This window comes from Parabacteroides sp. AF18-52 (assembly GCF_003479145.1).
GTDB classification, from domain to species: domain Bacteria; phylum Bacteroidota; class Bacteroidia; order Bacteroidales; family Tannerellaceae; genus Parabacteroides; species Parabacteroides faecis.
Genome location: NZ_QUGR01000025.1, coordinates 1 through 81,489, shown reverse-complemented (window position 1 = coordinate 81,489; position 81,489 = coordinate 1). Strand labels below are relative to the sequence as shown.

Here is an 81,489-nt window from a genome sequence, read left to right as displayed (position 1 = left end):
TTCGATTCTGACATAAGTTTACCGTGGTGTTTTGTCAACTTATTTCAGGACAGGACAACCGTATCATTTCAGCGGCCGATAATTATCAGCCAATCGGTCGATAATTATGAGCCGATCGGTTGACAATTGTCGGCCAATCGGTTGATGGTTATCAACCATTGATTAGTCGCCGTAGTAATTCTATTTAGTACCTATAGTAAATTAAAAAACATCGGGTAGTATTTTATATTTGTTCGGGAACAACCAAACGGTTTCTTAACCCTCCCTATACACACCATACATCATTCCAATAAAATAATTCATATCTTTGCCGGAAAAGTTTACAAAACAAGTCGTATGGGAATAGGTAAATGGATTGGCGGTATTATCGGATTTATGGCTTTAGGTCCTCTGGGGGCTTTGGCCGGCATCGTATTCGGTTCTTTGTTTGATGAGGGAATCGATCAGGCGGGACAGGCATACGGTGGAAGGGGTTATGAAAATGAACCCTCACCGGAAGACAGATATATGGGTCAGCGGAACAGTTTCCTTTTCTCCATGCTCGTTATGGCATCGTACGTCATCAAAGCTGACGGGCGGATCATGCACAGTGAAATGGAGTTCGTACGCCAGTTTCTCAGAAGAAATTTCGGAGAAACGGCCGTATCCCAAGGAGAAGATATTTTGCTGAAACTTTTTGAACAACAAAAACGTATGGACCATGAAAACCCGATGGCTTTCAAAAACACCATCCGGGAATGCGGGACACAGATTGCATATAGCATGAGCTACGAAGAACGCCTTCAACTCCTGGCTTTTCTAGTCCAGATCGCTCAAAGCGACGGACATGTATGCACAAATGAGATAGAGGCCCTCAAAGAAGTGGCCTTATCCATGGGTTTGTCAGACAAAGAGGTCGAATCGATACTAAACCTGGAAACAAATACACTGGAAGACGCCTATAAGGTTCTTGAAATAACTCCGGAGGCAACCAATGAAGAGGTACGTGCCGCTTACCGCCGACTTGCTTTAAAACACCATCCGGACAAAGTGGCTGCCTTAGGAGAAGATATCTACAGAGCAGCTAACGAGAAATTCCAACGTATCAACGACGCCAAAGCGAAAATTTATAAAACACGGGGGATGAATTGATTTTTTTAATCGTATTTTTGCAAACTGTTAGAGATAATTGTATAAATAATAAAGTAGCTATGTCACACGAAGCAATCGCGAGCATCCTGCAACAGGAAGCTGAAGCAGTCCTGAATATCCCGGTAACCGCCGGCTATGAAGATGCAGTAACTCTTATTGTTAAATATGTCCATGATCTTGGGGGGAAACTGATCACCAGCGGAATGGGGAAAGCCGGCCAGATCGCGATGAATATTGCTACCACATTCAGTTCAACCGGTACGCCAGCCTTCTTCCTGCATCCCAGCGAAGCACAACATGGCGATCTGGGTATCGTACGCGACAACGATATCATGCTTCTGATCTCCAATTCCGGAAAAACCCGCGAATTGCTGGAACTCGTCGACCTGACCCGCGGATTAGTGCCCGATATGAAATTTATCGTTATTACCAGTAACCCGGAAAGCTCACTTGCTAAGGATGCCGACGTATGCCTGCTTACCGGAGCACCGAGCGAAGTTTGTCCGCTGGGCCTTACACCGACCACATCGACAACAGTAATGACCGTTATCGGTGATATCCTGGTCGTAGGTACGATGAAAAGGATCAATTTCAACAATAAAGACTATGCCAAACGGCATCACGGCGGCTATCTCGGATCGAAAAGCCGTGAACAGAGCAAAAACGAATAGACTATAAACAAACCATTCTATATGAGAAAAGTTATTGGCATCGGAGAAACCATTCTCGACATTATCTTTAAGAACGACCAGCCTCATACAGCCGTACCGGGCGGTTCGGTCTTCAACGGATTGGTGTCGCTGGGACGGCTGGACGTTCCGGTTTCTTTCATCAGCGAGGTAGGTAACGACCGCGTAGGCGATATCATCCGTAAATTTATGGAAGAAAATCATATCTCAACGGAACTGGTAGACCGTTTCCCCGATGGGAAAAGTCCTATATCGCTGGCTTTCCTCGACGAAGATAACAATGCCAATTACACCTTTTACAAAGATTACCCCAAACAACGGTTGGAAGTGCCTATGCCGGTCATCAATCAGGATGATATCCTTATATTCGGATCCTATTATTCTTTGAATCCGGCCCTGCGGGAACGAACGATCGAATTTCTGGAATACGCCAAAGAACGGAAAGCGATCATTTACTATGATCCGAATTTCCGGAAAGCACATGCGCACGAAGCGATATACCTCACTCCCACCATCCTCGAGAACCTGGAATATGCAGATATCGTACGCGGGTCGGACGAGGATTTCTTCAATATCTTCGGAAAGACAGATGTTGACCGGGTCTATTCCGATCATATCAAATTCTATTGTGAACGGTTTATCTCCACGCATGGAGCGAACGGCGTCAACCTCTACACAGGCAAATTATCCGAACATTTCGATACGGATGCGATCAATCCGGTCAGCACCATCGGAGCAGGCGACAATTTCAATGCCGGCATCATCTACGGATTACTGAAATATAATATCGGATATCATGATCTTCCTAGCTTAAGCAAAGAAACATGGGAAAAGATTATCCGCTGCGGCATGGATCTCGCGTCTGAAGTATGCCAAAGCTATGATAATTACATTTCTAAAGAATTCGCGGCTTCATACCGCAAGTAGTCTTAAATATCATTAACTCCCGTACGATAAAGATCAGGATTTATTATCTTTGTGATGTATGTATGCTAGAAAAACAATGTTAGTAAAGATTTTTTCTCTGTTTGCTTGTGTCACTCTATTTATGGGTTGTTCCTCCAACAATCCTGAAATACGGGCGATATGCCTGCGCGACGATATAGGGAATTATATACTGAAATGGGAAACGGAACCGCAAATAGAAGGTATACTCAAGATGTATGTCTCCGACAATCCCGAAACATTCAACAGATCTCTCCCTGCAGGATACGCCAACATAAAAGACGGGGTTACTACCTATATCACGAACGACAATATGTCGCGTAAATATTTCCTGCTGTCTTTCAATGATAAATATTTTAAAACGATCGGTGCCCGTTCCGTTGCGATGGACAGCATACAGAACGTACGTGAGATAGGAGGCTATGGGACGAGCCATAACCATAAAACGACCCGTTGGGGGAAGGTTTTCCGTTCCGGACAACTCAGTTCGCTGAGCGAATGGGATTCGATCCGCCTGAACAATTTGCATATCAAAACGGTTATAGACCTGCGCGGGAATGATGAGCTGGCTGCCAGTCCGCTACGTTATTCAAAGGCAAACATAATACATATCCCTATTCCTATCAAGAATATGGACAATGTTACCGCCCGGATACAGGAAGACCGGATGCGTAAAGGTGACGGCCTGCTGTTCATGCAGGATACTTATCTGCAATACGTAACCGATTACAGCGATCAATTTGCCAAAGCGCTCGATGTTTTCCTGGAAGAGGATAATTATCCGATCCTGGTGAACTGTTCGATGGGAAAGGATCGTACAGGCTACCTGACAGCCATGTTACTTTTCGCCCTCGGCATACCGGAAGAGACTGTTGTAAGAGATTACATGGCTTCCAACGAAAATATCAATATCGGACACCTGGCCTATATGGCGCGCGATCTGAGCACGAATGCACAGGAAACGATCACCACGCTGGTCACTGTCAATGAAGGGTTGATCGATCTGGTCCTGAAACGGATCAGGAAAGATTACGGTTCGGTAGACAAATATCTGTCAAAAGGGTTAGGACTGACAGAAAAGAAACGGGACACGTTAAAAGATATTTTGTTATATTAATGTGAATCCGAATTATTTATCTACCTTTGTACCCTCTGAATTTATTATATATACATATATCACATTTTGAAAACATTTGAAGAATTAGGAGTTGCCGCCCCCATATTGAAGGCAATCCAGGAAATGGGTTACGAATCGCCCATGCCGGTACAGGAAGAAGTGATTCCTTTCTTGCTGGGAGAAGACAACGACGTAATTGCATTGGCACAAACAGGAACAGGAAAAACAGCCGCTTTCGGTCTGCCCATCCTGCAGAAGATCGATGTGACAAGATATCAGCCTCAAGCACTCATACTTTGTCCCACCAGGGAACTTTGTCTGCAAATTGCCGACGACCTGAATGATTACTCCAAATACATCGACAACCTGAAGGTACTGCCGGTATATGGAGGTTCAAGCATTGAAAGTCAGATCAAGACACTGAAACGCGGTGTACACGTAGTTGTGGCTACACCGGGCCGTCTGCTCGACCTGATGAACCGTAAGACTGTCGATCTGGGTACGATCAAAAACGTCATTATGGACGAAGCAGACGAAATGCTGAACATGGGATTCACCGACAGTATCAACGCGATTCTGGCTGAAGTCCCGCCTGCACGTAACATGTTACTTTTCTCCGCTACCATGCCGCAGGGCATCGCCAGCATCATGAAGAAGTACATGAAGAACCCGAAAGAAATCGTTATCGGGAACAAGAACGAAGGAAACAAGAATATCAAGGATATTTATTATATGGTTCGTGCACAGGATAAATACTTGGCACTGAAACGTATTGCTGATTATTATCCGAATATCTACGGTATCGTCTTCTGCCGTACCCGTAAGGAAACACAGGAGATTGCCGACAAGCTGATACAAGACGGCTACAACGCAGACTCGCTGCACGGCGAACTGAGCCAGGCACAGCGTGACTACGTGATGCAGAAATTCCGTGTTAAAAATATCCAGCTGTTAGTTGCTACCGACGTAGCTGCCCGCGGACTGGACGTGGACGATCTGACACACGTGATCAACTACGGTTTGCCTGATGAAGTAGAATCGTATACACACCGCCGCGGACGTACGGGACGTGCCGGTAAGACAGGCATTTCTATTTCTATCTGCCACGTAAAGGAAAAAGGAAAAATCCGCCTGATCGAAAATATCATCAAGAAGAAATTTGAGAAAGGTGTAATGCCCAGCGGGCACGATATCTGTGAAAAGCAGCTTTTCAACCTCGTAGACCAGATCGAAAAAGTGAAGGTAGACGAAGAAGAGATTGCCACACTGATGCCGCAGATTTACCGTAAACTGGAATGGCTGGACAAAGAAGATATTATCAAACGTGTTGTTTCTCTGGAATTCAACCGTATGATCGACTACTACAAAGATGCTGACGAAATTCAGGAAGTAGACGAACGCTCAGCCCGCAGCGAACGCACAGAACGCGGAGAACGCCGTAGTCATACGGCAGAAGAAGGATTCTCCCGCTTCTTCCTCAACTTCGGTAAAACTGACGGTCTTTATCCGAACCAGCTGATCGAACTGGTCAACAAATGTGTTCCAGGCAAGGTGAGAATCGGAAAAATCGACCTGCGCGACAGCTTCTCATTCTTCGAAGTAGAGGAAGGCGAATCACAGCGTGTCATGGACAACATGAACGGTTTTGAGATAGACGGCAAACGAATCTCCGTAGAACCGGCCCAGGGTAAAGGCGAAGGCAGCAGAAGCAGTCGCGGCGGTTTCGGCCGTGGCGGAGGCAATTCGCGCGGTGGCGGCAATGGTAGTTCCAGAGGCGGTTATAAAGGTGGCGGAGGCTACAAAGGTAAACGCGAAGGCGGTTTCAGCGGTAGTACGAGCGACAGACGTAACAGTGAAAAACCCTGGAGACGCGATACTTCAGACCGTAATGCACGGAAGAAAAGATATTAACCTTCATACATAAAAGCAAAAGGGCGGAACCGTTATCGATTCCGCCCTTTTTTATTTCAGATCAACCATTCTGTAACACGTCTTCCTTTGCCGGAGCATCCGGTTCCGGGGTAGATGACGGATTGAACGGATTGAAGTAGTAAATACCCAATGTATTCAGATATTCCAGGAAATACGGCAACTTCTTCATGAACAAACTGCATTCCTTTTCTTTGGCAGGTGTCCAGCCGTCTTCCGCCACAGCGACCAAACGCGGGAAAGTCATAAAGTCAAGACGTTTCGGATCTGCTACACGTTCTGTCCATAAAGAGAACTGCAACCCCATTACCTGATCCTCATAATCTTTTGTCAGATGGATAATAGGTTCGGGGAAACGGTAAATATCCTCGATCGTATTATAACCGTTCCACAAACGGCCGACATTGTGTTCTCCGTATTGAACGAAATCCGCATAGAAAGGACGGCGCGGAGTCATTATCACCTGGTAGCCATTCTCCAGAGCCTTTACCAACTGGTGTTTACGGTCATGGCGCCACCACATAACTACTGCTTTACCCGGAGAAACGCCGGCATCGATAATTTCGTCCCAACCGATCATTGTCTTTCCTTTGGAGGCTACGATATCAGCGGCACGATTTACGAAATAATGTTCCAGACCTGTTTCATTCTGTAACTTTTTATCTTTGATGAATTGCTGGATTTCCGGATCGGTAAACCAACTTTGATTTCCATAATGAACCTCATCTCCACCGATATGGATATAAGGAGAAGGGAATAAAGAGACGATTTCATCGAGCACATCACTGATGAACTGGTAAGTTGTTTCCTTACAGGGATGGAATGTGAAACCATCCCATTTGCCTTCTCCGCCACCGGATAATTCAGGATATGAACGGCTGACGGCTGTCGCATGTCCGGGCATATCGAATTCAGGAACCACCATAATATGACGTTCTGCCGCATAGGCAACGATCTCCCTGATCTCTTCCTGCGTATAGAATTTCGCGGGTGCATTCGGGTCATGCCAGTTACCGATAGCACCGACAGAAGTCAGTTTCGGATATTTCTTGATCTCGATACGCCAACCCGGCTCGTCGGTCAGGTGCCAGTGGAAGACATTCATACGGAGGGAAGCCATGATATCCAGATACTGTTTAACCTTTTCCTTTCCGAAGAAATGACGGCTTTCATCCAGCATAAAGCCTCTCCAGCCATAACGCGGCTGATCGACGATCTTGCAGGATCTCACCGTTCCTTTGCCGAAACGGGCCAGTTGTTTCAATGCTTCTTTTGCATAAAACAAACCGGATTCGGAAGAGGCTTCCAATAAAACAGATTCGGGGGTGACAGTCAGTGTATAAGCCTCGTCTGCCATACGTAGTTTTTCGTCCAGAACCAACCGGATGGTTCCCTGCGAAGGAGTGCCCGACAGTTCGGATCCTTTTAGTTCGGACGATAGTTTTTTAGCCAGTTGATCGGCATATCCGCCATTTCCGGTGATCTGGGATGCCGTACCGATCGTAAAAGAACCTTTCCCACCCGACACCTTGGCTGGAGTGGGAAACAAAGTGAGTTGAGCCAATGCCGGCAAGGTCAGAAATACCAGCAATACAGCAATAGAAAATAGTTTTCTCATGGGACTATAATTGTTATGTTATCGTACACACTTTAGATTTGGGCAAATATATAGATTTATTCCGATACAGTTTGTATCTTTAACCACTAAATCAAATGACAAACACATGAACAGATTGTTTATCCTTACTCTTACACTTATCTGCCACTGTTTCATTACGACTGCGCAGGAGATAGAATACGCTCGACCTGTCAACACACCGGAGAGCTGCACTAGTATTATGGTCGGTAAAAAGGCCTCGACAGACGGCTCGGTAATGACCAGCCACACATGCGACGGTAACTACCGCACCTGGATGGATATCGTTCCGGCTGCCACCTACGACCGCGACACGACAGTTGCCATCTACAACGGACGGATGCACACCGAATATCCGAACGACCAGACGAATGTGGAACTGAAAGGAACTATTCCCCAGGCACGTTCCACGTATCAGTTCCTGAACACCTCCTACCCTTGCCTGAACGAAAAACAACTGGGGATCGGGGAAACTACGATCTCCGGACGGAAAGAACTGGAGAACAAGAACGGCATGTTCATGATCGAAGAACTGGAAAAGATCGCCCTGCAACGTTGCTCGACCGCCCGTGATGCTATCCGCCTGATCGGAAAACTGGTAAAAGAATTCGGTTACGGTGATTCCGGCGAATGTCTGACTATCGCTGATCCGAATGAGGTATGGATATTCGAAATATTCGGAGAAGGTCCGGATAAGATTGGTGGTGTATGGGCGGCAGTACGTATTCCGGATGACCATGTCAGTGTTTCGGCAAATATCTCCCGCATCTCTACACTCGATTTGAAGGATAAAGATAATTATATGGCCTCGGATAATGTGTTTGATGTAGCTAAGAAGATGAAGTTATGGGATGGAAAAGAGCCGTTCCGCTTCTGGAAGGCTTACAGCGGCGGAAATTATTTCGGCGAACTGAAATCTTTCAGCCTGCGCGAGTTTTTTATCCTGAACAGTCTTGCTCCTTCCCTGAAACTGGCTTACGATTCAGAAGAACTTCCGTTGAGCGTCAAACCGGATAAACAGGTTGCTGCTACCGATGTAATGGCGCTTTTACGTGCAACTTACGAAGGTACGGACTGGGATACGACAAAGAATCTGAAAATCCTCGCCAAGAAGAAGGACAGTGCTGAAAAAGATTCCGTGACGAGTCCGGCAGCTAATCCCTGGATGACGACGGATATGATCAATATGCTGAATGCTGTCAAAGGCGGCACAGTGGACCGCAACCGCCTGGTAGCCGTTCCTCAATGTTCTTATTCGCATGTGATCCAGTTACGCAACTGGTTACCCGATGCAGTCGGCGGTGTTGCCTGGTTATCTTTCGATAATCCGGGACAAAGCCCGCGTATCCCTATTTTCTCCGGTTCCACCGCACTCCCGCCCAGCTTCGGTATCTGCGGGCAGCACCGTCACCGGAAAGATGCAGCCATCTGGTCGTTCCGCGAAGCAAACAAATTAGCTACCGTACGTTGGGGACTGACCAAAGAGAAAATACAAACTGCCATCACTCATTTTGAAGAGAAAGGACAGCGGGAACTGCCTTTTGTCGAAAGCCAGTATAAAGAGATACAGCAGGCGAAAGGTAACGAAGCAGCTAACGCCTTTCTGACAGGATACACCTCAGATTTCGCCGGGGCAACCATGCAGCGCTGGCAAGAAATGGCAGACGAATTCTGGAAAATGTTCGCAAGAGGGTTTTAAGAACTGAATTATTATAACATAAACAACATATCATATGAAAGCATTATTTATCTCCTGTGCCTTGCTGCTTTCCGCATTCAGCACGTTTGCACAAGGTTATCAGTTTACCGAAGTGGTAACCGTTCCGGCTACCCCGGTAAAAAACCAGGCTGCCACCGGTACTTGCTGGTGTTTTGCAACCACCTCTTTTATGGAATCCGAACTATTACGCATGGGAAAAGGCGAATACGACCTTTCCGAAATGTTTATCGTGCGTCAGAAATATATGAACCAGTTACAAGATAACTATCTGCGCCGCGGAGAGGGTAATATCGGGCAAGGCAGCCTGTCCCATACCTTCAAGAATGCATACCGCCAGGTAGGAATCGTTCCCGAAGAGGTTTACAAAGGGATCAACTACGACTCCGAACGTCATAACCACAGTGAAATGGTTCAGTACATGGAGGCTATTGCTAATGTTGCAGTCAAGAATAAGAAACGCAGCCCGGAATACGACAAACTGATCCGGAACCTGTTCGACACCTATCTGGGAGAACTGCCAGCCAAATTCACTTACAAAGGGAAAGAATATACTCCCAAATCGTTCGCCGAATCTCTGGGATTAAATATGGATGACTACATCGAACTAACCAGTTTCACACATCATCCGTATTACGTAAAATTCGATGTGGAAGTACCTGACAACTGGGAACATCAACTCATGTACAACCTGCCTCTCGACGAAATGATCGAGACAGTCGATTATGCTTTAAACAACGGTTTCACCGTATGTTGGGACGGTGATGTCAGTGAAAAAGGCTTCTCTTTCAAAAATGGCGTAGCCATCAACCCGGAAGTGAAGAAGGTAGAAGACTTCTCTAATACCGACCGTGCCCGTTTCGAGAAGATGGATGAAAAGGAACGTCTGGAAGAAGTGTATAAATTCGAACAGCCATATCCGGAAGTCAAAGTAACTCCCGAAGTCCGTCAGCAGGGTTTCGAAGCATTCGTTACAACTGATGACCATCTGATGCACCTGACCGGTATTACCAAAGACCAGAACGGAACCAAATATTACATCACAAAGAATTCCTGGGGTACAGACCGTAATAAGTTCGGCGGCTATCTGAATATGTCTGAAAGCTTCGTCCGTGCCAAAACCATTTATATCATGTTGCACAAGGACGCAATCCCGAAAGCGATCAAAGCAAAATTAAGTTTATAAGGAGATACATTCATAGGGTTTATATTCCTTATCTATCAAAAAAGACAGGTGGACGCATTTATCAGATATGCATTCACCTGTCTTTTTAAAGGATTACATCGTTTTAAACCTATATTCTGTTATATGGCTATATTTATTTGAACTATCTATCAAAACAGAAGGAAAAGCGGGTTGATTCGGAGCATCCGGATACCCTTGTGTTTCGATAGCAATCCCAGCACTTGCATAATAGGGGGTTCCATCTTTCCCTATATCCGTTCCATCCATAAAATAGCCGTTATACACCTGTACCGAGGGTTGATCAGTGTATATTTCAAGAATTCGACCGGAGGTTTCATCAGACAAACCGGCGGCGAAGTTCAATTCCTCCCCTTCCTTCCTATCCAAAGCATATGCCAGAGAGAAACCTTTCCCCTTTTGTATCTGCGAATGTTCCTCTGCCAAAGACGAGGCAATGGTTCGAGGCGAACGGAAATCGAGCAGAGTGCCGTCTACAGGCAGCAAGCTTCCCGTAGGAATCAATTCCCCGTCACAAGCGATGATAGCAGATGCATTCAGGGTTAAATTATGGGATAAGACATTCTTCTTCACTGCAGGACCGGAGGATGATTGCAGATTGAAGAAAGTATGATTTGTCAGGTTAACAGGAGTCAGACGGTCGGTCGTTGCTTCGCATTCCATACGCAAACAGTTATTATTTTGCAATAGGTAAGTAACCTTTACTTGCAGGTTACCCGGATAACCCTCTTCCCCGCTTTGTGAATAAATGGAGAACTCGACAGCTTCCTCGCCGGCAGGAGTAAGAAATGAACGGGATTTCCAGAAACGATTGTGAAAAGCATCGATTCCACCGTGCAAATGATTACGGACAGGCTTGCCATAGGCATCGTTGGAAGCCAACAAATACTCCTGATCCCCCAACCGGAAACAAGCATTGCTGATTCTTCCGCAAACACGGCCGACAATCGCTCCATGATACTGTTCACCTGCCATCCGGTAACCATCGAGGGTATCGAAACCAAGTACAATATCCCCCATGCAACCGTTACGGTCAGGTGCCCACATACTTACCCAACGGGCACCGTAATTCGTGAACTGGGCAACCAGTCCGTTTTGATTTTGCAAAGTAATCAAACCTGGTAAGGATTGCCCTGCTTCCTTAAATGCCGATGGCAACAATATTTCCATCTATTTTCCTCTTTTTTATTCAATAAATACCCAATCTTTAATATGATATCTTTTTCCTTTATAATTCCCGGAACGCTTCACTCTACCTTTACCTTTCTCTATCCACAATGAAAGAAGATTATATTCACCTTTCCTGTAATTATAACTTACACCATCATCTTCAAACAAAGTTACATTTTTTTTTGTATTCCCATAGACATGACAAACAATATTAAAAACAGTAGATTCAGTAATATATTGAACAGGATCAGCCAGCGGCAGAATAGTACCATCCTTTACAAATAAGGGCATTTCATCGAATCCCACAGTAATTTCATATTCACGCCCACCTTCATATTTTTTATTGGTATTATAATTATACCAGTTACCTTCCGGCAAATATACAATTCGTTTATCCGAATTATCAAACAGGGGGGTTACCAATAAATTAGCTCCCATCATATATTGATCGGAAATAGTCTGCGCCTTCTTATCTGACGGATAATCCATAACCAAAGGACGGAATGGAGGAATTCCCTTCTCATAATAAGTAGAAAAAGCATCATACAGATAAGGGATCAACTGCATACGGATATTAATCAACTGGCGTGTATAGTCCTCCATCTTTTCCTGATCTGCAAGAAATTCATTCCGGTTATTTTTATCTTTATCATACTGGAGCCAGGGGGGATTTTGCAGGAACCAGCTGTTCACCACTGCCTGAGGAGATAAAAGTACGGTTTGGAGCCGATGAAAAAATTCATATTCGGAACCTGATTGCCGTACTTCTGGCGACCATAAGAGACCTCCGAATGCAGAATTACATAACATCTGAACATAATCCCTATGACCATATATATCACTATATAGTGTTGCCGGTATAGAAGAAACAAACAATCCCGATGCACGATAATCCTGATATGTGCGTTTATTCTCTTTCTTATACATTTCATTCAGCGTATTCAGATATAATGCCCCAAAAAGCTGGTGCATCTGTTCCCCATCAATACCGGAAGGGAAAATCGTCATCTCCGGAAATCCCCAATTAGCATCACCGGTCGAAATATTCGAGTTATCACATTCATCCAGTTTAAAACCTGCTATACCTTCATCCATTAATTTCTTATGATACCCTGAATATATATCCCTTGCTTCCTGTAAGGTAAAGTCAGGAACCAATCCTTTCCAAACCAAATAATCACCAGCATATTTCTGCATCGGTTCATAAATTGGAGAAGAAGGATGTACATAAGCATGTTCCCACAGATTTACTTTGAAATTCTTCTCTTTCAAGGCAGACAGCATACTCAGATGATCAGGAAAACGCTCTTTATTCCATACATACGAACAGGAATAAGCAGCCGTATGCCAACCGGGTTCAAGTCCGATCACATCACAGGGAATTTGTTCTTTGCGGAAATAATCGACAGTTCTGAGTACTCCCTCTTGAGTAAAATCGGTCTTAGTACGGTATTTGAATCCCAGCCCCCAAAGAGGAGGCAAGCATCCTCCACCCGAAAATAAATTATAACGCTGAACAACACTCAGCATATCCCTGCCACTGATAACATATATTTCTATACCCTCGGCTCCCGGAATATCAATATAGACATTATTACCCGTACGTTCATTTTTATAGAGTTCATCAGTAGAAGTCGATACAGCCCCATCAGCAACAGTATTAATTTCCTGATAATCTTTCTTCTTATGCGTTCCACAATAAAAAGTAGTATAACGAGAAGTATTGATCAAAATACCATATCCAAGAGTGGAAATATAGAATGTTTGGGGAGCATGCGTATAGCCTAATGTATTCAACGGATGATCATTCACGATCGGTTTTTTTTTCAACCCTCTCTGCTGAAAAGAACCGATCTGAAGACCGAAGCCGTAAAGTTGTTCCCCATCCTGCAGTGGAACACGAATCTGACATCCTCGTGAAGAAATTGTCATTCTGATCTCTTCCAAAGAAAAAGGGACAGCACCTTCCGGTAAAGATTTAATAGCTTCATACCTAGGCTTCTCCGGACAAAAAGCATAAGGAGTGAACCTATCGGGTTTACCAATCGATAATTTCACAATACCATCAGCTACCACTTCTTTTATTTCTCCGGCAAAAACAGGGGGTAACCACCAATATAAGAATAATAACACATATAAATATTTCATATTCATCATTTATTAATTACTAAACTTCCATCTTGTCTTTATATCCAATATTTTATCCTTTACACGGATAATCAACGGATAAACATTACCTCCTTCTTGTATACCCGTCGGAGGAATACCTGGAGCAACGCCGGAGATCAATTCATAATTCTCCTGCGAATTTACCTGAATTACGATTTGTGTACCTCCTGATAAAGTAAATGTCACAGGACCGGACATTGTCTTTCGCACCACCTCTGAAATACGATCATATTTCTTCAGTATATTTGCATCTTTTATTCCACCAAATTCAACGGGTTCAGTCAGGATCAGTACATAATCATATAAATGCTCTTTCTCTGATCGGCAAACGAACTGATCTGACAATTTATCCTCTGCTAAATGAATGACTCGTTGCATGCCAACCTTTTTATAAGCATCGTTAGCCTCTGCCACAATTGTTCCACCATCTTCTGCCGGGTCAAAACGAAGTAGATTACCACTGCTCTTTAGTTGGTCGGCTTCATCTACAGTTACTGTGTTATGAGAAAAAGTCTTCTGATACCATAAGCGGCAATCCGGAACACCATAAGCAGTAGTCCCCAGATCAGGTAACAGTTCCTTATGACCGTCATGTATGCTTATGGACAGTTTATCAGGATGTCCATGAATACCTCCCGACGGGCCAAACTTAATTGCGACTGTCTGCTTCCCGGAACGTAACATACCCACCCCCAGATCAGGAAACAAAGAACTTTTTAGCTGCAATGGTTCAGGATCTTCACTCAACTCCATACCATTAATAAGTGCCTCTGCCGAAGTCCGTTTCACATGCTTGTAGCATAATTCCAATAAGTTTACAAAGACAGGATTCTGGCAACGTAACGCCATGATCTCATAAAGTCCGCACTGGGATATCAAAGTTGTCCCATACCAACCATCGTTTTGTGAAGGAAAAGTCAGATCAGGATATAACATATTGACCGGTGACGAGAACATATTGATCAATTTCCGGTCATACAGGTTTATATTCCGGCAACGCAATGCTTCAGCCGACAATAAAAGCCCTCTTAACGGATAAAAATGATAAACAACAGAACCTTCATTCCACCAGCCATCGTTATATACATTCTTTTCCAGCATATCATAATAACCTAACTCCGGTTTATGCAATGCAACATCAATAATACTATCATTCTTCAGGGCAACTCCCAAAGCGATAATACCTCCATTATGCCATACTTGCCAGTTTCCTTTATCATGACTTTTCATTAGTAGATCTGCACAAGGACGAAGGAAGCCGGATGCAATCTTTTTCCGTTCCGAAACCTTCATTTCAGAGGCGGCAACCAGATACGCCCGAGCTGCGTCAATAGCCCATACTGCCTCATCCAGACTTTGTCCGAACAACTTTCCATCATATCCTGGATTAGACCGACGTTCCCTGTCGTGTTCCTTATATTCCGGATATTTCCCTGCAAGATCCAACAGAAGTTCTTTAATGTTTCGAGCATATTCCTTTTGGTCCGTTGCAATAAAAAGGTACATATTGGCCATCAGATACTTCAAATTCTCTGCATGCACAAAGTTTACCCATGCCCAGTCATACTTATCTACTCCTTTCCATTCTTTATTACACATTCGGCAGTAATGGCCTTTTGGACTGTTCCAATTAAAAACAAACCGGGTATTATGGACCGGACAATAATAATCATGCCCGTGTCCTCCTTCTAATTCAGGAATCTCCATCGGATGTCTTTTCCGTTCCGTAACAATCTGCCGAAAATTATCCAAAATTTCTTTTCCCCAAGAGGTACGCGCTGACTGTTTTATATTTTTAATATCATCCTGTGAATAAAAATAATAACCGACATCCTGTTGTGCACTGATACATCCGCATAACAAAATACCGATCATCATATGAAATATCCGTCTCTCTTTCATCCAGTCTCTTGTTAAATTGCTCCTGTTTTGTTTATCTTATCTAATCTAATCAATGCTTCTATATAATAATAATCAGCATAAATGATAGAAGCATCGATCTCCGAATTGTTTGGTTTATGACCGGTCGAATGGAGTAAAAAGGCCTGATTATGCTCACGGCTCTGATAAGCCGGAGAAGATAACGAGACAAGTATTTTTACAGCTGCAGACTTATATTTCTCAGCATCCACCTCATCCTGCATATACAAACTCATCTCCAACAAACCCGAAGCGACAACAGCCGCCGCAGAAGCATCCCGAGGTTCCTCCGGTAATCCTGGAGCATCAAAATCCCAATAAGGGATCATATCTTCCGGTAAACGACTTAAATACAGGTCAGCAGCTTTTCGGGCCGTTTCCAGGAAAGCCGGATTACGGGTTTCCCGATAACACATCGTAAAACCATAAATAGCCCATCCTTGCCCTCTTGCCCACATGGAACTATCAGCATATCCCTGATGCGTAACTTGCTTGATCCGGTTTCCCGTAATCGTATCATACACAACCACATGACAAGTACTGAAATCATTCCTAAACTGGTTTTCCATCGTAACTTCCGCATGACGGTTTGCTATTTTATACAACTGCTCACCTCCTCCGTTTTTAGCAGCCCAAAATAAAAGTTCCAGATTCAACATATTATCAATGATCGTGTTATGAGGCCAGCCCATTTTTTCTCTCATCCCGGGCCAAGAGTGTATTGTTCCTACACGCAGATCATACAAAGTTGCCAGAGAATCGGCTGCACGCAGTAATACTTTCTTATACTCCTCATTACCGGTCAGTCGATAGCCATTGCCCAAACTACAATACATCATAAACCCCAGATCGTGATTATCCGTTTTCCTGTCTACCACAGGATATAAAGCGGCTGTAAAACGTTCTGCCTCCTTTTTTATATTTTCATCATGGTCGTATTCATACAAATACCATAATATACCTGGCCAGAATCCACTTGTCCAGTCATAAATGGAAGTACAGTTCCAATTGCCGGAAGACTCATCCGATAAAATATTACGGGGCATTTTAAATGACTCTTTCAACAGAGGTAAACTACGATTAACCTGTTGTTCGCAATATTTCAATGAGGCACCGGTATCCAACGTAACCTTATCCCCGGAACAAGAAACTCCCGATAGGATAAAAAGTAGCAAAAGACTATATAGTTTATACATACTGACAGATATTAATATAGGATCCTTAATTCATCTCCCGAATAATCATAGCACAACCTCCCCGGGGAAGCATATCCAACTTCAAGACTGTTTTACTCGTCACCTTTTTCGTTTGAATGGCTACATGAGTCCGGGTTTTCACTTTCTCGCCACCATCGGTGTAAAGGGTCAGTTCATACTTCTTTCCGCCCTCCAGAAAATCGAGCGGTAATTCCATTTTACGGGCATCATTATTCGTGATACAGCCTAAAAACCAACGATTATCTTTTTTTCTGGCTATCGAAACATATTCGCCGATGCTACCGTTAAGCACTTTCGTATCGTCCCATACAGTAGGTAATTCATCAAAGAAAGCCAGTTCCGGCTCATCCTGTACATCTTCCGGAGTATCATACCAATATAAAAATTGTAAAGGACTGTAATTAATTACGGATAACGCCATCTGGTGACAAGATGTATTCAATAAAGAGCGCGTATTCATCCGCTTGGCCAGATCGGCCTTGATCTCTTTTCTGTGAAAATAACAAATCGTACAATCTGCCGCACCAGCCAGAAAACGCGTGAACGGCAAAGTTGTATTATTAACGCCATCAGGGAATTCTTCGTTGCCTCTTACGCCTTCCTGGGTTAACAGATTCGGATAAGTACGGCTGAACCCTGTCGGACGATACTCGTCATGTATATCTACCATCAAATTATATTTAGCGCATTTCTTTACCGCATCATGTAGCCAGGTAGTCCAACGAAAAGTGCCTACATGAACAAAACCGAATTTAATCCCTGCAATGCCCCATGACTGATATAAAGGTAGTATTTCATCCAGATAATCCGTCAAGGCGCGCTGATTGACATACAACCACACACCTACACCTTTGCTTTTAGCATATTGTACTACTTCCGGTATATTCAGATCATTCACGCTACAACGTTGAGGATCCACATCCGATTTCCTCGGATCAGAATTCTTGGACGTTTCAGATCCATACCAGCCGGCATCAAAGTGGACATAGTTGATTTTTCTTTTTACAGCAAAATCAATAACTTTCTTAGCTCCCTCTGTTGTAAGTGAAACGGTACGAACAATCCTTCCCGGCCTTATCCAATCTGTATTCTCTATCTGACAGGGTTTATTAAGATTCAGAATCAAATCGTTATTGGCAAGCAGATCCTTTGGTTGTTCTGCTATCATAACCACACGCCAAGGAGTGGCAAAAGGTGCAATTTCTTCTACAGCATCATACATTTTGCAACGAATAATGTTCTCTTCACCTTTATTGACGATAAACTTTGTCCGGCTGTAATCCACCATCTCTGCTTCAGCCAAGCTAGCATACAAGCCATTCTCCAACTGGAGAGTCAACGGACGTTCAGCTTCTCCCGGCCAGTCTTTGATCGGCAATTTCTTATGTTCCGCCTGTGCGAAAGGAGCAAACCAACCATAGGTATTCTGCGGAACACAGAATGTCGTCTTTTCCGAGGTTATACGTAAATACGAACTCCCAGCATATTTATACCGGAATCCGATACCTTCATCGTAAGCGCGGACTATGACATGCAAGCGGTCGCCACGTCCTCCTGTCTTTATTACATAAACCTGCTGGTTATAATGATCTCTCACTTCCGCCCTTTCACCATAAACCGGTTTCCAAACTGTATCGAAAGAAGTTCGTTGTACATCTTCAATCTCCAAATTTCGGTCCCACCCGCTTATACCCAGAAAAGAATTGAGAATGACCGGTTTATCTTTATAAGATATTGCATAAACCAATTCACCGTCAGAGTCTGTCTGAAGAGAGAATTTTATATTCCCGTTAGGAGACATAAGGACTTCTGGCTGTGCATATGTCCAGGTCGCTATAGATAATAAGACGAGAAGTAATTTCGTTTTCATGATATTTAGAGTTACAATTTATATTCATTATTATATATAATCATTCCCCGGAAATCAGACTGATTTCAGAGATTATAGGTAAATGATCCGATAGTTGCGTCCTGACAACTTTGCTAGACTCAAGCTTCCAGGAAGTCTGAGGATAAGCAAATAAATAGTCTATTTTTCTTTTAGGAGATTTTGCAGGAGAGGTAAGCTCACCTCCTGAGACTTTCAACCAATCTTCAAAGAAAGTCACTATTTCCGGAGAATCCGGAACCGTATTAAAATCTCCGCCAATAATAACGGGATAATGAGATGCTTCTAGATTTTTTGTAATTATATCAAGCTGATCCTTTCGTGCATTCGAAGAGGTATAATCCAGGTGAGTAGAAGCAAATACGATCGTATCTTTATCCGTGAGTTCGATCTCGGCCATCAACAAGGCTCTCCACTCTTTCACACCTTCAGCCTTCGGTAATATTATTTTTTTCACATTGACATAAGGTTTTCCGGTCAGAATCCCAATCCCATACAATCCGTTTGCATATGAGATGGTTTTACCATACAAGGAAAACATTCCTGTACGATATCCTAATTCCGTAATAAAATCTTTATGATGTTGATGAGGGGTTCTGTCACGCTCCGTCATCCAGTCCAGTTCCTGCAAAGCTACCAGGTCCGGTTTTTCTGTATTGATGAAATTAGCTATTTCTTCCAAAGAAGCTAATTCTCCGAAGCGAAGATTATAAGTCATAACCTTTATCTTCAAAGGTTCCTCTGCTAAAATTGCTACATTAATTCCTAACAAACAAATTATTAAAACAAGGTATTTCATCGTCAATCATTTTTTACTAATGTAAAAGCTTCCATCCCCAAAGGGATGGAAAGACTTTCACAACAACACTTCCCCTATTTATAACGGATACGGTGCATAAGGCGTTATAGAACCTTCATTATTTTTGATTCTCTGGTCTTCGACAGGATACTTCACATCAAAAATCATAGTCCAATGTCCGTTAGATTTCTTTGTTACACTCTTAACCCAGAAAATTGCGAATGATTCATTTTTAACAACAGCAGGAGAAACTGTCGGATGCGTATGATTTCCCCATCCCAGAATAAATCCGCCATCCTTCTTACTCGTATCATTGAACGTATCACCAACTCTACGGCTTGCAGTCCGGATATTGTAATTCTCGCCATCCGGATTAGCTCCCATAATACGGTATTCCAATAATTCTACCAGTTCGTTATCGGTTACGACATTATCAAATTCCTCTTTATATAACTTACCTCTCCTTGAAGATAAATATGAATATGTCAGAGTGGCAAACCCTTTCAAATAAGGTAAAGAAGCATTATAATAAGCATCACCGGCTCCATAAGCATGTGGAGACAATGGCTGAACGCCGCTTCCCTTATTCGCCAAATAGAAATCAATACGATCTTGTTTCTGAATAGCTACATTTGTTCCGAATACAGGAGAACCTTCATACAAAGCCAAGAAGCACTTGCCGTCTGCCGGATCTGTTGACATCTCTACATCTTTCAAATAAACTATTCTTGTTCTCAACGCCGGAACCTTATATTCCATCGAAACGCTGACATTACTTTTATTAACGGCTGTAACAACGACAGATTCCAGACCGGCCTCTCCCTTCACATTCAATGAAAATTTAGACTCATTACCCAGGTTATCACTCAAATCAGCTTCCTGAACATTACCTAAAACTCCATTCTTTTTTATTATATACTTAACAGATACTATATCGGAACCGGAAGATACTCTTCCACTGACCGTATTATTTTCATCTTTTATAATCCGACCCAGTTCTGTCGCTCCATTCTCTAAAAGAACCTCAACAAAGTCTTTATCTACAATATTCAATACTTTATAGGTCTCCGAAGCAATTCCCCCGTATACATTCGCTGCTTTCACTAAAACGGAACTCAGATTAGCTTCAACCGGTATGGATACTTCGAACTCAGCCTCTTGTTTATTAGTCAATGTTATCGGTATAGAATCCTTTTCCGAACCATTTACTATCGTAACAGCCCATAATGAAGTCAATTCATATTCGCTCTTCACATTCCCCCGAATCACAAACGGAATTCCTATACATGCCGTATTCTTCTCACTCACTCCATCTTTAAATGAGAGAGAAGGGATATCTTTGACACTTTCTATGTCGATCGTTCGCGTATTGACTTTCCCTTCATTATCATATACGGCAAAAACGACATTACATAATCCTTTGGAAACCGGTATTACGATCGTTGTATCCAAAGTATTACCCGAAACAGGTATATCGACGGCACTGCCAATGCTAATATCACCGTCTTCATCCTGAATAGCCAATTTATAAAATGCATTTTTAAGTCCTGCTTCACACGTAATTTTAATTGGAATTTCCAGCTTATCACTAGTATTCAATGATTCATAATAATCAGGAGTTCCATTCAAATCTATTTTATACCCTACCACTTCGTCTTCGCTACAGGCAAAAAACAGACAGGATAATAACAAGGCAGTAAACCAAACTGATATCTTAATATTTTTCATAATTCACTTTACATTTGTTAGTTAACAACCATAATCAGAATCCCGGATTATTTGGGAATTCAGCCTGAGAATTTGCATCTATTACAGATTGTGGTATCGGACAGAGATTATTTTTCTCCATAACTGTCTTTCGGGATGCTTCATAACCGAACTTCTTTGTACGGTCATACAACAACCCCAGACGACAAAGCGTCAACGTTCGGAATTCTTCGCTATAAAGCTCACGAGCTCTTTCATCCAATATATAATCAATATCCACCTGTCCTGCACCAATCGGTTTTGCATTCGAACGTGCTCTTACCGTATTAATATCATTGGCTGCTTTATCATTATTCCCATTTTTCATATAGGCCTCCGCCCTAAGCAGATATGTCTCAGCCAAACGTATCGCATAGAATTCCATTACAAATCCGTTTGCCGGCTCAGCTGCATAATGCCAGTCAGATCCGCATTTCATCACACGCGGATAGAAGCGCTCCATCGTATCCTGTCTGGAAGTCAACCATTCTCTTTTAATTTCGTCTCCCGGACGTAACCTTGTCGTATATTGAGTCCCGTCAACAAGTGTCACTTCAGTCACATAAGTCGTATCGTAATTTTCAACTTCTACACCACCGACGATCGGTTTAGGAGCCTTATAAATTCTATTTATGTTTGTCTCCGAATTTCTTTGATCTTCCGCTCCGGACTTACCCCACAAATCATAACTAAAATAATTTGTCGGACGCAACCATGCAATGCCACGCCCCGTCCAGTCACGCGCCACACCATCATAACCAAATTTTGTGGATCCCCAAAAAGATGGCCAAAATACACGTTCCTGATCTGTACGAGTCGACAAACCGTCATTCAATCCACCTGTTAGAAACTTATCCACTTGAATAACCCATACAGCTTCTTTATTACCCGTCTGATAGCTGAAGTTCGAATAGTTATCAGTACTTTTCATCTGAAACAAATCCCAGAAAGCATCTTTACCTTCCACATCTTTTCTCCATCCGAAACGCTCTGTCATTAGGTGATATTCTCCTACTTTTTGATCTAAAACCATCGATGCTGCATCGACTGCTTTCTGGTACATACTTTTGTCGCCAGATTCATCACCTAAAGCAATACACATTTCTGTCAGATAATGATAAGCTGCTGCTTTAACTACACGTCCCGGGTCAGTTACCGATGTCGGCAAATGTTGCGCTGCAAATTCAAAATCTTCAACACACTGACGATAAACATCCACACGCGGAGTTCTAGTGTATGACAAGGATGGCTCTTCTACCGGTTCCGTAATTAGAGGTACATCACCAAACATACAAGCTAAATAACGGTAACAATATCCTCTAAAGAAACGTGCTTCAGCCTGAATCGACAACTTTTCTTCTTCATTACTCCAACGGACATTCGGATTTTCCGTCTGTTTCAACAACTGATTCACATTATAGAGCATACCATAATGACGTCCGTAGACAATACGAAAAATATCTGTTGTCGAATTGACATAGCTCCAGTCCGTAAACGGTTCTATATCACTATTCGGACGAAACATTACATCTGTACCCGAACCAAAATGAAAGAAATAAACCGGATTATCCTGAAAATTATAATTCTGACGAACCACGCGATAAAACTCATTTAGACCTGTTCTAAACTGAGCAGCATTCAGGTATGAATTATCGACAGTCAAAAAGTCATCAGCGTTTTCTCTTAAAAAATCACCATCATTACAGGCGAATAACGTACATAATGAGAGGGCTAAATATGCTATTTTTTTCATATACTAATCTCCTTTATATTGTTTAAAAAGAAACATCTATACCAAATGTTATATTTCTCATTGCAGGATTTCCATGAGCGTAAGCTGTTGAGGTTTCAGGATCCTGTCCTTCCCATGAGCTAAATGTCAACAGATTCTTTGCAGCCATATAGACTTTTAAACTTTGTATTGGCGTTTTACCTAATAGCTTTTTATCGAACCGGTAAGCCAGTGAAAAGTCCTGCAATCTCAAGAAATCGTGGCGTTTAGGAAATTTATATCCATAAGGATTTGAATAGTTAGGACGGGGAACTTCATTTGACGGATGTTCCGGCATCCAATATTCTTTATTCAACCAGTTAGCAGTACCACCACCGCCAAATGTCGCAACATTATAAGCGTAAAGGTTTTCTGCAATATAATAATTCTTTTTTCCTCCACCCGCAATCCAGTTCAACAAGAAATACAGTTCAAAATTCTTATATGTAAACGTATTCGACATGGTCATTGTAAAATTAGGCTTCTTGTATCCCACAATTTCACGGTCATGATCAGCATTAATGACTCCGTCACCATTCAGGTCTTTAAACTTAACATCACCAGGCTGACCGCCATAGATTGCCATATATTCTACATCATCCTTTTGAATAATCCCGTCAAATACATAGGTATAAACGGCATCCAGTGATTTACCGATAAATAAGTTGTTAGCGATATCATCGTCTTCTACACCATCTCCATCACCATCCAACCCGTAAAGCGACACTATCTTATTTCTATTCATCCAAAAATTCAATCCTGTAGACCAGGTAAAATCTTTCGAAACGATATTCTGAGAGTTCAACGAGAATTCTACACCCCAGTTATTGATCTTACCGATGTTATCAGAAACATTCTGGAAACCGTTCATGATCGGAATGGCACGGTTCAACAACAAATTCGTTGTATTTGAATTATAGTAGTCCACATTACCACTCAATCGTTCATTCAATACAGCAAAGTCCAGACCGACATTCCAGGCTCCCGTTCTTTCCCATGACAGGTTCTTATTGGCCAAATTACTTGCAGCTGAAGTTTTTACAGAAGTACTTCCGAAAAGATACGAACCAGACCCCATCTTTGAGAAAGTCGAGTAAGAACCAACAGACGGATTACCATTTTCACCATAAGATAATCTGAGTTTCAAATAATCGATGAACTTAATATTATCTCTGAAAAAACCTTCCTGACTCAATGTCCAGGCACCTGCCAATGAATAGAAATCACCATATTTATGTCCGTCGGCAAACCCCGAATACCCGTCACGACGAACGGAACCGGAAAGGTGATACCGTTGTTTATAAACATAATTAAAACGTCCCATATAAGCCAGCTGAGAAAGAATTGTCTTACCTGTTTCAACCCCTCTGTTGGCAACATTTCCTAATTCTAATGCATCTACTCCCAAAGCAGTAGAACCTGCATCTGAAAAATCTTTGGCGCTTAAAGTAGAAGACGTTTTTGATTCTCTCTGGCGTTCTGCCAATAAAGTTACATCGATAGAATGATCTTTAAAAGTCCTGTTAAAGTTAATCAAATGATTCATAAACCAATCGGTACGTGTCACATGCTCTTTCGATCCGTTTGCATCTTTAAGATATTTACTCTGATCACGCAAATCGGCTTCGCTCAAGGTATTCATAAAATAGGTCTCATCCTGGAATCTCGCTTGATGTCCTTCCCAACGGTTCAGAGAGTAATTAAATGTATAAGACAAGCCTTTTATCCAGGGTAAATCAATACGTGCGAAAGCCAAACTCCGATAATTCTGATTGCGATCTTCATCAAACTGACGGGTTTGCCATAACGGGTTGATCGTTGTTTGATGTCCCTGAGGAGAACGCTCCATCATTCCTTCAAAACCTTCAAAACGGACATATTTATAGGAATAAGGAGTTCCATTAATAGCATTTCTCAAGTCAGCTTCAACACCATCGGCATTTTTATTAATGACAGACAGATTCAGACCGACTTTTAACCAATCCGTAATTTTTGACTCCACCTTCGATGTAACCGAGAATTTCTTAAACTGATCATTATACAAAACGCCATTCTGATTCAGATACTGTCCGGATACATAATAATTCAGTCTTTCACTTCCTCCCGACACACTGATCTGGTAATCCTGAGAAATACCTGTTCCAACTGCCTCGTCATACCAATCTACAATGCTGCCTTCCTGGTATGCAGAATATTCATACGGAGTAAGTAAATTCTCCAATGCCAAATCAGACTCAGAAGCACCATTCATAATGTTCAAATCTTTCTTCAAACGTAAAAATCCTTCCGGATCCAACATATCCGGTTTAGAGGTTGCGTTCTGAATACCCACTGTTGCAGCAAAACGAACAGTAGGCTTTTCTGACTTTCCTTTCTTAGTTGTGACCAAAATAACACCATTAGCTGCTCTAGAACCATAAACAGCCGCCGAACTAGCATCCTTCAAAACATCAACAGAAGCGATATCACTAGGATTCAGTTCATTATAACTACCTAAAAACACAACACCGTCAACAACTAACAAAGGATTATTTGACGCTTTAATTGAGTTCTGCCCCCGGATATTCACACTAGGGTTACCACCTGCACTGGTTGTCGTACCAATATCAAAACCAGGCAATTGTCCTTTCAAAGCATCCAGTACGTTCATATTCGGCAATGCCATACGAGGAGAATCTTCCAAACGAATCGAAGCAATGGAACCCGTAAGGTCTTTTTTCTTTGCAGTACCATAACCGATCGCAACAACTTCACCCAGAGCTACCACATTTTCTTCCATAGCTATCCGCAAAGTCTTCGAACCGATAGCTTTTACTTCCTGTACATTATAACCGATATAATGTATTTCCAGAACACTATTAACGGGGGCATTCAATATAAAGTTACCGTCAAGATCCGTAACTACAGCATTTTGAGTCCCTTTTTGCATAATCGTTGCTCCAATCAAAGGATCCCCTGTCGACTTATCAAAAACATGACCTTTTATACTTGCATTTTGTGCGGTGGCAGGAAGTACCGACAAAAGTAAAAAGATACAAAAAAGAGAAATTAGTTTTCTCCAAATTTTTAGTCTTTTCATTTCACATTCCATAAATAAATAGATTTAATTATTTTTGAACTCAATTCATTTCCAGTCTTCTGGAATTATGATTACATTTATTTCGTATCATAATATTGAATGTAGTTCTTGTAGAACTAAATTAATAGCCTATCTATTCATGCTTATTTATAGGAAGTTATGTAATTCCGGCGGGATAACAAAAAATGTAAATAAAAATAAACCTATTGGTTGGTAAGACTTTAATAAAAAAATAAAGACTGTAGTTCTACAAGAACTACGTTCGCTAAAACAAACTATACATGCTGATTAATAGCATTATACTTAAAATTATCTTTTTCTAACTCCGAATCTATTGCTTGCAAAATAACAGTTAATTCTGAAAATAATAAATAGACAAAACCGATCAATAAATGGACAATATTACGATTTATATATTTTCTATCCAAGAAAAATCCATATTTAACTATTACGATTTTTTAATTAATAAATCCTAGCGATCCATCCCCCACCAGAAACCATGGATAAATGAATTTGATCACCTTTTTTGATTTTCACTATTTCTCTCTTATAGTCAATTGCACGGATATCTGCATTTACACCGTCTTTTAGTATCTCCATTGTATATTCTCTGCCTTCGTCCAAAAAATCAAAATCCAAATCCATATTCCTTGGAGTCCAATCAGTAATAGCCGCTGCATACCAAACATTTCCACTCCTTCTGGCTAAAGCAACATAATCGCCCACTTTTCCTTTCAAAGGAACCGTTTCATCCCATTCGACGGGAATTTTTGTTAAGAAACGAGTACATTCTTCTTCACGATAATAATCAGATTGAGGATCAGGCAGCATTTGCATCGGACTTTCTGTAATAACAGCCAATGCTATTGAGTGAGCACGTGTACCTTGTCCCATCGGTGTATCATGATTAAAACGGAAACTTTGTTTAGTTGCATTATTCAATGTACCAGGAATATAATCCATCGGACCAGCCACATTACGAATAAAAGGAAGTGTACAATGGTGGTCAGGATTATCTTTATAGGTACCTCCATTTTGTTCAAACTCAACCAAAGCTTCACGCGTCAAAACATTGGGATAAGCACGTCGCAAACCATCCGGTCGATAAGCCCCATGGAAATCAAGAACCATCTTATGTTTAGCCGCCTGCTCAGCAGCGCGCCAGTAGAAATTAACAACTTCCTGGTCTGAACGATTTATAAAATCAATTTTTAACCCTTTAATACCCCACTTTTCAAATTGATGCAATGCTTCATCCATTTGTGAATCAAAAAGATCATAGGTAACCCAAAGCATTACATCTACATTTTTCGATGTTGCATATTGTACAACTTCAGGCATATCCAATCCGTCAATAGTCTTTGTAAGATCTTCTTTATAAGTCCAGCCATCATCAAAAAGGAAATAACGAATACCAAAATTAGCAGCAAAGTCTATCATATATTTAGCAGTCTCAGTATTGATACCTGCTTTGAAATCTACATTATAAAGCCCTCGTCTTGCCCACCAATCAAACGTTACCCAACCCGGTTTAATCCAGGAAGTATCCTCTAATTTACACTCAGGAGCCAGTAGATAGACCAGCTGATTGGTTAACAGATCCGTTTCCTGTTTACCGATAGCAAAAATACGCCAAGGGAAGCTACGACTGCCTTTTATTCTTGCGATATAATCCTCACATACTAAAATAGCCCTTCTATTCTTGGAATTTCCTTTAATACTATTGTAGCCTTTCGGATAATTCCAGAAATGAGCCTGCAGATTTTCTTCCCCTTTACCTAGCCACATACAAGGATAATCTTCTGTTGCCGATTCAAGAAACAGGACATTCACCGAAGAAGGAGTCTGAAGCAAAGCAGGAAGATTACCTGTTTTTCCCTGTTCTATCTCACTTATATTCTTTACAATATAAGGAGCTTCATAATCACTATTCATACTTGAGTCTTGTTGAAAAGTCAATATAGATGATTGGTCGAAAATAAACTCTGCATGTTCATCGTTTATAACCACATCGCCTTCCAAATCTGTGATAAAACGATATACTACACCTTCATTATAAACACGAAACTGCAATTTACTCTTATCTTTAAAAGTGATAAGCGTCTCATTATATTTCTCCGGTATTTCCGAGAACTTCTCTTTTATTTCAGGAACCACGATCCTGTCAACACTCGATCGATTTACGGAACGTACTTTGGCACGCCGTGTCGGAACCAATCCGTGATCGGTATCCAGATGAATGTCTTTCACCTCAAAGAGAAGATCTGTTCCCATGTAAACTTGCATAGACACATCGTCATCTACACTTACGTTCAATTTTAGATTCTTATCAGGGGAAAGCGTTTCTATATCTTTTGCCATCCCCATGTAAGAAATCAATAAACTGAAAACCGTTACTAATACTCCTTTCATTCTCATAATTACTTTATTATTGTTTCACAATTTTGAAGATACGGCTTTTGAAAGCTCCGTACAATGGGAACTCGACTCCTATATTCATCAAGTGGCGACCTTTATAAAGTCCTTCCATCCCGTCAATCCGATAGGATGCCTCCGGTTCCAAACCGCGCAATTTTACCTTTTTAGGACGTTTCGTCTCCGGGATTACATTATCAGGATACTCAGCCAGATTATAAACGAACAGGACAGATTCTGTCTTCGGCTTATCGACAAACTGTAGAACACTCCGGTTATTTTCATAAGGGGAAACCAAACGATAATGATCTCCTTTATGCACCGTTTCCCGTATCTCTTTATAAAGAGCTATCTTTTCACGGGCTGTTTCCTTCTCTTTATCGGTCCATTTCGTTATATCGTAGCCGACTCCCAACACCCCGCACATAGATACGTCAAACTTAAATTCCAGCGGATGCTTCTGACCGTGCCAGTCCTCTTGTGTCACCCAACTGATCATTGAATTGGAAGGGAACGCATTCAGGAAAGAATACTGTATGAATGTACGTTCCACCGGATCGGTATTATCACTTGCCCAGCAGAAATCGGTACGTGCCATCATACCCAGGTCCACTCTTCCGCCACCACCGGCACAGTTCTCAAACCATACTTCCGGAAATTCGGCACGCAGCGTTTCAAACAGACGGTACAGGTTCTCGATATATTTAATACGGACCGCCCGCTGCTCGTCGGTCGGTGCAGACAGGAAACCCGGCTCAGTCAGTCCGCGGTTCATATCCCATTTTATGAATTTGATATTGTTTTCACGCAGCAAGGTAGAGAAACAGGTATATAAATATTGATAGACATCTTCGCGTGCCAGATTAAGCATCAACTGGTTACGTGTTTCATGCCGGGTCCGGTTCGGGTAATGGAATACCCAGTCAGGATGTTGGCGGTAGAGGTCGCTGTTCGGGTTTACCATCTCCGGCTCTATCCAAATACCAAAATCCAATCCCATAGCATTGATCTTGTCGATCATCGGTTGCAGACCGTTAGGGAATTTTTTCTTATCGACAGTCCAGTCACCTAAACCGCCTTTATCGTTCACACGACCTTTAAACCAGCCATCGTCGATTACAAAGACCTCTACACCCAGTTCTTTTGCAATTTTAGCCAAAGCCAACTGATGTTCTTCATTTACATCAAAAGTCGTCGCATACCAGCTATTATACAAAACAGGACGAACCTGATCGCGATGGGAAGGATATAAGACCTTTTCGCGGGTAAAAGAAGCCAGGTTTTGTGAAACACCCTCCATTCCACGGTTGGTATATCCGACCATCAGCTTAGGGGTTGTATAACTTTTTCCCGGCTGAAGGACCAGGAGTTGATCCCAGAAATTAAGACCTCCGGTCACTTGAACCTCGCCGGGAGCATATTTCTCGAAATCCATCCGCCAGTTCCCACTATACTGTAAGGAGCCAAACCAAACTTCTCCACAAGTCTCCTCCTGCTCGCCTTCCGGCCTTATCGCAAAGAAAGAAGAACCGTATGAACGCAGGTCTTTCGTCTGAATCGTCTTCAGTCCCTGAGTCAGTTTCGTTACATTCATCTGGTACTCATATCCCCATCTGCCGGACAAGTGTGTTAGTTCATATGCATTTTTCGGTAGGAAAAAGGTGCCGGACTGAACATTTTCAATGTCGATACTCCCTTTCTTTCCCGTATTCTTTACCTCTATCCATTTTTCCAGCAGATCATACTCCGGGAGAACACGGATATATTCCGTTACTGCCAGCGGATAATATTTATCTTTCTGATGAATAACCAAAGTGGTATATCCATCCTGTGTCAGGAGTTCCACTCCGGTATAAGTCAGTTCAATATCCCTCACCCGGTCTTTGAATACTGCTTCCAGCATCGGAGTGGTTGCCGAATAACCACCTCGCACCGTCACTTCTTCTCCTAACGGATAACGAAGCATTCCCGGATCCTGACTTTTATCTCCGAAATAAAACATATTCACAGTCCCCTGTTCAGACACACGTATCTGATAGACAGAAGAGTGTGTAGCCAGTGTCCACGACTTCCCATCACTACCCACTGTAATAGCGGATTGTTGTGCCCAACTCATTCCCGCCACCAATGCAAACAATACAATAAACAGCTTTTTCATAAGTAACCTTCTTTACATTAATCAATAAATATCCTCCGGTTTACTCGCTCCTGAAGAGGCTTCCGCTATAAGTAACCGAGCCAAAACATCCGATTCCATCGTGTTCGACGGACTAAAAGAGTCGCTTTTCATATATTCAAGCAGGCTGAAATATAATTGCCGTGCTTCCGGACGCTGTTTCCAGTCAGACAGCAGGTCCATAGAGCAGAAAAGCAATTTACCCGGTCCGACTTTCACCTCGAACAGATTCGATAAACGGCGGTTATTCGCAAAATTATCGATCACTTCTACCAAGGGGGTCACGGCTGGCAGATTATCTGTCACGATTGTTTTAGACTGTTTCAACAACGACCACCATTGCCAGTCAGTATAATTACCTGTCGGGAAATGGCTGAATGCCGGATGTGACGCATCACATAAGATACCCATTGAACCCGCCTGTTTCGGAAAATGAACCGGACTCCAGAAAACCGGAACAAATTTGCCTTCCAGTCCTACCGTTTGCCTATAATCCGGATTATACAAGACTTTCTTCCCTCCTGCCAAAGCTCTTACGGCTTCATTCAGATCACGCGTAACGATGATCTCTCCTTTATCTAAATCCGGTTGAGCCGGATATACCCAAATACTCCATTCATTTTTATAAGGAGTGTTATCCAATACAACGGACAGGGTTAACCGGGCAGCCTCTGGTTGATTTAACGGGCTGGTAATCGTTTCAGGCAACTTATTCAATCCGATGGCAAGTGACGGACAAGTCATTGTCCCTTCATTCACCACTTTACCCTTGTCATCTTTCAAAGACCAGGAGACAGATTGATTTTTCAATTCTTTATCTGTGAAATTGGCAATCTCAACCGTAGCAGCAAAAGGCTCGTCATTGGTATAAACGGCTTTCGGAAAACGTACCAAAGGAGATACCGGAGAACTAGCCTGCCGGAAAATCGCAGCATCGGTTACGCCTTTACTGTCCCAAAATGCGTCCAACAGACCTACCAAAGCAGTGCTTTGCCCCGGAAAATCATGCAAGTCGAGAAGCTGGAAACCGCTACATCCGGCCGTTTTCATCGCACGTTCAATCTCTTCTTTATATAAAAGGGCAGCCAGATAACCGGAAGCTTTCAGGTAATCATCGGCTTTATCCAACAATCCTTTCTTTTCCAGTTCCTGTTTTACTCCTTTAAAGTTCAGAGGGTCGAGTACACCGGTATATTTTTCGATCTCTTTCAGGTTCGGGTATACCGAATATTGTCCGACCTCATGCGTAATCAACGGAACTGTCATTCCTTCCACAGAAGCTGTATAATCTTTATCGAACGAAGGAGACTGGGTATCGAAGACTCCCTGACCGCGTACCCAACCTTTTTTAGTCCATTGCGTAATAAAGAAATCATCGTCCGGTTCAGGCCAGTCACCATGTCCACCTTCGAAGGTGAAAGAAGTGGTTGTATATAGATGACGCGGATCTTTAGCCTTTACATAACTCAGTAACCGGGAAAGGAAATTAAAGTCCGGTTGCAACTCATTCCCCAGACTCAGGAAACAAAAAGAGGGATGATTACCATATTCAGACAGGATACGGTCAGCTTCAGCATACAAATATTCGTTTGTTTTCTGATCTTGTCCCACGCTTAACGACCAGAGAGGAAGCTCTACCTGTAGATAAAAACCTAAAGAGTCAGCAACCTGAAAAGCTGCTTCCGGCGGACACCAGGAGTGGAAACGCAAATGGTTCAATCCCCATTCACGGGCAGTCAGAAAGACTTTCTTCCATCCCTCGGGCTCCATTGGAGGACGCCCGGTGAGCGGGAAAACACAACATTCGAGCGTTCCCCGCAAGAAAGCTTTATTTCCATTCAACAGCAAGTCCGATTGATTATGCCGGAATTCGCGCATACCGAACTTCGTACTCCGCCCGGCTCTCACCGAACCGGCTTCGACCTTCAGATCCAATTGATACAATGTCGGAGTAAATTCATTCCATACCTGCATCGAGTCACCCATCGGGCAAGTGATGTCCAACAATGATTCTCCCGATGGAAATTCCATATCACGCGTCACGGTCGTAATCGGGGTATTCTTCTGTTTTTGTACTACAGCCTGCAAAGATCCTTTTGTGGCCTCACCACGATTATTGATCCTACCTTTCACATGCACTTGTCGGCCGGAAACGTCCGGATACACTTGCAAATCTTCGATGGAAAGGGCTTCTTTAGCCGTAAGAGATATTTCACCGATAATACCGTTCCACATGATCTGTGTTTCATTCGTATAGGCATGCGCCTTATCATCGATAGAAATATCATGTTGTTTCCGGTTATCGACACGGACAGTCAACTTATGTTTCCCCGGTGTCAGGTATTCCGTCAGATCAAAAATATGCGGACTGATCAGACTCTCACAACAACCTGATACCGGCTTCCCGTCTACCCATACCCTTGTCTGCCAGATAACACGCTCCAGCTTTAGTTCGATAGATTTCTCTTTCCAGTCCGATGGAATCGTTACTTCACGAGAATACCAGGCCGGACCGACATAACTGTTTTTACGGGTAAGATGAAATATCTGCGGTTTACTGATAGAAGGCGGCAAAGTGTTCGGAATACCATATCCTGCCTCGTCGGTCGTTCCCGGCAATCGGATTTTATCGGCAAACGAACGGTCGAACCATTTTTCCGATACACCGACATCGGTACTATCCATCGCAAATTGCCATTCTCCGGCCAAAGAGATCACCGACGATGCCTCCTTGCAAGAGGTAAACATCATCAATACAAAACATATAGATAAAAAATTCTTCAACATATCTATTAATTATTGATGTGCAAATTAGCTGTTCAGATCATCGGAAAAATCAAATCATCTCCCGATGTATCTGTACTCCCTGATGGTTATTATCCATTTCAGCGGCAATATCGAAATACTTCATTGCCTTTTCGTTATTTCCTAATCCCAGGTGGCCTAATGCCATCAGGTAATTGCAATGAATACGGTTCTTTTTATTCATATCGTCTTCCCAAATCTGCAAATCAGGCAGGGAAACAGCGAAATAATCCATCTTGAAAACATCGTAAACATGCTTTTCACCATAAGAGATCAGGTTATTGAAACGCCCCCGTGCTTCATCTTCGCGTCCCAACTTACGCAAAGCCAATCCCTGATAAAAGATTTTATCAGGCTTCTGGTCGTTGTAATACATAGCAGCTGCAGGCTGGCTATTCCCGACACTTGCCTGAAGGAACAAAGTTTCCGCTTCCTGATCTTTACCTAAACCTTGCAAAGCACATGCCTTATAATAATTGAAATCGTTCTCCTGTGCACCGTACAACTTTCCTTCACCCATATTATGCGGATAAGTGAAACATTCTTCGATCAGGTTCAAGGCTTCCGGATATTTCCCTTCAGACAGCAACATCTTTACCAACTCTACACGGGCAAGCTGATACTGTGCAGGAACCTTTCCTTCCCCCCCTTCCCAGGGATGGAACTGGCGGGCATCGATCATACGGATCGCTTCTTCATATCGTCCCAACTGGTTGAGCAAGGTTATATATTCCAGATATAGATCGTCACGCAGGAAAGCGACCTCTTTATGTTTGTCGAGGAATGCAAGCCGGTCGGCATGCGAACGGTTAAGACGCTTATACAATTGATCGAGCTCCATCAGGACACGCGCATCTGTCGTATCGAGAGCAAAAGCCTTCTCCAACAAGACAACCGCCTCTTCTTGTTTACCCAGTTTATTGAAATAAGCCAATGAAAGGTTACGCAACACGGTCGGGAAAGTTTCATCCTGTTTTTTAGAAGCTTCCCAACAAGCAATCGCTTCCGGATACTGGCGTTTGTCATACCACAGATTACCCAGGTAATAAAGAGTCTTCGGAGTCTCGGCTGCAAAATCGATAACAGCCTGAAGAGCTTGAATAGCTTCCAGCGTATTCGGGAAACAACAATCAGGCTGTTGTTTTTCCGCCTCACGTATTGCCGCCAAAGCCTCTTCTTTCCTGTCCAGACGGATCAGGAACCAACTCTTATAATAATGTAACATCGTCTGATCGGAAACAGGTTGTCCGATAGCCGTATCAGCCACCTTCAACGCCTCTTCCCAACAACCCGCCGATGCATAATCGAGCGCCAATTCTTCATAATTATGTCCTTCCGGACGCATCAAAGAGATCAATGCTTTCAGATCGGAGTCCTCTCCGGTTATCAGATACTTTTCGAAACCACAGCCGAAGTTGAAACGATCGATACGTAACGAATCTTCAATCAGAGCGATTGCCTCATCGTTCCGTCCCAGATGACGAAGGATAGCCGCCTTCAGATGGCGTCCCCGCAAGTTATGCCAGTTACGGAGCAGGGATTTATCTACTTCAGAAAGCGCCTCTTCCCAATCTTCACGGGCAGCCGACAATTGAGCCAGTGAATAATAACCGGCATCCTGCCAGGCTGCATTCCAACAGGCTTTATAGAAATGATCATAAGCCTCTTCATTCTTTCCCTGATATTTCAGAGAGAGTCCCAGATTATACAGCGGTTCGCCGTCGTACGGGTTCGGATTCCGTTCTGTCAATGTCTTTACCGCCTGACGCAGATAAGGTTCTGCTTTGGCAAACTGCCCTTTGCGGATCAGCCACAGACCCATCGCATTATTATTACGCACATCGGTCGGATCGCGGCGGATGGCTTCCTGATAATAATCCGTAGCCGAATAAGTGGCATGACGATACTGCTCCAGATGCAAACCGGTCAGATAGAGTTGTTCGGTTGTCCGTATATCTTCCGGGTCGAGCGCTGCTTTTGCAGGTTCGGGGACTTCTTTGATAACGTCCGGCTCCGGTTCCCACGTCAGTACCTGTTTTCCTTTCGCATTACAGATAGAAACCTTTACATCGCATAAGCTATCGACAGGGACAAACTCCTCCAGTACGTTTTCCGGGGTTATATCGCGGGTTATATCGAGACAAATCTCCCCGGCTTTTTCGACGGTAATATGCAGACTTTTCTGTATTGATGTGGCAAAAACTTTTAATAAAGCACCCTTTCCATCGGGTTCTATGTTCATCAAAAGATCGGAAGAAGCATTCTTTACGACACCCAGTTCGCGATAAGGCATGAAATACTGGGTAAAGGTCTTCTCTTCATAAGGTTGCAACCAGGTGAAATCAGGCTGGTTGTCGGTATAAACACCTGTCATCAATTCGATATAAGGTCCGTCAGCATCCGTCAGGTTACGGTCCCACGCCTGTCCGAAATCACCGTTACCCCAGGTCCACTGCTTTTTTCCCGGTGAAATGTGATGGTTTGCCACATGCAGGACACCGGCACGGGTATCATTTTCATAACCGCCAACAAAGTTATATTTGGAACGGATCGCCATATAGGAAGTCGGGACAGGTATATTCTTATAACGGGAAATATCCACACCTGCGGAATAATCCATCTTATAATAAGTGCCCGTTGCAATCGGATAACGGGAAACATCCCGTTTGCCATGATCGAATACAGCATTCACATCGGCAGGAAACACCGATTGATAGGCATCATTCACAGCAACAGCCGGATTCGCCCACCAGAGAAAAGTCTGTGGGATGGGTGTCGGATTGTACAATTTTCCCTGAATTTCCAACACTGCACGTCCTGGACGCAAGGTAAAACCTGCCATTCCTTTCTGATGGAACATCCGTTCACGCTCGCTCACCCAAACAATAGCACTGCCGTCGGCACACCGTTCAATTGTATAGTCGATCGGCAGGAACGTACTCGGCCGGTGATGCTGCGGCCAGTTGAACTCGATACCGCCTGAGATCCACGGTCCAGTCAGTCCGACCAAAGCCGGTTTGATGACATGGTTATAATAGATGAAATGGCGGTTTTTGATCTTGTCGTATGCCATTTGTACCCGTCCTCCCAACTCAGGCAGGATCATCACCTTTATATATTCATTCTCCAGATAAACCGCATGATAACTTTTCTCCTCACAGGTATCTTCTATCTTTTCCACTACCGGATAAGGATAAACCACTCCGCTGCTTCCCTGGTAGACACGCTTCTCCAGGAACATCGGATTCTTTTCGGCTTTGCCAATACCGTAGGTAGGAAGAAGGATATCTTGTTCCCAAACTTTCACATTTTCAGTCATTTCAGTATATTTATTTTGTTAATTCTTTTTCCAGTTCTTCCAGAGTTTTTCCTTTCGTTTCAGGAAGTTTTGCACGGATAAACAGAAATCCGCCCAGACAGATAAGGCCATACAGCCAGAAAGTACCCGAAGCACCCACCACCTCATTCAGTATCGGGAAGGTATATGTCAGCAGGAAACAGGCCACCCAAAGGAAGAAAGTAGAGATCGCCATGGCCATTCCGCGTATCCTCACCGGGAATATTTCGGAAAGAACCACCCAAACAACCGGCGCCAGCGACATCGCATAGCAGGCTATCGCCATCACTACCAGCAGAAGCATCGGCCAACCGCTCATTTCCAGGAAGTAGCAGGTTCCCAATATGGCATAGATGATAGCCAGCCCCGCCGAACCGACAAACATCAGGGTACGTCTACCCCATTTATCCACAGTGTAAATGGCTACGAAAGTAAAGATCACATTGGTCACTCCTGTCACTACAATATTCATCAGCACATCGGAAACGGCATAACCGGCTTCCGAGAAGATCTCATGTGCATAGTTAAAGATCACATTAATACCACACCATTGCTGGAAGATCGCCAGAACGATCCCGATCACCAGCACATTACGGACACCCGGTTGCAACAGGGCACCCCAGTTCGCTTTTTCTTCTTTTTTACCGGTCAGTTGAGCCAGTTCATTCAGCGTCTGATCAGCATATTGCTCACCACCGATACGCGACAGGATGGTTCGTGCCTGCGCCGTCTTCTGTACGGTAGCCAGCCAGCGCGGGCTCTCCGGAATAATAAACGAAAGGACAAAGAATAATCCTGCCGGAATCAGTTCCGCCCAGAACATCCACCGCCATGCCCATTCGATACTATTATCTGTCAACGTTTCACCGCCCTGTGTAAAATATTCACCAATCTGCCAGTTTGCCAACTGCGCCATCAGGATACCTAAAACGATTGTCAGCTGATTCAGGGAAACGAATTTTCCCCGAACAGAAGCCGGAGCGACCTCTGCAATATATACCGGCGAAACATTCGAAGCAATCCCGATACCGAACCCGCCTATTATACGGTAAATGATAAACCAGGTAAAACTATCGACCGCTCCTGTCCCATAAGCAGACCATACAAAAAGAAAAGAAGCGATGATCAACATCTTTTTCCGTCCATACTTATCACTCCATTCACCGGACAGTAATGCACCGACCAGGCAACCGATCAAAGCACTGCTCATAGCCCACCCACGAAGAGCAGCAGAGCCTTCCAATCCAAAGAACGGTTCATAGAATATCTTTGCGCCACCGATCACCACCCAGTCGTAACCGAACAGCAATCCTCCCATGGCTGAGACAAGACAGATAAGTAATAAATAAGCAGTTGTTCGCTTCATGACAATAGAATTAAAGTTATGGTGCAAAGAAACAGTCTTTCCGTAAATAGTGAAATAGATAAAACAGACTTAAAGATGGACAATTTTACGATTTAATTATATCTTTGCAACATTAATCTATCTGATACCATGATCAAACGAAAAGACGGTTTTAGCGGTGAACGGGCACTTGTGCTCCCTTTGTCAGTCGTACAGGAGATGGAAAAGGATGCACTTTCCTCGATCCTGCATATTACGGATATCGGTTATTATCCGAAAGCTCTGCACCATTTCCGGGAACGTACGGAACCTATCAGTCAGTTTGTCTTTATCTATTGTATAGAGGGAGCAGGATGGTTCCGTGTCGGGGAGCAGGAATATGCGGTAAAAGCCAATCAATATTTCATACTGCCTGCCGGAGCTCCGCACGCTTACGGTTCGGACGAAAACAATCCCTGGACAATTTACTGGATACATTTCAAAGGGAAGCTGGCCTCTTACTTCGCCGGACAGGCTGCCCGCCCGATAGAAATTAAACCGAGTGTCCAGTCGCGTATCAGTAACCGGAACGATCTTTTCGAGGAGATATTCCGCACGCTGGAAATGGGATATAGCCATGAGAACCTTCTTTATGCTTGTTCCGCATTTCACTATTATCTGGGTTCTTTACGTTACCTGCAACAATATCGCGAAGCCGTCCGTACCGAATCCGACACAAACGATATCGTAACAGCCGCTATCCATTATATGAAAGAGAATCTGGAAAAGAAACTGACATTAGCAGATCTGGCAACCCATATCGGCTACTCCCCCTCTCATTTCTCCGTTCTGTTCAGTAAACGTACCGGTTATGCCCCGTTGACTTACTTCAACCAACTAAAGATACAGCAAGCCTGCCAGCTCCTGGACTTTACAGATATGAAGGTCAATCAGATATGCTATAAGATAGGAATAGAAGACACCTATTATTTCTCCCGGCTGTTCAGCAAGATAATGGGGATGTCGCCGAGGGATTACAAGAAGCAGAAGAAAGGGTAAGATATTCCTGATGATAAAACAATATTAAAGTGCCAAATATCAATTACATTTATGACACGATGATCTTTATCATATATCCTATTGATGAAAAAGCGGAAGTATGAAAACTAATCATTCATACTTCCGCCTTTTGTTATTAAATATTTATACCAGGAAAGTAAAGTCTAAAAGACCTTCATTCCAAATTCACTCCATACAAAGTAATTACCACCTGATGCATTTTCCGGAACTGAGAAACGAATAATCTTAAATGGTTTTCCTACCATAATCTTCGAATTATAAGTTTCTTTACCACCGGTCGGCAGTCCGTCAGTCAATGTGCTTATCTGATTAAAAGATACGCCATCCAAACTTCCTTCAATAATGATTTTTACAGGTGCTGCACTACCATTTGCCGAACGTGTCGTATAATAGAAGTTAAACGCCGTGGTCTCAGTCGGCAAGGCAACCTGAAGATAATGCGTACCTTCAACAGCAACGCTCCAGGCAGAATGGAAGTAAGTCTCCACATCTCCGTCTAACAAATTTGCCAATGCACCTTCCGACGGCTCAACAGCATTCGAAGAAAGCATACCGGCAGTCAATTCCACTTTCTTCAATTTGCTTTCGTCCGGTACATATGAAATACCATATAAACAGGTATTCTTAGTATCGTCAATAACAAATCCCTCCTTCGAACAACCAGCCAACCGTAACGGCAGAACAAAATTTCCATATTCCAGCTTTGTACGGTCTACCGTTATTTCCAGATCCTTCGAATTATCGTCGGGAACAAACGATACGGCTCCATCACCGCTTAATGAATATACACTTCCGGGTAAAATCGAATAATTGGTATCATTCTTCTTGTTATATTCCTCCAGCAAAGATTCGTCAACCGCAACCGTACAATCGAATGTCCATTTACTTGCCATCGGTATAGAGACCGGTAATGTAAACTTAGCCTGTGCATCTCCTTCGTCGGTAAACGTATTCGAAACAAAACCAGTCTGACCGAAATAAACGGAAGGTATCATTACGGAAGGTACCAAAATAATCTTATCTTTTTCCGAATTGATCGAATCGGCTACATTCACCAAAGAAACAGGCAATACATATTCCTTACCGGCAGGCAAGTCATAAATAAGATCTGTCTTGAAAACAATGTTTGCCATTTTATACAAATTGTCCGAATCGAATACCAATTGGTTGTCTGCAAGTTGGTAACAATTCTCCGGCAGTTTAACGAAAGAAGTTCCGTTCTGTACGTTATATGCCTCCAAAGCCGCATCATCCAGCACTGCCACCTCTACTTCCGTCGTACTCGAACGGTCTGAGCCTGATTTATTAACCGTCAGTTGATACGCTGTATCTTCGCCGGTTTTATATAATGTTAACGGCATTTCCCCGCTGTTTCTAAAATAGAGGATCGTACTATAGTCGCTCAGAAATTCATCTTTTTGATCTTCACATGCCATGAAACCAGCAGTCAAAGAGAATAGAAGCGATATCATTAAAATCTTTTTCATAAATAATTCTTTTTAGATTCGTAAGAATTGGTTCTATTACCAACCATAATTCTGGGTTAACAATTTATTCCTATCCAACTCGCTCTGTTTGAAAGGATACAAATAATGATTGTCTTCAAACACACGTGTTTCGAAAACTGTTCTTTTCCAGAATCCGTCGGGCGTATCATCCCCGCTACCGAGGATTTGTGCATTCATACCATACATCGGACCCCCGTCTACCTCTTTGGCAATCATCCATGTACGGGTATCGAAATAGCGATGGTTTTCAAAAGCAAGTTCCAACCGGCGTTCGATGCGACAGTATTTGATCAACTCATCCGTCGATGCAGTAGGATAAACATCCGTAATGGAAGGCAATCCGACACGATCGCGCAAGTCTGCCCACAATTCCATCGCTTGCACTTCATATCCGGCAGGCATAACCACATTCCGTTTTTTGCATTCAAGCACCGCTTCAATAAAATTAAGATACATTTCGGCAAGACGGAAAGTAGGAAATACGATATTTCCCCATTGACCGCTGGCAGAGTTGAGCGTATGATCATAAAAACGGTTGACCAGATAACCCGATTTAGGATAGTCGTGCGACTTATTACTGTTGGCTCCCTTGGCAAATGAAATCAATGTCCGGCTGGAACCGTGGTGCCACCAGTTGCCTCCGAAAAAGACGGATACATAAAAACGAGGTTCACGGTCTTTATACATATTCGGTGCAGTCAGATCATATTCGCTGGCGCCTGCCCAAGCCGGATATTTCCAGGTAGTCTTTTCAAATTCATCTTCCTGATAACCGGATTGTTTATCGATCACCGGAGCGTCTCCGTTATATCCCGTAATCGGATAACGACCATTCGCCATTGCATAGGCATCCACTTGTTGCTGTGTCGGTCCAACGCCACCGTAAGCAGTTCCGGAAATGCCGGTCGGAACCGTATGTACTCCTACCTGATAACGTCCTTTATATCCGGTAGACCAGATAAGTTCGGAATTCCAATATTCCTGTATAATACCATTATAATTGGCATATGGATCAGAACCGTCGCCTGCACGATACAGCTTATACATCGGATTATCGATCAGTACCTTAGCAGCTTTAGCAGCTTCCAGCCATTTGTTTGCATCATAATTCTGGGGGAACAGGGCAACACCCGACAACTCCGGAAATTGTTCGCTTACCGGATTCTTCACCGATGCGTAAAGTTTATTTCCATTAAACAGATCACGTGCCGAATAAAGCTTCAACCGGGCAATGACTGCCTGACAAGCACCTGCCGTAGCCAATCCTTTTTCCGCATCCGAATAATCAGCTTGCATAGCCGGATCGGCGATACATGCTTCCATTTCACTAACCACATAATTCACGCATTCTTCCCATGTATTACGGGGACGATAAAGCGCTTCGGTCGATGCCGTGAAGTCTAGCAATTCGTCGCCTAACAGAAAGACCGGTCCGTAGATACGCATCATCAGAAAATAATAGTACGAACGGGCAAACCGGCTTTGCACTTTCCACTGGGCCAGCTCTTCTTTCGTTATGATCGGATCGGAACACCGATCCACATTCTGCATAAAAATATTACACTCACGAATCCCTTTATAATAGAAATCCATTTTATAATAAGGAACACTGCTGGCATTCCATGAACCGAAATTGATCCAACGCGACTCACGATCGTAAGTAACCGTACCTTCGTCAGAAGCTGCAAGCCAAGGAGAATTGGTAAAATCACCGGTATCATCAGGCAGAAAACTCATGGAATTCAGCCAATACTTTTGAGTATCGTTGCGGGTCTCCCATATCTTATCGAATGTTAATTTTTCATCTTCCTGCCTGTCCAGAAAATCTTCACAAGAGGTAAGGAGCATTGCTCCTGCCGCCAAACAAATGAATTGAAAAGAAGTTTTTATCGAGACTTTCATATATATATCTTTTTAAAATGGATTAGAAATTAGCATTTAAACCTATGGTAACAACCCGGTTAGGAGGGTAACCAGAGCCGTCGCCATTCCCTTTTTCGGGATCCCACAGTTTGAATTTACTAAATGTCAGCAAGTTATTACCCGAAAGATAAAAACGCAACGACTTTATAAACGTTTTATTCATCAATTCTTTCGGCATTGTATATCCTACTTCGAAATTCTTCAGACGCAGAAAACTACCGTTACGCATCCACCAGTCAGAAGTCTGGGAATTATTGGATGATCCGGCAGCACCACTCCAACTCAACCGGGGATAAATCGAACCAGCATTTTGTTCAGCCGTATTTTCCAGGCGCCACACATTGTCGTAAACATCTTCATTGATAGCGGAACGTTCCATATTCCCCTGACTGAAAGGTGATTTAATGGTAGAACCGTCTAAAAAGAAGTTCACATGGCTCACTCCTTGAAAAAATACATTCACATCCCAATTCTTCCATTGTGCAGTAGCACCGAAACCATATATTATCTCCGGCAAGTTCGTGTAGCCCATAGCTATTTTGTCTTGCGAATCGATCTGGCCATCCCCGTTGATATCCTGATATTTGATATCACCTACCCGATACTCACCGAAGGATTGTTTCGGACTATTGTCTATCTCTTCCTGACTTTCGAAAAGACCCAAGGAAACCAATCCGAAAGGTTGTAAATTTCCACCCGAACCGAATGGTTTTCCAACACGATTCTGATACTTATATTCCCAATCCGGTTCGTCGTTATTCAGCAACTTATTCCGGTTGTAAGTAAAGTTGGTGCGCCCGGTCAAATAGACATCCCCGACCTTCTGCGAATACTCGGCCGTACCGTCGAATCCCTGATTCATCGTTTCGCCGATGTTGGTATAAGGAATGACCGACAAGCCGACAATGGCAGGCAAACCAGCTCGCTGAAGGAAGATACCGGTACGTTTCTCATGGAAATAATCAACCTGCACTCTCAGTTTGTTGAACAATGAAAATTCAACACCGACGTTCATCTTTGCCGCTTCTTCCCAGGAAGCAGATAAGTTTTCCACATCCCCTACACGGATCCCATCGCCTCCGTTAGCTCCGGCAGAGCCATAATTCCACTGGCCTCCTCCGGCATCTTTCCCGACAAGAATAGTCGATTCGTATACCCAGCGGCGTTCTCCGCCAATATCATCGTTTCCGACTATACCATACGATCCTTTCAACTTCAGCATATCGACCACTTTGGTCAATGGCTGGAACCATTTCTCGTTCGACACCATCCACCCGATAGCACCGGCAGGGAAGAAGCCAAACCGGTGTCCTCGGGCAAAATTCTCCGAACCATTGTAACCGATATTCACTTCGCCAAAATAAGTGTCATTGAAAGCGTAGGTCACACGTCCGGCAATACCCTGGTTCTTATAAGGTAATGACTTGAATTTGTCTGCCTCCTGCGTACGTGTATGTATTTTATGGTTATAAAGGAACAAAGCTCCTACACGATGTTTCTCAGCAAACAGATGGTCATAATTCAATGAAGCCTCCATGTAAGTAGTCATCGTTCCGTCACGTGCAATGCTATAAGCCAACTCCCCGCTACCGGTACGGATAGGCGAACCGAAAATAAGATTTCCATCGGCATCTCTTCCGGTTGCATGATACTGGGTCGGCTCTTTGCTTCTACGCTGTGTCGTCGTATTCCACGCATCCCATGAGAATTTAAAATTACCGGTCAATCCTTCCAATGGTTCCCACAAAGCACCGATATCCTGGGTCAGTCCGATCAGAGATTGCGAAGAATTCCAGAATTGTTCGCGATACCCTGAGTGTACAAGCATGTTCCACGGGTTAAATCCCGAATCAGTAGACGGACCGGCAATCGTCCCATCCGAATATTCAACAGGAAATGCGTTAGGCGATGTCATATAAGTATACGACCAGATTCGATCGTTGTTTTTCTCATCATCACCCGGGGCGAACGATTTCTCATATATATTTGCCAGATTAAGATTCAGCGTCGTACTTTTGGTTAATGCCAGATCCACATTGGCACGGAAGTTAAACTTGTCATAATGGACGGACGAATTATAATCGTACAAATTGCCGGCACTTTTGAAAATAGAACTTTCATTATAAAAAGAGCCTGAAATATAATATTTCACAATATCGGTTCCTCCCGTGATACTCAGGTTAACCCGCTGATTGGATGCCAGATCATTATATAAAGCATCGAGCCAGTCGACATTCGGATAAAGATCAGGATCGGCATTGGTACGATATTTCTCGATTACCTCCGGCGAGTAATAACCAGGTTGAATGTCATTGTACAAATCAGCCCATTGTGCGGAGTTGATCATCTTGGGCATTTTCGTCGGGCTGGTGATACCGGCTTCGGCACGTACGTTGATAACCGGCTTCCCTACATTTCCCTTTTTTGTAGTAATAAGAATAACACCATTTGCTCCGCGTACACCATAAACGGCAGAAGCAGATGCATCTTTCAGAATGGAGAAAGAGGCAATATCGTCGGTATCCACCAAATCCAGTTCACGTTCGATACCATCCACCAATACCAAAGGAGTAGAAGTACCTTTAAAAGAGGATACACCACGAATATAAAAATCGGCAGCACTGCTCTTCCCCGGTTCTCCCGAACGGCTCATTGCAACAACACCAGCCAGCTGTCCGGCCAACACATTCGAAATAGATGCCCCCGGAACTTTCAGGTTCGCCACATCCACTGTAGAAATAGCTCCGACAACACTTTCTTTCTTCTGACGGCCGTAACCGACAACAACCACTTCTTCCAGCACTTCGTCGTCGGCAACCAAGGTTACATTGATAGTTGTCTGATTGCTTATGGCAATATCCACACTCTTCATCCCCATATAAGAGAAGGTAAGAACTCCACCGACTCCATCTACTTTAATCTCATATTTGCCATCGATATCGGTCACAGCCCCGGTTGAACTGTTCTTCAGCCAAATATTGGCACCAATCAAAGGTTCACCGGTTTCATCGGTAATAACACCGGTTACCGTTATACTTTTCTTTTGAGAAACAGCAGGTAAAGAAACAGGGCCGGAGATCGCTTTTCTTTTTACCACTACCTGATTACCATTTATCTGATAAGTTAATTCAGTCTTCTCAAACAGCGGATTAAGTATTTCTTGTATAGAACCTTTTACAACTCCAGTTTGTATTTTTCTATTCAACTCGCTTTTAATCTCATCGGAATAGAAAAACACATAACCGGTCTCGGTTTCTATGTATTTAAGAATGTCCAGCATAGTAGACTGTTTTTGCTCCAGTATTTGTTCTATCGAAATAGACGAATCATTATTTGCGTAAGCACAGGTTATACCCATACTCAACAGTAATACAATTATATGTCTGACTTTTTTCATACATTTGTATGTCTTTAGGTTTTTCATTTTTAATTGGAAAATTTAAATCTCTGATAAGTCCGGACGATCTTGCCCATCGTTCGGGCTTTTAATTTCTTGTGTTTTTCATATTTTATATTCCATAGGCGACTCTTTTAAGTTATTATTCTATTATTAATGTATTTGATTCAAAGCGATAACGAACACCATAAAGCATTGAAAAAGTTTCCATAACCTGTTCTATATTATCAAACAAGACAAGTTTGCCGGAACTAGACCGCCCTGCAATAGCAGGAGCACATTGAATTTGTACATTATAGTAACGGCTTAAACGCATCAGGATATTTTCCATTGTTTCTCCTTTAAACTGAAGTAACCCATCTTTCCAGGAAATATAATCATATACGTCAACCTCATCTATCCTATTTCTACCCGCCACGAAAGTCAGTTTCCGGTCAGGCGTCAGTTGTATTTTTTCATGTTCCACCGTTTCTACCATTACGCTACCTTCGGCCAATACAACCGAACTTTCCTGTTCCTCTTTATAAGCCGAAATATTAAACTTGGTTCCCAGCACATTAACGACAAAACGGTTCGTCTTTACATGAAAAGGGATATTGCTTTTTGCCACTTCAATATAAATCTCTCCTTCCATTTCAATTGAACGAAGCGACGCTTCAAATTGAGAAGGGAAACGTAAGATACTACCCGAATTCACCCAAACTTTCGATCCGTCTGGCAATAAAAGCGATGAACGACGTCCATTAGGAACGACCAATGTGTTCATTGTAATATTTTCTAGATCATCTTCAGTGATTTTTTTTGTGATAATCCGCTCTTTTTCTTTAGCTTTTACTGTAATTCCGGAATTATAAGCAATCAAAGCATTATCTTCCACCTGCACTTTTTCCTGGGTATCCAGAATCAAAGTTACTTCGGTTTGGACACAGTCAACGACCATATCCGTATCAGACAACCAACTGTTGTTTAAAAATTGAAAACCGACAACACTACCTAATAGTACGACAACACAAGCAGCAACGTAGCGCATAAATATCAGGCGTTTTCTGGCACGTCTTTTTTGCATGCTTACCTCCAACCGTTTCCAGAGTTGTTCTGTTTTATCCGCCGGAACAGTAAAATCATTCATGTGGGTCGACTTCAAAGCAAGGCGTGCCTGATCAACAGCTGATTGTTTTTCCGGATACTTTTCTAACCAGGAACGCCAGACCGCGTCCAACTCTTCAGTAGGAGCCATACACCACATGATAAAATCAGGATCATGTAGTAATTTATATGTTGTTTCTGATATCTTCTTATCGCTCATTTACGAATTCTTTTTATACGTTATTTTCTATACATACGCACAAAAAGGATAAATGACCCCATTAAAAAGAAAAAAAATGCTTCGATAAAAATAAATAAAATAATACGGGGAGATATTTTTCACGGATACGGTCAATCGCGCGATAGATCAGTTTACGGGTTCCTTTAGTCGTAAGTCCAAGCAAAACAGCAATTTCATCATATTCCAGTTCTTGCATAAAGTGTAGATAGATTGCCTCCCGCTGACGTCCGGTAAGGCATTGCATCATATTTTCTATTTGTTCGGTTATCTCTTTCCGCTCTTCCTCTTCTTCAATAAGCTCCAAACCGGAAATGGATATCCGGAAATTATAATCATCTGAGATTAGTAGTTCTTCATAATCTACATCTTTTCTTTTTTGAGAGATATACCGATTCTTCAAACAACATAAAAGATAATATTTTTCATGTTCTCCTTCGGATATTTCATTCTGATGTTCAAAAAAATGCAAAAAGACATCATGAATAAGATCATACAATGTATCCTCATCCACACCTAGTGCCCTACCGTATGAATACATTTGGTCAATGTATTTCTCATATAGCACTTTGTAATTGCTCTGTTTGTTTTTCAACATCACTTCCTTGTTTTTATACGATAGATAGTGGATACTTAGTTCATACAGAACTATTATCTATGTGTAAAAAAAACAAGTATGATAAGTAAAAAAGTAGAGCTAAAATCATTAAAAACCAGGACAACACCATGTTCCTACTGTATAAATTCACCTTCTGTAGGAATAATTCTCACTTATTAAAGAGAATAATAGGTTTTATTTCTATTTTTGTGATCATTTTGAACTTAGTTCTGTATGAACTAAGTAATTTAACCGGATTTTCAGCGAACATAACACACTGTTTTACAGTAGCGTTTCACAATTTTTTATAGTTATTCACATTTAAGAATTCTTCTATAGAATAATAGATATCTGGTTGTATATACCCTTCCTCAAACAATGCCGAAGGCTCATAAAAAGTCTCCGTTGCCGGTATCTGGTACTGTATCTTTGAATTAGGCAAAGCACTTCGAATGACATTTCCGCAAATAGGATAATACTGTCCTGCCTCTTCTCCTACCAATACCGCAGCATGCGACTGTTTTATTGCCAGACAAAAGTGAGCTCCGGCTGAATAGGTATTATTCCCCATAATTACAAAGACTTTTCCCTCATAACCGGATTTGTTAGCCGGTACAGACTCTTCCATAAATGCGACACCCTTTTCCATTATAGGATTCCCAAATCTCTCCATCCAGTAGTTCTTTCCTGCTTTATCTTCACCAAAAACTTTCTTTATCAAATCAGATTCAAGATACTCTTCTATCCCTGATCGCTTACCTGTCATCCGTACTTTAGAAGTATACGAATCCGTTTTCAAATGACCTATGATGACAGAATTATTACCATCCGATCCTCCGCCATTATGTGTTACATCGATAAACAAATATTTTATATGCTTGCTTTTCAATTCACTAAAAAAGGTATCCACAAATCCCCGGTATTGCTTCACATTATCCTCCCCATAGATCTCACAAGTATTATAATAAAGAACTGCAATAGAATCCTCCGGATGAAAAACAGCAGCATACGGCTTGGAATACACAGAATCATTTATTATCCTATGAGTATCAACGCAAATAGTCGTATCACGAGATCCGTTTGATGTTTTTACGACACCTGTATATGTCATTGTACTTTTGTTGGCAGGAGATAGTAATAAATTCAATAACAAATTCATATTTTCATTCCGAAACCTCGAAGGCTGATCCCACGGGATCATAGAATCTATATCCAAAGCCGTATAAGATGCAAAAGAGTCTCTTACAGCCAACAAAGTATCATTTTCCAACAACATCTGATCCCCCCGAAACTCAACAGCCGGGAAGCGATAACGCCCCAAATCGGAGAAAAACCCGAACACAGCGACATGTCCATCCAGAAATTTCCTGACCTTCATCAACCGCCACCCAAAATCTTCCCGTGCCATAGGCACAGAACACGATTCGATCATCTTTTTCTCTAACGTAACAAAAGTCATCGAATCATAACGTTGATACGGGTCCGGATGTATATCCCTGATCATATGAAAAAAGTACCGGATATCTTCTTTCATATCTCCCGGACTTAACCAATCTTTATCACTTCTGTCGGCACAACCAATAAAAAAGAATAATATTAAAATACCAGTTATTAAGTTTTTCATAATGACTTCGGATTACAACAAAGCACTTAATCTCCCCAAAGATATGGATATTTATCTCAATGACCTTCCTGAAACAAAAAATTACCTGTCTGATATGGTGCTTTACAATGGATATGCTGTATATTTGTACAAATCTTTTTTCCGTCTCACAACTGGGGAATGAAAAGATTACAGTAATGATATTCAATACGGGATCGAGAAAATAACCTTTAATTTGAAATTATTATGGGAGCTAAATACACGTTATACGAAACCCTAATGCCCATAAGGAATGGGAATACTCTATTATATGTACCCGTAACAGAAAGGAAGAAATATGAGTAACTTTTCAGGAACAGAGAAAAATACATTCTCGAAAATATACTTAGTGTATTTCCCAAAACTCGTACGTTTTGCACGGGAATATGTCATTTCGACCGAAGATGCCGAAAACATCGTACAAGATACTTTCATGTATTTGTGGGAACACCGGGACATGCTGGATTCCCTGACAAACCTCAACGCCTTCCTGTTTACACTGGCTAAAAACAGATGTATCGACTTTTACCGCCACAAAACATTCATAGATAGTAAAAAAGAATCACTGGATAATCTGCAGGAAAGAGAATTAAAATTAAAAATGGAAGCGTTGATGCAATTCGATGAAAACATTTTTACAGAAAAAGAAATAGAAGATCTATTGGCTAAAGCCATCGAACACCTGCCGGAAAAATGCCGGCAGGTGTTCATTCTGAGCAGAATGAATGGACTAAAGTATGAGGAGATAGCCACACAACTGGATATATCCGTACATACCGTGCAAAACCATATTGTAACCGCTATCCGTAAATTGAAAGTAGAATTGAAAGACTACCTCCCCCTGTTCATTTTCATCATCTAAAATCTTTCTCAAAAAAAATTTATTTTTTTCTGTTTTCGACTAGTAGATGGTCGGAACTTATCCGTCATATTAATAGAACAAGCACTAAATAGCATGAATGAACAACTAGATAAATATTTCCTCGGAGAACTTTCTGACACAGAAAAGAAAGAACTTCTTGATCAGATAGAATCCGACTCTGGTCATAAAGCTGAATTCATCCGTATGCAAAATACAATCACTATCTCAAAGCTGGGAGAACAAAAGGGAGACAATGAATGGGCCTCACAGAAAATGGAAGAACTGGGGAACCGGATCAACCGCCGGCAAATTCGCAAACTTTATCTTAATCTGGCAAAATATGCAGCAGTCGTGGCTATTCTTTTCATCAATATCTGGCTGCTCGCCGATAAATTCATGCCGGAAGAAAAAGCCGTCCTTTATACTAAAATAGAAGTTCCTAAAGGGCAACGCATCTATATGACTTTCCAGGATGGGACGGAAGCATGGCTAAGTCCCCGGTCGGTTATCAAAATCCCGAATGAGTTCAGCAACGAAGAACGCACTGTGGAACTGGACGGCGAAGGCTTTTTCTCAGTTACAAAAGACGCTGAACGTCCTTTTATTGTCAAAACCAGACAATATGATATAAAAGTACTTGGTACCAAATTCAATGTATTTGCCTATTCGGAAAGCAATCGGTTTGAAACCAACCTGGTAGAAGGTCGTGTGCAGGTCATCAACAATGACAGGCCACAGGAAAGCATCATCCTGAAACCCAATGAAATGGCTTCTCTTTCCAATGGCAACCTGATAAAATCCATCGCTTCATTCGACAATGAAGAATACCTGAAAAGCGGAATATTCTACTTCAGTAATAAGAAATTCTCTGAAATACTGGATTATCTTACTTTGTGGTACAACGTAAAATTCACTATCAAAGAATCAGCCCGGATCGACCAGTACATATCCGGAAAATTCCGTCAGAGCGATGAAATAGAAAGGATATTGAAAGCCCTGCAAGGAGTGCATCATTTCCAATACAAAATAGTCAACAATGAAGAGATAGATATATTCTAATACATAAGTATTCACTTCTAAATATAATGCCTATGAAATAAAAAATCAAATCATTCTACAGGAATGGTATAAAAAGGGGCAAGTGTTACCAGCACCTACCCCTAAGTCAATACCTTCCTTTTTTCATGTATTCCACAAACATTTAAAAACAGTATTAACTTTTAAAGCTATGAGCAAAGTTATGAAAAAAAACTTATTGCTATTGTTCAATCGTGTCAATTATATTGAATTAAAGCATACAATTCGTATTATGAAAATAACGACAGTTCTCACATTAATTGCAATTTTCCAGCTAAGCGCCACTGCTTTGCATTCCCAAAATGCCAAAGTGAGCATCAGCAAGAATAATCTGCCACTCAAGGAATTTATCCATGAGATAGAGAAACAGACCGATTATCTTTTCATGTACAGCGAAAAAGAGATCGATCTGCAGGAACAGGTACAAGTCAAAGCAAAAAACAAACCTGTTTCAGAAGTACTGGAAGAGGCATTTGCCGACAGCCAAATCAAATATAACTTCAATGAAGGATATATTTCCCTGCGAAAAGCAGAAAAAAGATCAATCAATCAGGAAAAACGAAAAATATCCGGTATTGTTAAAGAAACAACCGGTACTCCTATTATCGGAGCGAATGTCGTAGTGAAAGGGACTACTATTGGTAGTGTCACAGATATAAACGGTCGTTTCACACTGGATGTTCCGGCAAACGCAACGCTTACTATTTCTTATATAGGCTATCTGGCACAGGAAATCACGGTCGGAAACAAATCGGATTTCTCTATCCTGTTAAAAGAGGATAGCGAAACATTGGATGAAATTATCATTATCGGTTATGGTACCACTTCTGCTAAAAAAATAGTTTCTGCCGTCACATCCGTAAAAGGAGAAACATTACAGGACTTACCTTTTCCGAACGTCGCATCCACCCTGCAGGGACGGGCTTCCGGTGTAATCATCCAGAACCAAGGCGGAGAACCGGGTAGTGAACCTAAAATATCCATTCGTGGCGGTGGTGATCCATTATATGTTATCGATGGTATCATTACCACAGATTGGGAGTTCAAAACATTGAACTCTGAAGACATTGAAAGCATCTCCATCTTAAAAGATGCTGCATCACTGGCTGTTTACGGTTCACGCGCAGCAGACGGTATTGTTCTGGTTAAAACCAAAGAAGGTAGAAAAGGCAAACGGTCAATAGTCTACTCTTTCAATGCACAGTACAGCCAGCCAACTGTTTTACCAAAGAAACTGGATGCTTACACATATGCAGATGTTCAGAACCAGGCAGCAATAGCAGACGGATACGGAGAATACCATCAATTCAGTAAAGATGAAATGGATGTTATCAGAAACCAGTCCGATCCTTACCTGTATCCGAATACAGACTGGTACTCGTTAGGATTGAAAAACTTTGCTCCGGAATACAGACATTCTTTATCTATGACAGGAAATCAAAAGGATGTTAATTACTACCTCTCATTAGGTCTCTTCGACCAAGGTAGTTTGTATACCTCTGATGCCCTGAATTATTCGAGATACAATCTCCGCAGTAATGTGAATACAACCTTTGAAGAAATCGGACTGAAAGTTGCTTTCAACATTAATGCAGCTATGGAGAAGAAAAAATATCCTTCATTTGCCGCCGATGGCATCTGGGATCACCTGAATGCCAAATCCCCGTTAGACCTCGCCTACAATGAAGATGGAACTTTAAGTACAGTATCTGACAACCCATTGATGGAAATGGATGAACGTTCCGGATATGATAAGAACAACGGGATGTACCTGAACACACAATTTGTTGCAGACTGGGCAGTACCCTGGGTGAAAGGATTATCACTCGGTTCTATGTTTTATTACCGTGTAAATTCAAGCCACTTAAAAAAACTTTCGGCCCGTGCTCCCCAATACGGTAAAGATGGAACGCAGTTGGAAGTGACAAAACCATCATTAAAGGAAGAAGCTTATTTCGGTGAATCTTACCAATTCGAGCTAAGCGCAGCTTTCCAGCGTACCTTCGCCAGCGTACATTCAATCGATGCCAAAGCCGTATTTACAGTAGCAGAAAATACCGGACACAATTTCTGGGCTTCCCGCAGAGACTATCTGTCAACCACCGTCGATCAACTATTTGCCGGCTCCAGCACAACCATGCAAAATGCAGGGAACTCGGAAGAGGGCGGACGAATGGGATTGGTCGGACGTTTGAAATATGACTTCGCGAACCGTTATTATATCGAAGGAAGTTTCCGCTACGACGGTTCGGATAATTTCGCCCCGGGACACCGTTGGGGATTCTTTCCGTCAGTTGCTTTGGGATGGGATATTACGGAAGAACCTTTCTTCAAAAATCTTACCCCAAGAAATATCGACCTCTTAAAACTACGTGGTTCTTATGGACAAATGGGTACCGAAACAGGTGTGAACCGGTTCGGTTATCTGTCGACTTACAATATGGTTGAAAACGCAATCTGTATCGGTGGACAATTAGTATCCGGATTTAACGAGGGAGGACTGACATCTCCAGAACTATTAAGCTGGTATACACGTAATTCTTTAAACTATGGTATCGATGTAGCCTTCTTCAACTATCGGTTAAAAGGTTCCGCCGATTATTTCTTTTATGTAACCAAGGGGGGATTGGTTAGTCCGGAAGACCGTTACACGACTCCGCTGGGAACCAAATTGCCACAGATCAAGTCGAACAATGAACACCGTCGTGAAGGCTTTGAGTTATCTATGAGATGGAATGATAATATCGGTTCGGATTTCCATTATGAGATCGGAACAAACATGACCTATTATAACAATTTGTATGTGGTAAAACAGGAAGAGGCGTTGTCCACACTGATGAATCCGTATAAACGCAGTACACATCAGACAGATTATTACAAAGTCATACTTATTGACAACGGTTTGTATCAGTCGCCGGAACAGATATTAGGTGTACCGCGCAGGTTAGCATCTTCCGAAACAAAATTAGGAGATATCGTTTATCAGGATCTCAACGGTGACGGAAAGATAGATGCTGAAGACCAGATCCGTTACGGTATGCCCACTGCTCCTCATTTTACCTATGGTGTAGATTTTGTATTCTCTTACAAAGGATTTTCTCTATCCGGCCTGCTCTACGGAACAGGTAAACGTAATATGGAATTCGGAGTCAATACCAAAAAAGACGAATCCGTCCATGTGAAAAACGAATATCAACTGGATTATTGGAGAGAAGATAACAGAGACGCACTTTTCCCGAGAAAGTCGTTATCTTCAGGTGTCAACGGAGGAAACAATCAGGTAGAATCGAGCTTCTGGGTGAAAAATGCTTCATTCCTCCGTTTGAAAAACTTGTCACTATCTTATGATTTCAAATACAAGCTGCTGAAGAATGCAAACTGGCTCAGCATGTGCAGGGTAAACCTGACAGGAAGTAACCTCTTTACTATTTCCGGAGTTTCAGACTATTTCGATCCGGAAACGACTTCCACAAACGGAGGTTATCCGGTACAGCGTGTTTATTCTGTCGGTGTAACAGTCGGATTTTAATAAAGGTATAACAATTGAATTTTAATAATATGAAAAATATGAATATTAAAACAATATCAGTGGCCTTACTAATAGGGTGTACGGCTTGTAGTGACATTCTGGATAAAGGCCCGTTAGATAAATTCTCGGAAAACGATGTATGGGAAAGTGCGGAATTGGCACAAGCTTTCTTGTATCCCTCACTAAATTATGCCACCGGACAGTTGGTATGGAATGATAAATGGACGGACAATGATGTCATCCAGGATGACGGAGACGCTTCGAACGTAAATAAAGAACAGATCGACCGGTATCATAATGCCGGATGGAATCCGGATGGGAATATATACGGGAATATCCGGAAATGCAACCTTATGCTCCAGAAAATGGAAGAAAACACGACCTTCCTGGAGCAGGATAAAAATTACCTGATTGCACAGGCTAAGATGCAACGTGCCATGATCTACTTCAGCCGTGCCCGTTTGTTCGGAAAACTGATGATCGTAGACCGCGTACTCGACCCGGAAGAAAAGATGGAACTGCCCAGAACGGAAACGATCAAGGATACGTATGACTTCATACTGAAAGATTTGCAGGATGCAGCTGCCGAACTGCCCGCCTCCATTAAAAGCTCCGAGACAGGCATACTTACCCGAGGTGCAGCCTATGCATTAATGGCGGAAGTAGCACTTCACGGCGCAGCCTATATCGAATCCGGTCAGGATGAATACTACAACATTGCAAAGAAAGCCAGCGAAGATCTTTTCGCCCTCGGACAGTATGATCTGGATACCGATTACGAAAAAATGTTCAACGAATTCGATTATGCACTAGGTTCGAAAGAAATTATTCTGGCCCAATTCAGACATGAGAATAACACAAAGTTTGCAGATACCTGGATGCAGACATTGGTTCCGAATGTTAACAACGACAAACTAAAAGAATTCGCCAACCCCAAACTGAGCGACAGCTTTGAAGGCTGGATCGGAATGTTCCCTTCAGTCGACCTGGTAAACGAATACGAAGTCAGAGACACGGACGGAACAGCCAAGGACTGGAATCAAAGCAGTTTCTACAAAAGCTGGCAACAAAATGGCGGATATGTTTCGGACGCTATTTATAAGAACCGGGACAATCGCTTCTATGCAACTGTCGTACAAGACTCAAGCCGGTTTTTCAACAGCCTCGTAACGATGCGCACAAAAGGTAACATGCATTGGGACAGTAAAGCCGGAGGTGATTGGGGAATGGCTCTGAACGGATATGTTTATCGCAAAGGCATATATACGGCAAAACCGTTATTGAATTCGGACCCGACTTACTACCATTATGTAGTTCTGCGATTGGGACGCTCTTATCTGAACTATGCGGAGGTAATGTTACGCCAGGGCAACATCTCTACGGCAATTGAATATATTAACAAAACCCGTACAGTACATGGCGCGATGCCGGAACTACCTCTGAACTTGTCTTCAGAACTTGCCTGGAAAGCCTATAAACGTGAACGACGCATCGAGTTGGTACATGAAGGTGACAGATATTGGAGTCTATTGCGATGGGGAAAAGCCGATAAAAAAGATAAAGTGGAAGAATTGACAAAAGTTCATCACGCTATCAGTATTTCCGAAGATGGAAAGAATTTTGAAATTATCCCTTTACCCTATCAAACCTCTTTCAACGAACGTGTCTTTACAAAGAAAAGATATTTGTTCCCGGTTCCTGAAGGTGAAAGAGTAAACAACCCGTCTCTCGATCAAAACGAAGGATGGTAACCAATTATAAACATCTTATAAAACAACAAGAAAAATGAAAGCACTGTATAATTATTTAGTTCTACTTTTATTGATCGTCATAAACACATCTTGTCTGAAGGCCGGTTTGGACGACCTGGAAACGTACAATCAGAATGATATTACAAATATTCGTTTTGAATACAGATGGTGGGATGAGAGTGGTAAAAGACTCCGGGTAATAGAAATGGGTACGGAGAAGACAATCGACAATAATGCAAAAGAAATAGTCTGTTCGATCAAAGTACCTGATGCCACACAAACTTTTACAACCGAAATCAGAAATCAGGTTTCATTAAGCACCTTGGCAATCAATGTAGATGCATCCTCCTCTGCCCGTATCAGCCCGGTTGGTGGTGCCCCGGCCATGGGAACATTCCCCTCCGACTTTTCAGCAAAAGAATTTGTATATAAAGTTACAGCCGGAAACGGGGATGATGCAAACTGGACAATCAGGATTACGAATTTCGTAAAATAAGGAAATTTCGTAAAACATACTCTTTTAACTTTTTTCTGAAAGTTGGGTTAAGGAGGAGAAAAACACTTCCTTAACCCAACCTCTTAACTAAATTCAATATTATCGGGAATGAATAAAATACGCTTATTATCCTCATTTTCTCTTATCGCGGGAGCAATCTCCGCCCAACATACAATAGACTTGAGTAAAGTCTCCTCTCCAGCCGTCAACTACCTGCAAATGGGCCACTCCGGTCCTGTCGGAAAAGAGATTCGTATAAACAATCTATACATGGAAGAAAGCGGTATCCCGCAACTTCCCGTCATGGGGGAAATTCATTACAACCGGATGGATCAACGGTATTGGCGCGATGCTTTATTAAAAATGAAAGCATCAGGCATCGACATTGTAGCTACTTACTGCATCTGGTCTTTACACGAAGAATTCGAAGGTGAACTTTCCTGGGAAGGACACCTCAACCTCCGGCGTTTTGTTGAATTATGCAAAGAATTGGATCTGAAAGTGCATCTACGTTTCGGACCTTACTGCAATGCCGAAATAAAAAACGGAGGATTACCTGATTGGATTGTAGAAAATAAAAATCTTAAAACCCGCTCGAACGATCCGTTGTATCTGGAATATACACGCCGGTGGTACCAAGCCGTATATGATCAGGTAAAAGGTTTATTATGGAAAGATGGAGGTCCTATCGTGGCTCTCCAGTTAGAGAACGAATATGTAAAAGAAGGAATGATCGTTTCACATTTGCTCAATCTAAAAAAGATGGCTGTACAAATAGGATTTGACGTTCCTATTTATTCCATGACCCACTGGATGGACAGCGAATATCCGAAAGGAGAAATCGTTCCTTACGCCGGTTTCTATATTGAAGCTCCGTGGACAGCTTCGGGAAAGAATGAAATACCAACTTCCAATTTCGAATTTTTCACCTACAACCGTCTGTCGGATAATATAGGTACCGATATCATAAAAATAGAAGGAGAAGTAGAGTCTCTAAGCGGAGAAAATAACGACTCCCCTTTCTTCACATGTGAAATAGGTGTGGGAACGACTGCATTCTATCATCGCCGTGCTGTCGTTCCCGAAGAAATGGCTGGTGAAAATATAAACCTGCGTTTGGGATGCGGAGCCAATATGATGGGATATTATATGTATACCGGAGGCACTAACCCGGTCGGAAAATCAAGTACATACCAATCATCCGGTCCTCGTGTCAGCTATGACTATCAGGCACCCATCCGCGAATTTGGCACTTTGGGGACGGTCATGCAGGAAACAAAGAAATATAATTATTTCATGAACGATTTCGGTACGGCACTCGCTCCGGCTGTGGCTTATCTTCCTACCAGCAATCAGGACAGGAATAATTTGCAATGGGCCGTACGTCTGAATGAATCGGCTGGATACCTGTTCTGCTCCAATTATCTATATAAACACACCCGGAAGGATTATAAAAATGTTCAGTTTACCGTAAAACTGAAAAATGAAACCCTTCGTATACCGCGCAAAAAAGTAACCGTCAAAGGCGGAACTTATTTCCTGTGGCCATTCAACCAATCATTAAGCGATGTATTGTTGAAATACTCAACAACACAGCCGATCTGTTCCCTGGCAGAAGGAAACAACAATACTTATTTCTTCTTTGAAGACGACCTCATTCCAGGTGAATATTTTATTGACAACAAAGACATTCAGGATCTTAAAGTAAAAAACGGTACATTCAGAAAAGAAAAGAACGGCTATTTTATTGATCAACTGACACCAGGAAAAGAATGTACCATAGAAGTTACAAAAAACAACGGTGCAATAGTTCGTTTCGTCACTTTGACAGAAGAAGAGTCGGATCATATCTGGAAAGGTACGATAAAAGGAAAAGAGTTTGTAGTTATCAGCAACTCTTCATTGATATATGATAATGACAAAATCACGCTAATCGACGAGCGACCGTCGACAGAAGCCTGGATATATAAAAACGGCAACTTCATGTTGCAAACAAACCGGGCCACTCCACGGAATTTACAGGCTACAGTTCATCAGGTAACCCCTATGGAAAAAAGCCAGTGGATCCGTCCGGCGAAAGGGAATGCGGTAAAACGTTTATTCTCGCTGAAAACATTTTCAACGATAGAACGCGCTTATCTGCGTTACGCTTCTATCAACCCGGTTCATTGCAGGCTCAACGGCAAAGATGCGGAATCCACAAAAATGAAGGATTATTCCCGTGCAGATATAACGGCTCTGCTCCAAAAAGAAAATAATACGGTTGAATTTATTTTACCTGACGGCGAAGATGTAATCGCAGAGGTCGAAATCTTACTGAACAACGGAGAGCGTATTGTTTGGAATACCGATGTGACCTGGTTATCTTCGGAAAATAACCAACCGGTTATAACTGTTTCAGGTGGGAACACTCCTTCGGCTTTTGCTCCGGAAGAACACTTGGCGGTATATGAGGTAAAAGCCCCGACGGCAGTTTGCGGTGAAGAAGAAACACGCATGTACATTTCCTACAAAGGAGATGTTGCCAACGCATACCTGAACGGACATCTGACGGGCGACTCTTTCTACGACGGAACCGACTGGATCCTTAGCTTGAACCGTCTCAAAGAATCTATCGAAATCAACCCGATGGTTATCCGCATTGACGGTCTGAAATCGGCTGATGCCCCGATCTACTTTGAAAAAAATGTCGTACCGGCAGATTGTGTAATTCCGACAATTTCCGATATTCGGATTAAACAAGAATACCGTTTCGATTTGAAAGATGAATAACGACCGGAAATTATTAATTTAACAAATTGTCAATGAACCCTTACTCTCTGTGTCTTATATGCGAGAGTAAGGGTTCTTGCAAAAACTAAATCCAGCATTACACAAACCTTTGCATAGCTTTTTTCTCCTTTAAATCAGGGACAAACGATATATTTCACTATTTTTGAAAATTAAAAAGGATTTAAAGGTAATAGAATCGACATTCAAATAATTCTATAATAAAACACTATGACAACACTCAAAACTCTTTTGCTTCTCTTGTGCATAAGCTTTTCGCTACAGGCACATGCACAGGAAAAAGTAACTACCCGGGAAGTCCTGTCGCTCGATAAAGGATGGAGTTTCCACAAGGGGGACATCCCCTATCCGGTCATCAAAGGCCATAACGCAACTTACCGGAACGCCAAAGCCGGCTATGTGAGCGGAGCAGCATCTCCCAATTATGACGATTCTTCCTGGCGCGTACTCGATTTACCCCATGACTGGGCTATCGAAGGAACCGTAAATCCGGACGCCAACTTATCCCAGGGATACCGTGACCGTGGTTTTGGCTGGTATCGACGGAAATTCAAACTCGATCCCGAAGATAACGGGAAACATCTCGAAATACAGTTCGACGGTATTTCAACCCATGCTACGATCTGGGTAAACGGAACCGTTCTGCACCGGAACTGGTGCGGGTATACTTCCATGTATATCGATATAACTCCCTATGCTACTTACGGTGATAATATCAATACGATCGCCGTACGCGTGGATGCAGAAGCACAGGAAGGCTGGTGGTATGAAGGGGCAGGAATCTACCGTCATACCTGGCTGGTTAAACGTTCGCCGCTGCATATCATTACCGACGGTGTATTTGCTCATCCGGTAAAGAAGAACGACAACCAATGGGAAATACCCGTGGAAGTTTCTTTGTATAACTCGGGAAAGTTATCGGCTGACGGAGAAGTCGAAGTCACCCTGTTCGCTCCTGATGGCAAGCAAATAACAACACAGTCAAAAGCAGTCTCCGTCACAGCATTAAGAGAAGGCATTGCCAATCTTCCACTGACCGTGTCAGACCCACAACTTTGGTCGCCCGACAGTCCTGCCCTCTATAAGGTAAAGACTACGGTGAAACAAAACGGCACCGTAACCGACGAGGTCGAAACCAAATGTGGTTTCCGTACAATCCGTTTCGATAACAATACTGGTTTTTGGCTGAATGGAGAGAACATCAAGATAAAAGGTGTTTGTAACCACCAGGATCATGCCGGAGTCGGTGTTGCCGTTCCCGATGCGCTTTGGGAATTTCGCCTCCGCAAACTGAAAGAAATGGGAGTCAATGCCTATCGTGTAGCTCATAATCCGGTTGCCAAAGAGTTTATGGCTGCTTGCGATAGCATGGGTATCATGGTTTTAGATGAAAACAGATTGTTCAACACTTCACCCGAATATGTTCGTCAACTGGAGTGGCAAGTACGCCGCGACCGTAACTGTCCGAGCGTAATCCTTTGGTCTGTTTTCAACGAAGAACCGATGCAGGGTACGGAAAACGGGGTTGAAATGGTTCGTCGTATGTATGATGTCGTTAAAAAGATGGATCCGACGCGCCCCATAACAGCAGCTATGAACGGAGGATTCTTCTCTAAACACAACGTATCGCAAGCCGTGGATGTCGGCGGATTCAATTACCAGATCGAAAGTTACGACCGTTTCCATGAAGAAAATCCGGAACTGCCTTTAACCAGCTCGGAAGATGGCTCGGCATTTATGACAAGAGGTGAATACGTAACAGACCGGTCAAGGAACCTGATGGATTCATATGATACACAATGTGCCGACTGGGGTGCCACTCACCGCAGAGCGTGGAAAGCCGTGGCAGAACGCCCCTGGATGGCCGGTTGCTTCTACTGGACCGGATTCGATTATCATGGTGAACCGACTCCGCATCGCTGGCCTACAGTCAGTTCCTTCTTCGGTATCATGGACTTATGCGGCTTCCCCAAAATGGCTTATTACCTGCATCAGGCACAATGGGTAAAAGACAAACCGGTCCTGGAACTGGTACCGCATTGGAACTGGCCTGCCGATTCTATCGGGAAACCGATCAAAGTTATGGCTTTAAGCAATGCAGACAAAGTCAAACTGTTACTGAACGGCAAAGAAATATCCGAACAACAGGTAGACCCGTACGAAATGAATACCTGGTCCGTCCCTTATAAACCGGGCAAACTGGAAGCTATCGGTTATAAAAACGGAAAGATCGTTTCACGAACCAAGGTGGAGACAACCAAAGAACCTGTCCAGGTCCGCCTGATTCCGGACCGTAACAGTCTGGCCGGTGATGGAAGGGATGCTATGCCCGTAACCGTAGAAGTCGTCGATTCCAAAGGCCGTCATGTACCGACAGCCAATAATATGATCGAATTCACCGTAACAGGTCCTGCTGAAATCATCGGTGTAGGAAATGGTGATCCGAACTGTCACGAACCGGAGAAAGGAAATAAACGCAGCCTGTTCTATGGTCTTGCACAGGTGATCATCCAAAGCAAAGAAGGTGCAGGAACAATCACATTAACCGCTACCACTCCGGGATTAAAACCGGCAACGATCACAATCGATGCCAATCAGGTTGCTCCTGTCCCATTCATCGCTGCAGAATTTCCGCCGATGTTGCTGAATAAATGGGTAGCCTCTCCCCTTTCCAGCGACAAACCTGACGCAACCCACCAGATAGCTGATAACGATATGAATAGCTGGCAACCTGTATCAGACGGTGATCTGATCAAACTGGAGAATGCCAACTTCGTTATTTTACGTGCGACATTCAATCCTTTCCAGGCTCACCGGGAAGAAGGCGGAAGTATCCTCTTTAAACAATTGGCTGGAAAAGCTGAAATCTGGTTGAATGGACAACTGATAGGTTCCAAAACGACAGATAAGGAAGAAGATTTCACTGTTGAATTTCCTGCCGTAAAAGAAAGATGCGACCTGCGGGTACTGTTAAATGGTACGGCAGGAGAAGCTGTAGGTTTAAAAGGAAATGTAACAGTCCGTACTAAACGGGACATAAAATAAAATCACTGTTTAATAGTAAAAATAATGTTGCAAAAGTATTATCGTACACAGTCAAATAGAAAACATCCGTCATCTGTGTCCCATCTAATACTTTTGCAACATCTTATTTTTCATTCCATCAATAATATACAAATCTCTTTATTTCACCCTGTTAATAATAACCGGAAGACCATCGGCCGGTAACAACCCCGGTAAATTTATTTTCATGGCAGACTGGAATGAATCAGCAGTAACCTGTCCTATTTCAAAAGTAATATTTACCGGTAACTCCATTAAGGTAGAAGAAAGTGTCAGAGTTTGTCCAGAAACGCTCCATGTCCCTTCCAGTGTCTTGATTTCCAACTCGGGAGTAACATATTTGTTTATAACTGCAACTGCACTCTTATCGTCCTTCAATTCAAGCGTCAATCCTTCCATTACATCAAAAGCCGGTTCATTACTGGTCTGGTCGTCCAATATCCATTTACCTTTCAGTAGCGACTCAAGAGAAGCCGGATCCTGTTTAACCGTTATCACCTTTTCCAAGGTAGATGATTTAACCGTTACCGTGGTCGATCTTTCCTTCATATCAGGATTTGTTGTAGCCTTAATTGTCAACTTTCCGTCATTGGAGCCCGAAGCCGGACTTACCGTACACCAATCGGTAGCTGCCGAAACAGCACTCCATGCTACATTCGATTTTACATCGATGGTTGTCTCAGCGTTTTCCGCCTCTAATATAACCTCACCGGTCGAGACATTCAATGCTGGTGCCGGATCATCATCATCACTTCCACATGCGGTTAACAATGCCAGCAATACTCCTAAAAATAATACTTTTTTCATATACTTCTTAAATTTATAATGTGAAACATTCGATTAGTTAATCTGGGGTCGAAGATATGAAATAGAGAGATTCAGGGCTGGTTTCAGGGGTAGATACAACTATTCTGGTATAAACGGGCAATCGCTTATTTGCGGACAAGCAACTCTTTGACAGTTTCTACATAACCGCGTGAAATGGGGATAGGAACATTGTTACCTTCCATGTTAATTTCGTAGGACCGCCCGTTCTTTTTTATAGAAGAAACGTTCAACAAGTTTATTATATAGGAACGGTGACAACGGATGCAATTGTACTTTTGCATATCCTGTTCAATATTTTTCAACGAATTTCTTACCAGCTCTTTCTTTATCCGGTTATCCTTATGATAGTAAACAACAATATAATTATCGGACGATTCGAAATAGAGCAAATCTTTAGGTTTGATAGAAAGACGGAGCTGATCGTTTTCATCGCATATATTAATACATTCATATTGAATAACAGGCATGTTCTCCTGTATAACAGGAATCACATTCTTCTCTTTCGATACATTATACAGAGTCAATACGGTCAGACTGATAAGATACCACAAAGCGAGGGATAAGAATATGATCCGGAACGACTCTAAAAATTCCCCGATAAAGAAATCGGATGGAGTAGTATATAATGATCCCAGGATCAATGTGCCCAGCAAGACATCAAAGCCAAAACCAACCAAAAGATGGTAAACTTTCATTTCGCGGTTCTTGAAGTACCTGTATTGAAGATACTGCGAAACCCCGATCAAGATAGCACAGACCAATACGAAACCGATCAGCGACAATCTTTTTAACGGTGATAAGTTAATTAAATACCCCAGCCAATTGTAGATATTGAACGGATTAAAAAGGATAAGGAAAAGATTAAGATAAACGAACATCCCGACAGCGAAGAAAACTCTGTCTTTAAATGTCTTCAGATAAACAAAAGGAGTGGTGAGAGACTGTTTTATTTTTGTATATGCTTGCTCCATAAAAGAAATGCTGATCAAATGACAGGCAAATATACTAAAAATGACAGAAACAAAGACGATGGTGCCGCAATTGTTCTTAACGGACACGGGCGACACCATCGTTTTTTCAAATCATTCAGCAACCGGAAGAATTAATTGTCTTTCTCCTCCTGCCGGCTGTATTTCCATATATCCTGCGTTGGTCTTGCCTATCGGAATAATCGAATAAGACGACGAAGGGTTCAATACTATTTTTTTCGTATCCCCGAGTATCGATATATCAGGAATATAAATACGTGTAAGCGCCTTTTTATCCATCTCAACCCATTGATAAGTGAATCTGTTTTTCTGATAATCGTTATAATAACCTAATGACTTTCCATTGGTAACCATTGGATAATAACGACTTAAAGCATATTGAAAATAATCTTGCGTATCGATTCCTTCCCAAAATGCCCAGTAGGTTTGTCCGGCATCGTTTTTTTCGATCAGATTAATAATATGGGTGGCAGGTTCTTTATATTTTCCGCCCATATAAAAGGCCCCCCATTCGCCAACGAGTGTGGGGATGCCCAATTCGCGACCTCTTTCAAACATACTATGGAATAAGAAGTCCAGACGCCCGTACCCCTGTGACATAGAGGCCTTGGAGTCGGTCACTAGATCATACCCATGAGGAGCATAAGCACACAGCAAATCGTTGTGGCCGTCTTTATCCTTTGGAATGCTAAAACTACTGGAAACACCCATATTGCAAAAGAAATTATGTTCGAGGAAAAGAATGTGTTTTGTGTTCACCTCTCTGATCGCATCTCGTACCCTCTGATAAAAATCACTCAATGCTCCTTGCTCGAATTCATTAACAATAGGCGTAATCTTGCCAACCACGTATGAAAAAATTTTCCCATCATTCAGTAATCCATAGGCCTCCAAACGGGAATCTTCCGTATTCCACATTGACATAACAGCTTCTTCGGTCAATATTTCACCGGTTACCGAGGCATGGACTTCTGCAAATCCTTTCAGTAACTCCTGGAATATTACCAATCCGGAAGAACCCATAAACGGCTCATTCATGATGTCGAATCCGACAACCGAAGGTGCATTGGCATACCGTCCGGCAACAGTTTTCCAGGCATTGATATAATGGTCCTGTAGTCCTATACCGTCTTCTGCCGGCTTATTACTCCAGAAATTATCAAACGATCTCTGTACGGCCGGACTCATGATATAGGCATCACTCCAAACATCTCCTTTTACATGCGGAAGACCTTCGTCAAGTGTTGCCCAAAGCGGAGCACCATTCCCAAATTTTCTCCCATACAAATCCTGATGCATATCGAGTATCAACCAAAGATTATTTTCTTCCGCCCATTTCACACGCTTATCGATCTCTTTCAGATAAGCTTCATTAATTTTCCCCGGTTCCGGCTCCAGAACATCCCAATAAAGCCCATACCGTATACAATTAAATCCCCATTCTTTAAACTGGCGGAATAATTCTTTATCTCCGTCATACAGAAAATTATTTTCCGGAACTTTGGTCACATGGTTCAAACCATTTAAAACCACGGTTCTTCCCTGATTATCGATAAAGCTCGTACCATCGGTCGATAAAAAGCCGATCTTTTCCGGTTTATTTATCTGGCAACCTGTGATAAGCACAAGAATAACCAATAAGAAGATTTGCTTCTGTTTACTGTTCATATACATTTTTACTCTTTAAGTGATTAAAATAAGTTGCTGAAATTATTTATTCCACCAGACAGCCGTTGTCATTTTATCTTCTCCCTGGTTATTTACAGCTTCCGTCACGTTATCCAGATTTATACTATATTCTTCCGTCGGATACTTGAACCGGAGCGGTATTTTTCCCTTATTCGGACTGCTCTGGTAGTTTGTAGGCGTTAACCTGGGATAACCTGTACGTCTCCAGTTGGCATAACTTTCATAACCGTTCAGGAAAGTGGCAATCCAGAACTCGGTCCCGATCACATTCAGTTTATCACTGGCAGTGACTGCCTCGTCGAATAACCCTTGTGAAAGATAATCTTCCATCTGTTGCCCCGAAATGACCCCTGCATTACCATAAATAGCCTGTTGTTGCATGGACGAACGGACTGCATTTTCATAATGCGCTTTCGCATCGCCTGAAATATACCCTTTCACGATCGCTTCAGCCTGTAATAATTCAACCTCGGCATGTGTCATATAAATAGTAGGCGCATCCAGTAAAAGAAGCGTTGCCGGATTAAATGTGGAATAATTTGCCAAAGAGGTATAAGTCGGATCGCCCGTACGTATGGTAAGAGCATCATATCCGTTGGGTAACCCTTTTTGCATGTCCCGATCCGTATTGCCATCCGGCAGTGCACAATAGACCTGCATCCGGGGATCGTTGGTAGCCTTCAACCGGTCCATAAATGTCTTGCTTATTTTTATAGCTCCACTCACCAGTAGACTGTGACTCTTGAATACATAACCCAGTTGATTTTCTGTCGAGGCTTTACCTTCTACATGCTGAACCATACAGATATCATCCGCCGATTGCATCACTCCACCCTGAATCGCTTTTGCAATCAGCGCTCTGGCCTGAGCCGGGTCCGCTTTCTCCATACGCATACCCAGACGAAGCAACAGCGAATTGCCGAAACGTTTCCACTTATTTATGTCACCGCCATATAAAATATCACCCTCGATAGGCTCCTTTGTCTCATTAAGTAGAGAAAGGCCCTTTTCAATATCACTGACCATCCCTGCGTAAATATCGCTTTGCCTGTCATAACTCGGATAGAAGTTCTGTGTACGGTATCCATTACCCGCTTCCGAATAGGGAACATCACCATACAGATCGGTAATCCGGTGGAAAAGATAGGATTTCCATATCAGTGCAACAGCGTATGTATTCACATTCGTCCCGTCATCTTCGGTAAGATTGATGAGTTCCTCAATATTCTTAATTACTGTGGCATACATCGTGGTGAAGAAGATTCCCAATGTCTCTGTTTCCAGGTATTTGTCTCCCGCCATCTCATTGAGGTCGAGAGAAGCGGTCTGCTGTACCATCATCATGCAATAACCGACCTGCGTCCTTTTAGCGAGTCCTTCATTGCTTGTGTTCAACTGTGTATAAGTAAGTAATGGCCCCGGCTCGATCGTAGGGCTGTTATTGGGATCGATGTTCTTCTCTTCAAAATCACACGAAGTAATGAATGCCAACGCAGACAACAGTGCCGTTATTTTTAATATATATCGTCTCATAACCTTGATTCCTTTTTAAAATTGAATATTTACATTAAATCCCCAGCTACGGGTTGCCGGAAGTCCGAATTGTTCCAGGCCCTGCGCATTCCCGCTCGTATAACTCGATTCCGGGTCTACCAAAGGCACTTTACTATATAGTGTCCAGAGATTTCTTCCTACCAGCGAGATCATTACATTCGAGAAACCGGCATTTCTGATCAGTTTTTTAGGGAGTGAATATCCAACGGATATTTCGCGCAGCTTTACAAACGAAGCATCGTATACAAACTCCTCCGTAATGTTATTTGCCAGATGCATATAATAATCCATCGCCGGTACTGCTTTGTCGTTGACAGAACCGTCCCTTTTTACTCCTTTTCCGACAACTCCGCCTTCGCGTCCATCCAAAGTCATTTTACTTGTTCCCAGATAACAGGTCATATTGTTTGTCCCGGAGAAAACACTTCCACCGAATTTACCATCGATCAAAACGTTCAGATTGAAATCACGATAGTTGAACCGGTTGCTGAATCCCAACGTATACGGATGAATACTTTCGCCCAGTTTCTTTATCTCTCCCCGCTGTGGAAGACCTGCCGAATCATAAATGATATTGTTGTTCTCGTCTCTCTGATACGAGTATCCTTTTATTATACCGTAAGGTTCACCGACCTCCTGATAGATGAATGCCGGACTTCCCTGGTCTCCGGCAGCACCTGCCCGGGCAGTGGCCATGATGAAGCTGTTCACATTATCCGTAATCTTCTTTATTTCACTCTTATTGTATGAGAAATTGAAAGAACTGTTCCACTCGAAATTTTTGGTTCTGACGGGTGTTCCTGTAAGCAACAGTTCGATACCCTGATTATTGATCTTTCCGGCATTGATCAATACATTATTATATCCGGAACCGGAAGATATTTGCGCCGTGACAATATCGTCACTGGTGTTTCGTATATAATAAGTCAGATCGAGTCCCAGACGATTTTCAAAGAAACGAACATCGACTCCTGCCTCATAAGCCGTAGATGTCAGTGGTTTCAGATCCAGATTCGGAATGGTAGATGTATTGATCGAACCTGTTGGATAACCATTAATCGCTTCGCCATAACTATAAGTTAAAGCCAGATTATAGGGCGAAACCGCCCCACCCGACTGCGCCCACGATCCTCTCGCTTTCAGAAACGAAAACCAGGATGGAAGAGTTACCATTTCGCTTACAATAAGTCCTGCTCCTACGGATGGATAAAAAATATTATTCGGTGTCGATTTATCCCGTAACGATAAAGCAGAAAACCAGTCGTTCCTTCCCGACAAAGTAAGAAAAAGCAAGTTTTTATAAGAAACCTCTGCCTGCCCCATAATTGAATTGATATAGTTTTCCCACCTGTTTTTCCCTCCGCTCGTGACTTCGGTATTGCCGATTACATTAAAATTGGGTTGGATAAAGCGTGAGCCGTAAGCACTGACTGTTTCGCTCCAGGCAATCATACTGTTCCATCCGGCAAAAGCACTTACTGTCCATATATCAGAAAAACGATTGGTATATCCAAGGATAGCTTCCGCATTAAATTCTCCGTTATAAGTGGAACTGGCACTGATATTTCCCTCTTTCAGGTAGCCTGTCCCCATTGGAGTAGTGCTCTCCGCACGGCGATAGATCATATCTCCCCCTGCTTTTCCTCGTATATACCAGTTGTCGGTGATATTATACTGAAGCTGCAAAGAACCGAGCATTCTGTCTTTAGCATCCTGTTGGGCTCTCTTATTGGCAATAAAATAAGGATTTGCGAAATATACATACATATCGGATAGTAGCAGTTCATCTCCGTTCTCTTTTACGGCCGGTGATAAACTACGAATATCTATATTGGGAGGTAATGTCCAGAGCAATACATTTCCGTTACTGGAATAATCATTTACATTTTGTCTGTTCTTTACCCGTTCGCGCATATACATCACGCTAGCTTGAAGGGTAATACGTTTAGTTATATCCGTTGTAAGATTTAAAGAGACGTTATTGCGGTTCAGTTTGGAATTCGGGAAAAGATCATGATAACGCTGGTCACCCACAGAAAGACGATATTGTGTAGATTCCGAACCGCCGGAAAGCGACAGATTGTTATTCAACGACCAGGCATTGTCGTAAAAGTTAGAGAAATTCTTTTTGCTGACAGCCGAATAAGGGCGTGCCACACCATCAAACTGAAGGACATCCGAACCGTCGAGCTTGGCTCCCCAACTCGCCGGACCGCTCAGCAATGCCATTTCCTGGCTGTTGGGAGCTACTCCTGAAATTCCTTGCCCGTATTCATACTGAAAATCACTGGTATTTACGATCGGCTTGTCCAGAGTGAACGAACTGTTCAACTCTACTTTCACTTTGCCCTTCTGCCCTTTTTTCGTAGTAATGACAATAGCCCCGTTTGCCGCTCTCGAACCGTATAAAGCGGCTGCAGTTCCACCTTTCAGCACGGTCATGCTCTCGATATCATCACTACTGATAGAAGAGATACCGTCGCCGTTATCTGTTCCGCCCCACAAGCCGGGTTGTCCATAGTCACTGTTGTCGAGCGGTATGCCATCGACAACATAAAGCGGTTGGTTCGATCCGAAAGATCCGTTTCCACGTATAGTGATCCTGCTCGACCCCATAGCACCTGTTGCAGGCTTTACAACATTGACTCCGGCTACTTTTCCGGCAAGTCCGGCAGCCAGATTCGAATCCTTCACCCGGAAAGCATCATCTTTCAGCTCGGTGACCGAATAGGCCAATGCCTTCTTTTCCCTCTTAATACCTAAAGCCGTAACCACGACTTCATCGACCATCTGCGTATTTTCTTTCAATACAATACGCATCGGTTCGGCGGTCGCTTTAACCTCGACGGTTTCATATCCGATAAAAGAGAACTGGATAACGGCATCTATGGGTGTCTGGAGAGTAAATCCGCCATCCATATCCGTAATAGTTCCGGTTGAACTGTTCCTGATACTGACACTGGCTCCGATAACAGGTTCTTGTTGTTCATCAACTACCTGCCCCGAAATAGTGAGGTGTTGTGCCTTTGCATATAAAGAAAACAACAGCAATAAAAATATCATGTATACATGATTCCAATAATGCCTCTTCATAATTTATTGTTTAAGATTTGAGGCAAATATATGGCAAAATGTATACTGCGATATTTTAAAACCGGCGAAAGGGGTAAATGCAACTTATTTGGTATGAATGGTCAAAAAAACCGGGCAGGCACCATTCTACCCCGTTTATCCCATAAACCATTTAGCCTTCTGACCGAACAACCGGTACATTAACCAGGTAAATCCCCAGGAGACTAAAAATATCAATATCGCCATAATAGGCACCTGTAAAGGAATGGGCAGATCAAACAGCCCGATCAGCAAAAAGGCTGGTCCGACCCAGAAATAGTGTACAATATAAATACCGAAGCCATATTTGGTCACATTTGCCAGCAACCGGATCACAGCCGGATGATGAACACGGACTTTTTGTAACAGGAGGAATACAGCAATCGTCATTATGGCGACATTCGGGCTACAAAAAGTAAAAAACAACTCCATATCCGTTTCCGTCACCGTCGGATTCGCCGCAGCGGCACTGAAGCCACTATAAGTAATGGCATAACCTACAGCAAACAGCGTCATACAAATTACCAACGTTTTTCCTATACTCCAGTCATTTCCCTGCTTCAAATAATGTCCCAACAACAGATAACCGTTAAATCCGGCGAAATAATAAAATAATCCGAATTGATTCCATGTCGCTTCACCATACAAATAATGGCTTATGTAAGCAGACATATAAGGCAGGAAGAGAGAAATGAACCATATTCCCAGAAAAACCTGCTCGGTAGAACGTTTAGCCTTCTCTACCCAGGCGGAGAAGAAAGGCATATACAGGTACAGGCCTATTAACAGATAAATATACCACATGTGGTTTTCCTTGAAACTGAAATTAAAAGGGATCATCGCCACATCTTTCAAGGCATCCGACAAGGCTTGCGACTCATTCCCCTGTACATAACAGAAGAAATCGCCGATGATCTCCTTAGGCAAACCCAATACTCCGGTAAACCACGGGAACATATTATACAATACAGACCATATCAGGAAAGGGAAAAGAACCCGGAATATCCTCTTCTTATAAAATACTCCCAAAGACTGTTCACGGACAGGCAGCAATAAAAGTCCCGTCATCATGACAAAGATAGGGACGGACGGGCGGAACAAAGAACCATACACAGATGCCCAGAATTTATATTCCGGAATAGCACCGAGAGTCGGTGATATATAAAACGGATCGATACAATGTACTCCGATAACCATCAACATGGCTACCGTACGAACAACATCAAGCCATACGATATGGGTCTGTTTGCCGATCGGATTACTCACAGGAAATGTCGCAGATGAAATTTTTGTTTTACACATGATCTAATAGAACGAAATAATAATTTAAAATCAGGAAGGCAAAAGTATGCAATTCGATAGAACTAAAATTTGCTTTATAGCAAAATGGCGCAAATCACTCGATGATGATTTGCGCCATTTTGCTGTTTTTCCGCTTTTTTATCAGCAGACCTTAAATAATGTTATCTAACCAACTGCAATTCCTTGATCAGACGCGGGCATTTACCCCATTTGTCGATCATATACAGGACATAGCGGATATCCACTGCGATACAACGTTGCAGATCCGGTTCGAAGGCGATATCGCCACTCATAGCCTCCCAGTTACCGTCGAAAGCAAGACCGATCAGACGGGCATTCTTATCGAATACAGGGCTCCCCGAGTTTCCGCCGGTAATATCGTTGTTCGTTAAGAAACAAAGCTGTAGCTGTCCGTTCTCATTGGCATACTGGCCAAAGTCTTTACTGCGGATCAGATCCAGGATTTCCGGTTGAACCCAGAACTCGTCATCTTCCGGATTTTCTTTTTCAAGAATACCTTTTTCAGTTGAATAATAATCATACCAGGCAGCATCATACGGACGGTAACCGCCGATAGAACCGTAGCTCAAACGCATGGTAAAGTTGGCATCCGAAGAAAGAGGCTTTTCCGGATACATCTCTTTCAGACCGGCAAAATACAAACGTTCGCCTTTAGCTATTTCGAAATGAGCATCACCCATAAACTGCTGTAATTCAAACAACGAGATCAAAGTAGACAAGCTCAGTTCAGCTGCCGGATCTTTTTTCAGTTTCGCATACAATTTAGGATCCTTCAGCATCTTTTCGATCTTGTCGTATGACAATAAAGAAGTCTTTTTAAAGACATCTGCCGCATATTTGGTATAATCGCCTTTATACTTTTTATCTACCTTCTGATAGATATCCGGCAGATACTGGGCGGGAACACGTTCTTTCACCACCTTCATCATAGCAGCCAGCACTTTCTGGTCGAGTGTCGCATCGTAATCCTTAAAGAACGGCTGTATCTTATCCTGCAGGATGGTGTCTATCTCTTCCGGAGTAGAACCGTTTATATCCACACCCTGAACCATACGCGCCAGACGAACTATTTCAGTACCGCTCACGAATGCTTCGGACAGGTAAGTAGAAACTTTTCTATACTCATCTGTGGATGTATAGCCTTTTTCCAGTAATTGCAACACTTCACCGTATTTGGCTTTGCGTTCCGGTGTCTGATCGACCCAGGCTGCAAAAGCGGCTTCTTCTTCCTTTTTACGTTCTATCACGTTCAGGTTAGCCAGACCACGGTTCATACCGATGGAATTTTTCCAGTAGTTGGAGCTGCCTGCATATTTGGAAGCATATTTAATACGGACTTCATCGCTTGCCTGCATCGCCTCTTTCCAGATAGCCTGTTTAACGCCACGTACTTCGATACGGGGTTTATTGCTGTCTTCAATACGCTGTTTCACGCCCCATGAACACAAATAACGGTCTGTGCTACCCGGGAAACCGATCGTCATCGCATAGTCTTTATCCTGATAGCCCTGCAGGGATACTTCTGCTACATATTTAGGGCTGTAAGGCTTGTTGTCTTTGCTGTATTCCGCCGGTTTGTTATCGGCACCGGCATATACGCGGAATACGGAAAAGTCACCCGTATGACGCGGCCACATCCAGTTGTCCGTGTCGCCACCGAACTTTCCGACAGAACTGGGCGGAGCAAATACCATACGAACATCGTTGAATACATCGTAAACAACCAGGAAATACTTGTTATTATTATAGAAAGGGACCACATCTGCTGCCTGGAATTCCGTATTACCGATGGAATCGCAGATAACCTGTCCGATAGAATCGGCAGCGGCCAAACGCAGGTATTCTTCCCCGATATTGGCGATTTCACCGTTGATACGATCACTTACGTCGACTGTCTCACGCAGGTAACGTACACTCAAACCCGGAACAGGTAACTCTTCTTCCTTACTCTGGGATACAAAACCATCCTTCAGATAATCATGTTCAACGCTACTCAACTGCTGGATCGAACCGAAACCGCAATGGTGATTGGTAAAGACCAATCCTTCTTCCGATACGGTAATACCGGTACATCCGCCACCAAAAATCACAACAGCATTGGCCACACACGGGTCAGTTTCACTGTAGAGCTGCTTGTAGGACGGAACAAATCCGAGTTCCTTGATCCTCGCCAGATTCTGTTTGTTTAATTCCTTCAGAACCCACATACCTTCATCGGCATATACCTGGCCTGCAGCAATCAGAAGCAGTAAAACTGCCCACACCTTCTTCATAAAATTCATTCTCTTATTTATTCAATTAGTAATTTGATATTCTTTTCGTTTACGCGAGCCTCCAACCATTCACGGATCTTTTGTTGCTCTTTTTCATTGATACGCTCTTTACTTTTCAGGTAAACCAACATGACGGTATCCTGTTTCATACTGTCGGTAGTCATAATATAGGTATTTGAACAGGATGCCTCGAGAACTGCCGGGAACAATACTTTCATTTCCGGAATCAATTCGGATGTAATACGTGAAGCACTTTTATAACGATCGACCGTCCGTTTCAACGAATCGATCTGTATGGATTGCACACGGAGAACCTCTTCGCTATTCTTATACAGATCCTGCATCAGCATGCTCTTCAGCTGATTAATATCTGTAGCCTCCTGACCAAAACCTTGCTGGACAACCAGCGAAACGTCTTTCAATCCATATTTACGGAGTCTGCTCCGTGCTATTTCAATCATCGGATCCGGTATATTCTCTCCGATCAATACGACCTTCACCTCTTGCTTTTCACTGGTATTCGTTACCGTCTTGCTCAATATCTGCGTATTCGGAAACGTCAGTTCTTCCGACACAAAATTGGCAACCCGGTCATTGAAGTAACTGGAACGAATCAGGTTATAACTCAGGAAAAGGCTGGGAACGATCGTGAAAAATACGATCACACCGACATAGCGCGTCACCACTTTCTCACGTTGCTTATCCAGAAAGACCTTTTTAGGATATTTCAAAACCCGGACAACCATGAAAGTAGCCAGACTGATAAATACCGTATTGATGAAATAAAGATAAAAAGCACCGAAGAAATAATACAGATTGCCACTCGCCAACCCGAAACCAGCCGTACAAAGCGGAGGCATCAAAGCCGTTGCAATAGCCACACCCGGAATTACATTTCCTTTACTTTTCGTAGAACTGGCAACGATTCCGGCCAATCCACCGAAGAATGCGATCAGAACATCATAGACGGTCGGTTGCGTACGCGCTAACAATTCACTCTGCGCTTCACTGATAGGCGAGATGAGAAAGAACAAGGTCGAAGTGATCACACTGAAGATAGTAGCCGTCAAAAAATTACGGAAAGAACGTTTGATCAGATCAAAATCATAGATCCCCAATCCGAGACCGAACCCCATAATAGGCCCCATCAGCGGAGAGATTAACATCGCACCGATAATCACCGCTGTAGAGTTTGTATTCAAACCCAATGAAGCGACAAATGTTGCAAAGATCAAAACCCAAAGATTAGTACCTTTAAATTCAATACCTTTCTTTATAGACTCAACCGTTTCAAGTTCATCTTCCTTCTCTTGGCGGACGTCAAAATTACGAACAAAGAAGTCTCGTATTTGCTTGTGTAACACTCCTTTTTCCATCCCACTAACTTGTATTGATAAATACTCCGACTAATAGCCTCACCTTAATCGTGCAAAGATAGAAATTGTATATCGAAATAAAAAATAAGAAGTGTGAACAAGAATAAGTTGTTTAAAATTAAAAGAATTCTTGATTTTCAATTAACTTTGCGAGAAAACAATAGAATCCGCAACAGGAATCCACCTAAATATTCAAATAAATAATGAAACGCTGTTTAATTCTTATATATCTGTTCGGTTATGTTTTGTTTGCAGTAGCCAATAATCCCGCTACCAAAGAAGTCTTAAGTGCTGGCTTAAAATCAGCGACTTCCGGCAGGGAAAAGTTGGAGATACTGACAAACCTCATGGATATTTCCCGCCAGCAGGAGCAGGTCGATTATGCAAAAGAACTTTATAAAGAAGCCATTGCCGAGAATAACGATTATTATAAGGAAGCAGCCCTCACCGAAATCCTCCGTTTCTATGTCAACAACGATATCAAAGACAGTACCGATGTCTACATGGGCGAGGCGAAACGTGAACTGACAGGAAAAGCCCGCGATTTTCTGATCACTTATATGCAAACGATCATCGATGTACGGGTGGTATTTTATACGGAAGGAGAAGACAGGAAGAAACTGATAGAACAGTATCAGCTTAAACTGGAAACCGATAAAGACCTGTCGCCCCTGGAGAAAATGTCCATCAATTACCTGTTAGGTATGGCTTACAGCAACCGTGTCGAACCGGGAAACGAAGAAAATCAGCATAACGATATCTGTGCACGCTTTAAAGAAGTAATCAGCCTGTCTGAAAATATACCGCTGCAATACTCGTATCTGTTCCGCCTGAATTCGTTCAATATCCTGACACTCTATTCGCTCGATCAGGCAGACCAGGCCCAATATGCTCTCCGCTATCTGAATATGCAAAAGGAATATGCAGAGACAAAAGAGATGAAGAAACGTCCTTATGTAACCAAACGGCATCTGCTCAACGCCTATTCCAGCCTGGCTTGCTCCGCCAGAACATTCGGAAGAGATATGGCGACATCCTATTACCAGCATTTTACGGAATTGAATATGAAGTATCCCGAAGATGCCGCTTTTTCTGCTGAATACGACCGTCTCTTCACTTCGCTCAACTATTACCGTACAACAGACAGGCTCCTGAAAGCCACGGAGTATTGCGATTCCGTCATGCATTATTTCCGCACGGCCGACTTTAAAATCGATTTATCCGATCACATCATATCGACACTGAAAGATAAAATAGATATGCTCGATAGCCTCCATCTTTATAAAGATGCTTACGAGGCTCAAAAGGAGTATACCGTATTGCTGGATTCCACGCGGCTCAAGAATATGAACGAAAAGCTGGAAGATCTGGAAATCAAAAAACGGGTAGATGAATTAGTCATCGAAAAGAAAGCATTGGAGGTCGATTTGCAAAAGAGTCGGAATCAGTTGTATATGTTCCTGTCTTTATTCATTCTGGCAGTCAGTTCAGCTATTTTTGTCGCTTTCCGTTTATGGAAGATCAACGCTTTATATATAAAACTACAGGAATCTAACCACCAGGTGATCCTTGCCAGTGAAAAAGCACAGGAAAGCGAACGTATGAAAAATGCCTTCATTAAAAACATGTGCCATGAAGTCCGTACACCTTTGAATGCGATCAACGGATTTGCCGACCTGATCACGGAAGAAGATATTACAGCCGAAGAAAAACAGGAATTCAGCAAGATTATTTTCGAGAATTGCAATCACATCACTTCCATGATGAACAGCGTACTCGAAATCGCCCAGCTGGACAGCAACAAAGAAGAGCTATCATTATCGCCGGTCAATATCCACCTGCTGTGCTCCTGCGAAATGGAACAATTGAAAAGGCTCAACGGGAAAGCGGATATCGAATACCGGATCGAAGGCGACCGGGAAAAAGACATCGCCTACACGAATGCGAACCATTTCAGCCTCATCCTGTCCCATCTGTTGAATAATGCGAACAAATTCACTAAAAAGGGGAATATTATCCTCTCTTACAAAGCAGAAGAGGAACAAAACCAAATGGTTATCCATATCACAGACACCGGTTGCGGTATCTCTTCCGACAAGCGTGAATGGATATTCGAACGGTTCACCAAAGCAGACGATTTCGTTCCGGGTTCCGGATTGGGATTATACCTCTGCCGGCAGATAGCACACCGCATGAAAGGAAAGATTTACGTCGATCCGGATTATTCAGCCGGTTTACGCATTGTCCTGACACTTCCTCTCAAACCGGAATAAGCGACCGGGATTATTTCTTTTTAGCAAAATAACGCCCTACGTAAGGCAATTCCTGCAATGGTAAATCGCGTCTTATTACGATGCCGACAAACAGGCAAAGCAGCAAAGTACGGTATCCCAAACGCAAAAGTTCCGATTCGATCGTCGGCAACATGCCTGCCAGATAGAAAACGGCCGCTAAAACGGAGTAGATAACTGCAGATTTAAGATCGTATTGTATCGGGAATTTCTTCTGCCCGATAAAATATGAAAGAAGCATCATTATCAGATTGCTCGCAAAAGAAGCCCATGCACAAGCCATATATCCGTATACAGGAGCAAAGAATACAATGATCAGAATTGTAGCGGCACATCCGATCGTCGAGAAATAAGCTCCCCACCGTGTCTGATCGATCAATTTGTACCAGAATGAAAGATTAAAATAAATTCCGAAGAACAATTCACCCAACATAACGATAGGCACAACACGTAATCCGGGATAATAGGAAACAGGGACGATATGTTTAAATATATCGATATAAAACATCACAGCCAGAAAAATAAGCAGAGCGAATATAATAAAATACTTCATCGCCTCCGAATATGACTTTTTACTGTCATCATCCTTATTCTTTGCAAAAATAAATGGCTCGTAAGCATATCGAAACGCCTGTGTAAACATAACCAATACAACTGCTATTTTAAAACAGGCACCATATATTCCCAATTGGGTATTGGCCATCTCCTTATCTTCGAATAAGAAAGGAAATAATATTTTATCCGCTGTCTGATTAAAAATACCTGCAATTCCCAAAATCAGGATCGGAAAAGAATAAGCAAGCATCCGTTTGAGTAAAACGAAACTCGCTTTTTCCCGTAAACCCGGGATCATATCGGGAAACAACAGCACAAGTGTGACAAGAGACGTTATTACATTCGCAACAAAAATATATCCCACCTGATAATCCGGAATATAAAACCAATCAACCAATGCAGGGGCATGAGTATAAAGCCATGGACAAGCTATCAGGAAGAAAAGTACTAAAACAATATTCAGAAAAATATTAAACAATTTGATAGAAGCAAAGCGAACCGCTTTTCCCTGATACCGGAGAAAAGCAAACGGTATACAACAAAAAGCATCGACTGCCACAATCCCCGACATCATTCCGACAAATTCCGGATTCGCACCATACCCTAAAGAATTACTGATCGGAGTCAACGCGCTGAATATCAAAACAACAAACAGCACAGAAGTAAAAGCGATACTGAATAATGTAGTAGCGTAAACCCGCATTGGAAGTGTAATTTCTTTCTTATTCATAAAACGGAAAAATCCCGTTTCCATTCCATAAGTAAGAATAACCATCAGCAATGCTGTCCAAGCATACAAATTGGTTACGATTCCATAATCACTTTCCGTTGCCAGCACACGCGTATACATCGGCACCAGCATCCAGTTCAGGAATTTCCCTACAATACTACTAACACCATAAATCGCAGTCTCTCCTGCGAGCCGCTTCATTCCTCCAGCCATAACTTTTTTCAGTCAAATAAAAACCCTTGTTCTTCGCCCCTTTTACGTCCCAGGTGGGTATAAGCCAGTTCCGTTACTTCACGGCCCCGCGGTGTACGTTTGATAAATCCTTCTTTGATAAGGAAAGGTTCATATACTTCTTCCAGTGTTCCGGGATCTTCGCCTAAAGCCGTAGCGATAGTGGTCAGGCCGACCGGACCTCCGTTGAATTTATCTATAATTGTTGTCAGTAACTTATTATCGATCTGATCCAGGCCATAACGGTCGATATTTAATGCCTCCAACGCATAACAGGATATAGCCTTGTCTATTTCACCGGAACCTTTCACCTGTGCAAAGTCACGTACACGGCGTAACAACGCATTGGCAATACGGGGCGTACCACGACTGCGTGAGGCAATCTCACGCGCTGCGCTCAGTTCACATTTCACATTCAGGATATCTGCACTACGAAGTATGATCTTCGTCAATGTCTCCATCTCATAATATTCCAGGTGCATATTGATCCCGAAACGGGCACGCAACGGACTGGTCAGCAAACCGCTACGGGTGGTTGCACCGACCAGCGTAAAAGGAGCCAGGTCTATCTGGATGGAACGGGCGCTCGGCCCTTTATCGATCATAATATCGATCCGGTAATCCTCCATAGCCGAATACAGATATTCTTCCACGATCGGACTCAGACGGTGAATCTCATCTATAAAAAGGACATCATCCTTTTCCAGTGAGGTCAGCACACCTGCCAAATCGCCGGGTTTATCCAACACCGGACCGGAAGTCACTTTAAAACCGACTCCCAGTTCATTGGCTATAATATTCGATAACGTAGTTTTACCAAGTCCAGGAGGGCCATGCAGCAACACATGATCCAATGCTTCTTTGCGCATACGGGCCGCCATCACAAAAATCTTCAGGTTCTCGACCACCTTGGCCTGTCCGCTGAAATCGTGAAAAGAAAGTGGCCGGAGTGCATTTTCGTACTCCCGTTCACTTTCCGGCACACGTGTATCTCTTATATCAAAATCGTCTTCCATATCTTTGCTCATTGCCTTGCAAAGATAATAAATATATTTGCTTTACACTGTCCGGCTCCTGTTCATAAAGCACAGCAGTCTATCTTCCATTCCCATCTGAAACAGCAATCTGAAGCAATTTACAGATGGTTCATTCATTATTAATGCTGAAATATGTCTTGATGCATTCGCTTTCCCTGCCAATCATAATTTTCCACCTGATGCATTTGCCGTTACTACCCGTACTAATTCAAATTTCCCCGTGTCCTGTCCTGAAATAAGTTGACAGTCTTGAAAAAAAATAAGTTTCAAAAAGGACT

At 42.6% G+C, this 81,489-nt stretch carries 47 protein-coding genes; 16 read left to right on the top strand and 31 right to left on the bottom strand.

The window, feature by feature from the left end; genetic code table 11:
* Positions 1–336: 336 nt before the first annotated feature.
* The 5 genes from DWX23_RS23400 (at position 337) to DWX23_RS23380 (ending at position 5,793) form a co-directional block, all read left to right on the top strand.
* A complete protein-coding gene (locus DWX23_RS23400) occupies positions 337–1,131 on the top strand; it encodes a TerB family tellurite resistance protein (protein WP_122376279.1) in 795 nt (264 codons plus the stop codon).
* Positions 1,132–1,190: 59 nt separating this feature from the next.
* A complete protein-coding gene (locus DWX23_RS23395) occupies positions 1,191–1,802 on the top strand; it encodes an SIS domain-containing protein (RefSeq protein WP_122353531.1) in 612 nt (203 codons plus the stop codon).
* 21 nt (positions 1,803–1,823) lie between these two features.
* On the top strand, positions 1,824–2,747 hold the full coding sequence (locus tag DWX23_RS23390; protein WP_122376278.1) for a carbohydrate kinase: 924 nt from the start codon (positions 1,824–1,826) through the stop codon (positions 2,745–2,747).
* Between the two features lie 76 nt (positions 2,748–2,823).
* Complete coding sequence (locus tag DWX23_RS23385; protein WP_122353533.1) at positions 2,824–3,882, top strand: tyrosine-protein phosphatase; 1,059 nt, start codon at positions 2,824–2,826, stop codon at positions 3,880–3,882.
* 123 nt (positions 3,883–4,005) lie between these two features.
* Positions 4,006–5,793, top strand: coding sequence for a DEAD/DEAH box helicase (locus DWX23_RS23380; protein ID WP_122376283.1), 1,788 nt, complete (start codon positions 4,006–4,008; stop codon positions 5,791–5,793).
* Positions 5,794–5,854: 61 nt separating this feature from the next.
* Here DWX23_RS23380 and DWX23_RS23375 read toward each other — a convergent pair whose 3' ends face one another.
* Complete coding sequence (locus DWX23_RS23375) at positions 5,855–7,429, bottom strand: beta-N-acetylhexosaminidase (RefSeq protein ID WP_122376277.1); 1,575 nt, start codon at positions 7,427–7,429, stop codon at positions 5,855–5,857.
* Between the two features lie 106 nt (positions 7,430–7,535).
* Here DWX23_RS23375 and DWX23_RS23370 point away from each other — a divergent pair, with 106 nt between their 5' ends.
* Both DWX23_RS23370 and DWX23_RS23365 read left to right on the top strand, forming a co-directional pair.
* Complete coding sequence (locus DWX23_RS23370) at positions 7,536–9,146, top strand: dipeptidase (protein WP_122353535.1); 1,611 nt, start codon at positions 7,536–7,538, stop codon at positions 9,144–9,146.
* Between the two features lie 34 nt (positions 9,147–9,180).
* On the top strand, positions 9,181–10,350 hold the full coding sequence (locus DWX23_RS23365; RefSeq protein ID WP_122376276.1) for an aminopeptidase C: 1,170 nt from the start codon (positions 9,181–9,183) through the stop codon (positions 10,348–10,350).
* 93 nt (positions 10,351–10,443) lie between these two features.
* On the opposite strand, the gene DWX23_RS23360 is transcribed toward DWX23_RS23365, so the two are convergent.
* From DWX23_RS23360 to DWX23_RS23295, 14 genes are all read right to left on the bottom strand, one after another.
* Positions 10,444–11,538 (bottom strand): aldose epimerase family protein, encoded by a 1,095-nt coding sequence (locus DWX23_RS23360; protein WP_122376275.1) that lies wholly within the window; start codon positions 11,536–11,538, stop codon positions 10,444–10,446.
* 15 nt (positions 11,539–11,553) lie between these two features.
* On the bottom strand, positions 11,554–13,686 hold the full coding sequence (locus DWX23_RS23355; RefSeq protein ID WP_122376282.1) for a TIM-barrel domain-containing protein: 2,133 nt from the start codon (positions 13,684–13,686) through the stop codon (positions 11,554–11,556).
* Between the two features lie 12 nt (positions 13,687–13,698).
* Positions 13,699–15,609: a heparinase II/III family protein gene (locus DWX23_RS23350; protein ID WP_122376274.1), complete on the bottom strand. Its 1,911-nt coding sequence runs from the start codon at positions 15,607–15,609 to the stop codon at positions 13,699–13,701.
* Between the two features lie 11 nt (positions 15,610–15,620).
* Positions 15,621–16,823: a glycoside hydrolase family 88 protein gene (locus tag DWX23_RS23345; protein ID WP_122376273.1), complete on the bottom strand. Its 1,203-nt coding sequence runs from the start codon at positions 16,821–16,823 to the stop codon at positions 15,621–15,623.
* 25 nt (positions 16,824–16,848) lie between these two features.
* Positions 16,849–18,714 (bottom strand): glycoside hydrolase family 97 protein, encoded by a 1,866-nt coding sequence (locus tag DWX23_RS23340; protein ID WP_122376272.1) that lies wholly within the window; start codon positions 18,712–18,714, stop codon positions 16,849–16,851.
* 40 nt (positions 18,715–18,754) lie between these two features.
* The gene (locus DWX23_RS23335; RefSeq protein WP_122376271.1) at positions 18,755–19,531 is read right to left on the bottom strand and encodes an endonuclease/exonuclease/phosphatase family protein; all 777 of its coding nucleotides are present in this window, start codon (positions 19,529–19,531) and stop codon (positions 18,755–18,757) included.
* Between the two features lie 78 nt (positions 19,532–19,609).
* Positions 19,610–21,259: a hypothetical protein gene (locus DWX23_RS23330; protein WP_122376270.1), complete on the bottom strand. Its 1,650-nt coding sequence runs from the start codon at positions 21,257–21,259 to the stop codon at positions 19,610–19,612.
* A 34-nt stretch (positions 21,260–21,293) separates the two neighbouring features.
* Positions 21,294–23,030: a RagB/SusD family nutrient uptake outer membrane protein gene (locus DWX23_RS23325; protein WP_122376269.1), complete on the bottom strand. Its 1,737-nt coding sequence runs from the start codon at positions 23,028–23,030 to the stop codon at positions 21,294–21,296.
* Positions 23,031–23,052: 22 nt separating this feature from the next.
* Positions 23,053–26,127 (bottom strand): TonB-dependent receptor, encoded by a 3,075-nt coding sequence (locus DWX23_RS23320; protein ID WP_158607118.1) that lies wholly within the window; start codon positions 26,125–26,127, stop codon positions 23,053–23,055.
* Positions 26,128–26,589: 462 nt separating this feature from the next.
* On the bottom strand, positions 26,590–28,539 hold the full coding sequence (locus DWX23_RS23315; protein WP_199673376.1) for a glycoside hydrolase family 97 protein: 1,950 nt from the start codon (positions 28,537–28,539) through the stop codon (positions 26,590–26,592).
* Between the two features lie 16 nt (positions 28,540–28,555).
* Positions 28,556–30,700, bottom strand: coding sequence for an alpha-galactosidase (locus DWX23_RS23310; RefSeq protein WP_122376266.1), 2,145 nt, complete (start codon positions 30,698–30,700; stop codon positions 28,556–28,558).
* Positions 30,701–30,721: 21 nt separating this feature from the next.
* Positions 30,722–33,505, bottom strand: a complete 2,784-nt coding sequence (locus DWX23_RS23305) for a sugar-binding domain-containing protein (protein WP_122376265.1) — start codon at positions 33,503–33,505, stop codon at positions 30,722–30,724.
* Positions 33,506–33,554: 49 nt separating this feature from the next.
* Complete coding sequence (locus DWX23_RS23300; protein WP_122376264.1) at positions 33,555–36,842, bottom strand: DUF5107 domain-containing protein; 3,288 nt, start codon at positions 36,840–36,842, stop codon at positions 33,555–33,557.
* A 10-nt stretch (positions 36,843–36,852) separates the two neighbouring features.
* Positions 36,853–38,226 (bottom strand): sugar porter family MFS transporter, encoded by a 1,374-nt coding sequence (locus DWX23_RS23295; RefSeq protein ID WP_122376263.1) that lies wholly within the window; start codon positions 38,224–38,226, stop codon positions 36,853–36,855.
* 129 nt (positions 38,227–38,355) lie between these two features.
* On the opposite strand from DWX23_RS23295, the gene DWX23_RS23290 reads away from it, so the two are divergent.
* Positions 38,356–39,243 carry an AraC family transcriptional regulator gene (locus tag DWX23_RS23290; RefSeq protein ID WP_122353545.1) on the top strand — a complete coding sequence of 296 codons (888 nt, stop codon included), beginning with the start codon at positions 38,356–38,358 and terminating at the stop codon, positions 39,241–39,243.
* A gap of 164 nt (positions 39,244–39,407) precedes the next feature.
* Here the strand turns inward: DWX23_RS23290 and DWX23_RS23285 are convergent, their stop codons facing one another.
* From DWX23_RS23285 to DWX23_RS23260, 6 genes are all read right to left on the bottom strand, one after another.
* On the bottom strand, positions 39,408–40,751 hold the full coding sequence (locus DWX23_RS23285) for a BT_3987 domain-containing protein (RefSeq protein WP_122376262.1): 1,344 nt from the start codon (positions 40,749–40,751) through the stop codon (positions 39,408–39,410).
* A gap of 36 nt (positions 40,752–40,787) precedes the next feature.
* Positions 40,788–42,674 (bottom strand): RagB/SusD family nutrient uptake outer membrane protein, encoded by a 1,887-nt coding sequence (locus tag DWX23_RS23280; RefSeq protein WP_122376261.1) that lies wholly within the window; start codon positions 42,672–42,674, stop codon positions 40,788–40,790.
* A gap of 22 nt (positions 42,675–42,696) precedes the next feature.
* On the bottom strand, positions 42,697–46,092 hold the full coding sequence (locus DWX23_RS23275; RefSeq protein WP_122376260.1) for a TonB-dependent receptor: 3,396 nt from the start codon (positions 46,090–46,092) through the stop codon (positions 42,697–42,699).
* 142 nt (positions 46,093–46,234) lie between these two features.
* A complete protein-coding gene (locus DWX23_RS23270; RefSeq protein ID WP_122376259.1) occupies positions 46,235–47,398 on the bottom strand; it encodes a FecR family protein in 1,164 nt (387 codons plus the stop codon).
* 61 nt (positions 47,399–47,459) lie between these two features.
* Positions 47,460–48,014, bottom strand: coding sequence for an RNA polymerase sigma factor (locus tag DWX23_RS23265; protein WP_122376258.1), 555 nt, complete (start codon positions 48,012–48,014; stop codon positions 47,460–47,462).
* Between the two features lie 295 nt (positions 48,015–48,309).
* Positions 48,310–49,638, bottom strand: a complete 1,329-nt coding sequence (locus DWX23_RS23260; protein WP_122376257.1) for a S41 family peptidase — start codon at positions 49,636–49,638, stop codon at positions 48,310–48,312.
* A gap of 316 nt (positions 49,639–49,954) precedes the next feature.
* Here DWX23_RS23260 and DWX23_RS23255 point away from each other — a divergent pair, with 316 nt between their 5' ends.
* The 7 genes from DWX23_RS23255 to galA all read left to right on the top strand — a co-directional run bounded on the left by DWX23_RS23255 (position 49,955) and on the right by galA (position 63,206).
* Positions 49,955–50,518 (top strand): RNA polymerase sigma-70 factor, encoded by a 564-nt coding sequence (locus DWX23_RS23255; protein WP_122376256.1) that lies wholly within the window; start codon positions 49,955–49,957, stop codon positions 50,516–50,518.
* A 93-nt stretch (positions 50,519–50,611) separates the two neighbouring features.
* Entirely contained in the window at positions 50,612–51,577 is a 966-nt protein-coding gene (locus DWX23_RS23250; RefSeq protein WP_122376255.1) for a FecR family protein, read from the top strand.
* 169 nt (positions 51,578–51,746) lie between these two features.
* Positions 51,747–55,124 carry a TonB-dependent receptor gene (locus DWX23_RS23245; RefSeq protein ID WP_122376254.1) on the top strand — a complete coding sequence of 1,126 codons (3,378 nt, stop codon included), beginning with the start codon at positions 51,747–51,749 and terminating at the stop codon, positions 55,122–55,124.
* 29 nt (positions 55,125–55,153) lie between these two features.
* On the top strand, positions 55,154–56,875 hold the full coding sequence (locus tag DWX23_RS23240) for a RagB/SusD family nutrient uptake outer membrane protein (RefSeq protein WP_122376253.1): 1,722 nt from the start codon (positions 55,154–55,156) through the stop codon (positions 56,873–56,875).
* Between the two features lie 34 nt (positions 56,876–56,909).
* Positions 56,910–57,371 (top strand): hypothetical protein, encoded by a 462-nt coding sequence (locus DWX23_RS23235; protein ID WP_122376252.1) that lies wholly within the window; start codon positions 56,910–56,912, stop codon positions 57,369–57,371.
* A gap of 108 nt (positions 57,372–57,479) precedes the next feature.
* Positions 57,480–60,143, top strand: a complete 2,664-nt coding sequence (locus DWX23_RS23230; RefSeq protein ID WP_122376251.1) for a beta-galactosidase — start codon at positions 57,480–57,482, stop codon at positions 60,141–60,143.
* A gap of 228 nt (positions 60,144–60,371) precedes the next feature.
* Positions 60,372–63,206, top strand: a complete 2,835-nt coding sequence (galA, locus tag DWX23_RS23225; RefSeq protein WP_122376250.1) for a beta-galactosidase GalA — start codon at positions 60,372–60,374, stop codon at positions 63,204–63,206.
* A 138-nt stretch (positions 63,207–63,344) separates the two neighbouring features.
* On the opposite strand, the gene DWX23_RS23220 is transcribed toward galA, so the two are convergent.
* The 8 genes from DWX23_RS23220 to DWX23_RS23185 all read right to left on the bottom strand — a co-directional run bounded on the left by DWX23_RS23220 (position 63,345) and on the right by DWX23_RS23185 (position 76,367).
* The gene (locus tag DWX23_RS23220; protein WP_122376249.1) at positions 63,345–64,031 is read right to left on the bottom strand and encodes a BACON domain-containing protein; all 687 of its coding nucleotides are present in this window, start codon (positions 64,029–64,031) and stop codon (positions 63,345–63,347) included.
* Between the two features lie 125 nt (positions 64,032–64,156).
* Complete coding sequence (locus DWX23_RS23215) at positions 64,157–65,023, bottom strand: LytTR family DNA-binding domain-containing protein (protein WP_158583178.1); 867 nt, start codon at positions 65,021–65,023, stop codon at positions 64,157–64,159.
* A gap of 111 nt (positions 65,024–65,134) precedes the next feature.
* Positions 65,135–66,709, bottom strand: a complete 1,575-nt coding sequence (locus DWX23_RS23210; protein ID WP_233587755.1) for a glycoside hydrolase family 5 protein — start codon at positions 66,707–66,709, stop codon at positions 65,135–65,137.
* A 42-nt stretch (positions 66,710–66,751) separates the two neighbouring features.
* Positions 66,752–68,263, bottom strand: a complete 1,512-nt coding sequence (locus DWX23_RS23205; protein WP_122376246.1) for a SusD/RagB family nutrient-binding outer membrane lipoprotein — start codon at positions 68,261–68,263, stop codon at positions 66,752–66,754.
* 15 nt (positions 68,264–68,278) lie between these two features.
* A complete protein-coding gene (locus DWX23_RS23200; RefSeq protein ID WP_229800941.1) occupies positions 68,279–71,377 on the bottom strand; it encodes a SusC/RagA family TonB-linked outer membrane protein in 3,099 nt (1,032 codons plus the stop codon).
* Positions 71,378–71,512: 135 nt separating this feature from the next.
* On the bottom strand, positions 71,513–72,697 hold the full coding sequence (locus DWX23_RS23195) for an acyltransferase (RefSeq protein WP_122376245.1): 1,185 nt from the start codon (positions 72,695–72,697) through the stop codon (positions 71,513–71,515).
* Between the two features lie 161 nt (positions 72,698–72,858).
* A complete protein-coding gene (locus tag DWX23_RS23190; protein WP_370450117.1) occupies positions 72,859–74,991 on the bottom strand; it encodes a S46 family peptidase in 2,133 nt (710 codons plus the stop codon).
* 17 nt (positions 74,992–75,008) lie between these two features.
* Positions 75,009–76,367 carry a TIGR00341 family protein gene (locus tag DWX23_RS23185; RefSeq protein WP_122376243.1) on the bottom strand — a complete coding sequence of 453 codons (1,359 nt, stop codon included), beginning with the start codon at positions 76,365–76,367 and terminating at the stop codon, positions 75,009–75,011.
* A 203-nt stretch (positions 76,368–76,570) separates the two neighbouring features.
* Between DWX23_RS23185 and DWX23_RS23180 the strand changes: the two genes are divergently transcribed.
* Positions 76,571–78,640 carry a sensor histidine kinase KdpD gene (locus DWX23_RS23180; protein ID WP_199673372.1) on the top strand — a complete coding sequence of 690 codons (2,070 nt, stop codon included), beginning with the start codon at positions 76,571–76,573 and terminating at the stop codon, positions 78,638–78,640.
* A gap of 10 nt (positions 78,641–78,650) precedes the next feature.
* Here DWX23_RS23180 and DWX23_RS23175 read toward each other — a convergent pair whose 3' ends face one another.
* Both DWX23_RS23175 and ruvB read right to left on the bottom strand, forming a co-directional pair.
* Positions 78,651–80,156 carry a lipopolysaccharide biosynthesis protein gene (locus tag DWX23_RS23175; RefSeq protein ID WP_122376242.1) on the bottom strand — a complete coding sequence of 502 codons (1,506 nt, stop codon included), beginning with the start codon at positions 80,154–80,156 and terminating at the stop codon, positions 78,651–78,653.
* An 8-nt stretch (positions 80,157–80,164) separates the two neighbouring features.
* Entirely contained in the window at positions 80,165–81,190 is a 1,026-nt protein-coding gene (ruvB, locus tag DWX23_RS23170) for a Holliday junction branch migration DNA helicase RuvB (protein WP_122353595.1), read from the bottom strand.
* Between the last annotated feature and the right edge of the window lie 299 nt (positions 81,191–81,489).

Excerpts from the sequence above, each read along its gene's own strand:
- DWX23_RS23400 (WP_122376279.1), top strand. The coding sequence starts at position 337 with ATGGGAATAGGTAAATGGATTGGCGGTATTATCGGATTTATGGCTTTA.
- DWX23_RS23330 (WP_122376270.1), bottom strand. The coding sequence starts at position 21,259 with ATGAAAAATATTAAGATATCAGTTTGGTTTACTGCCTTGTTATTATCC.
- DWX23_RS23175 (WP_122376242.1), bottom strand. The coding sequence starts at position 80,156 with ATGGCTGGAGGAATGAAGCGGCTCGCAGGAGAGACTGCGATTTATGGT.
- DWX23_RS23375 (WP_122376277.1), bottom strand. The coding sequence starts at position 7,429 with ATGAGAAAACTATTTTCTATTGCTGTATTGCTGGTATTTCTGACCTTG.
- DWX23_RS23340 (WP_122376272.1), bottom strand. The coding sequence starts at position 18,714 with ATGAAAACGAAATTACTTCTCGTCTTATTATCTATAGCGACCTGGACA.
- DWX23_RS23215 (WP_158583178.1), bottom strand. The coding sequence starts at position 65,023 with ATGGAGCAAGCATATACAAAAATAAAACAGTCTCTCACCACTCCTTTT.
- DWX23_RS23205 (WP_122376246.1), bottom strand. The coding sequence starts at position 68,263 with ATGAGACGATATATATTAAAAATAACGGCACTGTTGTCTGCGTTGGCA.
- ruvB (WP_122353595.1), bottom strand. The coding sequence starts at position 81,190 with ATGGAAGACGATTTTGATATAAGAGATACACGTGTGCCGGAAAGTGAA.
- DWX23_RS23300 (WP_122376264.1), bottom strand. The coding sequence starts at position 36,842 with ATGACTGAAAATGTGAAAGTTTGGGAACAAGATATCCTTCTTCCTACC.
- DWX23_RS23305 (WP_122376265.1), bottom strand. The coding sequence starts at position 33,505 with ATGTTGAAGAATTTTTTATCTATATGTTTTGTATTGATGATGTTTACC.
- DWX23_RS23365 (WP_122376276.1), top strand. The coding sequence starts at position 9,181 with ATGAAAGCATTATTTATCTCCTGTGCCTTGCTGCTTTCCGCATTCAGC.
- DWX23_RS23355 (WP_122376282.1), bottom strand. The coding sequence starts at position 13,686 with ATGAAATATTTATATGTGTTATTATTCTTATATTGGTGGTTACCCCCT.
- DWX23_RS23250 (WP_122376255.1), top strand. The coding sequence starts at position 50,612 with ATGAATGAACAACTAGATAAATATTTCCTCGGAGAACTTTCTGACACA.
- DWX23_RS23275 (WP_122376260.1), bottom strand. The coding sequence starts at position 46,092 with ATGAAAAAAGTCAGACATATAATTGTATTACTGTTGAGTATGGGTATA.
- DWX23_RS23295 (WP_122376263.1), bottom strand. The coding sequence starts at position 38,226 with ATGAAGCGAACAACTGCTTATTTATTACTTATCTGTCTTGTCTCAGCC.
- DWX23_RS23390 (WP_122376278.1), top strand. The coding sequence starts at position 1,824 with ATGAGAAAAGTTATTGGCATCGGAGAAACCATTCTCGACATTATCTTT.
- DWX23_RS23185 (WP_122376243.1), bottom strand. The coding sequence starts at position 76,367 with ATGGAAAAAGGAGTGTTACACAAGCAAATACGAGACTTCTTTGTTCGT.
- DWX23_RS23240 (WP_122376253.1), top strand. The coding sequence starts at position 55,154 with ATGAAAAATATGAATATTAAAACAATATCAGTGGCCTTACTAATAGGG.
- DWX23_RS23360 (WP_122376275.1), bottom strand. The coding sequence starts at position 11,538 with ATGGAAATATTGTTGCCATCGGCATTTAAGGAAGCAGGGCAATCCTTA.
- DWX23_RS23310 (WP_122376266.1), bottom strand. The coding sequence starts at position 30,700 with ATGAAAAAGCTGTTTATTGTATTGTTTGCATTGGTGGCGGGAATGAGT.
- DWX23_RS23180 (WP_199673372.1), top strand. The coding sequence starts at position 76,571 with ATGAAACGCTGTTTAATTCTTATATATCTGTTCGGTTATGTTTTGTTT.
- DWX23_RS23285 (WP_122376262.1), bottom strand. The coding sequence starts at position 40,751 with ATGAAAAAGATTTTAATGATATCGCTTCTATTCTCTTTGACTGCTGGT.
- DWX23_RS23350 (WP_122376274.1), bottom strand. The coding sequence starts at position 15,609 with ATGAAAGAGAGACGGATATTTCATATGATGATCGGTATTTTGTTATGC.
- DWX23_RS23270 (WP_122376259.1), bottom strand. The coding sequence starts at position 47,398 with ATGAGCGATAAGAAGATATCAGAAACAACATATAAATTACTACATGAT.
- DWX23_RS23230 (WP_122376251.1), top strand. The coding sequence starts at position 57,480 with ATGAATAAAATACGCTTATTATCCTCATTTTCTCTTATCGCGGGAGCA.
- DWX23_RS23280 (WP_122376261.1), bottom strand. The coding sequence starts at position 42,674 with ATGAAAGTCTCGATAAAAACTTCTTTTCAATTCATTTGTTTGGCGGCA.
- DWX23_RS23190 (WP_370450117.1), bottom strand. The coding sequence starts at position 74,991 with ATGAAGAAGGTGTGGGCAGTTTTACTGCTTCTGATTGCTGCAGGCCAG.
- galA (WP_122376250.1), top strand. The coding sequence starts at position 60,372 with ATGACAACACTCAAAACTCTTTTGCTTCTCTTGTGCATAAGCTTTTCG.
- DWX23_RS23320 (WP_158607118.1), bottom strand. The coding sequence starts at position 26,127 with ATGAAAAGACTAAAAATTTGGAGAAAACTAATTTCTCTTTTTTGTATC.
- DWX23_RS23195 (WP_122376245.1), bottom strand. The coding sequence starts at position 72,697 with ATGTGTAAAACAAAAATTTCATCTGCGACATTTCCTGTGAGTAATCCG.
- DWX23_RS23260 (WP_122376257.1), bottom strand. The coding sequence starts at position 49,638 with ATGAAAAACTTAATAACTGGTATTTTAATATTATTCTTTTTTATTGGT.
- DWX23_RS23380 (WP_122376283.1), top strand. The coding sequence starts at position 4,006 with ATGGGTTACGAATCGCCCATGCCGGTACAGGAAGAAGTGATTCCTTTC.
- DWX23_RS23395 (WP_122353531.1), top strand. The coding sequence starts at position 1,191 with ATGTCACACGAAGCAATCGCGAGCATCCTGCAACAGGAAGCTGAAGCA.
- DWX23_RS23220 (WP_122376249.1), bottom strand. The coding sequence starts at position 64,031 with ATGAAAAAAGTATTATTTTTAGGAGTATTGCTGGCATTGTTAACCGCA.
- DWX23_RS23245 (WP_122376254.1), top strand. The coding sequence starts at position 51,747 with ATGAGCAAAGTTATGAAAAAAAACTTATTGCTATTGTTCAATCGTGTC.
- DWX23_RS23265 (WP_122376258.1), bottom strand. The coding sequence starts at position 48,014 with ATGTTGAAAAACAAACAGAGCAATTACAAAGTGCTATATGAGAAATAC.
- DWX23_RS23345 (WP_122376273.1), bottom strand. The coding sequence starts at position 16,823 with ATGTATAAACTATATAGTCTTTTGCTACTTTTTATCCTATCGGGAGTT.
- DWX23_RS23335 (WP_122376271.1), bottom strand. The coding sequence starts at position 19,531 with ATGAAATACCTTGTTTTAATAATTTGTTTGTTAGGAATTAATGTAGCA.
- DWX23_RS23370 (WP_122353535.1), top strand. The coding sequence starts at position 7,536 with ATGAACAGATTGTTTATCCTTACTCTTACACTTATCTGCCACTGTTTC.
- DWX23_RS23290 (WP_122353545.1), top strand. The coding sequence starts at position 38,356 with ATGATCAAACGAAAAGACGGTTTTAGCGGTGAACGGGCACTTGTGCTC.
- DWX23_RS23315 (WP_199673376.1), bottom strand. The coding sequence starts at position 28,539 with ATGAAAGGAGTATTAGTAACGGTTTTCAGTTTATTGATTTCTTACATG.
- DWX23_RS23200 (WP_229800941.1), bottom strand. The coding sequence starts at position 71,377 with ATGAAGAGGCATTATTGGAATCATGTATACATGATATTTTTATTGCTG.
- DWX23_RS23235 (WP_122376252.1), top strand. The coding sequence starts at position 56,910 with ATGAAAGCACTGTATAATTATTTAGTTCTACTTTTATTGATCGTCATA.
- DWX23_RS23385 (WP_122353533.1), top strand. The coding sequence starts at position 2,824 with ATGTTAGTAAAGATTTTTTCTCTGTTTGCTTGTGTCACTCTATTTATG.
- DWX23_RS23210 (WP_233587755.1), bottom strand. The coding sequence starts at position 66,709 with ATGAACAGTAAACAGAAGCAAATCTTCTTATTGGTTATTCTTGTGCTT.
- DWX23_RS23325 (WP_122376269.1), bottom strand. The coding sequence starts at position 23,030 with ATGAAAAAAATAGCATATTTAGCCCTCTCATTATGTACGTTATTCGCC.
- DWX23_RS23255 (WP_122376256.1), top strand. The coding sequence starts at position 49,955 with ATGAGTAACTTTTCAGGAACAGAGAAAAATACATTCTCGAAAATATAC.